General features: G+C 56.1%; 106 protein-coding genes (2 of these 106 only partly in view). 49 read left to right on the top strand and 57 right to left on the bottom strand.

What is annotated here, in order from left to right; all coding sequences use genetic code 11:
* Nucleotides 1–219, top strand: the 3' portion of a protein-coding gene (locus tag EDB95_RS03010; protein ID WP_133990441.1) for an HvfX family Cu-binding RiPP maturation protein. It extends 207 nt beyond the left edge of the window; only the last 219 of its 426 coding nucleotides appear in the window; its start codon lies off the left edge, out of view; its stop codon occupies nucleotides 217–219.
* Nucleotides 220–729: 510 nt separating this feature from the next.
* On the opposite strand, the gene EDB95_RS27215 is transcribed toward EDB95_RS03010, so the two are convergent.
* Nucleotides 730–876: a hypothetical protein gene (locus EDB95_RS27215; RefSeq protein ID WP_162852466.1), complete on the bottom strand. Its 147-nt coding sequence runs from the start codon at nucleotides 874–876 to the stop codon at nucleotides 730–732.
* A 114-nt stretch (nucleotides 877–990) separates the two neighbouring features.
* Nucleotides 991–3,030, bottom strand: a complete 2,040-nt coding sequence (uvrB, locus tag EDB95_RS03005; protein ID WP_133990439.1) for an excinuclease ABC subunit UvrB — start codon at nucleotides 3,028–3,030, stop codon at nucleotides 991–993.
* Between the two features lie 252 nt (nucleotides 3,031–3,282).
* Between uvrB and EDB95_RS03000 the strand changes: the two genes are divergently transcribed.
* From EDB95_RS03000 to EDB95_RS02980, 5 genes are all read left to right on the top strand, one after another.
* Nucleotides 3,283–6,123 carry a TonB-dependent receptor gene (locus tag EDB95_RS03000; protein WP_133990437.1) on the top strand — a complete coding sequence of 947 codons (2,841 nt, stop codon included), beginning with the start codon at nucleotides 3,283–3,285 and terminating at the stop codon, nucleotides 6,121–6,123.
* 11 nt (nucleotides 6,124–6,134) lie between these two features.
* On the top strand, nucleotides 6,135–7,541 hold the full coding sequence (locus EDB95_RS02995) for a hypothetical protein (RefSeq protein ID WP_133990435.1): 1,407 nt from the start codon (nucleotides 6,135–6,137) through the stop codon (nucleotides 7,539–7,541).
* A gap of 66 nt (nucleotides 7,542–7,607) precedes the next feature.
* The gene (locus tag EDB95_RS02990; protein WP_133990433.1) at nucleotides 7,608–8,720 is read left to right on the top strand and encodes an exonuclease/endonuclease/phosphatase family protein; all 1,113 of its coding nucleotides are present in this window, start codon (nucleotides 7,608–7,610) and stop codon (nucleotides 8,718–8,720) included.
* A 38-nt stretch (nucleotides 8,721–8,758) separates the two neighbouring features.
* Nucleotides 8,759–9,766 (top strand): hypothetical protein, encoded by a 1,008-nt coding sequence (locus EDB95_RS02985; RefSeq protein WP_133990431.1) that lies wholly within the window; start codon nucleotides 8,759–8,761, stop codon nucleotides 9,764–9,766.
* A gap of 82 nt (nucleotides 9,767–9,848) precedes the next feature.
* Entirely contained in the window at nucleotides 9,849–12,824 is a 2,976-nt protein-coding gene (locus tag EDB95_RS02980; protein WP_133990429.1) for a glycoside hydrolase domain-containing protein, read from the top strand.
* A 99-nt stretch (nucleotides 12,825–12,923) separates the two neighbouring features.
* Here EDB95_RS02980 and EDB95_RS02975 read toward each other — a convergent pair whose 3' ends face one another.
* The 5 genes from EDB95_RS02975 to EDB95_RS02955 form a co-directional block, all read right to left on the bottom strand.
* Nucleotides 12,924–13,424, bottom strand: a complete 501-nt coding sequence (locus EDB95_RS02975; RefSeq protein WP_133990427.1) for a GNAT family N-acetyltransferase — start codon at nucleotides 13,422–13,424, stop codon at nucleotides 12,924–12,926.
* Nucleotides 13,421–13,873 carry a methylglyoxal synthase gene (locus tag EDB95_RS02970; protein WP_133990425.1) on the bottom strand — a complete coding sequence of 151 codons (453 nt, stop codon included), beginning with the start codon at nucleotides 13,871–13,873 and terminating at the stop codon, nucleotides 13,421–13,423. Before EDB95_RS02970 ends, EDB95_RS02975 begins: the two co-directional genes overlap by 4 nt.
* A 37-nt stretch (nucleotides 13,874–13,910) precedes the next feature.
* A complete protein-coding gene (locus tag EDB95_RS02965) occupies nucleotides 13,911–14,957 on the bottom strand; it encodes a Fic family protein (protein WP_246073472.1) in 1,047 nt (348 codons plus the stop codon).
* Between the two features lie 107 nt (nucleotides 14,958–15,064).
* Nucleotides 15,065–16,147 (bottom strand): recombinase RecA, encoded by a 1,083-nt coding sequence (gene recA / locus EDB95_RS02960; protein WP_449389522.1) that lies wholly within the window; start codon nucleotides 16,145–16,147, stop codon nucleotides 15,065–15,067.
* Nucleotides 16,148–16,281: 134 nt separating this feature from the next.
* On the bottom strand, nucleotides 16,282–16,653 hold the full coding sequence (locus EDB95_RS02955; protein ID WP_133990423.1) for a YccF domain-containing protein: 372 nt from the start codon (nucleotides 16,651–16,653) through the stop codon (nucleotides 16,282–16,284).
* A gap of 40 nt (nucleotides 16,654–16,693) precedes the next feature.
* Between EDB95_RS02955 and EDB95_RS02950 the strand changes: the two genes are divergently transcribed.
* Both EDB95_RS02950 and EDB95_RS02945 read left to right on the top strand, forming a co-directional pair.
* Complete coding sequence (locus EDB95_RS02950) at nucleotides 16,694–17,341, top strand: GIY-YIG nuclease family protein (RefSeq protein ID WP_133990421.1); 648 nt, start codon at nucleotides 16,694–16,696, stop codon at nucleotides 17,339–17,341.
* A gap of 23 nt (nucleotides 17,342–17,364) precedes the next feature.
* A complete protein-coding gene (locus EDB95_RS02945) occupies nucleotides 17,365–19,677 on the top strand; it encodes an ATP-dependent helicase (protein ID WP_133990419.1) in 2,313 nt (770 codons plus the stop codon).
* Here the strand turns inward: EDB95_RS02945 and EDB95_RS02940 are convergent.
* Nucleotides 19,672–20,277, bottom strand: coding sequence for a hypothetical protein (locus tag EDB95_RS02940; protein ID WP_133990417.1), 606 nt, complete (start codon nucleotides 20,275–20,277; stop codon nucleotides 19,672–19,674). The genes EDB95_RS02945 and EDB95_RS02940 overlap by 6 nt on opposite strands.
* 248 nt (nucleotides 20,278–20,525) lie before the next feature.
* Here EDB95_RS02940 and EDB95_RS02935 point away from each other — a divergent pair, with 248 nt between their 5' ends.
* The 5 genes from EDB95_RS02935 (at nucleotide 20,526) to EDB95_RS02915 (ending at nucleotide 23,569) form a co-directional block, all read left to right on the top strand.
* Nucleotides 20,526–21,095, top strand: coding sequence for a peroxiredoxin (locus EDB95_RS02935; RefSeq protein WP_133990415.1), 570 nt, complete (start codon nucleotides 20,526–20,528; stop codon nucleotides 21,093–21,095).
* A gap of 10 nt (nucleotides 21,096–21,105) precedes the next feature.
* A complete protein-coding gene (locus EDB95_RS02930) occupies nucleotides 21,106–21,705 on the top strand; it encodes a carboxymuconolactone decarboxylase family protein (protein ID WP_133990413.1) in 600 nt (199 codons plus the stop codon).
* 73 nt (nucleotides 21,706–21,778) lie between these two features.
* Nucleotides 21,779–22,378 (top strand): NifU family protein, encoded by a 600-nt coding sequence (locus EDB95_RS02925; protein ID WP_133990411.1) that lies wholly within the window; start codon nucleotides 21,779–21,781, stop codon nucleotides 22,376–22,378.
* Nucleotides 22,378–22,998, top strand: a complete 621-nt coding sequence (gene pnuC / locus EDB95_RS02920; protein ID WP_133990409.1) for a nicotinamide riboside transporter PnuC — start codon at nucleotides 22,378–22,380, stop codon at nucleotides 22,996–22,998. The genes EDB95_RS02925 and pnuC overlap by 1 nt, the downstream gene beginning before the upstream one ends.
* On the top strand, nucleotides 22,991–23,569 hold the full coding sequence (locus tag EDB95_RS02915; RefSeq protein WP_133990407.1) for an AAA family ATPase: 579 nt from the start codon (nucleotides 22,991–22,993) through the stop codon (nucleotides 23,567–23,569). Before pnuC ends, EDB95_RS02915 begins: the two co-directional genes overlap by 8 nt.
* 43 nt (nucleotides 23,570–23,612) lie before the next feature.
* Here EDB95_RS02915 and EDB95_RS02910 read toward each other — a convergent pair whose 3' ends face one another.
* The 6 genes from EDB95_RS02910 to EDB95_RS02885 form a co-directional block, all read right to left on the bottom strand.
* Nucleotides 23,613–24,209 carry a hydrolase gene (locus tag EDB95_RS02910; protein ID WP_133990405.1) on the bottom strand — a complete coding sequence of 199 codons (597 nt, stop codon included), beginning with the start codon at nucleotides 24,207–24,209 and terminating at the stop codon, nucleotides 23,613–23,615.
* A 49-nt stretch (nucleotides 24,210–24,258) separates the two neighbouring features.
* Nucleotides 24,259–25,020 (bottom strand): monofunctional biosynthetic peptidoglycan transglycosylase, encoded by a 762-nt coding sequence (mtgA, locus tag EDB95_RS02905; protein WP_133990403.1) that lies wholly within the window; start codon nucleotides 25,018–25,020, stop codon nucleotides 24,259–24,261.
* A gap of 17 nt (nucleotides 25,021–25,037) precedes the next feature.
* Nucleotides 25,038–25,613 carry a hypothetical protein gene (locus EDB95_RS02900; protein WP_133990401.1) on the bottom strand — a complete coding sequence of 192 codons (576 nt, stop codon included), beginning with the start codon at nucleotides 25,611–25,613 and terminating at the stop codon, nucleotides 25,038–25,040.
* 48 nt (nucleotides 25,614–25,661) lie between these two features.
* Complete coding sequence (locus EDB95_RS02895; RefSeq protein ID WP_133990399.1) at nucleotides 25,662–26,294, bottom strand: LysE family translocator; 633 nt, start codon at nucleotides 26,292–26,294, stop codon at nucleotides 25,662–25,664.
* Entirely contained in the window at nucleotides 26,291–27,814 is a 1,524-nt protein-coding gene (locus tag EDB95_RS02890; protein ID WP_133990397.1) for a GH3 family domain-containing protein, read from the bottom strand. Before EDB95_RS02890 ends, EDB95_RS02895 begins: the two co-directional genes overlap by 4 nt.
* Nucleotides 27,815–27,879: 65 nt before the next feature.
* Nucleotides 27,880–29,064: a glycosyltransferase family 2 protein gene (locus EDB95_RS02885; RefSeq protein WP_133990395.1), complete on the bottom strand. Its 1,185-nt coding sequence runs from the start codon at nucleotides 29,062–29,064 to the stop codon at nucleotides 27,880–27,882.
* A 39-nt stretch (nucleotides 29,065–29,103) separates the two neighbouring features.
* Between EDB95_RS02885 and EDB95_RS02880 the strand changes: the two genes are divergently transcribed.
* From EDB95_RS02880 to EDB95_RS02870, 3 genes are read left to right on the top strand one after another with little or no spacing between them, the layout of a single operon-like run.
* Nucleotides 29,104–29,871 carry an inositol monophosphatase family protein gene (locus EDB95_RS02880; RefSeq protein WP_133990393.1) on the top strand — a complete coding sequence of 256 codons (768 nt, stop codon included), beginning with the start codon at nucleotides 29,104–29,106 and terminating at the stop codon, nucleotides 29,869–29,871.
* A gap of 31 nt (nucleotides 29,872–29,902) precedes the next feature.
* Nucleotides 29,903–30,931 carry a thiamine-phosphate kinase gene (thiL, locus tag EDB95_RS02875; RefSeq protein WP_133990391.1) on the top strand — a complete coding sequence of 343 codons (1,029 nt, stop codon included), beginning with the start codon at nucleotides 29,903–29,905 and terminating at the stop codon, nucleotides 30,929–30,931.
* A 9-nt stretch (nucleotides 30,932–30,940) separates the two neighbouring features.
* Entirely contained in the window at nucleotides 30,941–32,443 is a 1,503-nt protein-coding gene (locus EDB95_RS02870; protein WP_133990389.1) for a S41 family peptidase, read from the top strand.
* Here EDB95_RS02870 and nagA read toward each other — a convergent pair.
* From nagA to EDB95_RS02855, 3 genes are read right to left on the bottom strand one after another with little or no spacing between them, the layout of a single operon-like run.
* Nucleotides 32,440–33,612 (bottom strand): N-acetylglucosamine-6-phosphate deacetylase, encoded by a 1,173-nt coding sequence (nagA, locus tag EDB95_RS02865; RefSeq protein ID WP_133990387.1) that lies wholly within the window; start codon nucleotides 33,610–33,612, stop codon nucleotides 32,440–32,442. The two genes, EDB95_RS02870 and nagA, sit on opposite strands and share 4 nt — an antisense overlap.
* Nucleotides 33,609–34,403, bottom strand: coding sequence for an amidohydrolase (locus tag EDB95_RS02860; RefSeq protein ID WP_133990385.1), 795 nt, complete (start codon nucleotides 34,401–34,403; stop codon nucleotides 33,609–33,611). Before EDB95_RS02860 ends, nagA begins: the two co-directional genes overlap by 4 nt.
* A gap of 9 nt (nucleotides 34,404–34,412) precedes the next feature.
* Complete coding sequence (locus EDB95_RS02855; protein WP_133990383.1) at nucleotides 34,413–34,886, bottom strand: regulatory protein RecX; 474 nt, start codon at nucleotides 34,884–34,886, stop codon at nucleotides 34,413–34,415.
* 40 nt (nucleotides 34,887–34,926) lie between these two features.
* Between EDB95_RS02855 and EDB95_RS02850 the strand changes: the two genes are divergently transcribed.
* Nucleotides 34,927–35,511: a nitroreductase family protein gene (locus EDB95_RS02850; protein ID WP_133990381.1), complete on the top strand. Its 585-nt coding sequence runs from the start codon at nucleotides 34,927–34,929 to the stop codon at nucleotides 35,509–35,511.
* A 65-nt stretch (nucleotides 35,512–35,576) separates the two neighbouring features.
* On the opposite strand, the gene EDB95_RS02845 is transcribed toward EDB95_RS02850, so the two are convergent.
* The 7 genes from EDB95_RS02845 to msrB form a co-directional block, all read right to left on the bottom strand.
* On the bottom strand, nucleotides 35,577–37,130 hold the full coding sequence (locus EDB95_RS02845; RefSeq protein WP_133990379.1) for a DUF6770 family protein: 1,554 nt from the start codon (nucleotides 37,128–37,130) through the stop codon (nucleotides 35,577–35,579).
* Nucleotides 37,131–37,148: 18 nt separating this feature from the next.
* Nucleotides 37,149–38,456 carry a M48 family metallopeptidase gene (locus EDB95_RS02840; RefSeq protein WP_133990377.1) on the bottom strand — a complete coding sequence of 436 codons (1,308 nt, stop codon included), beginning with the start codon at nucleotides 38,454–38,456 and terminating at the stop codon, nucleotides 37,149–37,151.
* A gap of 45 nt (nucleotides 38,457–38,501) precedes the next feature.
* Nucleotides 38,502–41,891 (bottom strand): ATP-binding protein, encoded by a 3,390-nt coding sequence (locus EDB95_RS02835; protein WP_133990375.1) that lies wholly within the window; start codon nucleotides 41,889–41,891, stop codon nucleotides 38,502–38,504.
* Nucleotides 41,863–42,444, bottom strand: coding sequence for a DUF4194 domain-containing protein (locus tag EDB95_RS02830; protein ID WP_133990373.1), 582 nt, complete (start codon nucleotides 42,442–42,444; stop codon nucleotides 41,863–41,865). Before EDB95_RS02830 ends, EDB95_RS02835 begins: the two co-directional genes overlap by 29 nt.
* A 13-nt stretch (nucleotides 42,445–42,457) precedes the next feature.
* The gene (locus tag EDB95_RS02825; protein ID WP_133990371.1) at nucleotides 42,458–43,891 is read right to left on the bottom strand and encodes a DUF3375 domain-containing protein; all 1,434 of its coding nucleotides are present in this window, start codon (nucleotides 43,889–43,891) and stop codon (nucleotides 42,458–42,460) included.
* A gap of 61 nt (nucleotides 43,892–43,952) precedes the next feature.
* On the bottom strand, nucleotides 43,953–46,313 hold the full coding sequence (locus tag EDB95_RS02820) for an ABC transporter permease (protein ID WP_133990369.1): 2,361 nt from the start codon (nucleotides 46,311–46,313) through the stop codon (nucleotides 43,953–43,955).
* Between the two features lie 113 nt (nucleotides 46,314–46,426).
* The gene (gene msrB / locus EDB95_RS02815) at nucleotides 46,427–46,963 is read right to left on the bottom strand and encodes a peptide-methionine (R)-S-oxide reductase MsrB (protein WP_133990367.1); all 537 of its coding nucleotides are present in this window, start codon (nucleotides 46,961–46,963) and stop codon (nucleotides 46,427–46,429) included.
* Between the two features lie 138 nt (nucleotides 46,964–47,101).
* Here msrB and EDB95_RS02810 point away from each other — a divergent pair, with 138 nt between their 5' ends.
* From EDB95_RS02810 to EDB95_RS02795, 4 genes are all read left to right on the top strand, one after another.
* Nucleotides 47,102–47,689, top strand: coding sequence for an adenylate kinase (locus tag EDB95_RS02810; protein WP_133990365.1), 588 nt, complete (start codon nucleotides 47,102–47,104; stop codon nucleotides 47,687–47,689).
* Between the two features lie 40 nt (nucleotides 47,690–47,729).
* Nucleotides 47,730–49,778, top strand: coding sequence for a phenylacetic acid degradation bifunctional protein PaaZ (gene paaZ / locus EDB95_RS02805; protein ID WP_133990363.1), 2,049 nt, complete (start codon nucleotides 47,730–47,732; stop codon nucleotides 49,776–49,778).
* 130 nt (nucleotides 49,779–49,908) lie between these two features.
* A complete protein-coding gene (locus EDB95_RS02800; RefSeq protein ID WP_133990361.1) occupies nucleotides 49,909–50,709 on the top strand; it encodes an enoyl-CoA hydratase/isomerase family protein in 801 nt (266 codons plus the stop codon).
* Nucleotides 50,706–52,025: an anaerobic C4-dicarboxylate transporter family protein gene (locus EDB95_RS02795; RefSeq protein ID WP_133990359.1), complete on the top strand. Its 1,320-nt coding sequence runs from the start codon at nucleotides 50,706–50,708 to the stop codon at nucleotides 52,023–52,025. The genes EDB95_RS02800 and EDB95_RS02795 overlap by 4 nt, the downstream gene beginning before the upstream one ends.
* A 10-nt stretch (nucleotides 52,026–52,035) precedes the next feature.
* On the opposite strand, the gene EDB95_RS02790 is transcribed toward EDB95_RS02795, so the two are convergent.
* The 4 genes from EDB95_RS02790 to lptB form a co-directional block, all read right to left on the bottom strand.
* Nucleotides 52,036–52,668: a carbonic anhydrase gene (locus tag EDB95_RS02790; protein ID WP_133990357.1), complete on the bottom strand. Its 633-nt coding sequence runs from the start codon at nucleotides 52,666–52,668 to the stop codon at nucleotides 52,036–52,038.
* 25 nt (nucleotides 52,669–52,693) lie between these two features.
* Complete coding sequence (fabG, locus tag EDB95_RS02785; protein WP_133990355.1) at nucleotides 52,694–53,449, bottom strand: 3-oxoacyl-[acyl-carrier-protein] reductase; 756 nt, start codon at nucleotides 53,447–53,449, stop codon at nucleotides 52,694–52,696.
* A gap of 69 nt (nucleotides 53,450–53,518) precedes the next feature.
* Nucleotides 53,519–55,048, bottom strand: a complete 1,530-nt coding sequence (locus tag EDB95_RS02780; protein ID WP_133990353.1) for a GH3 auxin-responsive promoter family protein — start codon at nucleotides 55,046–55,048, stop codon at nucleotides 53,519–53,521.
* A complete protein-coding gene (lptB, locus tag EDB95_RS02775) occupies nucleotides 55,045–55,812 on the bottom strand; it encodes an LPS export ABC transporter ATP-binding protein (protein WP_211352040.1) in 768 nt (255 codons plus the stop codon). Before lptB ends, EDB95_RS02780 begins: the two co-directional genes overlap by 4 nt.
* Nucleotides 55,813–55,865: 53 nt before the next feature.
* On the opposite strand from lptB, the gene metF reads away from it, so the two are divergent.
* Complete coding sequence (metF, locus tag EDB95_RS02770; RefSeq protein ID WP_133990351.1) at nucleotides 55,866–56,819, top strand: methylenetetrahydrofolate reductase [NAD(P)H]; 954 nt, start codon at nucleotides 55,866–55,868, stop codon at nucleotides 56,817–56,819.
* Between the two features lie 264 nt (nucleotides 56,820–57,083).
* Here the strand turns inward: metF and EDB95_RS02765 are convergent, their stop codons facing one another.
* The 3 genes from EDB95_RS02765 to EDB95_RS02755 are packed head-to-tail and all read right to left on the bottom strand — an operon-like array spanning nucleotide 57,084 to nucleotide 61,289.
* On the bottom strand, nucleotides 57,084–57,806 hold the full coding sequence (locus EDB95_RS02765; protein WP_162852465.1) for an outer membrane beta-barrel protein: 723 nt from the start codon (nucleotides 57,804–57,806) through the stop codon (nucleotides 57,084–57,086).
* 43 nt (nucleotides 57,807–57,849) lie between these two features.
* Nucleotides 57,850–59,766, bottom strand: coding sequence for a peptidylprolyl isomerase (locus EDB95_RS02760; protein ID WP_133990347.1), 1,917 nt, complete (start codon nucleotides 59,764–59,766; stop codon nucleotides 57,850–57,852).
* Nucleotides 59,766–61,289 carry a redoxin domain-containing protein gene (locus EDB95_RS02755; protein WP_246073470.1) on the bottom strand — a complete coding sequence of 508 codons (1,524 nt, stop codon included), beginning with the start codon at nucleotides 61,287–61,289 and terminating at the stop codon, nucleotides 59,766–59,768. The genes EDB95_RS02760 and EDB95_RS02755 overlap by 1 nt, the downstream gene beginning before the upstream one ends.
* A 55-nt stretch (nucleotides 61,290–61,344) precedes the next feature.
* On the opposite strand from EDB95_RS02755, the gene rlmD reads away from it, so the two are divergent.
* The 5 genes from rlmD to cysS all read left to right on the top strand — a co-directional run bounded on the left by rlmD (nucleotide 61,345) and on the right by cysS (nucleotide 67,444).
* Nucleotides 61,345–62,757, top strand: coding sequence for a 23S rRNA (uracil(1939)-C(5))-methyltransferase RlmD (rlmD, locus tag EDB95_RS02750; protein ID WP_246073468.1), 1,413 nt, complete (start codon nucleotides 61,345–61,347; stop codon nucleotides 62,755–62,757).
* 43 nt (nucleotides 62,758–62,800) lie between these two features.
* The gene (locus EDB95_RS02745; RefSeq protein ID WP_133990341.1) at nucleotides 62,801–63,520 is read left to right on the top strand and encodes a rhomboid family intramembrane serine protease; all 720 of its coding nucleotides are present in this window, start codon (nucleotides 62,801–62,803) and stop codon (nucleotides 63,518–63,520) included.
* Nucleotides 63,521–63,592: 72 nt separating this feature from the next.
* Entirely contained in the window at nucleotides 63,593–64,528 is a 936-nt protein-coding gene (locus tag EDB95_RS02740) for a rhomboid family intramembrane serine protease (RefSeq protein WP_133990339.1), read from the top strand.
* A 5-nt stretch (nucleotides 64,529–64,533) separates the two neighbouring features.
* Nucleotides 64,534–65,682 (top strand): endonuclease/exonuclease/phosphatase family protein, encoded by a 1,149-nt coding sequence (locus tag EDB95_RS02735; protein WP_133990337.1) that lies wholly within the window; start codon nucleotides 64,534–64,536, stop codon nucleotides 65,680–65,682.
* 259 nt (nucleotides 65,683–65,941) lie between these two features.
* Nucleotides 65,942–67,444, top strand: coding sequence for a cysteine--tRNA ligase (gene cysS, locus EDB95_RS02730; protein ID WP_133990335.1), 1,503 nt, complete (start codon nucleotides 65,942–65,944; stop codon nucleotides 67,442–67,444).
* Here cysS and EDB95_RS02725 read toward each other — a convergent pair.
* Both EDB95_RS02725 and EDB95_RS02720 read right to left on the bottom strand, forming a co-directional pair.
* Entirely contained in the window at nucleotides 67,375–68,541 is a 1,167-nt protein-coding gene (locus EDB95_RS02725; protein WP_133990333.1) for a glycosyltransferase family protein, read from the bottom strand. The two genes, cysS and EDB95_RS02725, sit on opposite strands and share 70 nt — an antisense overlap.
* Before the next feature lie 20 nt (nucleotides 68,542–68,561).
* Nucleotides 68,562–69,374, bottom strand: a complete 813-nt coding sequence (locus EDB95_RS02720) for a UDP-2,3-diacylglucosamine diphosphatase (RefSeq protein ID WP_133990331.1) — start codon at nucleotides 69,372–69,374, stop codon at nucleotides 68,562–68,564.
* Nucleotides 69,375–69,460: 86 nt separating this feature from the next.
* Between EDB95_RS02720 and EDB95_RS02715 the strand changes: the two genes are divergently transcribed.
* Both EDB95_RS02715 and EDB95_RS02710 read left to right on the top strand, forming a co-directional pair.
* Nucleotides 69,461–70,081 carry a DNA-3-methyladenine glycosylase family protein gene (locus EDB95_RS02715; protein ID WP_133990329.1) on the top strand — a complete coding sequence of 207 codons (621 nt, stop codon included), beginning with the start codon at nucleotides 69,461–69,463 and terminating at the stop codon, nucleotides 70,079–70,081.
* 103 nt (nucleotides 70,082–70,184) lie between these two features.
* Nucleotides 70,185–72,029, top strand: coding sequence for a 2-oxoacid:acceptor oxidoreductase subunit alpha (locus EDB95_RS02710; protein WP_133990327.1), 1,845 nt, complete (start codon nucleotides 70,185–70,187; stop codon nucleotides 72,027–72,029).
* Between the two features lie 18 nt (nucleotides 72,030–72,047).
* Here EDB95_RS02710 and EDB95_RS02705 read toward each other — a convergent pair whose 3' ends face one another.
* The 6 genes from EDB95_RS02705 to EDB95_RS02680 all read right to left on the bottom strand — a co-directional run bounded on the left by EDB95_RS02705 (nucleotide 72,048) and on the right by EDB95_RS02680 (nucleotide 77,775).
* Entirely contained in the window at nucleotides 72,048–74,204 is a 2,157-nt protein-coding gene (locus EDB95_RS02705) for an FUSC family protein (RefSeq protein ID WP_133990325.1), read from the bottom strand.
* Nucleotides 74,205–74,207: 3 nt separating this feature from the next.
* Nucleotides 74,208–74,861, bottom strand: a complete 654-nt coding sequence (gene nth / locus EDB95_RS02700) for an endonuclease III (protein ID WP_133990323.1) — start codon at nucleotides 74,859–74,861, stop codon at nucleotides 74,208–74,210.
* Between the two features lie 7 nt (nucleotides 74,862–74,868).
* A complete protein-coding gene (locus tag EDB95_RS02695; protein ID WP_133990321.1) occupies nucleotides 74,869–75,102 on the bottom strand; it encodes a hypothetical protein in 234 nt (77 codons plus the stop codon).
* Nucleotides 75,103–75,205: 103 nt separating this feature from the next.
* Nucleotides 75,206–75,514, bottom strand: a complete 309-nt coding sequence (locus tag EDB95_RS02690; protein WP_133990319.1) for an FtsB family cell division protein — start codon at nucleotides 75,512–75,514, stop codon at nucleotides 75,206–75,208.
* 55 nt (nucleotides 75,515–75,569) lie between these two features.
* A complete protein-coding gene (eno, locus tag EDB95_RS02685) occupies nucleotides 75,570–76,850 on the bottom strand; it encodes a phosphopyruvate hydratase (protein ID WP_133990317.1) in 1,281 nt (426 codons plus the stop codon).
* 13 nt (nucleotides 76,851–76,863) lie between these two features.
* A complete protein-coding gene (locus EDB95_RS02680; RefSeq protein WP_133990315.1) occupies nucleotides 76,864–77,775 on the bottom strand; it encodes an ATP-binding cassette domain-containing protein in 912 nt (303 codons plus the stop codon).
* Nucleotides 77,776–77,840: 65 nt separating this feature from the next.
* Here EDB95_RS02680 and acs point away from each other — a divergent pair, with 65 nt between their 5' ends.
* A complete protein-coding gene (acs, locus tag EDB95_RS02675; protein WP_133990313.1) occupies nucleotides 77,841–79,754 on the top strand; it encodes an acetate--CoA ligase in 1,914 nt (637 codons plus the stop codon).
* 32 nt (nucleotides 79,755–79,786) lie between these two features.
* Here the strand turns inward: acs and EDB95_RS02670 are convergent, their stop codons facing one another.
* The 4 genes from EDB95_RS02670 to EDB95_RS02655 form a co-directional block, all read right to left on the bottom strand.
* Nucleotides 79,787–80,347: a L,D-transpeptidase family protein gene (locus EDB95_RS02670; protein WP_133990311.1), complete on the bottom strand. Its 561-nt coding sequence runs from the start codon at nucleotides 80,345–80,347 to the stop codon at nucleotides 79,787–79,789.
* A gap of 83 nt (nucleotides 80,348–80,430) precedes the next feature.
* Nucleotides 80,431–81,261: an outer membrane beta-barrel protein gene (locus EDB95_RS02665; RefSeq protein ID WP_162852464.1), complete on the bottom strand. Its 831-nt coding sequence runs from the start codon at nucleotides 81,259–81,261 to the stop codon at nucleotides 80,431–80,433.
* A gap of 31 nt (nucleotides 81,262–81,292) precedes the next feature.
* Complete coding sequence (locus tag EDB95_RS02660; protein ID WP_133990307.1) at nucleotides 81,293–82,351, bottom strand: hypothetical protein; 1,059 nt, start codon at nucleotides 82,349–82,351, stop codon at nucleotides 81,293–81,295.
* Nucleotides 82,348–82,806, bottom strand: a complete 459-nt coding sequence (locus EDB95_RS02655) for an RNA polymerase sigma factor (protein WP_246073466.1) — start codon at nucleotides 82,804–82,806, stop codon at nucleotides 82,348–82,350. The genes EDB95_RS02660 and EDB95_RS02655 overlap by 4 nt, the downstream gene beginning before the upstream one ends.
* Before the next feature lie 165 nt (nucleotides 82,807–82,971).
* Between EDB95_RS02655 and kbl the strand changes: the two genes are divergently transcribed.
* The 9 genes from kbl to EDB95_RS02610 are packed head-to-tail and all read left to right on the top strand — an operon-like array spanning nucleotide 82,972 to nucleotide 91,058.
* The gene (gene kbl, locus EDB95_RS02650) at nucleotides 82,972–84,159 is read left to right on the top strand and encodes a glycine C-acetyltransferase (protein ID WP_133990303.1); all 1,188 of its coding nucleotides are present in this window, start codon (nucleotides 82,972–82,974) and stop codon (nucleotides 84,157–84,159) included.
* On the top strand, nucleotides 84,156–84,914 hold the full coding sequence (locus EDB95_RS02645; RefSeq protein ID WP_133990301.1) for a penicillin-binding transpeptidase domain-containing protein: 759 nt from the start codon (nucleotides 84,156–84,158) through the stop codon (nucleotides 84,912–84,914). The genes kbl and EDB95_RS02645 overlap by 4 nt, the downstream gene beginning before the upstream one ends.
* A gap of 10 nt (nucleotides 84,915–84,924) precedes the next feature.
* A complete protein-coding gene (locus EDB95_RS02640) occupies nucleotides 84,925–85,926 on the top strand; it encodes a VWA domain-containing protein (RefSeq protein WP_133990299.1) in 1,002 nt (333 codons plus the stop codon).
* The gene (locus tag EDB95_RS02635; RefSeq protein WP_162852463.1) at nucleotides 85,923–86,570 is read left to right on the top strand and encodes a tetratricopeptide repeat protein; all 648 of its coding nucleotides are present in this window, start codon (nucleotides 85,923–85,925) and stop codon (nucleotides 86,568–86,570) included. Before EDB95_RS02640 ends, EDB95_RS02635 begins: the two co-directional genes overlap by 4 nt.
* A 16-nt stretch (nucleotides 86,571–86,586) precedes the next feature.
* Entirely contained in the window at nucleotides 86,587–88,554 is a 1,968-nt protein-coding gene (gene ispG, locus EDB95_RS02630) for a (E)-4-hydroxy-3-methylbut-2-enyl-diphosphate synthase (protein ID WP_133990295.1), read from the top strand.
* A 12-nt stretch (nucleotides 88,555–88,566) separates the two neighbouring features.
* The gene (locus tag EDB95_RS02625; protein ID WP_133990293.1) at nucleotides 88,567–89,538 is read left to right on the top strand and encodes a helix-turn-helix transcriptional regulator; all 972 of its coding nucleotides are present in this window, start codon (nucleotides 88,567–88,569) and stop codon (nucleotides 89,536–89,538) included.
* Nucleotides 89,539–89,586: 48 nt separating this feature from the next.
* Nucleotides 89,587–90,045, top strand: a complete 459-nt coding sequence (locus EDB95_RS02620) for a GyrI-like domain-containing protein (protein ID WP_133990291.1) — start codon at nucleotides 89,587–89,589, stop codon at nucleotides 90,043–90,045.
* A gap of 20 nt (nucleotides 90,046–90,065) precedes the next feature.
* Complete coding sequence (locus EDB95_RS02615; RefSeq protein WP_162852462.1) at nucleotides 90,066–90,671, top strand: DJ-1/PfpI family protein; 606 nt, start codon at nucleotides 90,066–90,068, stop codon at nucleotides 90,669–90,671.
* Between the two features lie 39 nt (nucleotides 90,672–90,710).
* Entirely contained in the window at nucleotides 90,711–91,058 is a 348-nt protein-coding gene (locus EDB95_RS02610; RefSeq protein ID WP_133990287.1) for a rhodanese-like domain-containing protein, read from the top strand.
* Between the two features lie 13 nt (nucleotides 91,059–91,071).
* On the opposite strand, the gene EDB95_RS02605 is transcribed toward EDB95_RS02610, so the two are convergent.
* Nucleotides 91,072–91,554 carry a hypothetical protein gene (locus tag EDB95_RS02605; RefSeq protein ID WP_133990285.1) on the bottom strand — a complete coding sequence of 161 codons (483 nt, stop codon included), beginning with the start codon at nucleotides 91,552–91,554 and terminating at the stop codon, nucleotides 91,072–91,074.
* 73 nt (nucleotides 91,555–91,627) lie between these two features.
* Here EDB95_RS02605 and nadB point away from each other — a divergent pair, with 73 nt between their 5' ends.
* The 3 genes from nadB to pstS are packed head-to-tail and all read left to right on the top strand — an operon-like array spanning nucleotide 91,628 to nucleotide 95,274.
* Nucleotides 91,628–93,223 (top strand): L-aspartate oxidase, encoded by a 1,596-nt coding sequence (gene nadB / locus EDB95_RS02600; protein WP_211352039.1) that lies wholly within the window; start codon nucleotides 91,628–91,630, stop codon nucleotides 93,221–93,223.
* Nucleotides 93,223–94,140, top strand: coding sequence for a lysophospholipid acyltransferase family protein (locus tag EDB95_RS02595; RefSeq protein ID WP_133990281.1), 918 nt, complete (start codon nucleotides 93,223–93,225; stop codon nucleotides 94,138–94,140). The genes nadB and EDB95_RS02595 overlap by 1 nt, the downstream gene beginning before the upstream one ends.
* Nucleotides 94,141–94,200: 60 nt before the next feature.
* Nucleotides 94,201–95,274 (top strand): phosphate ABC transporter substrate-binding protein PstS, encoded by a 1,074-nt coding sequence (gene pstS / locus EDB95_RS02590; protein ID WP_133990279.1) that lies wholly within the window; start codon nucleotides 94,201–94,203, stop codon nucleotides 95,272–95,274.
* A gap of 1 nt (nucleotide 95,275) precedes the next feature.
* Here the strand turns inward: pstS and EDB95_RS02585 are convergent, their stop codons facing one another.
* From EDB95_RS02585 to EDB95_RS02560, 6 genes are all read right to left on the bottom strand, one after another.
* Nucleotides 95,276–97,210: a hypothetical protein gene (locus EDB95_RS02585; protein WP_133990277.1), complete on the bottom strand. Its 1,935-nt coding sequence runs from the start codon at nucleotides 97,208–97,210 to the stop codon at nucleotides 95,276–95,278.
* Nucleotides 97,211–97,212: 2 nt separating this feature from the next.
* Complete coding sequence (locus EDB95_RS02580; protein WP_133990276.1) at nucleotides 97,213–97,755, bottom strand: RNA polymerase sigma factor; 543 nt, start codon at nucleotides 97,753–97,755, stop codon at nucleotides 97,213–97,215.
* Between the two features lie 111 nt (nucleotides 97,756–97,866).
* Nucleotides 97,867–99,273 (bottom strand): MBL fold metallo-hydrolase, encoded by a 1,407-nt coding sequence (locus EDB95_RS02575; protein ID WP_133990274.1) that lies wholly within the window; start codon nucleotides 99,271–99,273, stop codon nucleotides 97,867–97,869.
* Between the two features lie 89 nt (nucleotides 99,274–99,362).
* Nucleotides 99,363–99,713: an ArsR/SmtB family transcription factor gene (locus tag EDB95_RS02570; RefSeq protein ID WP_246073464.1), complete on the bottom strand. Its 351-nt coding sequence runs from the start codon at nucleotides 99,711–99,713 to the stop codon at nucleotides 99,363–99,365.
* Nucleotides 99,714–99,852: 139 nt separating this feature from the next.
* The gene (tsaB, locus tag EDB95_RS02565; RefSeq protein ID WP_133990272.1) at nucleotides 99,853–100,596 is read right to left on the bottom strand and encodes a tRNA (adenosine(37)-N6)-threonylcarbamoyltransferase complex dimerization subunit type 1 TsaB; all 744 of its coding nucleotides are present in this window, start codon (nucleotides 100,594–100,596) and stop codon (nucleotides 99,853–99,855) included.
* Nucleotides 100,580–101,245: a 3-hydroxyacyl-CoA dehydrogenase family protein gene (locus EDB95_RS02560; RefSeq protein WP_133990270.1), complete on the bottom strand. Its 666-nt coding sequence runs from the start codon at nucleotides 101,243–101,245 to the stop codon at nucleotides 100,580–100,582. Before EDB95_RS02560 ends, tsaB begins: the two co-directional genes overlap by 17 nt.
* 29 nt (nucleotides 101,246–101,274) lie before the next feature.
* On the opposite strand from EDB95_RS02560, the gene EDB95_RS02555 reads away from it, so the two are divergent.
* The gene (locus EDB95_RS02555; protein WP_133990268.1) at nucleotides 101,275–101,661 is read left to right on the top strand and encodes a RidA family protein; all 387 of its coding nucleotides are present in this window, start codon (nucleotides 101,275–101,277) and stop codon (nucleotides 101,659–101,661) included.
* A gap of 83 nt (nucleotides 101,662–101,744) precedes the next feature.
* On the opposite strand, the gene EDB95_RS02550 is transcribed toward EDB95_RS02555, so the two are convergent.
* From EDB95_RS02550 to EDB95_RS02540, 3 genes are all read right to left on the bottom strand, one after another.
* Nucleotides 101,745–103,253, bottom strand: a complete 1,509-nt coding sequence (locus tag EDB95_RS02550; RefSeq protein ID WP_246073462.1) for an Rne/Rng family ribonuclease — start codon at nucleotides 103,251–103,253, stop codon at nucleotides 101,745–101,747.
* Nucleotides 103,254–103,574: 321 nt separating this feature from the next.
* Nucleotides 103,575–104,459 carry a tetratricopeptide repeat protein gene (locus EDB95_RS02545; protein ID WP_133990264.1) on the bottom strand — a complete coding sequence of 295 codons (885 nt, stop codon included), beginning with the start codon at nucleotides 104,457–104,459 and terminating at the stop codon, nucleotides 103,575–103,577.
* 27 nt (nucleotides 104,460–104,486) lie between these two features.
* Entirely contained in the window at nucleotides 104,487–104,777 is a 291-nt protein-coding gene (locus EDB95_RS02540; RefSeq protein WP_133990262.1) for an HU family DNA-binding protein, read from the bottom strand.
* A 152-nt stretch (nucleotides 104,778–104,929) separates the two neighbouring features.
* Here EDB95_RS02540 and mutY point away from each other — a divergent pair, with 152 nt between their 5' ends.
* From mutY to EDB95_RS02510, 6 genes are all read left to right on the top strand, one after another.
* The gene (gene mutY, locus EDB95_RS02535; protein ID WP_133990260.1) at nucleotides 104,930–106,012 is read left to right on the top strand and encodes an A/G-specific adenine glycosylase; all 1,083 of its coding nucleotides are present in this window, start codon (nucleotides 104,930–104,932) and stop codon (nucleotides 106,010–106,012) included.
* Between the two features lie 214 nt (nucleotides 106,013–106,226).
* Nucleotides 106,227–106,640, top strand: coding sequence for a single-stranded DNA-binding protein (locus EDB95_RS02530; protein WP_246073458.1), 414 nt, complete (start codon nucleotides 106,227–106,229; stop codon nucleotides 106,638–106,640).
* A gap of 30 nt (nucleotides 106,641–106,670) precedes the next feature.
* The gene (gldE, locus tag EDB95_RS02525) at nucleotides 106,671–107,978 is read left to right on the top strand and encodes a gliding motility-associated protein GldE (RefSeq protein ID WP_246073456.1); all 1,308 of its coding nucleotides are present in this window, start codon (nucleotides 106,671–106,673) and stop codon (nucleotides 107,976–107,978) included.
* Between the two features lie 4 nt (nucleotides 107,979–107,982).
* Nucleotides 107,983–108,618, top strand: coding sequence for a gliding motility lipoprotein GldD (gene gldD / locus EDB95_RS02520; RefSeq protein WP_133990254.1), 636 nt, complete (start codon nucleotides 107,983–107,985; stop codon nucleotides 108,616–108,618).
* Between the two features lie 45 nt (nucleotides 108,619–108,663).
* Nucleotides 108,664–109,242, top strand: a complete 579-nt coding sequence (locus EDB95_RS02515; protein WP_133990252.1) for a DUF3109 family protein — start codon at nucleotides 108,664–108,666, stop codon at nucleotides 109,240–109,242.
* Nucleotides 109,239–110,624, top strand: coding sequence for a LutB/LldF family L-lactate oxidation iron-sulfur protein (locus EDB95_RS02510; protein WP_133990250.1), 1,386 nt, complete (start codon nucleotides 109,239–109,241; stop codon nucleotides 110,622–110,624). Before EDB95_RS02515 ends, EDB95_RS02510 begins: the two co-directional genes overlap by 4 nt.
* A 2-nt stretch (nucleotides 110,625–110,626) precedes the next feature.
* Here EDB95_RS02510 and EDB95_RS02505 read toward each other — a convergent pair whose 3' ends face one another.
* The 4 genes in view from EDB95_RS02505 to EDB95_RS02490 are tightly spaced (at most 51 nt apart) and all read right to left on the bottom strand, a layout consistent with a single transcriptional unit that may run on beyond the window.
* A complete protein-coding gene (locus tag EDB95_RS02505) occupies nucleotides 110,627–111,109 on the bottom strand; it encodes a hypothetical protein (RefSeq protein ID WP_133990248.1) in 483 nt (160 codons plus the stop codon).
* Nucleotides 111,110–111,160: 51 nt separating this feature from the next.
* Nucleotides 111,161–111,316, bottom strand: coding sequence for a lmo0937 family membrane protein (locus EDB95_RS02500; protein ID WP_133990247.1), 156 nt, complete (start codon nucleotides 111,314–111,316; stop codon nucleotides 111,161–111,163).
* 46 nt (nucleotides 111,317–111,362) lie between these two features.
* Entirely contained in the window at nucleotides 111,363–112,808 is a 1,446-nt protein-coding gene (locus EDB95_RS02495; RefSeq protein ID WP_133990245.1) for a hybrid sensor histidine kinase/response regulator, read from the bottom strand.
* Nucleotides 112,809–112,816: 8 nt separating this feature from the next.
* Nucleotides 112,817–113,705, bottom strand: partial view of a sensor histidine kinase gene (locus tag EDB95_RS02490; protein WP_133990242.1) — the 3' portion only. The gene runs 614 nt beyond the window's last position; the window shows 889 of its 1,503 coding nt (coding positions 615–1,503); its start codon lies off the right edge, out of view; the stop codon is at nucleotides 112,817–112,819.

The raw sequence follows: 113,705 nt of genomic DNA, 5'->3' as shown, positions 1-113,705 counted from the left end.
GTATTGCTTGTTCTTGGTTTGGGGACCAGGGTGATTACCATACCGCTGATGATCCTGCTTGTTGTTGCCATTGCCACGGTGCATTGGGGGCATGGGTTTGAGGCGGGGAATAACGGGTTTGAGATTCCGCTGTATTACTTGTTGTTGTTGGGGGTGTTGTTGGTGAGTGGGGGTGGGAGGTTGAGCGTAGACTATTTGCTGGGGCGGGCTAGACATTAGACTTATCAGTCTCACCGCCTTTTGGCTTTTTAAATCTGCGCCAAATGAAGACAGACGCCAATCCAATAATTACACTGGCGGCGATTGTCGCTGCTGATCCGGGAAACCCGCGATAAATGCCGTAAAAAAAGAGAGACACTACGAGGATCACAGACCCCAGGGCTGACTTGCTCATACTTTGCAAGTGTATCCGGATCGGGTACTGGTCCGACAAATTTTTGCGCAATAACGGTGGGGGATTGAACAGTCGGTTTAGCGCTTGGTGAAGGACTTTTTTTCGAGTAATCCATTGCTTGTTTTGATAAGCGCCTCCTCAAAGGACCTTTTCAATTCTTCTGTGTCCTCCACTTTGGCAATCTCATTCATTATTTCTTGTACCTGTTTATCTAGTCCCTTGTAGGATACTGAATAAGAGACAGGCTTAAAAAAGGAAATGCCATTCCAAAACCCTTTCCAGAGAGTCCGGATGTGACTTTTTTCAATGGGCAGTAGAAGTTGATAACTCATTTTTTAGACTTTCTTTTTTGGGGTTTCAAGTCCTCTGCCGTAATAAAGCCTGCTCTTAGGAGGAAGTATTGGGCGGCCACTTTGGAAGCAAAGGGTTCCCCCCGAGCGACGAATAGCGGCGGTCAGTTCTTTTACATGTTGTTTCTTCATACAACAAATGTAAAATTCATTTTTGATATAAGCAATAGTAAAAAGAGAAATTATCTTGGCTGCAATCCGCCAGCAGTGGGAATAGTACTATATAGAAGTATGTAGAATAAAATCTTATTTCTTCAGCTCGGTGAGCTGCTTTTGCAGCGCATACATCTCATCGCGCAAACGCGCCGCTTCCATGAAGTCGAGGTCGCGGGCGGCCTTTTCCATTTCCTTTTTGACGGTGGTGATGCCCTTTTCGAGTTGGGGGATTGTTTTGTAGGTTTCCTGTTCTTCGGCGACGGCGGGGACGAGCTCGGAGTCGGGGGCGAGGGCGTAGGGGTCGCGGGGGTCGTAGCCTTTGATGTCGAGCACGGAGGTTTGGGCAAAGACTTGTTCTTTGGATTTTTGAACGGTCTTGGGTTGGATGCCGTGGAGCTCGTTGTAGGCGATCTGTTTGTCGCGGCGGCGGTTGGTCTCGTCTATGGTGCGCTGCATGCTTTCGGTCATGGTATCGGCGTAGAAGATGACTTTGCCGTCGACGTTTCGGGCGGCGCGGCCGGCGGTTTGGGTAAGAGACTTTTCGTTGCGGAGGAAGCCCTCTTTGTCGGCGTCGAGGATGGCGACAAGGGTGACTTCGGGGAGGTCGAGGCCTTCGCGGAGGAGGTTGACGCCGACGAGGACGTCGATCTCCCCGAGACGGAGCTGGCGGAGGATCTCGACGCGGTCGAGGGTGTGGACCTCGCTGTGGATATACTTGGACTTGATGTTGATGCGGTGGAGGTATTTGTCGAGCTCTTCGGCCATGCGCTTGGTGAGCGTGGTGACGAGGATGCGTTCCCGGCGGGCGGCCCTTTGGGCGATCTCGTGGAGGAGGTCGTCGATCTGGCCGTCGCTGGGCCGTATCTCGATGGGGGGATCGAGGAGGCCGGTGGGGCGGACCACCTGTTCGACGACGATGCCGCCGGTTTGTTCGAGTTCGTATTCACCGGGGGTGGCGGAGACGAAGACGGCCTGGTTGAGCAGGGAATCGAATTCGTGGAAGTTGAGGGGGCGGTTGTCGAGGGCAGAAGGCAGGCGGAAGCCGTAGTCGACGAGGATGAGCTTGCGGCTGCGGTCGCCACCGTACATGCCGCTGACCTGCGGGATGGTTTGGTGGCTTTCGTCGATCATGATCAGGAAGTCTTTGGGGAAATAGTCTAGGAGACAAAATGGCCGGGTTCCGGGGTTGCGGCGGTCGAAAAAGCGGGAGTAGTTTTCGATGCCGTTGCAGTAGCCCAGCTCGCGGATCATCTCGATGTCGTAGTTGACGCGTTCCCCGAGGCGTTGGGCTTCGATGTACCGGCCGTTGTTTTTGAAGTAGTCGACCTGGCCGGCGAGCTCGTCCTGCATTTCATAAAGGATCTGCTGGAGCATGTTTTTGGGGGCGACATACAGATTGGCGGGGAAAATGGCGGCGTGTTCCATGGTCCCAATGCGTTTGCCCGTCGCGGGATCGAAGCTTTCGATGGTTTCTATTTCGTCTCCGAAGAAGGTGATGCGGTAGGCGTAGTCGACATAGGGAAGATTGATGTCGACGGTGTCTCCCTTGACACGGAACTGGCCGCGGTTGAAGTCGATCTGGGTGCGGCTGTAGAGGGCGTTCACGAGGGCGTGGAGAAAACCCTGACGGCTGAGGACTTGTCCGGCGGCAACGCGGATGATGCCGTTTTCGTATTCGGTGGGGTTGCCCATACCATAGATACAGCTCACGCTGGCGACGACCAGGATGTCGCGACGGCCGGTGAGGAGGTTGGACGTGGCCCGGAGGCGGAGCTTGTCGAGCTCTTCGTTGATGGACAGGTCTTTTTCGATATAGGTGTCGCTAACGGGCATGTATGCCTCGGGCTGGTAGTAGTCGTAATACGAGACGAAGTATTCGATGGCGTTGTTGGGGAAAAAAGACCGGAACTCCCCGTACAGTTGGGCGACGAGGGTCTTGTTGTGGGTCAGGACGAGGGTGGGTCTTTGGACGTTCTGGATGACGTTGGCCATGGTAAAGGTCTTCCCGGAACCGGTGACGCCAAGGAGGGTTTGGTATTTCTCACCGTTCAGGATCCCCTCGGTGAGCTGACGGATGGCCTCCGGCTGGTCGCCGGAGGGGGTATAGGGGGAGACGAGTTCGAAAGGCATGGAGGCGATAGGTTAAGGGGGTAAAAATACCGAAATATCCGCGCCCGGGACCACACCGGGCCGAGACACCTGAGACCCGGGCCCGCTGGGCCGGCGGGTGGCCGTAAATGGCTCCGGGCCGGATTCTGAGCAGATTTTGAGTTAATTATTACGAAAATTTAAAGAAATCTTTACATAACCTTTAAGTTTCCCCTGGTCCTTTTTTCCCCCTTTTCCCTCCTGTTACTTTGCGGTCTCAAAACCAACTGATCAATGTCCAATAAATTGCTGCGAATAAGCTCCCTGGTGGGGCTGGCATGTCTGGGCGCCTCCTCCCTCTGGGCCGGGGGAATCAAGGGGAAGGTCACCGACAAGGAGACCGGCGAACCCCTGATTGGCGCCACTGTTACTCTCGAACACACAAGGTATGCGACCGTCGTAAACCTGGACGGGACTTTCAACCTGAAACACGTACCGGCCGGGAAATATGAGCTGGAAGTGAAATATGTGGGATATAAGGAGCCGGAACACGTGGAAGTCATCATCGATGACGCGAACGGAGACAAGGAAGTCGACTTCACCCTGGAGAGCGCCGCCAAGGAAATCACTACCATCACCGTACAAGGTGCGGGTAACGGGACGAACGACCAAAGCGCGCGTCTGATCGAAAAGAAAGCAGACAACGTGATGAACCTTTTGTCTGCCAAGAACATTGAATTGTCGCCCGACGTGACGGTGGCCAACGCCCTGCAACGCGTGAGCGGTGTGACCATCCAACGGAGCAATACCGGGGAAGGCCGTTACGCTATCATACGCGGGATGGACCAACGCTACAACAACACCCTGGTCAACGGCGTCAAGATCCCGAGCCCGGACGACAAGTATCGCTTTGTCCCGATGGACATCTTCCCCTCTGAAATGATCGACCGCCTCGAAATCATCAAGGCACTGACGCCCAACATGGAAGGCGATGCGATCGGGGGTACGATGAACCTGGTGATGAAGAACGCGCCCGAACGTTTCCTGTTTTCGGTCAACGGCTCCGGTGGGTACTCCACGATCTTCAACACCCAGCCGTTTTTGGGCTTTCCCCATTCGGGCATCAACAAGAAGTCGCCCGCCGAAGTCAACGGCAACAACTATGCAGCGACCTATCCCGGTGATTTTCCGACCAACATTTTCAACTATTCGGATAAAAGCAATCCCATCAACAGCACCCTGGGGATGACCATCGGCGACCGGTTCCTGAACAAAAAGCTGGGGGTGATCCTGTCGGCCAGCTACCAGAACTTTTACGAAGGCTCGACTTCAAAAAGACTGGTTCCCGACGCCCAGCCCGTTTTCCAACCGACAGCCAACACGCTGAATTTCTCAGATTCTTATATCCGTCAATACAGTACCCAAACCAATCGTCTGGGCTTGCAGGGTAAGATCGACTATGTGTTCAACAGCAAAAACACGATCTCCCTCTTTGGTCTTTATCTGCACCAGAACGAGTACGAGACGCGCTATACGCCCGACACGACCGTGGGTCTGAACTCCTCCAATACGCAATCCCAGTTGTCCCCGGAATACCGGAGCACCTGGACGATCCAGAACATCGCCAACGCTACCCTGCACGGGGAACACCAGTTGGGCGAAAAGGTAAAGCTGGACTGGAGCGGTGTGTATTCCAAGGCCGAAAAGAAAATGCCTGACCAATCCTGGTACAGTTTTGACGCAACGGTAACGACCAACAACGGCAAAATCGTCAGCGTGGATTCCACCGTTCAACCCTCCACCGGTATCATGAACCGTGTATGGGAACACAATACGGACCAGGACGAAGCAGGTTACCTCAACCTTACTTATAAGCCAAGGATCTTTAAAAGGGATGTCGAATTCATGACTGGCGGTCTGTATCGGTATAAGACCCGGACCAACTATTATGATGCCTATTCCCTCCAGGCAGACGTCCAGGCGACTACGCCCTTCCACGGGATCGACCAACTGCCCCTTTACTTCCAAACCCCGGGCGACGCTTATGGGTACAATACCGCTGTCGGTGCCAATACCTATACTGCCCACGAAAAAACAGGGGCGGGCTATATCCAGGCCAAGTTCATGGTCGTGAAGTCCCTCCAGGTCCTGGGCGGTGTACGCGTGGAAAACACGAATATGGACTACACCACCACCCTGCCGGAAACCTACCCGGTCGGCGCCAGCGGTACGGTTCATTATACCGACGTGCTGCCCAGCGTGCACTTCAAGTATTTCATCAGTGAGAACCAAAACCTCCGGTTGTCGTATTTCAAGTCGATCAGCCGTCCCGGCTTTGGCGAGTATGTTCCCTATAACCTGCCTGGCGAAGTGTTCACCGAGATCGGGAACCCCGAGCTGAAACACGTAAGGGCTGACAACCTCGACCTCCGGTACGAACTTTTCCCCGGTCTGACCGACCAGTTCCTGATCGGCGGCTTCTACAAAAAACTGGAAAACCCGATCGAATATTTCGTGACCAGGGACAACAGCCCGAGCAGCCTGTACATCCAGCCGCAGAATACGAACAGCGCTACCAACATCGGCGCCGAAGTCGTCATTGCCAAATTCTTCGGAAAGTTCGGCGTGTCGGCCAACTATACCTATACGCACTCTAGGATCACGACGATCAAGTTGTTGTACCACCAGGTGACGACGTCGAACGGCACCTCGGTCGTCACGGACTCCGTCAACCAGTCCCGTCCTTTGCAAGGTCAGGCAGACAATGTCGGGAACGTCTCCTTCTTGTATAAAGACCCCAAATTCGGCCTCAACGTACAGCTTGCCTTTGCCTATACCGGTTCCCGGATCGCCCAGGTATCCCAATATGCAGGCCTGGACATCTGGCAAAAACCCTTCGGTCAGTTGGACCTGTCCTTCGAAAAGCGGATCCTCAAAGGATTCTTTTTCTACGCCAAGATCAACAACCTGACCAACGCACCTGCGAAGTTTTTCATCAAACAGCCTTACACGACGGTGGATGCCAACTTCAAGGGGTACTCGATTCCCTTCCAGGATTCCGGGAGCAACTATACCGTTGCCGAAAAAGACATGTACAAGATCAGCTACCTCGGTGGTCTGAGGTATAAATTCTAAAACGATACTGTATGAACACACAGAAAATATTACTTCTTCTTGTTACCTGTGGCATTTTCGCCTCTTGTAACAAATGGGCGGAGGATAAATCCAACCTTTCCAAATACGTAGTTCCGGCGCCGACCGGGGGGGTGATCAGTGATTCCACGCCCCTCAGCGGTTCCATCAAAGGGGTCATGCTCGCGGGCAAGACCTATACGCTCGGCGGTGACATCATCATCCCCCGGGGCGATACCCTGCTCATCCAGTCCGGTGTAACCATCAATGTGACGAACAGCGCCGGTATCGTGGTACACGGAGTCCTGGCCAGCATCGGTACCAAAGACGCCCCCAACGTATTTACTGTTCCGGGCGTTCGCAAAAACAACACCCCCAATTTGCCCATCGACCAGGATTCGGCTCACATCGGTCTTTGGAGAGGGATCATGTGCGATACGAGCTGCACCATGCTGGTGTTGAAATGGACGCACATCGACTTCGCCGGTGCCAACTATGGGACCGCGGACGGCGCCCAGGTCAACGAAAGCGCCGGTACGTCGTTTAATATTCTTTTCCAAAACCCCAACGGCTACTTCATCATGGAGGACTGCTGGCTCTACGGTGGGACGGACGACGCCGTCCGTATCTCCAGCGGGAAAATTCACTTGTTCCGTAACACGATGGAGAAGTGCGGCGGATCGGGTGGGGACATCCTCAACTGTAAAGGGGGCACCGTCGGGACCATGGGGTATAACTTCTTCATCGGTACCGCTTATAACGGCCAGAAGGCTTCCAACAAAGGCCAGGGCGTAGGCGCTCCCCAGACGAACATCGTCATGTACAACACCACCTTCGTCAACGGGGGTGTACAGATCGTACCGGGCGCCCGTGCCGGGGGTATCGACTTTGAACAAGGTGCCGCCGGGGCTTTCTTTAACAACGTCTTCATCAACTGCCGGGTAGGCTACCGCGTCGTCAACAACCCCGTCGCTGACACGGCCCACCTGACCTACGGGTACAACTACCAATGGGCCGACTCCCTGGTGATCGCCGACCAGTTCTTCACTTTTGGCGGTGTGTGCACCAAGCCGATGCCGACAGACCTGCCCAATCCTTCCACCTATCTGCCTGCGAATTTCTACTATCCGAATCCGCCCGCCAATGCGTATGACGGGACACCGGCCGTACAACAGCTGAACCCGGAGTTTGTGAACTATCCCCTCCCGGTAGTGGGCGAACCCCTGTTTGCCTATACGGCCATCGGGTCCTTTGACTTCCACCTGTCGTCAAAGTCCGCCCTGATCGGGAAAGGAACCACCACGGCGGTTGCCCCGATGACGGTCGTCCCCATGGGCGCGATCTACGGGGCCTCCGAGGTGACGCCTCCGGGTGCTGACCTGGGGTGCTACCAGATCAATGGCAGCGGCAACCAACACTAGTCCATCCATTATCCCATACAAAACATCGGGGGCGAGCCTGCTCCCGGTGTTTTTTCTTTTTATACTATGAGACTGTTTCTGATCATTTGCGTGCTGGGGCTTGTCAGTTGCTCCAAGAAGGGTTCCGGGTCTGGGTCTTCTATTGACACTCTGCCGTTGGCGGGTACGGTCGACAAAGCGGATACCCTGACGGTCATGGCGTACAACGTCCTGAGCTATGGAGACTATTGCCAGGCGCCACCGGCCGCCCTGGACGGCTATCTACGTACCATCGTGGGGTATGTGCACCCGGACCTCCTGAGCTGTGAAAAAATGAATCCCTTTCCGTTTACGCCCGGGGCTTCCGGAAACCTGGCGGATGAGATCGTCGCTTCGGACCTGCCTTCGGGTTATGCCTATTGCACCCCCACCGGCGCCACCGGGCAGGCGGATGTGTCGGTGTTGTTTTATAATACCCGAAAGATGACCTACGTGCGCACACAGACGTTGGTCCGGGATATTACCGACTTCGACCTCTATACGCTTTATTACAATGACGTCAATTTGTCGATCACGCACGATACGACCTTTTTGTACATCCTGGTGAATCACACCCAATCGGGTTCTTCCAGCACGGACCGGGACCGCCAGGTGACCGAGGAAGCAACGGCGCTCCGGGCGGAATTTGCTTTTTACCCCAACCTTATTGTGATGGGTGATTTCAATACAAGGCTCAGCGATGAGGCCGGTTACCAGGCGCTCGTGACGTCGACCGATTCTGCAACGCTTTTGTCCGACCCGCCCTATTATCCGGACAGGGCCCTTACCTATCCGGGGAACTGGGATGGGACGCCTTACCGTTATGGCCCCTACCTGACGACCTCGACGCGGTTGTCCGCCACTGTGCCCAATGCCTGTGGGACCAGCGGAGGGGCTAAGTCGTGGTATGACCATATTTTTGTGTCGCCCTGGCTGGTGTCCGGGACAAATTATATGCACTACGTGCCGCATTCGTATGTGACTATAGGAAATGACGGGAACCGGTTGGGGGTGGACATCAACAGCACGAGTCCCGTGGCGAATACCTCGGCGCCGGATACGGTGATACAGGCGTTGTGGCAGTTTTCCAATAAGTATCCAGTTTGTGTGAGGGTGGCCGTGAAGGCGAACAGGAATGGGGTGAGTCCGAAGGATCCCTAAATTTTATTATATTCGTTTGCTGCCCCAAACCATATAATATGAAAAGGACGCTTTTGCTCGTTTGCCTTGTTTCGACGGCCCACTGTCTTTTTGCACAATGGACAACGACCGGCAATAACATTTATAATTCCAATACCGGATTTGTTGGGATTGGCTCCTCTCCCGGCTGGACATTGAGTAAGCTGACCGTATTGGATTCGGTATATTACAAGACACAGGGAGGACTTTCGTTGGGGGTATTCACGCTCGTGAATAAATACAACGGTATAGGGTCCAATATGGCGCTTTTTGAAAGTCCCAATCCTGCCGCCAATGCTCAGATCGCCTTCTTCATCCCGGCTCAAAGCGTTGCGGGGATACAGGCGCAAAATTATAATACCGGTGTTTCCACCGGTCTTGCGTTAAACCCGCAGGGTGGGAATGTGGGTATTGGTATTGCCAATCCGGCAAATGCGCTACAGGTGGTGCAAACCAATACCTTCAATTGGTCCAATCCTGTGACCTATGCCATCGACCTGGCCCAAAACGGGTCAAACCTGGGGATTGGAGGGTATGGCTCGGGAGCCGTTCTTCAGTCCTTTAATACCTTGCCGCTGTTTCTCAATCCTATCGGCAACAATGTAATTATCAATGGCAGCAGTACTTCAAATGTACTCATAGGGGAGACTTCGCAGGTGAATACCGCGTATCGCCTGGATGTAAACGGGACGATCCGCGCCACTGGGGTTACCGTCAACACTTCCGGTGCAGATTTCGTGTTTGACAGTACCTACCGGCTATCCGCCTTGAGCGACATTGGTGCGTACGTTCGGTCAAATCATCACCTTCCCGGTATCGCGACGGCGGTACAAATGCAAAAAGAGGGTGTTGAACTGAGTGCCTTTACCACCCAGTTGCTTCAAAAAATAGAGGAACTGACCTTGTATTCTGTCGAGGCGGATAAAAAGATGAACGAGCAGCAAACATTGCTGCTGCAACTTCAAACCGAATTAAAGGCGCAGCAGGAGGAGATTGACCGGCTGAAGGTGCAATTGGCCAGGCACTAAGGGTAAGGGCCGGGTGCAACCGTTTGCCCGGTTTTTTTGCCCCCCGCTGGCCGCCTGCCCCATCAGCCGTATCTTCGGACCTATGTTGCGCTCGATTTTGCTTGCCACCGGCCTGGTCGCCGGGGCTTTGTCCCTGCATGCGCAGGTTCTCTCTTATAGTGACGGTCATAATGCCTGGAACCCGGATACCCTTGGGGATATCCGGGCAGTAGTGTATTGCCCGTCGGGGGGAGCGGCGGCGTTTGTGCATATTCCCTGGAGGCGGAGGGACGAACACCCGGAGCTGAAGCGGATCATCGTGGAAGATGGTCAGACCCGGAAGCGGGTGGCGGACGTGCATGTCTCGGAAGTGACGCGGGAGTATGGAGATATTTATTTCCGCCCGGTGTCGGGGAAGGGAAGGTACTATGTATACTACCTGCCGTATAAAAATGAAGGACGAAGCAACTACCCCCGGGGTGTTTATCTGAAACCGGACACAGGGACGTGGCGGGCCCCGGAAGGGGCGATCAAGGCGACTACCGAAGGTATCCAGTATATCAATGCCTTCAACAGCTTTTACCCGATGGAGGTAATTGCCACACGGAAGGAGACGGAAGCGTTGGATGCGAAACACGCGGGGGAGGCTTTTGTCGTGTTCCCGGAGGACCGGAGGTATCCGATCCGGATGAAGCACGATTTACCCTATCGGTGGATAGAAAGGAAGGAGCCGGTTGGCTTCGATACGGCGGAGAAGGATGAGAACTACGCCTTCCAACTGGGTGTTTACGCGTTGAAGAATTTGAGAAACGTGAAGGTGACTTTTAGTGACTGGGGTGAAGGATTTACGGCGGATCGCTTTAACTGCATCAATACGCAAGGAGTATCCTATGACGGGAAGCCCTTTGAACCGACGGTGGACGTAGCTGAGAGGACGGTTCAACCGTTGTGGTGTTGGGTAACCATCCCCAGCGATGCACGGCCGGGGACGTATAAGGGCTCAGTGACGGTGAAGGCGGACAGTTTGCCGGCGGTAGAAGTTCCTTTGCAGATTACCGTAGGTCACCGGGACGCGGTAGCCGCAGGGGTGAACGAACCGTATAAGATGACGCGGCTGCCGTGGCTCAATTCCACTTTGGCACAGGAGAACACGGTGATTGCACCATATACACCGCTGCAGGTAACGGATACTGTGATTAACCTTTTAGGCAGAGACATATCCATCGGGCGGGATGGGCTGCCGGCGCAGATCCGGACGTATTTCACGCCGGAGATGACGTCGATCGGCACGGAGGCGCACCCGCTACTGACGGAGCCGATACATTTTCACATTGACCCGGCGCCAGGGGGGGCTGCAGCACGCGTGGCCCTGGTGTCTTCAGGCCTGCGCTTTATCGACAAGACCGACGGAACGGTCACCTGGGAAGCAAGCAGCACCTCGGAGGCCCTGCAAATGGACGTACACGGCAGCCTGGAGTTTGACGGGTTCCTGTCGTACACGGTGCGGTTGGTGGCGCTGGAGGACCTGGACCTGCGCAATACGCGCTGGCACATGCCGCTGGAACCCGACGCGGCGAAGTACCTGATCGGGTTGAACCGGAAAGGTGGGTACCGGCCGGACAGCCTTTCCTGGAAGTGGGACGTGGCACATAAGAACCAGGACGGGGCGTGGATCGGCAACGTCAATGAGGGGGTGCAGTTTTCGTTGAGGGATCAGCACTATGTCCGTCCGCTGAACACGAATTTTTATTTGCTGAAACCGCTGGTTCTACCGGATTCGTGGGGGAATGAAGGAAAGGGCGGGATAGAGATTGGGCAAAAAGGGAAGGCGATTCTGGTCAATGCTTATACGGGCGCCCGGACGATGCATAAGGGGGATACGCTGTATTACAATTTCAACCTCCTGATTACACCCTTCCATGCGCTGAATACGGACTTTCAGTGGGCGAACCGGTTTTACCATAAGTACAACAACCTGGACACGATCCAGTCGTTGGGGGCTACGGTGGTGAACATTCATCACGCGACGCCGATCAATCCGTGGATCAATTATCCCTTTATCGAGTGGGCGAGAATGAAGGGGTATATCGATACGGCGCACAGCAAGGGGATCAAGGTCAAAATCTATAATACCATCAGGGAGTTGTCGGATCATGCCTACGAGCTGCCGGTGTTGCGGAGCCTGGGGCATGAAGTGTATTCGTCGGGGAAGGGAGGCGGTTTTGCGTGGTTGCAGGAGCACGTGGGGGATGACTATATCCCGGCGTGGTTTGTCCCGGAGATCAAGGACGCGGCGATCATCAACAGCGGGATGAACCGCTGGCACAATTATTACGTGGAGGGGATGAACTGGCTGGTGCAGAATGTGGGTATTGATGGGATTTACTTAGACGACGTGGCGTTTGACCGGGTGACGATGAAACGGATCAAACGGGTGCTGACACAGGACGGGCATCCGGGGATCATCGACCTGCACTCGGCCAATCAGTATGACGCCAGTGACGGGTGGAACAACAGCGCCAACCTGTATATGGAGCACTTTCCTTACCTGAACCGGCTTTGGTTTGGGGAGTATTTCGACTACGAAAAAAATACACCCGACTTTTTCCTGACGGAGGTGAGTGGGATACCGTTCGGGCTGATGGGGGAAATGCTGCAGGGCGGCGGAAACCCGTGGCGGGGGATGATCTACGGGATGACCAACCGGTTGGGTTGGACGGATGTCAACGACCCGCGCCCGCTGTGGGCTTTATGGGATGCCTTTGGCATGAAGGGATCGGAGATGCTGGGCTATTGGAGTGGGCACTGCCCGGTGACGACGGACCAGCCGCAGGTACTCGCGACGGTGTATAAACGCAAGGGCAAAGCCCTGGTGGCGCTGGCAAGCTGGGCGCCGGGGGATGTGCAGACGCAGCTGACCATCGACTGGAAGGCGCTGGGTATCGATCCTTCAACGGCGGAGATCCTGGCCCCGGAGATCCGGGGGTTTCAGCCGGGGAAGGTTTTTCCGGCGGGTAAACCCATCCCGGTTGCCCCGGGAAAGGGGTGGTTATTGATCATACAACAGGCATCGCAATAGCTTTTTTCATACCTTGCGGTCCTAGAAGTTGTTTTTCTAGTATAGTTGTTCGCGGCGGCCTCCTTCGGGGGGTCGCTGTGTTTTTAGGGAGCACCGCGGTCATTCCTCGCGGAACCGCACCCAAAGGTGCGCATCGATAAGCAGGTCGTTTTTGAAAATGGCTTTATGAAGGACGGCTTCCCGGTGGAAGCCGTTTTTGCGGAGGACGGCCATGGAGGCGAGGTTGTGCGCGAAGACCTCGGCGTAGATGCGGTAGCAGTCGGTGGTGTCGAAGATGTAGCGGACCATCTGGCGGACGGCTTCGGTGCCGTGGCCCCTGCCCCAGTGTTCTTCGCCTAAGTAGTAGCCGATTTCGATGTTGCGTTTGTAGATGTCGTGTTGGGGGACCATGCCGATGCCGCCGATCATGACGCCGTTCTCATCGATGCAGAAGTTGCGTTGGGGCTGTTGCTGGAGGTTGAAGCGGACCCATTCCTCGGCGTCTTTCTGGCGGTAGGGCTTGGGCATCTGGTCGCGAAGGTTGTTCCAGATGTGGATGTTGTTGCAGATGTGTATGAGCTGGGGAACATCCCGCCATTGCCATGGTCGTAGGGTAATCATATTCGCCGTTGTAAATAGGCTGTATAGTCGGGGATGATCAGCTCGTAGTCCTGGTTCATCAGGGGGGACGTCATGATGAAGTCGGCCGTGGCGCGGTCGGTGGCCATGGGGATGTTCCAGGCGCAGCCTATGCGTAACAGTGCTTTTACGTCGCTGTCGTGGGCCTGGGTTTCCATGGGGTCCCAGAAAAAGATCAGGAGGTCGATCTCGCCGTCGGCGATCATGGCGCCGATCTGTTGGTCGCCGCCCAGGGGGCCGGAGAGCAGCTTACGGATGGGTCTGTCCAGGCGCTCTTCGAGCAGCTTGCCGGTGGTGCCGGTGGCAAAAAGTTCGTGCCGGGAGAGGGCGGCCTGGTTGAACAGGGCCCAGTCGATCAGGTCCTTTTTCTTGTTGTCGTGTGCCACCAGGGCGATGCGTTTGCGGTTTCCGATGACACGGATTTGGTTCATGGACAGTATTTGTTTGGGGAAAGATAGGGAAATAAGATTAGTTCAACAGCCGGTAGCTGGTGCTGCGCCCGCCGGCGGGATCCTTGACGAGGATTCCCTGTTTGAGGAGGTCGTTGATGTCCCGGATGGCGGTGTCAGGGGACGAGGCGGTCAGCCTTGCCCAGGCGGAGGACGTCAGCTTGACCTCGATGCCGTCGAGCAGACGGTTGAGCATGGTCCGCTGGCGATCGTTCAGGGAGGCGCCGGTGTTTTTTTCCCAGAACCTGGACTTGGCGAGAAGACCGGACAGTTGGGTATTGGTGTCGAGCAGGGCGCGGTCAAGACACTGGAGGAACCATTCCAGCCAGGCGGTGATGTCCAGGGAGCCGCCTTGCGTCTTTTCGAGGATGTCGTAATAGGCGGCGCGTTCTTTGCAAAGCTGGGCGGACAGGCTGTAATAACGATAGGGGGTGTCGTCTGCCCTCGCGAGCTGCAGGGCACTGATGGTTCGGGCGATCCGGCCGTTGCCGTCTTCGAAGGGCTGGATGGTCAGGAACCAGAGGTGGGCTACAGCGGCAGCCATAAAGGGATCCAGGTTTCCCGTCGTGTTGAACCATTCCAAAAAGGCGGCCATTTCACCGGGGACAACGTAGGAGTGGGGCGCCTGGTAACGTACGACCTGGTGTGGGGAAGTGACCGGGTTTATCCTCCAGCCGGCTTTTCGGTGTGGGAAAAGGGACGCATGCCAGCCAAACATGCGCTGTTCCGTCATGGGGGCGGCATAGCGTTGGGTCGCATCGAGGAGCAACCCGATCCGTCCTTCCAGGTTTTTTGCAACGGTGCCGTGTTGGTGACCGAGGCGTTGTGCGAGGGCGGTACGGACTTCAGCCGCATCCACGAACTCTCCTTCGATTTCGGCAGAGCGCACGATGTCCAGGGTGAGCATCCGAAGCGTCGCTTCCATTTGAAGGGTGGGGTTGAGCTGCTCCATCCTCCCGAGAAGACGACCTTGATTGTGACGCACTTTTGCAGAGAGCCTTGATAAACTTGTTTGGTTCCAGGTAAACAGAGGCCAGTCGCGTCTTTGGTAGATATATATGGCCATTTTGCCGCAATCTTACGGCGAAGGTAGTGGGTTTCAAGGTTTTGGCAAAACGAAGCCCGCCTGGAAAGGCGGGCCGGTTCATTACTTACTAATCCAAAAACAGCTTCTTAATTCAGAGCGGGCGCAGGGACCGCGGGCGGTTGTTGCCCTTCGGTGAGCTTGGCGCGGATCTTGGTTTCCAGTTCAGCGGCAAGTTCCGGGTTGTCCGTGAGGAGTTGTTTGACGGCGTCGCGGCCCTGGCCGAGTTTGTTGGTGTCGTAGCTGAACCAGCTGCCGCTTTTTTGTATGACGCCGAGTTCCACGCCCATGTCGACGATCTCGCCGACTTTGGAAATGCCCTCTCCGAAAATGATGTCGAACTCCGCGCTGCGGAAGGGCGGCGCGACCTTGTTCTTGACGACCTTTACCTTGACGCGGTTACCCACGGCCTCGTCCCCGTCCTTGATTTGGGCGGAGCGGCGGATGTCCAGGCGGACCGATGCATAGAACTTAAGGGCGTTCCCACCGGTGGTCGTTTCGGGGTTTCCGAACATGACCCCGATTTTTTCACGGAGCTGGTTGATGAAAATACAAATAGTGTTGGTCTTGTTGATGGTGGCTGTGAGTTTGCGCAGCGCCTGGGACATGAGCCGGGCCTGGAGCCCCATCTTGCTATCCCCCATTTCGCCTTCCAGTTCCCCTTTGGGCACCAGGGCTGCCACGGAGTCGATGACGACGACGTCCACGGCCCCCGAGAGGATCAGCCGGTCGGCGATTTCCAGGGCCTGCTCACCATAGTCGGGTTGGGAGATCAGCAGGTTGTCGATGTCGACGCCCAGCCTTTTGGCATAGGAGCTGTCAAACGCATGTTCCGCGTCGATGATGGCGCAGATACCCCCTTTCTTTTGTGCCTCGGCGATCGCATGGATGGCGATGGTGGTCTTACCGGAAGATTCGGGACCATAGATCTCCACAATACGACCCCGGGGGAAGCCCCCCACGCCCAAGGCCACGTCCAGCCCAAGGGAACCGGTCGAAACGACCTCCAGGGTCTTGTCGGCACGTTCGTTCATCATCATGACGCTGCCTTTTCCAAAATCCTTGTCGATCTTGTCAATCGTCAGCTTTAAGGCCTTGAGCTTTTCACTCATATTATTGGTCGATTTGTCTTGACCGTTCGTCTTATCGGACTTATCGGAATGCGCTGCCATGGTTAATAAGTTTTTGGGGGTAAATACAAACTAATTTATTTAGCAAATGTAAAACTAATATTTTTAGTTCCGCAAGAAAAGGTCGCTTTTTTCTTTTAAAATCCGTGTTTGGAGGGGGACAGGTTATCCGCATTTTACCCGACCACATCCTTTCCAAACGGCATTAGGGCCAGCGGGATCAGTTTGAAGTGCTGGGCTGCGAAGGGAAGGCCTATAATCGTGATGGCCAGGAGGCAACCAAAGACGAGGTGCATCAGCGCGGTATACAGACCCCCACACAGCAGCCAGACGAGGTTGAAAAGCGGGGATAGGCAGCCGGTCGCGGATGGCCTGCTAACGACTTGTTTGCCAAAGGGCCAGAGGACGATGTAGGCGAGCTTAAAGCATTGTACCCCAAAAGGGATGCCGATGATGGTGCAACACAGCAAAAAGCCGCCGAAGAGGTAGCCCAGGGAAGCGAAAAAGCCTCCGCAGAGGATCCATATAAGGTTTCCGAGTAGATTCATGGCAGGCTAAATATCGGACAGAAATCGTTATTTTGTACGGATGAGCGAAGGATGCGTATACATTCTTAAAACGGGCAGGAATCTTTATAAGATCGGCAAGACCACCGACCTTCAAAAGCGGCTGGCCGTTTACCATACGCACCTGCCGATCCTTTTCCGGGTGATCCGCCAGTACGAGGACGTAAACATCGGCAGCCTGGAGGGAAGCCTTCATATTGTCTTTCAGCACAAACGCGTCAAGGGGGAGTGGTTCGAGCTAAACGCCGGGGACCTCCAGATCTGCGATAACATCGCCATGAACTATTCGCTGGCCCGGTTTGAGCGCGTCACACGAAAACAAGCGACCGTCATCCGCTTTTCCGACGAACCCCTGCTCCAGGTCATCGAAGCACACGAAAAGTATCTGTCGGACTATTCACGGGTGGCCGAAGACGTCCGGCTGGGTCTGGGCACGGAGGAGATTTTCGAGCTGTATGAAGGCACGGTGAGTAAGTCCGTCATCGACACCGTCCGCAGGCTGCTTCGATACCGGACGCCCAATTCGGAATTCCTCGGCAGTCTGCTCCCCGTGGTCAAGGACCTGAGCGCCGGGCTGACCGAACAACATATCCTGGACAAATACCGGGGCCAGGTGAGCCGCTCCACGCTCTCGATGGTCAAAAGAATTCTCCGCAACCAACTATATTGACCGAGGATCGGTATTTTTGCGCCATGCAGCATTACCTGGAAGGATTGAACGAGCAACAACGGGAAGCAGTATTGCACAAGGACGGTCCCATCATGATCGTGGCGGGCGCCGGGAGTGGGAAGACGAAGGTGCTGACGACCAGGATCGCCCATTTGATGGCGGCGCACCATATAGATGCCTTCCGCATCCTGGCGCTGACTTTTACCAACAAGGCTGCGGCAGAAATGAAGGAGCGGATCGAAAGGACGCTGGGAAATACGGAGGCGCGTAATTTATATATAGGCACTTTTCACTCGGTTTTCGCGCGCATCCTAAGGGCGGAAGCCGACCGCCTGGGATACCCCCGCAGCTTTACGATTTACGACACGGACGACGCGCGGAGTGTGGTCAAGACGGTTGTCCAGGAACTGAACCTGGACGACAAGCATTACAAACCCAACCTGGTCCTCAACCGGATTTCCTCGGCGAAGAACGCATTGGTAGGGCCAGATGAATACGCGAACGATTATCATCTTCAGCAGGAAGACATGCAGTCCGGGCGCCCGGCGATCGGAAAGATTTACCAGGCGTATTGGGCCCGTTGCCGCAAGAACGGCGCCATGGACTTCGACGACCTGTTGTTCAACATGTACATCCTGCTCAGTACTTTTCCGGAGGTACTGCACAAATACCAGCACAAATTCCAGTACATCCTGATCGATGAGTACCAGGATACCAACGCGGCCCAGTACCAGATCGTCAAGCTGCTGGCGGCGGTGCACGAAAACATCTGCGTGGTGGGGGACGACGCCCAGAGCATTTATTCCTTCCGGGGCGCGACCATCGAAAACATCCTCCAGTTCCAAAAGGACTATGACGACGTCAAGGTGGTCAAGCTGGAACAAAACTACCGCAGTACCCAAAGCATCATCGCGGTGGCCAACGAGGTGATCAAAAACAACAAGGGCCAGATCCCCAAGGCGCTTTGGACCGACAACCACCCCGGGGAAAAGATCCGCCTGGTGCGGACCATGACCGACAACGACGAAGGGAAATACGTGGCCGACACCATCCAGGAACAAAAGCTCCGGAACCATTACAACAACCGGGATTTCGCGATCCTTTACCGGACGAACGCCCAAAGCCGGAGTTTTGAAGAGAGCCTGAGGCGGATGAACATCGCCTACCGCATCTATGGAGGCATCAGCTTCTACCAGCGGAAGGAAGTCAAGGACTTTATCGCCTATCTCCGGGTGATCGTCAACCCGAAGGAAGAGGAATCGCTCAAACGCATCATCAACTACCCCATCCGCGGGATCGGTAAAACGTCGGTGGAAAAAGCCGTGCTGGCCGCCAACGACGGGGGGTTGTCGATGTGGGACGTCTTAGGAAACGCGGCCATGTTTGGCTTTAAGAGCGGAACCCTGGAATCTATCGACCAGTTCGTGACCATGATCAAGATGTTCGCCAGCGAGCTGGACAAAAAGAACGCCTACGACGTAGCGGTCTTGGTGGGCAAACACACGGGTATCGTCAAGGAGCTTTTTAACGACAAGACGACGGAAGGCCTGGCGCGGTATGAAAACGTACAGGAACTCCTGAACTCCATAAAGGAATGGATCGAAACCCCCCTGAACGAAGAAGACGGAGAGGTGGGCGACAAAAGCCTGGGGGCCTACCTGCAGCAGATCACCCTGCTCACCGATGCGGACAAGGATGAGGAGGACGCCGACGTCGTGAAGCTGATGACCATCCACGCAGCCAAGGGCCTGGAGTTCCCGGTGGTATTTGTGGCGGGTATCGAAGAAGGCTTGTTCCCCAGCGGGATGAGCATCAACAGCCGGGAAGACCTGGAAGAAGAAAGACGCCTGTTCTATGTCGCGGTCACCAGGGCCAAGCAACGGCTTTGGCTGACCTACGCCAATAACCGCTACCGCTTCGGACAACTGGTGCAAAACGATCCCAGCCGTTTCCTCGACGAGATCCCGGAATTACACCTCGACAAAAGCCACGCCGGCGGCCGTGCCCCGGGCGGTTTTGGCGGTACCAGCGCGTTCGATCGCATGCACGGCAAGCCGTCTTTCGGACCCCCGCCCGCCCGAAAACCGGACCAGCGGCCCTCTTACCTGGGCCCCGCACCCAAACCGGCCCAGGTGGACCATACCCCCAGCAAGGACTTTGTACCCAGCGACCTGTCGGGGCTGGCGCCCGGGCAGCGGGTGGAACACCAGAAGTTCGGGTTTGGGGAGGTGACGAAGATGGAGGGGTCGGGGCACAACCCCATAGCCACGATCAAGTTTGATCTGAATGGGGAGAAGAAGATTATGTTGAATTATGCGAAGCTGAGGATATTATAGGAAGACCCGGCGGGCGAGGAAAACGCCTACATATCGTCGCGGGCCGCAGTGTTCCCTCAAAAATCTTTTACACGCGCTGAAGTGATTGCCGGCCGTGAGGATGTCGTCGAAGATCACGACCGTCTCCTGTAGTGCCGATGACACGGCAGGATCCAATGTATAGTTGTTCCGGATATGGATCGCGGAAGGCCTGACGGCGTTTTCGTGAGATGCAGGCATGTCGCTCCTCGCAATGATGATTTCCCGTATGTCGGCTTCCAGGGGGCAGGCTTTTTTTAATATCCTAAGGATACGATCATCATACAGCGGACTAGTGCGGACCTTGGAAGGCGGGACGGGAACGATCGTCGTATTGCCGAAGTCTATGAGCGCGCAAAGTGCCGGGCGCAACAAACACGCGGCCTCCTCGATGGCGGCCTCTTTCCAGCATAGTTCCCATGGGCTCCGACTGTCTACGGGCATTTTAAGGTTGTGGATCAGGCCGTTTCCCTGACCCCGCGCGGTATATTCCATGAGGTAGTAACATTCATCCGTCGCTCCGAGCGACCAATGTTGCTGGTCGTGGAGCGCCGCTTCGTCGATCCGGATCAGGTTACCCATCCTGCAATGATCGGCGCGCCGGTCATAAGGTATAACAGTTGGGCGTGATCCGGGGCTAAAAAAGACGGGTTCCACGGACCCGGAATGCGATGAGAAAGGGGAGGGCGTCCCACAAAAAACATTTATAGATTAAATCTATCAAGACATCTACAATTACTATCACCATCTATATCGAAATCCCTGATATTTGCACCATCAAAAACGATTGGTCTTGCCCGTTAGCTTGGAAATCCTTTAAATACTATATTATGAGCAACCGTGTTTTGTCCGTGGGAAGCGTGTTTCCTGCATTTAAGAAAAAGGCCGTCGTTTCGATCGAAAAGGGTAAAGAGTTTATCGACCTCACCCACGAATATGCCTCTTCCAAGGGCAAGTGGACGGTGTACTTCTGGTGGCCGAAGGATTTTACTTTCGTTTGCCCCACCGAAATCGCCGAATTCAACAAAAAGCATTCGGAGTTTTCCGACCGTGACGCCGTCCTGATCGGTGCCTCCACCGACTCCGAGTTCGTACACGCGGCGTGGAGAAGGGACCACAGCGACCTGAAGGATCTGAAGTTCCCCATGCTGGCGGATACGTCGAAATCCCTGGCGGAAGAGCTGGGTATCCTGGAAGCCGAAGAGAAAGTAGCCTATCGTGCCACGTTTATCGTTGATCCTCAGGGGATCGTCCGCTGGGTCAGCGTGTATGACCTGAGCGTGGGCCGAAATGTACAGGAAGTGATCCGCGTGCTGGACGCATTGCAGACGGACGAGCTTTGTCCCTGTAACTGGTCCAAAGGCGAAGAAACACTGACCACTCAATTAGCCCTTAACTAATGCTACCCTCATGAGCCAGGCCGTTGCTATTCAAAATGAAACATTCCTGAACCTGCTGGGTGAACTGCAGTTGGAGGACTACACTCCTTCGGCTGCGGTTCAGTCCCTGCTGCAGGTGGAAAGCCGCTACATCAAGGACCTGAAGATCAATGTCAGCAATGTCCTGAACAACAACCAGCACCTGTCGAAAAAAGAGGCGTTGTTGCTGGCCCTTGCGGTGGCCCTGAACGAGCGTTTTGACCTGCTGAAGGAGTCCCTGACGGGGCTGGCCCGGCAGGTGGGCGCCACGGAGGCCGAGCTGGCGGAAGTCGCCGCCTGCACCTCGCTGATGAACACCAATAACATTTTCTACCGGTTCCGGCACTTTGTAAAAAAGGACGTCTATACCGCCCAGCCGGCTGGGATCAAGATGACGATCATGGCGAACCCCGTGTTGGGCAAGGAGTTTTTCGAGCTCCTGAGCCTGGTGGTGTCGTCGGTGAACGGGTGTGAGCTTTGTGTAACCTCCCACGAACAATCGGTGCTCCAGCACGGCGCCTCCGAATCGAAGGTGTTCGAGGCGGTGCGCCTGGGGGCGGTCGTTAAGGGATTGATTACCATACTGGCCTGACGATCAGGCCCCAAGTGGCGGCGCCCCGGCGCTGCCATTTTTTTTGTAACTTCGCGCTTCTAAACTGTTTGTTATGATCAAGACAGGGAACCCGGTCATCAGCATCTATACGGAAATGACTCCGAACCCGGAGACCATGAAGTTTGTGGCCAATAAGCTGTTGTACCCGGGCAAGAGCGCGGACTTCCCCGACGTGGAGAGCGCCAAGCCTTCCCCCCTGGCCGGAGAGATTTTTGCTTTTCCTTTTATAAAAAGCGTTTTTATCGCCAGTAATTTCGTGACCCTGACGAAGACGCCGGAGACGGACTGGTCGGACGTGATCCCGACCATCCGCCAGTTCCTGAAGGAGTACCTGGAGGAAGGGAAACCGGTGATCAACGAGGAAGAGATCCTGGCGGTGAAAAAACCCGAAAGTACCAATACGGTGCACGCCGATGACGACGACGTCGTCAAACGCATCAAAGAGCTTCTGGAAAACTATGTACGTCCCGCCGTCGAGATGGACGGGGGCGCCATCCAGTTCCGTAGCTACACGGACGGCGTGGTGAACCTCATGCTCCAGGGTTCCTGCTCGGGCTGCCCCTCTTCGATGATCACGCTCAAGGCGGGTATCGAAGGCATGATGAAACGCATGATCCCCGAAGTCCGGGAAGTTGTTGCGGAAGCCGAATAATGAACGTTTACCAGTCATTTATCGATGGCCTCAGGGGGACCACGCTCCTGGAATATATAGGTGTGTTCTCGGGCATAATATGTGTGTGGCTGGGCAAAAAAGAGCACATCCTCAACTATCCCTTTGGCATCCTCAATACGGGCATTTATGTCTACCTCAGTTGCGCGGGTAACCTCTTAGGGGAGGCCAGCGTCAACATTTTTTACACGGTGATGAACGTATACGGGTGGATCCTGTGGGCCCGGAAGGGCGCAGACCGGCGTCCCGCCCTTGTCATCACACGCTCCAACCGCAGGGACTGGATAAAGGCGCTGGCCTTTTTTGGTTTTTGCTGGCTGGTGCTGTTCGTTTCCCTTTCTTACGCAAAGACGTATTTTGCACCCCGGGCCATCCCGCTGGCGGATGGTTTTTCGGCCGCGGCCGCCTACACCGGTATGTGGCTGTTGACACAAAAGAAAATCGAGAACTGGATTTGGTGGATTATCACCGATATTGCAAGCATCCCCCTGTATTTCATCAAGGGCTATGTGTTCACCAGTTTTCAGTTCCTGGTGTTCCTTGTCCTGGCGATCATGGGACTCGTAGAGTGGATTAATAAATGGAAAGCGGCTTATGCTTAAAAAGATAGTGGCGATAGGCCCGGAGTCGACGGGCAAGAGCACCTTGTGTGAAATGCTGGCTCAGCACTACCGGACCGCCTGGGTCCCCGAATACGCGCGCGAATTCCTCCTCAAACGCGGACCGGGAACGCCTTACAGCCTCGCCGACCTGGACACCATCGCCCGCGGACAACTGGACGGGGAAGACAAATACGCTTTGTCGCTTCTGAATAACGCGGACTTCGCGCCTTTTCTCTCCAGTGACCTGAAGGAAAAGCTGCTTTTTATCGATACGGACATGTACGTGATGAAGGTGTGGGGGGAGTATGTGTTTGACCAATGCCCGCCCTACGTCCTGGAGCAGATCGTCCAGCGCAAATACGACCTCTACCTGCTGTGCAACGTGGACCTGCCCTGGGTGAGGGACGAGTTGCGCGAGTATCCCGACCTGGAGACGCGGCAGCAGCTGTACTATATCTACAAGGATATTATGGTCAACCAAAAGGTTCCCTGGGTGGACATTAGTGGGGGGCCGGAAGAGCGATTGGAACGGGCGATAGCGGGGGTGGAAAAATATGCGCTCGGGCGCTAGCGGCCGGCGGTACGGGCGGCGCACTCCGCGAAGGGGTGTCCCATCAGCGCCCCTGGTGCGCGATAATAAATGCTATCAATTCATTTTGGGTAATCCCTGCGCGTGCGCAGGCATCGGTGATGTCGTCACGGTTGACGCCGGCGGCAAAGGTTTTCTCCTTGAGGCGTTTGAGGACCCCTTTAAGCTCCATGCCGTCGTACCCGCCGGGGCGCATGAGTGAATAGGCATGGACCAGGCCGGAGAGCTCGTCAAAGGCATACAGCATTTTGTCCATGGTGGTGACGGGTTCGACACCGAAGTGGGCGGGACCGTGGGAGGCGATGGCGCGGATGATTTCCGGGTCGACATGACGGCGTTCGAGTTCTTCGATGATCCGCCGGCAGTGGTCTTCGGGCCATTGGTCCCAGTCGGCGTCATGGAGAAGGCCGGCCATTTCCCAACGCCATTGGTCTTCGGGACCCAACCTTTCGCGCTCCCGGGCCCAGGCGGCCATGAGGTGGCCTACCTGTTGCATGTGGAGACGGAGACGGTCGTTTTTGACCCATTCGTTCAGGAGGGCGTTGGCTTCTTCCCGGGTGAGGATGTTACCGGCGTCGGCGGGGTCGCCAAAGGTCTGGCGGTGTAAGGCGAGGGTGCTCATGGGAGGAAGGTACGTCATTTTGCGGCCGCGGCCGCGCCGCCACGCGCCGTTACTTCGAGGCCGGGTTATCCACGAGCGCCGCCACGTCGTCGTCGTTTTCAAGGGCGGACATCTGGGTCAGAATCCAGTGCTGACGGGCCAACACGTAAGGTGTGGGCGCATCCACCCGGAAGCGGACGGGATTGGGGAGGCAGGCGGCGATCAGGGCGGCCTGGGCCCGGCTCAGGCTTTTGGCGGGTTTGTGGAAATAGTGCTGGGACGCGGCTTCGATGCCGTAGATCCCCTGACCCATCTGGATCACGTTGAGGTAGGTATTCAGGATGCGGCGTTTGCCCCAGGTCCACTCGATCATTTTGGTGAAATAGACCTCCAGCCCTTTCCGGATGTAGTTGCGTCCCTGCCAGAGAAAGACGTTTTTGGCGGTTTGCTGGCTGATGGTGCTGGCCCCGTGGACACGGCCGGGGTGTTTCTGGTTGTACTTTTCCGCTTTTTCTATGTTTTTCCAGTCAAAGCCCCCGTGTTCCGGGAAAAGCTGGTCTTCGGAGGCCATGACCGCGAGGCGGGCGTTGGGGGAAATATCGGCTTCGCTGACGTAGTCCCTGTGGAACCCATAGTCGTGGAACCAGCCATAGACCATGTCGCCGAACTGGGTCATGGTGATAGGGGGATAGATCCACTTCAGCAAAAAGATGTAGATCAACTGGGCGATAAAAAGGATGAGAAAAAGTCTTTTGGCAAATCGCCAGGCACGGGGTACGATGCCCTTAAAACGGTTTTTTGTAGGAGGGGAGGACTTGGATGGCTGTGTCATCTCCCGCAATATAATATTTATCCCTTAGCCGGGGGTGCGGAAAACCCGTAGTATTCGAGATGGTATTTTTTCCCTATGCGATAGTGTTTTGTCTGAAGCGTAATCAGCCAGGCGCCCAACCCGGCCAGGCCGACGCTGGTTAGAAACGAGCCGCCGGTCAGCCAGTCTTTGGCGTCCTGGTGCATATAGGCTCCGTTAACGACCTCCAGCACCTGGAGACCGACCCCGGCGGCGATCAGGATAGAGCCGTCGGCGGCATAGTTGAGGCTGGTCCGGTCACGGACAACCTCTTTGATCTCGGATATGGCAAAGGGGACGGGGTAGTTTGTCAACGTGTCCCAGGTGGGAAGCCCCAACATATTTACGCCCTGGCGGACGTCGTAAAAACGGAGGTAAATGGTGTCTTTGGCCCCCCCTGCCACGACCCCGGTAATACGCTGCCCGTCCTGGTTGATAAAGGTGAAGGAACTGCGGTTGGCATAATAGCGCTGGACGGTGACGTTGTGGCGTTTTAGCGCGATCACCCCAGAGATCTGGGCGTGGGTTGCCAGGTGAAGCGTCAGCAGAAACGTGAGTAGGATGGGGAACCTCATCGTGCGTAAATATAGGCGGCCTTTTTCGCCTACAAGCGTAAAACTTTGTTAATGTACGGGGTGGAGAAAAAGGATGCCGTACAACAAGGCGACCCCGAAACCGATCAGGATCAGCCCCGATATTCGATTGATCAGGTGGATATTATGTCTGGTCAGGCGGGGGCGGATGCGGTTGGCCAGAAAGACCTTGGCCAGGTCGGCGGCGAGCACCATGACGAGACAGGTGGAGAACAGGATGATCTTATCGGTCAGGGTCATAGTCGCGGTGGCGCTGGCCGTCACGAACCAGAACAGGAGCACCCCGGGGTTGAGGCTGTTCATGAAAAAACCGGACAAGAAAATCCGCGCATAATCCCGTTTGCGGAAAATGGTGAGCTGGACGCTTTCCTCTTCGGTCTGGATTTTTTTGAAAAAAAGGAAGTAGATGCCCAGCGCCGCTAAGAAGCAGGAACCAACGATGCCGAGTTCGTTGGCGTACCGTTTGATCGAATCAAAGACTTCGGTAAAGGCATTGCTGAGGACGACGATGGTGATGTCGCTGGCCGATACGCCGAGGACGAAGGCAATCCCTCCCTTGTGGCCGTTGTTGAGACTATGCTTGATGATGGAGAAGATCACGGGTCCGACCGAGATCATCAACATGAGGCCCAGGAACAATCCCTTCAACAAAGCGGTGATCATGCGCCGGTTTTTAAGAATTCCCGCCAGTCCTGGTGCATCTTGCCCTTCAGGACACGGGGGAACTTGTGCTGGCCGCCGATCTTGCCCTTGTGGCGAAGGAAAGCCAGAAACTTTTCCTCGGGCAGGACGTCTAAGTAAACGTTTTTCAGGGCGCTGTCGCGTTCCACGGCATAGTCGTCGTTAAGGTCCTTCAGGGTTTGATCGATACGGTTGCGCAACAGCTCCTTGTCCACGTGCTCGTCACAGGCGACGTACCAGTGGTGGGCGAAAAAGGTACCATGGGGTTCACCGGCTACTGTGAATTCGGGGATGGAGAGGTTGAGCTCCCCAGCCACCAACTGGACGGCCTTGTTCATATTGTCCACGCTGAGGTGTTCTCCCACGAGGCTGAGGAAGTGTTTGGTCCGGCCCGTGATGATGATCTCCGCCCGCTGTTTGTCGACAAACCGGACGGTGTCGCCGATGAGGTAACGCCAGGTGCCGGCATTGGTGCTCAGGAGAATGGCGTAGTCCTTGTCTTCCTCCACTTCACTCAGGAGAAGGACGCGGGCGCCCTCGACCATATTGCCTTCACTGTCGAAGTTCTGGTCGTCGAAGGGGACGAACTCGAAAAAGATATTGTTCCCCGTGACCAGCTTCATCCCCTTGCCGTTTTGTTTGTCCTGGTAGGCGATAAAACCTTCGGAGGCCAGGTAGGTCTCGATATAAGTCAGGGGTTTGGCCAGGAGGCGTTCAAATCCTTTTTTGTACGGTTCGAAGGCAACACCCCCGTGTACGAAAAATGCCAGGTTGGGCCATACATCGTGGATGGTCTTCAGGTGGTGGCGTTCGATGATCTTCTCCATAACCATCTGTATCCATGCGGGGACACCCACCACAAAGCCGATATCCCAGTTGGGTGCCTCTTCCACGATCTTGTCGAGCTTGAGGTTCCAGTCTTTGGTTTTGGAAATGCTTTTACCGGGTTTGTAAAAAGGCTGGAACCAAAAAGGCACCTTGGTGGCGGAAATACCACTCAGGTCTCCTGCATAGTAGGTCGGGCCTTTTTGAAGGTCGGTGGTGCCGCCCAGCATCAGCCAACCTTTACCGATCGATTTGACAGGGATATCCTGGTAGCCCGTAAGGGTCAGGAAGTGCCGGACCATGGTGGTCTTATTGGCGCGGATGATGTCTTTGGTGATGGGGATATACTTACTGGCGGCCTCGCTGGTTCCGCTGGAAAGGGCGAAATACTTGATCACACCCGGCCAGCAGATGTCGGGTTTACCTTCGAGCGTTTTGTGCCACCATTCCGCGTAGATCTTGTTGTAATTGTACGTAGGGACGTATTCCTGGAATTTTTTGGTCGGATTTTTGGCCAGCAGGAGCTCGTCAAAACGATACTTCTGCCCGAATTCGGTAAAACGCGCCTTTTTCAGCAATTTCTTCAGCACCCGCACTTGTTGGCGTTTGGGGGAATACGTGGTGATCTTGAGCGCTTTCGTTAGATTCTTGGGTAATTTAAACTCCAATAGGGCCATCCTCGCTTGTTGCTTTATTGTTTTTTGAGCTACAAACGTACGGTATTTATTCAAAAAAGGGGGCCTCAGAGCGTCCGGGGACTAAAAGGCACCGGCCACTCCTTATCAGGCCCAATAATGCTGCCGCTGTCCCTGTGGTGGAAAAAACAGGGTGCTTCCCAGCCTTCCCGGTCCATCCATTTGATTACGGGGCCATAGGCCAGGTCGCCTATGCAAAACAGGATGGGCGTACTGCCGTCGAAGCCCATGTGGCGGCGAATATCCCGAAGGTCACTGCGTTCGGAGTCCAGGGTCATAAAAAAAATGTCCTTATGCGCATAGCGTTCCAGGAAGGCCTGCAGGTCGCGGTTCGAACCGACGAGGAGCCAGGAGGAACGGGCACTGTCCGGTGTCCAGTGTGGGGACCGGGGCGGGCGGAACCGGGCCTTCTGGAAAAGAATGCCCGCCTGAATAAAGCCCCGGTACAGGAATGCAAGGGGACCCCCGTAGTACTTACGGACAAAAAGAGTCATCGCGCCAAAGAAGTGCCGGCGGTAGTCGTCGCTGTCTTTTTGTGTGCTTTGCCCCTTGAAGTGGATCAGCGTAGTGCCGGTGTAGTAATAGTTTTGCCAGCCCGCCTTACGGATCCGGTAGCTCAGGTCGATATCCTCACCGAACATAAAGAAACGCTCGTCGAAGCCACCGATTCCCTGGATCAGTTCGGTGCGCGCCATCAAAAAGGCACCGCTGAGCACGGGTACGGCGTGGGTCTCACGGTCGTCGATGTGCCCTGCATAATAAGAGGAGAACCAGCGGTTTTTTGGGAAACGATCGGCAAGGCCGGTCATTTTAAAGAAGGAAGCGGCAACGCTGGACCTGCCCCGCTTTGACTCGCGTAAAAAGGCGCCAAACCCGTTGATCATCCGGACTCCGAGGGCGCCCGCGTCCGTCTGGGTGTCCAAAAAAGCGAGGCATTGCCGGAGACCTTGTTCTTCCAGAAGGGTATCCGGGTTGAGGTACAAAATGTATTTGCCCCGGACATTGTCCAGCGGGAGGTTGTTGGCGCGGGCGTAACCTATATTTTCGTCCAGGGCCAGGCACCGGACCTGGGGCCAGGCGGCGGTCAGCCAGGCGGCCGTTCCGTCCGTGGAAGCGTTGTCCACCACCCAAATCTCGGCGTCCAGGGAGCGCGTGGCCCGGCTGAGGGTGTAAAGGCATTGTTCGAGGTAAGCCTTTACATTGTAACTGACGATAATGACCGAAAGCTCCATGCAAGGGCAAACATAAGAATTCGGGCGTATATTTGTCCCATGCTGCGTACAACATTACTGGAGGCTTCTGAGGCGGGTTCAAGGATTCTAAAACACTACTTCAACGGAACCTTTGAGGTTTCCCATAAGTCGAACATTAACGACCTGGTGACCCAGGCGGACAAAGAGTCGGAAGCAGCTATCGTGGAGGTGATCCGGGCGTCCTTTCCGGATCATCACATCCTGAGTGAAGAAGTAGGCGCCCTTCCAGGGAATGCCTCCTACAAATGGATCATCGACCCCATCGACGGGACCGTGAATTTTGCCAACGGTATCCCCCTGTGTTGCGTGAGTATCGCCCTGGAAAAAGACGGACAGATGATCATGGGGGCTGTATATAATCCCTTTTTACACGAGTTCTTTTTTGCGGAACGGGGAAAGGGCGCGACCTTGAATGACCGGCCTATCCACGTGAGCGCGCAGAAGGAAGTGGCCCGGAGTTGTGTGGTGACGGGGTTCCCGTATACCTATCTGGATTCGCCGAACGGCCCCCTCCAGGTGTTCGAACGGTTTATCCGCAGGGGTGTTCCCATGCGGCGCCTGGGCTCGGCGGCGATCGACCTGTGTTGGGTGGCGGCGGGCCGTTTCGATGCTTTCTATGAACACAAGCTCCAGGCCTGGGATAGTGCCGCGGGCTTTCTGATCGTGGAAGAAGCAGGGGGAAGGGTAACGGATTTTACGGGTGGCCCCTATTCACCCTATCAACCCGGGATCATCGCCACCAATGGGATTATACACGAGGAAATGTTACGGTGGGTAAACGGCTAGGGCGCGCCTTCGGCGCACACAATTTGAAATTATGGCGGACACGCGAACTGAAATAGCAGATTTAGGTGAATTCGGCCTGATCGAACACCTCACCCGGAATATCGAATTCCAGAACGCCTCTTCGATATTGGGGGTGGGCGACGACGCGGCCGTCCTTGACCACTTTGGCAAGGAAACCGTTGTCACTACCGACCTCCTGGTGGAGGGGATCCACTTCGACCTTGCCTATACCCCCTTGCGTCACCTGGGGTATAAAAGCATCGTGGTCAACCTAAGCGACGTCTATGCCATGAACGCCACACCCACCCAGGTTACATTCAGCCTGGCTTTTAGCAACCGGTTTTCCCTGGAGGCGATCGACGAGTTGTACGAAGGGGTGTATGCGGCCTGCAGCCGCTACGGGGTGGACCTGGTGGGTGGTGACACGAGTGCTTCCCAAAAGGGCCTGCTGATCAGCGTCACGGCCATAGGAGAGGTGGACCCCGGGCAATATGTGACCCGGAGCGGAGCGGGCAAGGGGGATCTTATCTGTGTCAGTGGAGACCTGGGCGCCGCCTTTTTGGGTTTGACGCTTCTGGAACGGGAAAAGCGTATATTCATGGAATCGCCCCAGGTTCAGCCGGACCTGGAGGGACAGCGGCATATCATCGGGCGGTTGCTAAAACCGGAGGCGCGCCGGGACATCATCGAGTTCTTAGGCGCCCAGCACATACGGCCGACGGCCATGATGGACATCAGCGACGGTTTGTCGAGCGAGCTCCTGCACATCTGCAAACGCAGCGGCGTAGGGTGCGTGATATATGAGGACAAACTCCCCATCCACGAGGAGAGCCGGCAATTTGCTTTTAAACTGGAGCTGGATCCGACCGCCTGCGCGTTGAGCGGGGGCGAGGACTACGAGCTGTTGTTTACCGTTCCCCAGGCCGACTATGAAAAGATCGTCCTGAGCGAACAGATCAGCGTGATCGGCTATGTGACCGACGCTGCGGAAGGGGTGCACATCGTGACCAGGGGCGGGAACAAATACCCGATTACCGCGCAGGGTTGGAAGGCATTTTAAACCAACATAATGGCTTACCGTATCCTTTTTTTCCCCCTAACCGTTTTCCTGCTCGTGGGTTGCGCTGCGAAGAGGGTTGCCTCTTACACCCCGGAACAAACGTATAGCCCGGAGGTCCTGCACCGGGATTTCCACCTCCTGGAAAACATCATGGCGGCGGATCACCCGAGCCTTTACTGGTACACGCCTTCGGACAGCATCCATTATTTTTTCCACCAGGCCGACGCCCGCATTCAGGGGCCGATGACCGAGGCCGCCTTCCGAAACCTGGTCGCCGCGGCCCTGGCGCACATCCGTTGCGGGCATACAGGGGTACGGTACTCTTTGCAGTATGAGGACTATCTCAACCGGCACCCGGCGCCCCAGTTCCCGTTCCAGGTGAAAATATTAGGTAACCCTGGTCAGCCCTCGCTCGCCCTCGTTTTCAGCCCTTATCTAAAGGATACCACCTTTAAGGCGGGAGACGTCATCACTGCCATCAACGGGATACCCGCTGCCACTTTAATCGACAGCCTTCGCGGCTTTTTCTCCGTGGATGGCTTTTGTTATAATTTTGCCTACCAGCGCATCAGCGGGGACTTCCCACTTTGGTACCAGGCGGTTTTCGGTTCGGACTCCATGTACCGGGTGAGCGTGGAGCGGCCGGGACGCGGGGCGTTCACTGCTCCCGTAAAGGCGTACGACCTTCAAAAAGATACAACCCTGGCCGAGGCCCTCAAGATCTGGGAAATGGGTGCGCCTTTCCGGTTGTCGAAAAAGGAAGAGCTGGAGCAGGTGCGTTCCCTGCACATCGACAGCTCCGGCAAGCTCGCGGTCCTCACCCTCCGCACTTTTGACGACGGCCTTCGCGAGAATTTCGTGCGTCAAAGCTTTGAAATCCTTCGCAAGGAAAAAATCCCCAACCTCGTCATCGACCTCAGGACCAATTCAGGCGGACAACTGTCCAATGCCGTCCTCCTGGCGCGTTACCTGAAACCGGACGACTTTGTCTTCATGGACTCCGTGTATGCGGCAACGCGTCATATATCCTACAAACGGTATATGGACAAGACCTTCCTGCCGCAGCTGGGTATGACCTTTCTGACGCGCAAACGCGACGACGGCTTTTATCACTTTACGAGCCTCGAAGGCAAACGGTATCACCCCATCAAAAGGGATCATTACCAGGGGCACGTCTTTATCCTCACGGGCGGGTTTACGTTTTCCGCGGCTTCCATCTTTACCGCCAATATGAAGGGTTCCCCGGACGTCACCGTCCTGGGCGAAGAAACGGGTGGGGGATACTATGGGAACGACGGGATCTATATCCCCGACGTAACCCTGCCGGGCACCCGGCTGCGGGTGTCGTTACCGTTGTTCCGGATGGTGATCAACCATACTTTTCCAAAGGATGGGCGGGGTGTGCTGCCGGATATAGAAGTCATACCGACGACCGCGGATATTCGCGGGTCGGTGGATCCGAAGATGCGGAAGGTGCTGGAGCTCGTGGGGTTGCCGGTGGCGCGGTATTAAGCTGGTTCCCCGGAGACGAACACCTTTTTCACCTCGTAGTTGTCGTCAAACCAAACCAGCGTCGCCTCCTTGTTGGGCGCGATCGTCCCCAGCCGCGCTTCCAGGCCCATGACCCGTGCGGGATAGAGCGACGCCATGCGCAGCGCCTCGTCCAGGGGGATCCCGATGTGCTCCACGCAATTTTGTACCGCCTTGATCATGGTCAGGGCCGAACCCGACAGGGTCCCGTCGGGGAGGATGTATTTATCTCCCTGAAGCTGGTGTTGATAGCTGCCCTGCTGGTTTTCGGTGACGGCGTCGGTGATCAGGAATAGCTTTTCCCCCAACAGGCGTTTGGCGATGGCTATGACTGCAAAATCCACGTGGTGCCCGTCGGCGACAACGCTCACGGGCACGGGGGTGTCGTGGAGGAGCGCACCGACCATGCCGGGTGCCCGGTGACTGAGCGGGCTCATGGCGTTGAACAGGTGGGTCGCCGCGGGGATACCCCAGGAGAATCCTTTTTGGGCTTCTTCGTAGGTGGCGTTGGTGTGGCCGGCGGACACGACTACTCCTGCCTCCGCCAACTGGCGTACGATCTCTTCGTCGCAGCGTTCGGGGGCCAGGGTCATCATGGTCAGGAATCCACCCGATTTGTCCAAAAGGGCTTGCAGTTTTTTAGCGTCGGGACGCTGGATATATTCCTCGCGGTGGGCGCCCCGTTTGACCGGGTTGATGTACGGGCCTTCCAGGTGTAACCCCAGCACCCCCTTGCCGCCACCGGTCTTATAAGCTCTTACGGCGGCTATCGCTTGTTCCATGAGGGCATCCGTTTGAGTGGCCATCGTGGGTTGGAAATAGGCCGCGCCGCCCTGGAGACAATAACGATACGTGGCGTCTATGGCTGTTACGCTGGGGTGGTCGGAGAAGAGGTGATCAAGGCCGCCGTAGAGCTGGAGGTCGATGAACGCGGGGGCGAGGTGGCCGCCGGCGAGGTCGATGAGGCGAGGGGGTTCGGACCCGGCGCCGGGTTGCGCGGCGGTAGACTGCGCGTAGCCGTCTGCGGGGCTCTCGGCGAGGCTCTCCGCGGGCCGGATTTCCCGGATCGTGGCCCCGGCGGTGACGAGGACATGCCCGGTCAGCGTTTTCGTGCCGGTGTGGATGGTGCCGTTGTAGAAGATGGTTTTCATGGTGCGATGGTGAATTCGTCCGCGTCCCGGAGAAAGGGAAACCGTCCGCGGGTTTCTTCCAGGCGCGTTTTATCAAGGGTGATGGTGTAGGTGTCTTCGATGCCTTCGCGGTGATACAGGATGTCTCCCTGGGGATCGATGACCATGGAGTCTCCGGAATAGGCGATGTCCTTGCCGTCCCTGCCCACCCGGTTGACGCCGATGACAAAGCACTGGTTCTCGATCGCCCGCGCCCGGAGAAGTGTTTTCCAGGCAAGGTTCCGGCGTTCGGGCCAGTTGGCGACATAGACCAGGACGTCGTATTCGGGCTGGCCGTTGGTGTCGATCCGGTTGCGCGCCCAGACCGGGAAGCGCAGGTCGTAGCATACCTGGAGGTTGATTTTCCATCCCTTGACGGAAGCAATCAACCGCTTGGCACCCGGGGCATAGTGTTGGTCCTCGTCTGCGTAGGCAAAGAGGTGTCTTTTGTCATAGCAGCCGTATTGTCCGTTGGGGAGCATCCAGACGAGCCGGTTGTAGTGTTCGCCGTTGTCCGTAGCGATAAAGCTCCCGGCCAGCACGATTTTTCTCGCCGCCGCGGTTTGCCGAATCCAGTCCACCGTTGGGCCGTCCATGGACTCGCCCAGTCTTTCGGGGTCCATGCTAAACCCGGTCGTGAACATCTCCGGCAGGAGGACGACCTCGGTTTTTTCCCGGAGGCCGGCGATCAGGTCGCCGAGGTGTTTCAGGTTGGCGGCCTTGTCTTCCCATCGAAGGTTTGCCTGGACCAGGGTAAAAGTGAGCGTGGACATGGGGCAAATTTAGGGTTTTGCCAGGTTGTCTATGGCGGCCGAGGCCAGATCCGGTTCGTATCCCTTCTGGAGCAGGTAGGACATGGTTTTGGCCCGGGCCACGAAGGGCTCTTCCGTGGACAGCGCGTTGTATTTGTCCTCCGCGAGCCTGGACAAGGTTTTTTGATAGTCGTCCGCCTGGATCTGGGCGAGCCCCTTTCGGATACAGTATGTGGACACCTGGCGGGCCTTTAGCTCGGCTTCGATCTTGCGGCGGCCCCATTGTTTCATGCGGAACTTGCCGCCGGCAAACTGGACGGCGAAACGCTCCTCGTCAAGATAGTTGTCTTCGATCAGCTTCGAGATTAGCTCGTCCACTTCTTCCCCGCGGAGACCGAAGCCAAAGAGCTTTTCCCTGGCTTCCTGGTGGCAGCGTTCCTGGTAGGCGCAATAGTGCCGGAGTTTTTGAAGGGCTTGTTCTTTGGATAGACGACCTGGGCGCATGGGCGTTGAAAGGACAAAGATAATAGTAACTTTGCGCCCTATGACGAAAACAACTTCCATAGAAGAGATCATACGCGGGCGGCGGACGGTAAAGCCCGCCTCGATGAACGGGCAGAAGATACCCGACACGGTTGTCCGGGAACTGCTGGAACTGGGGGACTGGGCGCCGACGCACGCGCACACGGAACCTTGGTATTTCGTGGTATTTGCGGGGGACGGGGTCCGGGAATTCTGCCGGGACCACGCGGAGCTGTACCGGCTGAATACCCCGGCCGACCGGTTTACGACGGCGGCCTACGAAAAGCTGGAGGCCATGGGGAAAACCACCAGCCACGTCATCGCCCTTTGTATGAAACGGGGGGACAACACGAAGATCCCTGAACAGGAGGAAATGGCCTCGACAGCCTGTGCGGGTCAGAATATCCTCCTTGGTGCCGCCGCCCGGGGGCTGGCGGGGTATTGGGGTACGGGTGGGATGACGTATCACCCGTCCATGAAGGAATACCTGGGTCTGGAGGAAGCGGATAAACTCCTGGGATTCCTATACCTTGGCTATGCCGAAGGTGCACTTGCGCCCGGGCAACGGATAAAGCCGCTGGCCCAGAAGGTAAGGTGGGTAGAATAAAGCCTGCCGCAGGTGCGACAGGCTTTGACTTAGGGCCCCCGAAGGGCCATTATGAACGTAGTGGGTTAGTTTAACTTTTCCAATCGGAGGTCAATCCGCTTATCCTTTTTGAAGTATTCATAGACCATCACGAAACCCGGCTGGCCCGGTAAAACGCGTTGGTTGGAGGCTTTTGTCTTCAGTTCGATCTTGTCGCCGGTAAAGGTTTTGCCGTCATACCGCAGCGAGTGGAAGGTCATCCCGTGGTATTCCTTCTCCTTTTCGTAATCGCTGTAGCAAACGTCAAAGTTACCGGAAGACGGATCGGTGGTCGTAAAGGCGTAGTCGAAACCGCCATAAGACTTGATGATCATGGCGAGCAGGTGCTGACTGTTCAGGTCCGCCAACGCGGTATGGACCGTATTGTAGTTCTTTTGCTGGATCGTGGCCCCCGCGATTTTGTAGTCTGGGGTGAATTTCAGGATGACCATATCGGTCACCCTGATCTCGGTGTACCCGGCTCCGCCTCCGCCTCCGAGTACATTCATGGTAATCCCCATGGCGTCGGCGGTACGCTTGTAGCCTTCGCCTACCGCAAACAGGTTGCCGTCCGGGGTTTGTATCATATTGTGGAAAAACAGGTACCCGATATGATCGATCCTGCCTTTCTCATTCAGGGGGAGATACTTGCTGATGTCCTGCGCCCAGGAGTTGAAGGTCGTAGAAACGATGTCACCGGTCGAGGTGACGTTGTACATGGCAATCCCCAGGCTGGCGTCCTTGAAGATATTGGCGTTTTTGTCGAAGTAGGAGCCCATGAGCAGGAAATTCCCATTCTCCAGGCGGAATTTTGAGCAATAAAGGGGGACGAATTTGTATTTGTCGCGGGTGTCTTCAATGTCGAAGGCCTTTTTCTTCGTGATATAGTTCACCGCCATGACCGAGGAATGCGGTTGACCGCTCATCTGATGTTCCTTCCGCTCCACTTCCACCAGGATCAGGCTGTCGGTGTTGCCGAGGTAGGCCGCTTGCTCGAACCGGCCTTCGGTTTCGGAAGTGTACGCATACTGGTACTGCTTTTCGGAGCTGTAGTAGTCGATCTCGAAGGTCTCCTGCCTGCCATCCTTGAGGGGGAGGACCAGCGTGAAGCCCTGGTCGGTGCAGCTAAACACCTTCGTGTTGACATAGTCGTCGGTTTTCTTGAACGGGTCATAGCTCTGGATAAACGCCTCCGTCCGTTTGTCGAGCGGCCGGGTATAGGTGTACTTGAGGGTGCCGTCCACGCCGTAGATTTTGGCGGACAGGATCTTGTTCTCCCGGTCGTTGTAGAGGAACAAAAGGGCGTTGCCGTTGTAGGCGGCTTCGAGGAGGTCGACCTTTTTGTTGTCGTCGAACTTGATCTCCTTGACCTTGTTCAGGTTCTGGTCGAGGATGTCCAGGCTGTACTCGTTGGTGTGCTTGTCGACCTTGTCGCTTTGATAAAAGAGGAAGTACCCTTTGATCTGGCCTTCCTGGTAGATGGCACCGGAGTTCTGCAAATAGGTTTTGTACACGTTGTCGATGCTGAGCTTGCTTTGGGCACTTAGGGCAATGCTGCCGAGCATCAGGGGCAGGAGCGCCAACAGTTTTTTGTAGTTCATGGTGGGATCTGGATTTTTTTAAGAGGTTATCCCGGGGTAGCGGGCTATGAAAGAGTGTTGTATGTTTTTGATTTCCTCCAAACGCAGGTTTTGAAGGAATTGGAGCAGGGTATCGAAAGAAGCGCTGTAGTAAGGCGAGGGGAGGGGGACCATCCTGCCCAGGGTGTGGTTTTTCTGAGCGTCGTAGATCCGGCTGAGCGCACCGGCGATCATGCTGACGATGTAGGGATCACCCGGCCGGGTCTGCAAAAGCTCCAGACCGGTCATCAGGCAGTGGGCGTAGTCGTGCGTGTCGTAATAGTACCGGAGAATCTCGTACGGCAGGATCTTTTTCAGGCTGTCAAAGGCCGTTTTGCCCATGGGATTCTTTGACCGGCCCGTTGTGGTGATCATGGGGCGAAGCGCCGTTATTCTGACCTGGCAATCCGGGTGGGTCTTCAGGGAGTCCATCATGGCCGTGTCCAGGGCGATGGTCGCATGCCCGGACAGTAAACCGGTTTCGTGGTGGAGCCAACGGGGTTGGAACGGGTATTGAGGGCTGTCAAAGGTGTTTTGCAAGCTGACCTCCATGGGTGCGTTGTCCTTGTCCACGGTGTCCAGCAAGCCCAGACAAGTAATCGCTTCGGCTGGGTCAAACCGGGTGGCCTTCATAAAGACCACGCCCATAGAGTCGGCCTGGGATTCATGGTCCCGGCCGTGACGGGTGTTGTCAAAGGAAAGGGCCTTGGCGAGGTCTTCTGCGTCGGCCCGTTTGTTATATTGTTCGTTTTTGATGTGCCGGAGCTCGCGTTGCGTTTCCTTTGAGTTCAGCCTGTCGACATACCGGGCAATAGACTGGTTGGAATGATTCAGGTAGACGTGGGCAAGCTCGTGACAAAGCACAAAGGCCGCTTCGCTTTCATTGTCCATCCGGACGAACAACCCCAGGTTGAAAACAACGACCCCATCTCCTATGCTGGAGGCGTTGGGGATGCCGGTTTTGGCAAAATAGATGTCAATAGGGATAGTTTGGAGCCCGGGATTGGCCGCTACGATCTCGTGCAGTAACCGCGTTAGGTAGGCCTGAGCCGGCGGCATCGTCAACAAAGCCTTTGTATGGAACTGCTCCTTGATGTAGTCGAAGCGTTCTTTATAGATGTCCGCGATCTGTTTGGCACTCGCTCCCTTCAGGGCGGCCACTTCCTGTTTGTACCGGTCCTGGACCCGGGACAGGTCGGCTTCCAGGGCAAGGGAGTCGTCTTTGGCAGGGGTATATTTTAGGGGCGCTTGTGCGTAGGCACGCGACAAAAGAAGGCACAAAAGCAAGGCACAAGCTCGGGTAGGCATTGGGGTTCTGGATATTGGAATCCAAATATATAATAATATTTATTACTACGCAACTTCCTCCATTTTTTCTCTAAGTTCTTTCAATGTCATATTGAGCAGGACGCTGTGCCGGTTGTTGACCCGTTGTACCAGGTGGACGTGGGCGATAAAATCCTGGACGATCTGGATCTTGTCGCTGGGGGTGACCACCAGGAGCTGTAGGTGCAGTTGTTTGCAGAGCTCCATCAGGTAGGTGGCCTTTTCCTCGTCCTGGTTGCTAAAGCTTTCGTCGACGGCAATAAAGCGCAGGGAACGCTCGGCGCTGCCTTCCCGGGTGATCCCGAACTGATACGCGATGGCGCTGCAAAGGATCGTATAGGTCAGCTGTGCTTTTTCCCCACCCGACAACTGGCCCATCTGGCGATAGGTCTTTTTGAGCTCGCCGGTCTCCCTGAATTTTTCGTCGGCCCAAAACTCGAACCAGTTCCGGACGTCCAGGACGCGGGAGCGATAGGCCTCGCTTTCCTCCAGGCTTTCGATCAGGGGCAGGACCTTGTCGCGGAAGTGGGCGGCCTTTTGTTCAAAGGTGTTTTGTTGCCAGCCGCTGTCCTGGGGAAGGGCCTCGACGAGCTGGTGACGGAACGCCTTGACGGTGGTATCGACCGCGGGCCGGATCCCCAACTGGATAAAGGTGTCGGGGAGACGGTTGAAGTTGATTCCGCCCAGGGAATCGTTAAGACGCTGGACGCTGGTGCGGATCTCGCGTTCCCATTTTTCGACTTCCTCGTTGAGGCCGCCGATCTTGTACGTAATGGTGACGTGGATATAGTTTTCGAAGTCACTCTTGAACTTGGGCAGGTTTTCGGTTTGGAGCCGGTCCAGCCATTCAAGGTATTCGGTGGCGTGGGCGGCGTCTTCTGAAAAACCCTGCACGTCCCCGTTCCAGTCGGGGAAACGCTGCTGGACGTCGAGGGGCGGGTGCTTAATGCGGTGGATACAACGCGAGATTAGGGTTTCCTGCTGCTGGAAGCGTTCCCGCGCCTTTCGGGCGGCCGTGTCGATAGCGTTTTTGAGCGCACCGTATTGGGTGTCGAGGCTCTCCAGGGTCAAGGGGGTCAGCTCGGCGGCGTGGTTTTGCTGGAAAAGGAGCAACTGATCCTTATCGTCAGTGGTGATGTGTTGCATCAACCCCGACAATTGTTCGAGCTCGCGGCCCAGGCTCTCCATGAGGCCTTCCACCGCGCCCTTGCGTTGGAGAAGGGCGTCCCTTTCCTTTTCCACCCGGGCGCGTTGTTGCTGGATCTCGCCCAGGGTGTCGGTCAGGGCTTTGAGCTGGTCGCTGCTGCCCCGCAGGGCCTCCATCTGCTCGTCTACAGAGCGGATCTTGCGCTGGACGTCCGCGATGTTTATGTCGACAAACCCGTTGTGTTGCTCCAGGCTGTGGAGGGCGTAAGCTTGTTTTTGGAGCTTTTCCGCCTTTTTTTTGCATCGGTCGAGCGTGTCCCTGGCCGTTTGGAGCCGCGACAAAAGGTCGTCCCGTTTTTTAATGAGGGTTTCCTTTTTCTTTTCGTTGTTCCACCCCATGACATAACGGCCGGGGTCGTTCCGGTCGGGCCGGTCGTCCTTTTCATGCCGGTCGCCGTTTTTGACCAGCCCGCCGAGGGTGATGGCCTTGTCGTATTTGTCAAGCGCCTTTTCGGTGTCGAGACAGGCGTGGGGAAAGTGTTGGATGACCTGTTGCTCCACCCATTCCCCCAGCGGATGGGCCGTGTTGAATTCAAGCTTATCGCAGACGGTTCCTTCTTCGGCGAGGCGGTCCAGCGCAACCTCCTGGACCCGGTTGTAGACAAGCCGGGAACGGAGGTTCGTCTGGTTGACGTATTTGTTGACCTTTTTGTAGTGTTTTTCGGGGACGAGCAGGCGAAGGGAGAAACCGTGGAGCAGCTTTTCCAGGGCGGGTTCCCAGGCGTGTTCGTCACTCCGGACCTGCATCAGCTCACCGGCAAAGGGCAGGTCGCCCGCGTCTATCTTCAACTCCGCCCCCATTTCCTTGCGGAGGTGCAGCAGGTGGGAAGGGATGTTGTTCCTGCTTTGGAGGAGGAGGTTGAGGTCGGTTTCGATGGCCTCCCTGTCAACGCCGGCGTTTTTCATGACGCTGCGGGCGTCGAATTCGTCGTCCCCGTTGAGCCGCTGTTCCCGTTCGATGCGCAAACGGGCCTTTTTGCACTCGGCGATGACCCGTTTGTAAGCGGCCTCGTCCGGGACCCCGGTCTCTGTGAGCTGGAGCGTTTCGCACCAGCCGCTGAACAGGGACAGGTTGTGCTGGGTTTGCTGGAGCGTTTCCTGTAACCCGGCCGCGGTGGTTTCAAGCTGTTTGAGCCGCTGACCGGCCTGGTTTTGGTCGACCTGGTTGCGGACCTGGCGCTCGGATTCGATGACTTCATCGATCTGGGCCCGGTGTTGGTCGAGCCCGGTGACCAGGGTCTGGAAAGATTCTTTTGCTCCGGCAAGCGCCTCGGTGAGGAGGTGGTGTTTGGCAAAACGGCTCCAAATGACGGCCGTTTCGGATTCCGCCTGGAGCCGGGCGGCCTCGCCGGCGAGTGCCTGGTATTCAGCCTGGGCCTTTTGCAACGGCTCCAGGAGACGGATCTGTTCCTCGGCCTTTTCGATGTTCCGCTGGGCGTCCAGAAGGGTGCCGAGGTGTTGCTTCAGGTCCAGGAATTCGGCCTCCATATTGCGAGGCTCCAGCATGTGCATCCGGATGAATTCGTCCAGGTTGCCCAAAACCTTGATCCCCACCGTTTGGTTGAAAAGGGTGAGCGCCTGGATGCTTTGCATACCCAGGACTTCCACAAGCCGCTGGGCGTATTTACCGGCGGCGTCGAACCATTCGATCTGACGGCGGCCACCCGTCGTGAATTGCTGGTCGAGGCGTTTTCTCCAGCCGCCGCCCGCGTCAAACGGACGGAAATGCTCCTCAATATGCAAGGGCGCGTGGGCAACGGCAAAAACGCGTTTGAGGTCCCCGGAACCAAAGTAACGGACCTGGAAGAGGGTCACGTCCTGGCCGGATTCATTGGAAAAATTGGCGAGGAGAATGCTATAGGCGGTCTCCTTGTTTTCCCTCAGGTAAAGGGTTTTCGTGGCCCCGCCGTTGTCACTGTGGAGAGTGCTGTAGCCGCCCATCACATAGCTTTCCTCCGTACGGTCACCCTTTTTCTCACTCCCCGAAGACTGGTTGTAGAAACGATACCTTTTTTCGGGGACGATGAGGGTCAGCAGGGCATCCACGAGCGTGGTCTTACCGCTCCCGTTGGCGCCAGTCAGCAGCGAGGTTTCCCCGCCGGGGCGGAGGGTATGGACAAACCCGTCAAAGGTGCCCCAGTTGTAGATCTCGATATATTGAAGACGGAAACCCGATTTTTGGTCATCCGTGCTGAATACGTTCAGTTGCATACGCGTCCAGTTGCTGTTTGAATTGTTCCAGGACCTCGCTGTCGACCTTGGCCTTGATGATTTTGCGCACCCGGTACTTTTGTTCGTCCAGGGTGTCGTTGTTCTCCACCATGTCCAGGAAGCCGTTTTCGACGGCCTTGTCGATCAGGCGGTCAAGTTCCCGGAGAAACTTGACCCGGCTGGGGTTTTCCTTAAAAAAAAGTTCTGCATACTCTTTTATCTCCCGGCGCTTGCGGATCAGCTCCCGGGAAACCGCTTCCCCCACTTCGAATTCGGCCATCATGTCCCGGAGCAGGACCAGCAGCACGCTTTCGTCATAGGTAAACGCCCGGCGCTGGAACCAGGACACCCCGGCTTCCTCTTCTTCTTCGGGAGTGGCGTGTACCAGGTAGGCGTACCCGTCGTCCTCGTCCAGGACCAGCGAAAGCCCGAGCTGCTGTACAAAGCCGGTGAGCTCGACCTTGTACTGGAGCAATTTTTCCCAGGCGGACTTCTCCAGGTATTCGACGGGCCCTTTCAGGAGTTTTATAAAAACGGATGTATATGGAAGCATGCTGTGTTGTTGTTTACCGGCTGAATAATAAATAGGGTACCTCGATAAACCGGGTGGCCTCCCGGTTGAGGGGGATGTGTTCGGTCATGTTATCCAGGACCTGCGCCTGCCGGGGTTTGTCCTTCAGGAAAGTATAGTAAGCCACCACCTCGGTGACGCCCAGGTCCAGGGCGCCGGCCTCTACGATCTCGCGCAAAGTGGCGGTGGGTTTATGTTCCAGTGCGGTGGTGACCTTGTCCCACAGTTTCTTTTTGTCGACGTGTCTGGTGTGGAGCAGACGGCTGAAGCGCTCCATGTCCTCGATGCGTTCTTCCGCGGCGCTGGGCTGCTCCAGAAGTGCGGGTGGTTTTTTGGGTTCGATGACCAGGCGGCGGTCCATGGTCAGCCGGATATCCTGGGGATCGCTTAGTTCGATGCCGCAAGGGACATCTTCGATCTCCGTGTTTTCCAGGACACGCTCCTTGATGGCGGAGATTTGGAGCCTCAACCGCCGGTGGCGCGCGATCTCCCGCTCGCTGATGATGCGGCTGAGTTTTTCGGCCATCTTGTCGTTGGCTTCATAGACCGAACGCCCCTGTTCGAGGAGCATGGACTTTATATTCTGGAGAAAGGGCTGATGACTTTCCAAATCCCGCTCCTCCAACAAATCGGCGAGCTGACCGGTGAGCTTGCGCCATTCTTCCTGGCCGGCCCTGGAGATCAGGAACTCCCAAAAGGCATAAAAACTCCTGCCCTGGTCACTGCCCCTCAGGGCGTCATAGGCCGCGAAGGCATACCCGACGATGGCGCCCTTGTGGAGCTCGGCGCGGGTGTGTTGTTCTACGATATTGCGATGGATCTGTTTGAAGTTATCTTCCACTTCCCGGAAGTCGCCCAGCAGGTCGTAACACAGCCGCGTAAACAACTCCATCCGTTCCTGTACCTGTGCGTTGCTGTAGACCTCGACGGGTGCGCCGGCTTCCAGGGCCTTGATTTCTTTGTCGATCTCCGCCCGGCGGTTCTTGAGTTCTTCAAGGCGGCGGGTGCGGTCGTCTTCCGTTTTTTCCACAATGTCCCTTAAGGAAGAGAAGAGCATCCGGAACCGGCTCTCGGTCCCCACAAACTGTCGCTTTTGCAGGGTTTGCAGCCATTGGAAAACCTTTTCGGCATGGGCGCTGAGCTGGTAGTGGGTCTGGCCCTCCTGGTCGGAATAGTCCTGCAACAGGCGACGCTGTACCCAGTCCGACAAATACTTGTAGGCGGCGTCTTCCGTTTCCCGTTCTTCGGGATCCAGTGCTACCAGGGCGTCGGCCAACAGCCGGACCAGCCTCGACTCGGGGAGGGAAATGCGCTCGGCCCCCTTGAATGCTGCGTGCAGAAAAGGCAGTACCCAGTCCGCATGTCGCATGCGTATGATTTGTAGAGAGGGCGAGGATTCAAATAAAATAGCAAGTTCCTGGGTCCGCATACGTCGAAGGTGCAAAGTAGGGAAAATCGACGTACGCGGAGGGGCGTGTGGATAAAACCCGTTATTCTGTTTTTAAACTCTTTGCAGGGCTGACATGGGCCGCCCGGATCGACTGAAAGCTGGTCGTGATCAGGGTAATGACCAGGGCGGCCGCGCCTGCTGTTATAAAGACGATGGGTTGGATGCTGATCCTGTAGTCATACTTCAACAACCATTGTCGAAGGAAATAAAACGCCAAAGGCGAAGCCACCAGGCAACTGATGAGGACAAGCAGGATAAAATCCCTGGACAACAGGAACCATACCTGGGGAACGGTGGCGCCCAGGACTTTCCGGATGCCGATTTCCTTGGTGCGTTGTTCGGCCATATACGCTGCCAGACCCAGCAGGCCCAGGCAGGAAATCAGGATAGCCAGAACGGCCAGGATGCCCGCCAGGCGGCCGATGAGGATTTCCAGGTCGAACTTGCGGGCATAGGCCTGGTCGACAAAGGTGTATTCATACGGATAAGTGGGCTCGTATCGGTTGAAAAGGGCGGTCATTTTATCGACGGCGTCGCGCGTGCTGATCCGGGGGGAGAGCCGGTAAAGCAGAAAAGACGCGTTTTTGGCGCCCGTTTTGAAGTACAGGGTGGGCTGGGGCGCGGCAAAAGGCGACACTTGCAGGGTGTTCCGTGCGATGCCGATGATCCTGACCTGTGTCCCTTGCCAGGTCATCACCTGGCCCACCGGGTTTTTCAGGCGAAGCCGGCGGACGGCAGCCTCGTTAAGGAGGACACACAGGGAGTCGGCCGGTCCTGCAAAGTCGCGACCGGCGGACATCGATATGCCCAGGGTTTTCAGGTAGTCATCCATCACGCCGACACAGCCCATTTCCACGGTCTCCCCGGCGTACTTGCCCGGCCATTTGTCGACGTCGGAGTGCCAATAGATATCGGTGGCGGGACTGGTCGACGCCGTGACATCATCGGCAATGCCGTCTTGACGGAGGGCATCCCTAAGTGCCGTATAGTTTTGGGCCAGGTCCGCGTTCATACGCGTAGAAAGGAGCCGGTTGGCGTCATAGCCTGTGGGACGGTTCTGTGTATACCGGAGTTGTTGATAGATGATGATGGTGCTGACGATAAGGGCGATGGAACAGGTGAACTGGATGACCACGAGGACCTTCCTGCCGGTCGTGCCCGTATGGCCGGTTTTGTATAATCCCTTGAGCACTTGTACGGGTTGAAAGGAAGACAGGTACAAGGCGGGCCGGGCGCCGGACACGAGCGCGGTGACCAGCGCCGCCCCCAGCACGATTCCCCAAAAGGCGGGGCTGGCCAGGGGAAGTCTGATCTGTGCGTCTGCCAGTGCGTTAAAGGCGGGAAGGATCGCGGTTGTCAGGATGATGCAGCCGCCAAACGCGAAAAGCGTCAGCAGAACGGACTCGGTAAGGAATTGTAAGATGAGGTCTGTTCTCCTGGACCCGATGGCTTTGCGAACGCCAACCTCGCGGGCCCTTCTTTCCGACCGGGCCGTTTCCAGGTTGACGAAATTGATACAAGCGATCGCCAGAACGAGGATGCCGATGATGCTGAACATCCGCACATAGTCGATCATACCGCCGGCGGGTTTGCCATTCTGGTAGTCGCCGTACAGGTGCCATTCCCGCATGGGTTGCAGGATGACATCGGACTTCATGGCGTTGATGTTGCCCTTTTCCGTTTTCTCTACGTCCTTGATGTCCGCCCGGATCTTTTCCACGTTTGCATTTACCCGGGCGAAGATCTGGTAGCCGTTTTGGCCGAAACCGCCGGCGCGGTTTTGTTTGACATAGGGGTTGACGGCTTCGTAAAACGAGAAGGGCAGGAGGTATTTAAAATCGAAGCTGCAATTGGCGGGGAGGTCTTTCAGGATACCCGTCACCGTTACATCGTGCTGGTTATCGATACGGACGGTCTTTCCGATGGGGTCTTCGCTGCCAAACAATGCCGTGGCCGTCTGTTGGGTCAGGACGATGGAGAAGGGGTCCCTGAACACTTCGCCGGGGTTGCCTTTTACCAGGGGGAACCCGAACATACCGATGAAATTCTCTTTCACCTGGCCGCCGGAAAACTCGAATTTCCTGTCCCCTGCCTTCAGACCGTGGAAGGAGAAGTAGTCGGTTTCGGCGATCTCCAAATTCCGGGCTTTCAATACGTCCGCCAGTTTCAGGGAGCAGGTGCCGAACGTAAGGGTCTCCCCGTTGTTGTTGAAATTCCGGGCGACCTGGTAGATGTTTTTATACTGGGGCAGGAAGCGGTCGTAGGAATACTCGTAGTGTACCCATAGACCTATGAGCAGGGCAACGGTCATCCCGATGGACAGGCCAAGGATGTTGAGGATGCTGTATCCTTTGGTGCGGAGGAGGTTGCGCCAGGCGAGGTGGAGGTAGCTGCGGACCATGAAAGGGCTTTACGGCTTCCACACAAAAAAGAGACCATAACATAAGATGCTGTCCGTCAGCGCTGTTTAGGCGGCGTGCCGGTTGGTTTTGATACAGTAAGTGTCCGTTATCGCTACGATCCCTGCTTCTTGTCGTATTCCTCCTTTGCCTTCTGCGCCTTTTCAAAGTCCAGCACGACGCCGTTGATGCAAAAACGCAGGTGCGTGGGGGGAGGACCGTCGTCAAAGACGTGGCCTAGGTGAGAATGGCAGCGCCCGCACATGACCTCGGTACGGTCCATGCCGTAGGAGGAGTCGGGGGCGTAGATGATGCTGCTCTTGCTGATGGGTTCGTAGAAGCTTGGCCAGCCGCAGCCGGATTCGAACTTTGTGTCGCTTTTGAAAAGCGGGTTGCCGCAAACGGCGCAATAGTAGGTACCCACCTCCTTGGAGGTTTCAAAGGGGCTTGTAAAGGGCCGTTCGGTGCCTTTCTGGCGGGCAACCTGGTAAACGTCCGAAGGGAGGACCTTTTTCCACTGGTCATCGCTGAGGTTGACTTTCGTGGTATCGGTATGGGAGTAGACGGGGTTCTTTTCGTTCATGGGTGTTTGTGTATGGCCCTTGCAGGCGACAAAGAATAAAGGTAGTACAAAGATGATCGCGTGACGCATGGCCTAAAGATACGGATCGGCCTGGGCAGGGAAACATTAGCTTTTTTTATAAACCAGCGATTAGTCGTTAAAAAATTGAAAAATGTTCAGTCCTGGCGGCGTATATTTGTTGGCTCGAACGTAAAGTAGTCTGTTAAGATGTTTAATTTGATTCTTTTTGGTCCTCCCGGCGTGGGGAAGGGTACGCAATCTAACAAGCTGATTGAGAAATACGGATGGATCCACCTGTCCACCGGTGACCTGCTCCGTTCCGAGATCCACCGGCAGACACCGCTGGGAATAGAGGCGGATCATATTATCAAGTCAGGGCAACTGGTGCCGGACGAGGTGGTGATCGGCATGATCTCCTCCGCGCTGGAGGCAAACCCACACGCCAAAGGCTTCCTGTTCGACGGATTTCCCCGAACGGTTGCCCAGGCGGAAGCACTGGACAAACTGCTGTCCCTCAAAAAAACAGCCATACACCTGGTATTGGCCCTCGACGTTCGGGACGAGGAGCTGGTGCACCGCCTCCTGATCCGGGGCAAAAGTAGCGGCCGTAAAGACGATTCAGACGAGACCGTTATCCGCGAGCGGATCCGGGTGTATAAAAGTCAGACATTCCCCGTAGCGGACTACTACGCCAAATTCGGAAAGGTCGTACACGTGCCCGGCGAAGGGTCCATTGACGATATCTTTGCCGCCCTGAGCCGCGAGATCGACGGCAAGTCGGAAAAGGCGGCATAGTTTCCCGTATCTTTGAGCAAACTAACAATTGTTTGCTCTCATGCAAAAGCTGGAGAATTTTATTCTTGGCCGTTGGATCCCCGGCAGCGGGGACGGGCAGGTATTGTACGACGCCGTCACCGGGGAGGCTTTCGCCCGGGCGAGCACTGCGGGGCTTGATTTCCATGAGGTCCTGGTGTATGCCCGCGCGGTGGGGAACCCCGCCTTGCGACGGATGACCTTTCACGAAAGGGGGCGCATGCTCAAGGCGCTGGCCCTCCATCTTTCGGCACAAAAAGAAAAATTTTATACCCTGAGCTACCGGACCGGGGCCACCCGGGCCGACAGCTGGATTGATATTGAAGGGGGGATCGGGAATCTTTTCTCCTATGCCTCCCTGCGCCGGAAATTCCCCGACGAGGCGTATTGCCTGGACGGGGAAGCGCACATCTTAGGTAAGGGCGGTTCGTTTGCCGCCCAACACCTCCTGGTACCCAAAGAAGGAACGGCGATCCACATCAACGCGTTCAACTTCCCGGTATGGGGAATGCTCGAAAAGATCGCGGTCAACCTGCTGGCGGGGGTACCGGCGGTGGTCAAACCGGCCACCCTGACCGCTTACCTGACCGAAGCCGTGGTCCGGGAGATCGTGGCTTCGGGGATTTTACCCGACGGGGCACTCCAGCTGATCTGCGGGAGCGCGGGTGACCTGCTCAACTATGTGGGGTCTCAGGATGTGGTGACGTTTACCGGCTCGGCGGCAACAGGGTTGACACTAAAAACCCACCCGGCCATTTTGCGGGAAAACGTTCCCTTTACGATGGAGGCGGACTCTCTCAACAGCATCGTGCTGGGCGAGGACGTGGATCCGGGTATGCCGGAATGGGATCTTTTTATAAAGGAAATCCGCCGGGAAATGACCGCCAAGGCCGGGCAGAAGTGTACGGCCATCCGCCGGATATTTGTACCGGAAGGCCGGCTGGAGGCCGCCCGGGAAGCGCTGTCCAAGGCCCTTGCGCAAACGGTCGTGGGGAATCCGGCCCACGAGAAGGTCCGCATGGGTTCGCTGGCGGGTCAGGTCCAGCGGGAAGAAGTCCGGTCCCGGGTGCGGGAGCTGCTGGCGGACAGCCGGCTCATATATGGCAGTCTGGACGACGCCCCGGAGGTGCTCGACGCGGATGGTGTCAAAGGCGCCTTTTTGAGCCCATTGCTTTTGCTCAATGAAAAACCCCTGGCTGCGGAAGCCGTCCATTCCGTGGAAGCTTTTGGCCCGGTCAGCACGCTGATGCCCTACCGTTCTTTGGAAGAGGCTGTATTACTGACAAAAAAGGGACGCGGTTCCCTGGTGTGTTCACTCGTCACGGCCCGGCCTTCGCTGGCCCGCGAATTTGTCTTAGGCGCCGCCACCCACCACGGGCGGATCCTTGTCCTCAACGCCGCCTGCGCCAGGGAAAGCACCGGTCACGGCTCACCCCTTCCCTTGCTCGTGCACGGCGGACCCGGACGGGCCGGGGGTGGTGAGGAAATGGGCGGTGTCCGGGGCGTAAAGCATTATATGCAACGGGTCGCGGTACAGGGAGACCCTACAACGCTCACCGCCATTACGGGTGTCTATCAACCCGGTGGGGCCCAGACGACGGGGGATGTTCATCCGTTCCGGAAGTATTTCGAGGAGCTGCGCATCGGGGATACGGTCATCACCCATAAACGGACCGTTACGGCTGCCGACATCGTCAATTTTGCCAACGTCAGCTGGGATCATTTTTACGCCCATACCGACCATACCTCCCTGGAGGGAACGCCCTTTGAACACCCGGTGGCACACGGCTACTTCGTCCTCAGCGCCGCCGCGGGTCTTTTTGTCGACCCGGGCAAGGGACCCGTTCTGCTCAACTACGGCCTCGACGAATGCCGCTTTCTCAAACCGGTATATGCCGGGACTACGATCGGGGTGCGGCTGACGGTAAAGGAGAAAATACGACAAGAACTAAAGGATGACCAGGACATCCCCAAGGGGATCGTCCGCTGGCTGGTGGACGTGTATGACGAGACGGGGGAAAGTGTGGCGGTCGCCACGATCCTGACGATGGTGCGGTGCCGCGAGGCCTAGCTTTGGGCGCCGCCGCCGCTTGAAAATTTTAACGGGACCGTAACGGCAATTTTTTTAATTTGTACAGGCAATCGGTGATCTAACCAATATCCTCATACTAAAACCACAAGACTTAGGAGGTCGGAATTATATGATCCACGAAATTCAGGAGGGGTACGTAAAGATCGACCACGATCACGGCATCACGTCCCTCGAATTCTATCATCCCCAGAGCAATGCACTGCCGGGGAAACTGTTACACGAATTGGCCCAGGAGATACACATCGCGGGCCTCGATCCCAAAACCAAAGTAATTATCCTTCGATCCGCGGGTGACCGCGCTTTCTGCGCCGGCGCTGCCTTCGAGGAGCTGGAGTCGATCCAGACCGAATCCGAGGGAACCAAGTTCTTCAGCGGGTTTGCCGAAGTCATCAACGCCATGCGGAAGTGTCCGAAGTTCATCATCGGGCGCATCCAGGGCAAGTGCGTAGGCGGGGGCGTCGGTCTGGCCGCCGCCGTCGACTATTGCATTGCCTGGGAAAAAGTCGAGATCAGGCTTAGCGAACTGGCCCTGGGCATCGGACCGTTTGTGATCGGACCTGCCGTCGAACGGAAGATCGGCATTTCTGCCTTCAGCCAGCTGGCCATCGACGCGACCTTGTGGCGGAATGCCGACTGGGCGAAGAAGAAGGGTCTTTTTGCCGAGGTGCACGAAAGCATCGAGAACATGGACCACTCCATCAACCGCCTCGCGCTTTCGCTGGCCCACTCCAACCCGGACGCCATGAAAGAAATGAAAAAAAGTTTCTGGAAGGGCACCGAGCACTGGGATGAACTCCTGCACGAAAAGGCAGCCATCTCCGGAAAGCTTGTTTTGGGCGACTATACCAAGGAGGCCATCGCCCGTTTCCGTAAGGCCAGGGAGACGCAAAAAACAAAAGCACCTGCTTGATCTGGATCCAGCTTGCCATTGTCCTTTGTATGATCCTGGTGGGTTCCCGTATGAAGGGGATCGGCCTGGGCGTGATGGGCATGGTCGGTATGGCCATTTTTGTACTGGTTTTTCACATGCGGCCGGGGGAGCCACCCCTGGACGTCATGATGATCATCTTGTCTATCGTGACCACGGCGGCCTGTATGCAGGCGGCCGGAGGACTTGAATACCTCGTTTTTCTGGCGGAAAAACTGATCCGCCGCCATCCTTCGCGCATCGTTTTCCTTGGACCTGTCGTGGTGTTCTTTCTGGCGCTTTTTGCCGGCACTTCCCACGTCGTCTATTCCATGCTCCCCATCATCTACGAAGTATCGCTGGAAAAACGCATCCGCCCGGAGCGCCCCTTGAGCATTTCGGTGATCGCCTCGCACATCGCGCTGACGGGTAGCCCCATGGCGGCCGCCACGGCGGCGCTCGCCGCCATCTTAGGGTATCCGGGGGCCGCGGTGGATGTGATGAAGATCGGGATACCGGCCTGTTTTATCGGGATGCTGGCGGGGGCGGCGTCGGTATTGCGGATGGGGAAGGATTTGCCTGCCAGCGGGCCGCTCGTCCTGGAGGATGCGGCAGAGCCCGCGGCCCCGGCGGTCGCTCGTCCCCTCAAGCCCGGGGCGAAGACCTCGGTGTATATTTTTGGCGCGGCCATCCTTCTCGTTGTGCTGGCGGGCGCATTTCCTTCGCTGCTGCCGGCATGGGACGCGGGCAAGGTGACCTTTAGCATGAACGCCAACGGGAGCCTGAAAATGGTGACGGTGATCGAAATCGTTACCCTCGCGGCTTCGGCGGCGATCCTGTTGCTAACGCCGGCGACGCCCGGCGATGTGGCGCGGTCCAGCCTTTTTACTTCCATGGCGGTCGCCCTGGTATCGGTGTTCGGGGTGGTGTGGATGAGCGCTACTTTTATGGAAAACAACCAGGCCCTGATACAGGGCGCCCTCGGCGGCATCGCCAAGGCGCATCCATGGACGTTTTCCATCGTGATCTTTATACTGGGGGTGTTGATGTTTAGCCAGGCGGCGACGACAAAGGTCGCCATGCCGCTGGGGCTCGCCCTTGGTCTGCCGGGGCCGGCGCTCATCGCCATGTTCCCCGCGGTCAACAGCGACTGGGTGCTGCCGGGTTATCCCACCCTGCTCGCCGCGATCCAGATCGACAAGGCGGGGACGACGCGGATCGGAAAATGGGTGTTTAACCACAGTTTTCTGCGGCCGGGGATGGTGACCGTCGTCACGGCGATCGTGGTGGGGTTTCTTCTGACGAAAGTGTTGCTGTAGCGGCGCGTCTCTACAAATCCTCGTATTCGTATAACGGGTCGATCGGGCTGCCCGGGGGCAGGTGGAGGATCGGATTGATGTACCCGTCCTTCAGACCGTAGGCCCAGCCGTGCAGGTGCGGCCGCCCCTCGGTTTTCCAGGCTTTTTGGATAGTGGACATCTTGGCCAGGTTCAGGACCTGTTCCCTTACGTTGAGCTCCACGAGCCGGTCCGCCCTTTGCTCCTCGTCGGGTATGGCGTCCAGCTCCTCTTGGTGGAAGCGGTACACGTCCTTGATATTACGGAGCCATTTATTCAGGATAGGCTTGAAGTCCGTGCGGGTCATGGCCGCGCGTACGCCGCCGCAGCCGTAGTGACCGCAGACGATGACGTGGTTGACTTTGAGGATGTTGACGGCGTAGTCGAGGACGGCGCTGAGGTTGACGTCGGTATGGACGACGACGTTGGCGATGTTGCGGTGGACGAAGATCTCTCCGGGTTGGGTGTCGGTGATCTGGTTGGCGGGAACCCGGCTGTCGCTACAGCCGATCCAGAGGAATTCCGGCTTTTGCAGGTTGGCGAGGCGTTTGAAGAATTCGGGATCTTCCTCGACACGCAGGTTGGCCCACGCCTTGTTGTTCTCCAGCAACTTTTTAAAGTCCATAAGCTATGCGTTTGCGCCCGCGGCGCTATATGTTCAAACCGCCGCAGGTGCTGATGACCTGGCCGGTGATGTAAGAACTCATATCGGAGGCCAGGAAGAGCGCGGTATCGGCGATCTCGTCGGTGGTTCCAAAGCGGCCCAGGGGGATCTTCTTTAGGAATTCCGCGGCCCCATGGCCTTTTTTGAGGTAGTGCGTCATGTCGGTCTCGACAAAACCGGGGGCGATGGCATTGCAGCGTACGTTCCTGCTGCCCAGTTCGAGGGCGATGGATTTTGTAAAACCGATGATGCCGGCCTTGGAGGCGGCGTAGGCAGCCTGGCCGGCATTGCCCCGGACACCCACGATGGAGCTCATGTTGATGATGCTCCCGGTTTTTGCCTTCATCATGTGTTTGATGACCTGCTTGGTCAGGTTGTAGACGCTGTCCAGGTTGGTCTGGATCACCTCGTGCCATTGTTCCTGGGTGACCCTCAATAGAAGGTTGTCCTTTGAAATACCCGCGTTGTTCACACACACGTCCACGGTCCCGAATTCTTTGACAACTTCATTTACAAAGTGTTCGCAGTCCGCAAAAACGGCGGCGTTGCTGCGGAAGGCCCGGGCCTTGACGCCCTTTGTCCACAGCTCTTCCTCCAGCGCTTTTGCCTTGGGCGCGCTGCTTTCGCTGACATAGGTGAAGGCGATGTGCGCGCCGTGTTCGGCGAATTTGCGTACGATCCCCTCCCCGATACCGCGTGCGGCGCCGGTGACGATGACCACTTTGTTCTTTAATAGTTGCATAAGTTCCAGATTCGGGACGCGAAGATAAGACAAACCGTGCAAAGGGCACTATCGGCGTCTGCCCGAAGTTTAACGTCCCTCCCAGTGCCTGAGGAGTTCCAGGATCTCCTCCATGTGCTTGCGGTCGTTGGAGAGGCGGGGCACTTTGTGTTGGCCGCCGAGCTTGCCTTTGCCTTTTAGCCAGGCGTTGAAAAGGCCTTTGGGCACGGCGTGCACGATGGGCAAGCCCAGCGCGATGTCTTTGTGCCGCTTGGCGTCATAGTCGCTGTTGATTTGTCTGAGGGCGGTATCCAGCACCGTGATAAAGGTGGCCATGTCCGCCGGCTCCCGTTCGAATTCGATGACCCATTCGTGGGCGCCGTTTCCGTGGTCGCTGAAATACACAGGCGCGGCGGTATAGTCGTTGACGATGGCGCCGGTCTGCTCGGACGCCAGGGCGATGGCCCGGTCGGTATTGTCGATGATGACCTCTTCTCCGAAGGCGTTGATGAAGTGCTTTAGCCGGCCGGAAACCCTGACCCGGAAGGGATTTAATGACGTGAATTCCACGGTATCGCCCACCAGGTAGCGCCAAAGGCCACCGTTGGTAGAAACGACCAGGGCGTATTGTTTCCCCAGCTCGACGTGCTGGAGACCGACCGTTTGCGGATCAGATTTACCATATTCCCCCACGGGCATGAACTCGTAGAAGATGCCATGGTCGAGGAAAAGCAACATGCCTTCGGACTTGGGCTGGTCCTGTGCGGCAAAGAAGCCCTCGCTGGCGTTGTAGATCTCCAGGTAGCTGATCTCTTTCCCCAGGACCCGGGCAAACTGCTCCCGGTAAGGCGTAAACGAGACCCCTCCGTGTATGTAGAGCTCCAGGTTGGGCCAGACGTCTGCGATATGGTTTTTCCCGGTGATGTCGAGGATGCGTTTGAGGAGCAAAAGGGTCCATGTCGGTACGCCGGACAACGAGGTTACATTCTCCTTGATGGTGGAGGACGCGAGTTTTTCGATCTTCGTTTCCCATTCGTCCATCAATGCGATGGCGAGCTCGGGGGTGCGCAGCCATTGCCCGTAAAACGGCGCATTTTGCAAAAGGACCGCGCTCAGGTCGCCGAAATGGACGTCTACTTCTTCGTTGACCTTATTGATCTGGTGGCTGCCGCCGACGACGAGTCCTTTGCCGGTCAGGAGGTCGGAGTCGGGAAAGTTGGCGTAGTAGAGCGTGAGCACATCCCTGGCCGCCTTGTAGTGGCCGTCTTTGAGGCTTTCTTCGGTGACGGGGATAAACTTGCTCCGGTCGCTCGTGGTGCCGCTGCTTTTGGCAAACCAGTGCACGGGGGTGTTCCAGAGGACGTTCTCCTCCCCCTGCATCATGCGCTCGATATAGGGTTTCAGGTCCTCGTATTCGTGAATCGGAATGCGCTGTTTGAATTCCTTGACGGAAAAAAGCTCGGACAGCCCGTACCGCCTGCCGATCTCCGTATACTGGGCCATGGTCACCAGGTCCTGCAATACCTCCCGCTGTGCGGCGCGCGGATGCTCGGACCATTGCTGGACCCTCCAGTAGCGCAGCCGCGCCAGTCTTGATATGGCGGGACTCAGTATCTTCATATCAAACCCGCGTCTTTCAGCAGGTAGTCTTTGCGTTTCAGTTCGAAATTGCGGCCCAGGTACAGGTTCCGCACTTGTTCGTCTTCTGCCAGGTCTTCGGCTGTCCCTTGTTTGAAGATCTTGCCTTCGATCAGGAGATAGGCCCGGTCACAGATAGAAAGGGTTTCGTTGACGTTATGGTCGGTGATGAGGATGCCGATGTTCCGGTACTTCAAACGGGCCACGACGGTTTGTATGTCCTCCACCGCGATGGGGTCCACCCCCGCGAAGGGTTCGTCGAGCAGGATAAACTTAGGGTCGACGGCCAGGGCCCGGGCGATTTCCGTCCGGCGCCGTTCGCCCCCGCTGAGGGAGTCCCCATTATTTTTTCTAACATGCTGAAGATGAAATTCTTCAAGAAGGGCTTCGAGCTTTTCCCGTTGCTGGGCCTTGGTGAGTTTTGTCATCTCCAGGACGGCCGCCAGGTTGTCCTCTACGCTTAGCTTTCGAAACACCGAGGCTTCCTGGGGAAGGTAACCTATGCCCATCTGCGCCCTTTTGTACATGGGCAGCTTTGTGATGTCCTCGTTGTTGAGATAGACGGCACCCTCGTCGGGCCGCACAAAGCCCACGACCATGTAAAAGGTAGTCGTTTTCCCTGCGCCGTTAGGTCCCAACAGACCTACGATCTCCCCCTGCTGTACCTCCACGCTCACGTGGTTGACCACCGTCCGGTGACCATAACGTTTTACCAGTTCCTGGGTATGTATGGTTGCCCGTTCCAAATTGTCCCGTTTTGGAGCAAAAATAGTACCTTGCCGGGGTTTTATCGAAAATTATGCAAGTAACGCAACATTTAAAGGAAGCCAAAGGGACGTTAATTTCTTTTGAGATTTTGCCCCCCCTGAAAGGCAAGACGATCCAGTCGATCTTTGACCACCTGGACCCCCTGATGGAGTTCAAGCCTTCCTTTATCAATGTGACCTACCACCGGAGCGAACACGTCTATAAAAAGCGGGCCGACGGCACCTTTGAAAAGGTAGAGGTCCGCAAACGCCCCGGTACGGTCGGTATTTGCGCCGCCATCATGAACCGCTACCGGGTGGATGCCATCCCGCACATGATCTGCGGAGGTTTCTCGCGTCAGGAGACCGAGGACGCACTGATCGACCTGGCCTTCTTAGGTATCGATAATGTCCTGGTGTTGAGGGGCGACGCGGCCAAGAATGAGTCCAGCTTCGAACCGGAACCCAACGGGCACCGGTATGCCATCGACCTCCTTCGCCAGGTCGTCCACATGAACAACGGAGAATACCTGGAGGAAGATATCCGGAACGGCGGCCGTACGGGTTTTTGCATCGGTGTCGCGGGCTATCCGGAAAAGCACTTCGAGGCCCCCAATATGGATTCCGACCTGTCCTACCTCAAAGCCAAGGTCGACGCCGGGGCCGATTACATCACGACCCAGATGTTCTTCGACAACCAGAAGTATTTCGATTTTGTAAAACGCTGCAGGGAGCACGACATCCACGTGCCCATCATCCCAGGCCTGAAGCCGTTGACGTCCAAAAAACAACTCAACGTCCTCCCGCGCACGTTCCACGTAGACATCCCCAACGACCTCTCCGAGGAAATCACCAAGTGCAAGACCGATGCCGCCGTCGAACAAGTCGGCACCGAGTGGCTCGCCCAACAATCCCGCGAGCTTCTTGCCGCCGGGGTGCCGGTGCTCCACTACTACACCCTTGGGAAGCCTCAGGTGATCTACGATGCGGTAAAATCGATCCTCTAGCACTCTACCAATCTAACATATCGGTACAGGCTTCCTGTCCTCGTGCATTTGAACCTTGGCGGTCAGGGCGGGGTGGGTGGTCTATTTTACTCACTTTTCCTTGGCGGTTAAACACCTTCAGCGTTCAGTCGTTCCAATTCGCCAAGGAAAAGTGAGTAAAATAGACCACCCACCCCGCCCGGGGGCTTTAGGGCTGGATGCCATGGCAGTGGCCGGTTTTGGCCGTTTCGCATGGGCCGGTGGCCGGTAAGGGGAAAAAGGGAATCAAAGCCGGAAGGCCAGGTTCAGGCTGAAGGCGCGGTTCTTGCCTTCGTCGTTATTATTAGAGGAGGAAGATGCGATTTTCGTGAGGCCCATGTCGTAGCCGGCGGTGAGTTGGACGGGGCCGAGTTCGAAGCCCAAGAGGAAGTTGAGGCCGAAGTCGTAGCGGCGGAGGACACCGGCGCCGGACCCGTTTTCGGAGCCCGTGGTGAAGTCGCCGGAGTCGGTCCATTTGATGGTGCTGGTGCTGGTGGAGCTGCCGGCGGCGGAGGTGACGTTGGTCACATAGTTGCCGGCTACGCCCATGGCGGCATAGCCGCCGGCGCCAAGGAGGAGGGCGACCTGGGGGCCGACGGGTAGTTTGAGAACGGCGTCAACGGGGACCTCGATGTAGTAAGGGCGGAAGGTGTAGGTGCCCGTGTACAAAGAGGAATTGTATTGCGCACGGGAACCCTTGCCGGTGAATTCGGCGCCGATCTGGAGGGAAAAGAGGTCGGCCAGGGGGATGTCTCCCAGCAGCCCGGCGTTAAAGCTGGCCCTGGTATGGGCACTATTGACACCCCCGTCGGACGTGGTGGTGACATTGGCGAGGTTGAGGCCGCCCTTGATATAAAGACCTCCTACATTGGAGAAGAGGCTGTTCTCGGTGTGTGTTGTCGTGGTCTGGGCCATCACTGCCGTAGCACCTAACAAGGCGAGGCAGGACAAGAGCATGTTCTTGCGCATAGCTATGAATGATTCCAATTCCATGCCAATTCGCAGGGTGGCGTCAGCGCTTGATCTGTGCCAATACAGACTGGTTGACGGTTACGGGATATTTGCGGCGGAGGCCGGCGATCCATTTCCGTTCCAGGTAATTTTGATAGTCGTTGAGCACAAGACCCTTTACTTCTTCAAAACCCGTGGCGGGTACCGGGGGATACACCTTTAGGAGCGCGTATACATGGTAGTGGTTGTCGGGTTGGAGGGCCGGCGTGGTGACAAGACCGGCTTGTGCCCCGGCGCTGTCAATGGAGAGCGCCTGTAGTTCGACGCGGGCGGAGTCCGCGGCTATGGAGGGGTAGGCGCCCAGGGTTTCCCTCCAGCGGGAGGGAGCTTGTAGCAGTTGCGCGCGGAAACGCGACAGCGAACTGCTGTCGGCAGCGCTGAAGAAAAGCGCGTCGGCACTGGGCCGGAGGTGGAATTGGTCTTTGTGTTGCCAGAACCAGCTCCGGAGGGCGGCGGTGTCATCCTCGGCCCGGTTCCAAACGTCTTGTTGGGTGATGGAGAATAAGAGCGTACCGTCGGCGAATTCGCGGACCTGGTAGTGGTATTCCGGATAAAGGTGGTCGAGGTTGGCCTGGACATATTCCAGGGCTGAAGTGTGGAGAAAGGTACGCAGGATGTCGGGGTACCGGACGAAGGGATCCTTGCCGTCGCCGGTTCGTTTATAAAGGAGGTACCTGAACCAGTCGGTGGAGGTGTACGTTTTGTTTTCAAAAGAGAACAGGGGGATCTGGCGTACCTTTTTGATGTATTCTTCGCCCCCGCGGGTTTTTAGTAACGTGTCCGTGGTCCGGAACAACCAGGCGGTGTCGGGGCGAAGGTCGCGGTACCGGATCATGGGAAGAGAGGATTCGGCAAAGGCGGCTTTGGCGGCATCCATCCGGTCGCTGTAAAAGACCTTTTGCTGGAGGGTATACCAGCGCTGATTGTCCAGGCTGTCCCGTAGAGCCGGTTGGAGTCCTATCTTTTTGATGATGTGATAACCATAGGCTGTTTCTATGGGTGCGGACACATCCCCGTTCTGCGCCAGGGCAAAGGCGGCCTTTTCAAAGGCGGGGTCGAAATCACCCGTGGTGAAGTCGGGGAGCAACCCATAGTTGTAATACGTCATCTTGTCGTCGCTGTACCGGCGGACGAGGCTGTCGAAGTTGCCTCCCTTTTTCAAGGAATCATAGACGTGGTTTGCGATGGAAAGGGCCTTGTCTTTGTCGGCCTGGGTGGCTTTTGGGGGGAGTGCAATGAGGATCTGGGCGACCCGGATCGAGCCGGGGTTGGGGCGCTGGCCCAGGCGTTTGAAAATATGGTAACCCGAACGGCTCCGGTAGATCCCGGACCAGGCGCCGTCTTTGAGACCGTATACGATGTTCTCGGCGGCGTAGGGCAACGAAAAAGCAGTGATGTATCCTGTATAGCCACCCGTGGTTTTGAGGAGGGGGCTGCTTCCGTAGGTCGAGGCCACGGTGGCAAAGGGGACGCCTTTGGCCAGTTGGTCCCGGGCCTCCCGGATACGGGTATAAGCCTCTGTGGAATCACCGGGACGGGTAAAGCCTATAAAAATCTGGGCGATTTCGACGTCGGTCTGTCCCCGTTCCAGGGCTTCCTGGCTGAGCCGGCCGATGCCCTCCAGGCGGTGCATGGTTTGGTCGGAAAGTTCCCGTGTAAAACCCCGCTGGTCTCGTTGGAAGTCTGCGGCCGAATCCAGGCGGGCATCCTCGGCGGCGCGGACCTTTAGCTTATAGTCGATGTACAGGTTCAGGTAGGCGTCCACGCTTTTTCCGGCGGCCTGTGTATTGTTTTTGCGGTAGGCCCACAGGAACTCCTGCTTGTCGACCTTATAGGGGCCGTAGCTAAAAAGGGTCTGCGCGTTTACGGCCCCCTGAATGCCACAAGCCATCAAAAAGAAAGAGGTGATCTTTTTCATCAGCGGGATACGGGATTGGTGGTGTGTGCCCTTTGCATTTTCCGTTGGATGAGCTCATCCACCTGTTCCCAGGTCAGCTTTTTGCCGACGATCTTTTTTTGTTCGTCCAGCAGGTAGATCGTGGGCGTCTGGTAGACGTCATAGAGCTGCCGGAAGCCCGCGCGTTTGGCGTCTATGTCTTCCTGTTTCATGGCCGGTGTCTGGTACACGTTGAGCCAGTCGTCCAGGTGGTGATCCCGGATGTACTTCATCCAGTGGGCCTTTTCAGGGGCGATCTTGGCCACATCGGTTTTGACGGTGTCGATGAGGACGGCCCAAACCTTTACACCCAGTTGTTTCCATTTGGCGACATAGATACTGTCGAGCTCCGGGACGATCTTTTGACAATGTCCGCAATCCGGGTCCCAAAAACAAACGACGGTAAAGGGCGCCTGGACAGAATACAAGGACAACTTCCGGTCCGCGGTGTCCAGAAGCGACATATCCGCGGCGGGGTCGCCGAGCTGGTTGGCCATGATGCTGTAGGCGCGGTCGTAGATGGCTTTTTTCTGGGCATCGGTCAGCCAGTCCACCTGCCCGGTCTGGTAGTATTTTTCGAACAAATCCAGGAACACGGCGTCCTGGCCCATATACTTCGGCGTGGCGTAGTCGTTGGTGAATTTTGTGATGAAGTATTTGAACATCGTCGGGTCGGAGCGGCTGTACAGGATCATGTAGTTGACCTCCTCTTTCAGGGAGTCGGGCTCCGGGGACACCAAACGGGTGAAGTAGTCGTTGAGCTTTGGTTCGAAGATGGGGGTGAAGAGCAGCCGTCCGTCGTTAAAGGCAATGCCGTCCCAGTAGTGGGCCTTGTAATAACGGTAGGCAAAAAGAGAGTCGGGCCGGCCGTTGGACAGTTTGGGGGCGGGCGGAATAACCGGTTCCTGCATCAGGGCGAACAGGGTCGCCAGGAAGCTGCTGGGATTGACCTTCATCAGGTTGGTCCGGTAGTCCGCGGTGGCCTTGTTGATCGACTGGATCTGGTCGATCAGACGGGTCGAGTCGGCGTGGGTCTTTGCGGTGGACAGCGCTTGTTGCAGGGGGCGCATCCGGGTGTATTGTCCCGCGGCATACGCCTGGTAGGAAGAAAAGACATCGTTGTCGGGAGACCCGGTAAAGTGCGTACCATGGACGAGGTCGGCGGAGTCCGCGACGACGCTGAAGTGCTGTTTGGCGCTCCCGCTGTCTATGAGCATTTCCACCATCTGGTTTTTGGCCGGGTTGACGACCATGTATATGCCGCCCTCCAGGGGTTCTCGCCCCTTGAATTCCACCGTGCTCCCGGGTCCCAGGGGTAGGGAATCCTTGACATAGACGGGTTTGCCGAAATAATGCGCCAGGTAAATAAACCCCCGGGTGTACGGTTTGAAAGTCACTTTGATGTCGTAGCCTTGGGCCAGGAGGGAGGAAGAAGGCCAGGCGGCCGCCAGCAGGAACAGGGCGAGCGCACCCTTCATTATGGATTGGATTTTAGTCGCTTTCACAACGGAAATATACACGAAAAGTGGGACACATACACGAATCCAGTATTTTTGCTACGTGAGAAAAAAATTGTTGAAGACGCTGGAACAGGTAGCGGTTACGGACTATGCGGCCGAAGGCAAGGCACTCGCAAGAATAGACGGCAAGGTCATCTTTATAGAAGGAGCGGTTCCCGGTGACGTGGTGGACGTCGTCCTTACGAAGAGTAAGAAAGACTGGGCAGAGGGGCGGGTAACGGCTTTCAGGTCCCTGTCCCCGGAGCGGGTCGACCCGTTTTGTCCGCATTTCGGACTTTGCGGCGGGTGTAAATGGCAGATGCTGCCTTATCCGCAACAGTTGGTCTACAAGGAGCGGGAAGTTATCCAGAACCTGACACGCCTGGGCAAAATAACCCTCCCGGAAGTCCGCCCGATCATCGGCGGAGAAGACACCCGCTATTACCGGAACAAACTGGAATTTACGTTTAGCAGCCGCCGTTACCGGACGCAGGAAGAAATGCGCGCCGCCGGGCCGGACATGCCTGCGCCCGAACCGGGTCTGGGTTTTCACGTACCCAAGCTTTTCGACAAGGTCATCGACCTAAAGGAATGCCATCTGCAGGCGGAGCCGAGCGACCTCATCCGGTCGACGGTCCGGGACTTTGCCTTGAGGGAAGGCTATACGTTTTACGACATCCGCCAGCATACCGGCTGGCTCAGGAACCTGGTGGTCCGGGTGTGTACAACCGGGGAAGTCATGGTCAACCTCGTCATGGGGTACGAAGACCGGGTGGAGGGCCCCCGGTTGATGGATCATCTCCTGGCGCAGGTCCCGGGGATCACGACCCTTTTGTATACGATCAACCCGAAGTGGAACGACAGCATCCACGACCTGGAGCCCAAGACCTATTACGGAAAAGGCTTTGTCACCGAGACCCTGGAGGACTTCCGGTTTAAGATCGGACCCAAATCCTTTTTCCAGACCAATACCCGGCAGGCGGAAAGGCTCTATTCAGTCGTCAGGGAGTTTGCGGGCCTGACGGGAACCGAAACCATCTACGACCTATACTGCGGCACGGGAAGCATCGGGATCTTCCTGAGCCCGAAAGCAGGAAGGGTTGTAGGGGTGGAAGTGATCGAAGCCGCGATCCGGGACGCAGAGGAAAACGCCCGCCTGAACGGCGTTGAACACGCCCGGTTTTTTACGGGAGATGTGACGGAAGTGTGCGACGACGCCTTTTTCGCCGCGCATGGCCGGCCGGATGTGCTCATCACCGACCCGCCCCGGGCGGGTATGCACGAGCAACTGGTCCGGAAACTCCTGGAAATAGGGGCGCCCAGGGTGGTATATGTGAGCTGTAACGTGGCCACCCAGGCCAGGGATCTGCAACTGCTGGACGAGCGCTACCGGATAACCCGGGTCCAGCCGGTGGACCTGTTTCCCCATACCCATCACATCGAGAACGTGGTGTTGCTGGAGTGGAGGGGGTGATTTTGACGGCGATGCGCTATTTTTAACAACAAAACTATCGGACATGGCTAACTATCGGCAGAGTGGGTTACCTGGATTCCCTCCTGTTATTAAATACCTGATTATCATTAATGTTGTCGTTTGGCTTTTGGAAATCCTCACGGGAGGTTCCGGGTCCTGGATCATTCGCACTTTCGCTTTGTATGACATCCGTTCCTCCTTGTTCAAGCCCTTCCAGTTTGTGTCGTACATGTTTCTCCACGAAGCCACCTCGGGCGGGCGTATCGTTTTTGCCCATATTTTCTTCAATATGTTTGCCCTCTGGATGTTCGGCAGTACGCTGGAGAACTTCTGGGGGTCCAAACGGTTTTTGAATTTCTACCTGATCTGCGGGATAGGTGCGGTGATTATCAATATGATAATCATGTATTTCCACAACACTTCCCTGCTCCATGAGTACGCAGGGGCGATCGACCAGGACACGGGTATTGCCCTTCGGGACGAAATCCTCAACGTACCGCTCTATGGCGCTTCCGGCGCGATCTTCGGGGTGCTGGTCGCCTTTGGATATACTTTTCCGAACACGGAAATGTTCATTATTCCTATTCCATTCCCGATAAAGGCAAAGTGGCTGGTGATCGGGTATATCCTGATCGAGCTGTTTGGCGGCGTCCGGGCGACACCGGGCGACGACGTCGCACACTATGCACACCTGGGGGGTGGCCTGGTGGGCTTTTTGATTGTCTTTATCTGGAACAGGACCAATCGCCGGGATTTTTATTAACGATTCATCCCGGGGCGATTTCGTAACTTTAGGGTAGAATATTACGTACGTATTAAGGGAGTGAAAGTTTTTATGGCAGTTACGGAAAAAAATAGCCGGCGCAGGATCCTGCTGGGAGAGTCCAACAATGCCCTATTCAACCTGGTGGCGATAAACGCCGTCATCTTCGTCATACTGGGGTTCATCCAGATCATTTATAAGGTCACCACCCAGGCCGGGCCCCCGACCTCGTCCGAGTTGTTTCAAAAGCACGTGCTGGACTGGATAGCCCTGCCGGGTAACTTTTCCACGTTCGCCACCCGGCCCTGGACGTTACTCACGGCCATGTTTATCCACGTGGACGCCTGGCTGCTCATCAGCAATATGCTTTGGCTTTGGGCCTTTGGGTACATCCTTCAGGATCTTACGGGCAACCGCCAGATCGTCCCCTTGTACCTGTACGGCGGCCTTGCCGGCGGCGTGGTTTTCCTGGCGATTTGTACGCTTAGCCCCGGCCTGAGAGGGTTTTCACCTGAGCTCATCGGCGCCAATGCGGGGATCATGGCGATCGCCATCGCCACCACCATGGTATCGCCGGATTACCGGATATTCCCCATGCTCAACGGAGGCATTCCCCTGTGGATCCTGACCATTGTGTACGTGGCCATCGACCTGGCCGGGGTAGGGGGCGCGCCTTACGCGTATCACCTGTCCCACGCGGCGGGGGCCGCCATGGGCTTTGTTTTCGTGCAAGAGCTGCGCAAGGGGCGTGACTGGGGCGGGTGGATGCACAGCCTCTACCAATGGGTCATGAACCTCGCCAACCCGAACAATGTCAAGGAAAAGAAGGTGTTTAAAAAAGAACTGTTCTATAAAAACCAGGGTAATCCGCCTTACACGAAGACGCCATTGATCACCCAACAAAAAGTAGACGAGCTTCTCGATAAGATCTCGCAAAAGGGCTACCAACACCTCACGGAGGAGGAACGGGAGTTCCTGAAACGGGCTAGCGAAGAAGAAGAGTTGTAATAGCCATGCGCGCGCTCCTGATCCTTGCCAATAGCCTGGTGGTCATCCTCCTGCTCTTGGTAGGTCTCATTCCCCACGTAGATCCCAGGCACTGGTGGCCGTTGGGATTCCTGGCACTCGGGTTCCCCTGGTTGTTGCTGTTGACCCTTCTTTTTCTCCTCTTCTGGCTGATCCGCCGCCGGTACCGCTGGACCCTTATTTCGCTGGTGGGCATCATTCTGTCGCTGGGACCGATCCGGGCGTTTATGTCGTTCCACATCGACACACACGCCGGTGACCCGAAGCCGGCGAACATGCTCAAGGTGATGAGCTGGAACGTGCACCTGTTCAACTTCTTCGACAACAAAAAAAATCCTACGGTCAAACAGGACATGATCGAGCTCATCCACAAGGAAGACCCGGACATCGCCTGTTTCCAGGAATTCTTTTTTTGCGATACCCTCGCCCATCCTTACTCCATACAGAGCTTCCGCCACGCCCTCGGTTTTCCGTACTATGCGGTGGCTTACGAATGGTACGCAGACAGCCGTTACAACAACACGATCTATCACTACGGGGTGATTATTTTTTCCAAATACCCCATCCTGCAGCAGACGAATATTATCGGCAAGGAAAGAAAGTACAACGACGTCTTTGAATACGCGGACATCGTGACGCCCCTGGACACCTTCCGGGTCTTTAACGTACACCTGCAGTCGCTGCACTTTGATAAAAGGGACTACGCCTTCCTGGACAACCCTTCGCTTTCAGAAGGAGACAGCGCCAAACGGCAATCCCGGAATATCCTGGGCAAAATCAAGTCGGGCCTTCTCCGGCGCGCGGACCAGGCGGACGTGGTGCACGAGGTGATCGAGCACAGCCCCAACCCCGTGATCGTCTGCGGCGACTTTAACGACGTCCCGAATTCCTACGCCTACGCCACCATCCACGACGGCCTCAAAGACGCGTTTCGCGAAAAGGGCAGCGGCTGGAGCCGTACCTTCTCCCAAATATCCCCCACGCTCCGCATCGACTACATCCTCTTCGACCCCTCCTACAACGCCTTCCAATATTCCTGCACCCCCCGCGTCCTCAGCGATCACTTCCCCATCACCGCCACGATCTACGATCCTGGGAACGAGAACCCCGAGGAAGATCACCTTCCGGTTAAATAAATCTATACTATAACGCTACCTCTAGCGGTTACGCCTGATTGCCCCGGCCGAGGGGGGGTATGTCCATTTTACTCTTTTCCTCAGGTGATTCGAACGATGCCAAGACGTTTCGGTTCCCTGAGGAAAAGAGTAAAATGGACATACCCCCCCTCGGCCTAGCAGCATGGTTTGTCCTCAAAGTAGAGTTATAGGGATGCGGCGGCGGGATTCGGGAGAGCCAGGGGAAACGATTATCTTTGAGCAGATTTCATTAGAATTTATGGCAGATTTGAAGGTTTATAACTCTCTGACACGGCAAAAGGAAGTATTCGTGCCCCTGATTCCCGGGCGGGTGGGGATGTATGTTTGCGGACCGACGGTGAGCGGGGAATCGCACCTGGGACACGCCAGGCCGTTTATTACGTTTGACGTGGTTTATAGGTACCTGATGCACCTGGGGTATGCGGTGCGGTATGTGCGCAACATCACGGATGCGGGGCATTTCGAGGAAGAAGGACGGGAAGCGGAGGACAAGATCTCCAAAAAGGCGGTCCTGGAAAAGCTTCAGCCGATGGAACTGGTGCAGAAGTATACCAACCTGTTTCATTGGGCCATGCGGCGGTTTGGGAACCTCGACCCCAGCATAGAGCCTACGGCTACCGGGCACATCGTGGAGCAGATCGATATGATCGAACAGATCATTTCAGCGGGATATGCTTATGTGGTCAACGGGTCGGTTTATTTCGACGTGGAGAAATACAATGCCTATTACAAAGAACAGGGACAGCCGTATGGAATCCTAAGCGGCAGGATCCTGGAAGATTTGGAGGAAAGCGGTCGTGACCTGGACAACCAGGACGAGAAACGCAACAAGGTGGACTTCGCCCTCTGGAAGAGTGCGCCGCCAGAACACATCATGCGCTGGAGCAGCCCGTGGGGCGAGGGTTTTCCGGGCTGGCACATCGAGTGCTCGGCCATGAGCACCAAGTACCTGGGGGGGCGTTTTGATATCCACGGCGGCGGGATGGACCTGCAGTTCCCGCACCACGAGTGTGAGATCGCGCAAAGTACGGTGTGCAACCACGAGCTGCCGGCGCGGTATTGGATTCATAACAACATGATCACCATCAACGGCCGAAAGATGGGGAAAAGCTACAACAATGTCATCAAGCTGACGGAGTTGTTTAGCGGGAATCATCCCTTGCTGGAACAGGCGTATTCACCCATGACGATCCGTTTTTTTATCCTGCAGACGCACTACAGGAGTACGCTGGATTTTGGCAATGAAGCGCTGAAAGCGGCGGACAAAGGATTGAGGCGGCTTTGGGAGGCGTATGACGTGCTGAAGCGGCTGCCGGTGTTCACCGGGACCGGGACCTCGGACCTGGATACCAAGGTGGGCGGACTCCTGGACGGGATGGATGAGTTCATGAACGACGACCTGAATACCGCCAAGGTGCTCGCCAACCTTTTCGAACTGGTCCCCGTGATCAATGGGATCAGGGATAGACACATCGGCGCGGGCACGCTCAACGCGGACACCCACGGACGGCTGCAGCGGTATTTTAAGGCTTACCTGGAAGACATCTTTGGTTTGCAGGACGAAAAGACAGGGAACAACCAGGTCCTCGACGGTGTTCTGGAACTGTTGATCGAGCTCCGTAAGGAGGCCCGGACCAAAAAGGACTACGCTACCTCGGACAAGATCCGGAATCAATTGCTGGAGCTTGGAGTGCTGCTTAAGGACGAGAAGGACGGCAGCGTCAGCATTACGTTCAGCTGAGGCGCCAGGGGCAGTACCCTGTCGATGGCGCTCAATACGTCATATTCCACGCCTTTTATCCAGCGGCGGTAGGGCTCCGAGGGGGTATAATGGGGGATAAAATCCAGAAGCCGGTCTATACGGAACCCGGTGTCATAGATACCGGCCCCGGCCTTTACAGCGTCCCGGGCGTTGCAGAATTGCTCAAAATGACCGCCCACGGGGATCATCAGGGCGGGTTTCCCCAGGTAGAGGGCTTCGCACACGGATTCGAAACCGGCAGTGCATACCAGCCCCCGGCAACTGGCCATCATGGTCAGGAATTTCTTATCATCCAGGGAGTGGAAACAAAGGGTGTCGTCGTAGCGCCACTTGCCTTTGACGGCCTTGCTGTCCGTAAAACAATGCAGCTCCGTTTCGGGGTGGGCTTTGTGCCAGTTGATGATGTCCTGCATGTATCCGGCGTTCAGGACGTAGGCCAGCAAGAAGGGCTGGCGGTGGATGTCCTGCTCGAAGACCTCTTTCCGGAGCAGGGGTGGAAGGACCTTGATCCGCTTGTCGGCGCAGGGGGGAAGGGGGTAAAACGAAAGAGCCAGCAGCGCGTCGGCGCCCATAGCGGTCAGCCGGGTATAATTCCGGATGATCATCCGGTCCATCCGCCGGCCCTCGGGGAATTCGAAACCGGGGTGTAAGTAAACGTATTGGTGGGCGATACCGATGATGCGGGTCTCTTCCTTATACCAGCGCCCGTACCAGCCTACCAGCGGTTCGTAGAAATTTATGAGGGCGTCCGGTTTGTATTGGTGGAGGGTGTCACGGATCAACCGGAGGCTCCGCCCGTACTTGCGGAACCCTTTCAAGGTTTTCCAGAGCGTAGCGCCGAGCCGTATGGATTTGTTACCGGGGTCGGTGATGAAATTCGGGCTTTGAAAGGGAATGATGGGAACCGGGATCTTTCGTTTAAAGAATTCGGGAAGCTCCCGCCGCTGGCTGCTGCCCACCAAAATAGCGTGCACCTTGAATCCACGGCTGACAAGCATTTCATACACCGAAATGGCCTGGGTGAGGTGACCTCTGCCTTCTCCCTGCACAGCAAAAATAAACGAGCGGCTTTCCATACACTACACTATCTGGTTTTTTACGCGGGCTGTAAAACCCAAGCCTCTTGGGGAGCGACGTTGGTTTCAGGGGCGGTGACAGGAGTCTGGGCCTTGACCCAGTCGGCATAATATACCACTTCCCAATGGCCATGGTCGTCTTCCACAAGCGCACTCATGGTTTCGACCCAGTCGCCGGAGTTAAGATAGTGAATATTCCCGATCATTTTATTGGCGGGCTGGTGAATATGACCGCAAATCACGCCCTGGCAACGGTTGGCCTTGGCGACTTCGGCCAGTTGTTCCTCGAAATCGGAGATGAAGTTGACCGCCTGTTTGACCTTTTGCTTGACAACCTGGGAAAGCGAATAATAGGGCAACCCTTTCTTTACGCGGTAGTTGTTGTAGTGACGGTTCAGCCACAGGAGCAGGGTGTAGCCGATGTCCCCGAGTTTTGCCAGCCACTTGAGCTTGGTGGTGACGGTATCGAAAATGTCTCCGTGGACGACATAGTACTTGGCGTCGCCGCTGCGGAGGATATGGTGTTTCTTGATGCTGAAGTTACCGAGAGAAAAAGGCAGGACCTCGTCCAGAAAGTCGTCGTGGTTGCCCCGGAGGTAGATGACCTTGGTATCGTTTTTGGCCAGCCATTTCATGATCAGCTTGAAAAACTTGGTGTGCTTGCTTTTCCAGCTACCGGATTTCTTGAGCTGCCAGCCGTCTATGATGTCGCCGTTTAAGATCAGGGTGTCGCAGGTATGTCCTTTGAGGAATTCCACCACTTCCTTGACCCTCGAATTCTTAATACCCAGGTGGAGGTCGGATAGTACGATAGTCTTGTAATGCTTTTTCACCAGTAGAGGTTTATCAAAGTTTGAATTTCTTTATTACCAAAATGTATAATTAACTTTAATTTATTATTACCAAACGCCCCCACCGTATGCAATCCAAACGCCCCCCGTACCTCCTCCATCTTGCCCAGGATAAGCGCCTGGGGCCCCTTTTGGAGGGTATAGAACCCGTGGTGATAGCGCCCCAGGAAGAGGTTTGGCTGCACCTAACGGGGGCGATCATGTCCCAACAGCTGTCGACCCGGGTTGCTTCGGTTATACGGGGGCGTTTTACCGGGCTGTACGGCGGAAACCCCTCACCGGAGCGGGTTTTGGAGACTCCGTCGCCCACGCTGAGGGCAATCGGCCTGTCCAACGCCAAGGTGACCTACGTGCAGAATATCGCCCGGTTTGCGCTGGAAGAAGGGCTATCCTTCGGGAAGCTGCAGGAGATGGAAGACGAAGGTGTAATCGATTACCTAACCCAGATCAAGGGGGTGGGACGCTGGACGGCGGAGATGATGCTGATGTTTTCCCTCGGACGGGAAGACGTGTTTGCGGTGGACGACCTGGGCATACAGCAGGCGATGATGCGGATCTACCGGTTGAAGAACGGGGACAAGCGGACGCTCCGGGAGAAAATGCTCAAGATCTCGGGGAAATGGAGTCCGTATCGCACGTACGCGTGTCTGCACCTGTGGCGACTAAAAGACTTTGCTCCAGGCCCTTAACCTACCATTTTAGCATACTAACGGGCGTTTTGGCCGTCTGTATTGATAAATGACTGGCAGGAAAGCCATTAAGCCCTAACTTTGTGCGCCTAAACGGGTGTGTATGGAACGACATAATGAAATCGTACAGGATGTGGTGATCAAATTCGCGGGCGACTCCGGGGATGGTATGCAGCTGACGGGGAGTCAGTTTACGAACAATACCGCCCTGCTGGGGATCGACCTGGCCACCTTTCCCGACTTCCCGGCGGAGATAAGGGCACCCCAGGGGACCTTGCCCGGGGTGAGTGGATTTCAACTTCATTTTTCGAGTGATAGAGTATATACTCCTGGGGATCAATACGATGTGTTGGTAGCCATGAATGCCGCCGCGGTCAAGGTCAACCTCAAGGGGCTCAAAAAGGGCGGCCGGATCATCGTCAACGAGGACGGTTTTGACGCCAAAAACCTTCGCCTGGCGGGGTACCCGGATGGCGTGAACCCCCTGGAGGACGGCAGCCTCGACAACTATTCTGTGGTCAAACTGGACGTCACTAAAATGACCCGGGAAGCCCTGAAGGAATATACCCTGGGGACGAAGGAAAAAGACCGGGCTAAAAACATGTTTGTCCTGGGCTATCTCTACTGGATGTACAACCGTAACCTCGACAGCACGGTGAGCTTCCTGGAAGAGAAGTTTGGCAAGAAAGAGGAAATCCTCGCGAGCAATATCAAAGCCCTGAAGGCGGGGTATCACTTTGGGGACACGTCGGAGACCTTTACGACCCGTTACCAGGTGCAGAAGGCCCGGATGGAACCCGGAACATACCGGTCGATCATGGGGAACCAGGCCCTGGCCTACGGGTTGATCGCGGCCTCTCAAAAGAGCGGGCTTCCCCTTTTTCTGGGGACCTATCCCATCACCCCTGCCTCGGACATCCTTCACGAACTGAGCCGGTACAAGAATTTTGGCGTCCGGACCTTCCAGGCCGAAGACGAAATCGCGGGGATCAGCGCTGCAATCGGCGCCGCTTACGGCGGTTCGCTGGGTGTGACCACGACCTCCGGCCCGGGCATGGCGCTCAAATCGGAGGCGATGGGGCTTGCCGTCATGCTGGAGATTCCCCTGTTGATCGTGGACGTTCAAAGGGGCGGACCGTCCACCGGCCTGCCGACAAAGACGGAACAAAGCGACCTGTTGCAGGCCTATTACGGCAGAAACGGGGAATGCCCCATGCCCGTCGTGGCCGCGTCTACGCCCAGCGACTGTTTTTATGCGGTCTATGAAGCCGTCCGTATCGCGGTGCAACACATGACACCCGTGATCTTCCTGAGTGACGGGTATATCGCCAACGGGGCGGAACCTTGGAAATTCCCCCAGAGTGCGGACCTGACGCCCATCGAAGTGGCTTTTAAAACCGACCTCGCTCCCGGGGAAGAAAAGTTCCAACCCTATCTCCGGGATGAAAAGCTGGTACGGCCCTGGGCTGTGCCCGGCACGCCCGGTCTCGAACACCGGATCGGCGGCCTGGAGAAACAGAATGTCACAGGCGCCGTCAGCTATGATCCCGAAAACCACCAGCAAATGGTGCGTATCCGGGAGGAAAAGGTGGACATGGTCGCGAACTATATCCCGGAGCAAACCCTCGACAGCGGTCCCGCCAAGGGTAAGGTACTGGTGCTGGGGTGGGGTTCTACCTACGGGGCCATCAAAAGCGCCGTACAGGAATTACTCACCGATGGGAAGGCTGTGGCCCACGCTCATTTGCGCCACATGCGTCCTTTTCCACGCAATGTAGGCCACATGCTGGAGCAGTATGAGACAGTGCTGATCCCCGAAATCAACAATGGCCAGCTGATCAAGATCATCCGCGACAAATACCTGATCGACGCGAAGGGCTTCCATAAGACGATGGGGATACCTATTACGAAGGCGGAGCTCGTGACCGAGATCAAAAAATACCTTTAGGCTTTTCGGGCCGGCTTTTCAGGCCGCGGCGCGGCCGTATTTGCGGACGGCATTCTCGATGTCCCGGGACAGGGTGTGGAGGATGTCGAACTGGTCGGCAACGGTGTGACGGGCGGATAAACGCGTTGGGTCGGATTCGGGCTCAACGGGCGCGTTGCCCCCGCTTTCAGCCGCCGCCTGGCGCGCCGCGGGTTCGTCGCCCAGCAATCTTCTCGCGTCGTCCAGGTGCACATTCACCTCGCGGACAACGCCGTCAAAATTTTCCAGCGCATACCGTTTTTGCAGGGTCTGTTCGTAATAGGCCAGGGACGCGGTATGCGCCGTAAACATCTGGCAGGAGACCACGAACTGGTGCATAAAGGACACGTTCTGTCGCTTGCTGCGGGGTTCGGTGAGGATGCGCTGGAAGTTATCCGAAAGATTGGCCAGGGCCACAAAGGCCTCCTTACGGGCGACCTTGAAGTCGTTTACGGAAGCGGTATTCCCCGTATAGGAGCGCGCTACGAGGGCAAAATAGCGCTGGTTGGCGCGGATCATTGCCCGCATGGACTCCCGCATGGTCTCGTGTGACCAGCTGGGTATGAAAATAAAACCTGCGCCCAGTGCGATAAACGATCCAATGGCCGTGTCCACGACCCGGTCCCGGACGATCTCCCGGAAGTCGTGGTTGTACAGGAAATGAAAGGCGATCAGGACAAAGACCGTGACGAGAATGGAATAGATGAAGAAGTCCCTTTTTTGAACGCTATACCCGATGATCATCGTCACGATCATGACGGTCATGAGCACCGGGCCGTTGGCTACAAAATATAACAACAGGCCCCCGGCAGCGGCGCCCACCAAGGTTCCCCCGAGCCGCTGGAAGTAGAGTCTTTTGGTTGAACCAAAGATGGGTTTGAGGATAACCGAGATGCTGAGCAAGATCCAGTAGCCATGCCCCCAGGGCAGAAACCGGGAAACGATATAACCCACGAGCATTGCCAGGGCAAGCCGTATCGAATGCCGGAAAACCTGGGACCGCATGTTTAGATTGTCCACAAAAACCTGGGCATCGATGGGGGTGTGGGTAATAAAACGTGTATAGTCGATCTCGCCTTTGTTGCCGGTGCCGGTAAGCCCGTCGTAGTGCGTGTAAAGGCTCAGCCGGTGCATGCGTTCCCGGATGTCGCGGATGTTCTGAAAGATGTGCCGGAGGCTCGTGTATCCTTCGGGTGGAACTTTGTCCCTGATGCTGTCGAGGGTACGTTCGAGCGACTTCAGGCTGTTGTCCGGCGCTATCCGGTACGCATCGGAAGCCTGGACGGCAAGGCCGATGGACTCCAGGGTGTCGGCCATACGGAGGATGAGGTCTCCCACTTCTCCCAGGATCCCGCTGCCGTCAAACTGTTCGTGGAGGACGTTATAGTCCTGCTGCGAAGAAAGGATCATTTCGAACAAGTCCACCGAATCGACGAACATCATCAAAAGGACGCGGCTTTTAATAGTGGAGTCGTTGACGATCCGGCGCGTTTTGAAAAGCAGCTCCCTTACCTGGGCCTGCTGTTCCTGGAGGACAACCTGTTCCTTCATCAGGGCGTTGTACGCGTCCTCGAACCCGCCGGAAGTTTCATAGAACCGGGCTTTTATCCGGAAATACCGGGAGACCGAGATAATGGACTCGCCCACCGCCTGCTGTGCCAGCCGGTAGGGAAAGATGCGGTACAGGACAAGACTTATAAAGGCATACCAGACGCCGCCCAGGGCAATGTACAGGCTGTTGAGCAAGACCTGTGTCTGTGATTTTTTAGAGTCGATCATGAGGATCAGGACAAGCAGGGCAAGGTTGCCCACCGAACCCGCCCGGGTTCCAAAGACGGAGAGAAAACTGAAAAGGAAACTAAAGAACACGATCTCAGCGCCGAGGACGATGTGCCAGGAATTCGTGAGCCCGACGATGAAAGCGGTGATGCAATTGAGGGCAATGCTGGCATAAAACCCGTTGCGCCGGTGGTGCGGCGGGCCCGGTGTGTCGGTAAGGCTGGTACAGAGGGCGCCAATGGACATGGCCGCGCCGATGGCCAGGTGGCCGAGGTTATAAAAGACAAGAGGGGGAAGAACCACGCTGAACGTGACACGGACGGCCAGGCTCGTCTGGTGGCTGGTTAAAAATTTTTTGAATTCGGCCGCGTAGTCCATGGATCAGGTCTTTGCAGCCCTAAGTTGTTTCTGGAAATAAAGACAGGCCGGTTGGACCCCGCACTCCTCGCATTTGGGGGAACGCGCCAGGCATACGTAACGGCCATGAAGGATGAGCCAGTGATGGGCCTTATGGATCAAGGCTTCGGGAAAGTGGCTGACCAGCTGTTTTTCCGCGGCCAGCGGCGTCCGCGCATTCCTGGTGAGCCCGATGCGCGCGGCCACCCGGAAGACGTGGGTATCGACCGCCATATTCGGCTGGTTGTCTACCACCGAAGTAATGACGTTGGCGGTTTTCCGGCCGACACCAGGCAGGGTGACCAACTCGTCCACCGTCAGGGGAACCTGTCCATGAAATTGGCCGACCAGCATTTTGGCCATCCCGACGAGGTGTTTTGCCTTGTTGTTCGGATAAGAAATGCTCCGGATGAGTTGGAAAACGTCGTCCACCTCGGCTTTTGCCAGGGCTTCCGGGTCCGGATAGCGCGCAAAAATAGCGGGAGTGGTCATATTTACCCGCTTATCGGTGCATTGTGCAGAAAGGATGACGGCTACCAGGAGCTGGTAGGGGTTGTCGTAGATAAGCTCCGTTTCCGCATTGGGTGCGTGTTCCTGGAAATAGTCGATGATGAACTGGTACCGTTGCTGGATGGTCATGGTAACCCTAAGGTACGACCTTTGACTTTGCCCTTGCGTACGCTAAAATGTTGTCTAAGACGGCGGCGGAAGGGGATTGCAAAGGGGCTTTGTCCAGCCTGTCCATGGAAGTCTTCAGGACCGAAAGTTTTTCCCGGAGTGCCCAGCTGCAGTCCAGCGCTGCCTTGATGCGGGCCGTCTTCTCGTTATCTGTTTCGCCGTATAGGTACAAAATCAGATCTTCCGGAGTAAAATCGCTCATAGGCAAAGTAAGGTTTCAGGTTAAAAACGCAAGTCAACACCCGGAAATTGTGCGTCAAAAGCACGATTTTCGGATACAAAGTCTTAACCAGGTGTCTAACAGGCTATTGCGCGTTTTTTGAGGGGGCGTCGTCGATCGTAAATTCGTCCTCGTTGTCTTTTTTCATACGGTATTTCTCACGGGCGAATTTTTCCAGGGCGGACGGATCGTGGGTCATCTGGTCCAATTCCCTTTTAGCGGCTTCTATCTGCGTGGTATAGTAAGTCTTGCTTTTTTGAAGGGTCCTCAGATCCCTGGCCCGCTCTCCTTGCGTAAACAGGTCGTTCCTGTCAAAAAAACTCACCCACAACACAAACGCGGCCGTCGTGAGGAGGTACCGGTTTTTGAGCCATTTCGGGATCCGCTTCAACATACATAAAGATAAAAAAAGCCGCCTAGAGGGCGGCTTTTTATTTTTTCGATGGTTTTTAGATTTTGAACAGCCCTTTCGGATAGATCCCGGAAGCGCCGAGGGCTTCCTCGATGCGGATCAACTGGTTGTATTTGGCCAGGCGGTCGGTGCGGGACGCGGAGCCGGTTTTGATCTGGCCGCAGTTGAGGGCGACGGCGAGGTCGGCGATCGTCGTGTCCTCGGTTTCGCCGCTGCGGTGGCTCATGACCGTGGTGTAGCCGTTGGTTTGGGCGAGCTGGACGGCGTTGATCGTCTCGGTGATGGTACCGATCTGGTTGACCTTGATGAGGATGCTGTTGGCGATGCCCTGGTTGATGCCTTCGGAAAGACGGTTGACGTTGGTTACGAAAAGGTCGTCACCAACGAGCTGTACCTTGCGTCCGATGGAATCGGTGAGTTGTTTCCAGCCTTCCCAGTCGTCTTCGGCCATGCCATCCTCGATGGAAACGATGGGATATTTATTGGCCCAGTCGGTCCAGTAGGCAACCATTTCTTCGCGGCTGAGGTTTTTCTTGCTGCTCTTATAGAAGGAATAGCTTCCGTTCTCCTGGTACATTTCGCTGCTGGCGGCGTCCATGGCGATGGCGATCTGGGAGCCTGCCTTGTAGCCGGCGGCTTCGATGGCGGCCAGGACGGTTTCGATGGCTTCTTCGTTGCTTTGGATGTCCGGTGCGAAACCACCTTCGTCACCTACATTGGTGCTGTAGCCTTTCTTTTTCAGAACGGTCTTGAGGTGGTGGAAGACCTCAACACCCCAGCGCAGGCCGTCGCTAAAGGTGTCTGCGCCGATGGGAACGATCATGAATTCCTGAAAGTCGATCTTGTTGTCGGCGTGTACCCCTCCGTTGAGGATGTTCATCAGGGGAATCGGCAGTACGGTGCTGTTGACGCCACCCAGGTAGCGGTACAGCGGAAGCCCGCTTTCAGCGGCGCCGGCTTTGGCTACGGCCATGGACACGGCCAGGATGGCATTGGCGCCCAGCTTGGCCTTGTTTTCGGTTCCGTCCAGTTCGATCATGCGGGCGTCGATGCCGGTCTGATCGCTGGCGTCCATGCCGATGAGTTCACCGGCGATGATATCGTTAACGTTGGCAACGGCTTTCAAAACGCCCTTGCCCATGTATACGCTTTTGTCCCCGTCCCTGAGTTCGACGGCTTCGTGTTTGCCGGTGGAGGCTCCGGACGGCACGGCGGCCCGTCCCATTTGGCCATCTTCGGTGATGACGTCTACTTCCACAGTGGGATTGCCCCGGCTGTCTAAAATTTGTCTGGCGTGTACCTCTGCGATGTAACTCATGAATATTGAATGTTTAATTTGATGTCAGCGACCTGAAGATGGCTTCCAGGCTGCCGGATTCGCTGTGCAAAGAAACAATGTTCCAGTTATTCTGCAAAGAGAGCTCCAGTAAACGTTTCTTTAATTCGGTCGAACTAACGGTGGTTAGCGTCCAGTGTCCCTCGCCCTTCATCCGGCATTGTTCGATCAGGGGTTCGGCCTCAAACACGGAGGCGGGGACGGATTCCTTGATGACCAGGGTTACTTCGTCCTTGCCGCTGCCGGCGCTTCTTAGCTCTGCCAGCCGTGCGTCGGCGACCAGGTTTCCTTTATTGATGATGATCACGCGGTCGCACAGCGCTTCCACTTCCTGAAGGATATGCGAGGAAAAAAGAACCGTTTTGTTTTTGCCGAGGTTGCGGATCAGCTCCCGGATCTCGATGATCTGGTTTGGGTCCAGACCGGACGTGGGTTCGTCCAGGATGAGCACACCCGGATGGTGGAGCAGGGCAGCGGCAAGGCCTACCCTTTGTTTGTATCCTTTGGAAAGCGTGCCGATGGTTTTTTTATATTCGGGTGTCAGACCGGTCAGCGTGATCGCTTCGTCTATTCTTCCCCTGGTGTCTTTGCCCAGGTGGTGTACGTCGGCAATAAAGTGCAGGTATTCTTTGACGTACATATCATAATAGAGTGGATTGGCTTCGGGAAGGTACCCGATGACCTTCTTTGTTTCGAGCGGGTTGTCCCGGACCCGGCGGCCCATGACCTCCACCGACCCCTCGTCTGCGTCGAGGTAACCCGTGATGATCTTCATGGTCGTGGACTTGCCGGCCCCGTTCGGGCCAAGGAATCCGACGATCTCACCCTGGCCTACTGAAAAAGACAGGTCGTTTACGGCGGTTTGTTCGCCATAACGCTTCGTCAGGTGTTGAACGGAAATGGACATACACAAACCTAAATCAAAAAAGTGGATTTGGAATTGTTATATATTCGCTGGCGAATCCCTTTGCTATGTCATACTCTTATCAGATAGGTTCCCTGGAACAATACCACGAAGCGTACCGCAAAAGCGTGGAGGACCCGGAAGGATTTTGGGCGGAGATCGCCCGGACATTTACCTGGAAAAAGCCCTGGGACAAGGTCCTGGAGTGGAATTTCAAGGAGCCTAACGTTAAGTGGTTTATCGGAGGGCAGCTCAATATCACGGAGAACTGCCTCGACCGGCACCTGGAGAGCAAGGCGGATCAGCCGGCTATCATCTGGGAGTCGAACGACCCGAATGAACACCACCGGGTGCTGACATACCGCCGGCTGCACTTCAAGGTTTGCCAGTTCGCGTGGGTGTTGAAGAATAACGGCGTGAAAAAAGGAGACAGGGTTTGCATCTATATGGGAATGGTTCCGGAATTGGCGATAGCCGTGCTGGCTTGCGCACGTATAGGCGCTATCCACTCGGTGATCTTTGGGGGCTTTTCGGCCCAGTCCATCGCCGACCGGCTCCAGGACGCCAAGGCAGAGTATATCATCACCTGTGACGGCGCCTACCGCGGGAACAAAACCATCCCGCTGAAGCCGGTTATCGACGACGCCCTCGTCACCTGTCCTTTTGTAAAAACAGTGATCGTCCACACCAGGACGCGGACCCCGGTGAGTATGATTAAAGGCAGAGACTTATGGTGGGAGGATGAAATCAACCGCGTGGAGACCCAGGGTAACCCGGACTTCCCCGCGGAAACGATGGATGCGGAGGATCCCCTTTTTATCCTTTATACGTCGGGCTCCACGGGCAAGCCCAAAGGGGTGGTTCACAGCAGCGCCGGGTACATGATCTATACAAACTATTCTTTTGTCAACGTATTCCAGAATAAACCGGGTGACGTCCATTTTTGTACGGCGGACATCGGCTGGATCACGGGGCACAGTTATATCGTATATGGCCCGTTGAGTGCGGGCGCTACGTCCCTGATGTTTGAAGGCATTCCTACCTTCCCGGATGCGGGACGGTTTTGGGCCATAGTGGATAAGTATAAGGTCAACATCCTATATACCGCCCCGACCGCCATCCGTTCCCTGATGGTTTTCGGGACCGACTTTGTCACCCCCTACAAACTGGATTCGCTCCGGGTACTGGGTACCGTTGGCGAACCCATCAACGAAGAAGCCTGGCACTGGTATGACGAACAGATCGGGAAAAAGCGCTGTCCTATCGTGGATACCTGGTGGCAAACGGAGACGGGGGGCATCCTTATTTCCAATCTTGCAGGAGTGACGCCCGCCATACCGGCCCACGCCACTCTTCCCCTGCCCGGTGTGCAACCGGTGCTGGTGGACGAAAACGGCAAAGAGGTCAAAGGGAACGGTGTCAGCGGAAACCTTTGTATAAAATTCCCCTGGCCGTCCATCATCAGGACTACTTATGGAGACCACGAGCGATGCCGGACCACCTATTTCGCCACGTACGAAAATATGTATTTCACCGGCGACGGTGCTCTCCGGGATGAAAAGGGCAACTACCGCATCACGGGCCGGGTGGACGACGTCCTAAACGTCAGTGGACACAGGATCGGTACCGCAGAAGTCGAGAACGCCATCAACATGCACTATGGCGTGGTGGAAAGCGCCGTGGTTGGTTACCCGCACGAGATCAAAGGGCAGGGAATCTACGCCTACGTCATCTACAGCGGGAAAAGGGAAGACGAAGAACTCATCCGGAAAGATATATCCGCCACTGTCAGCCGCATCATCGGCCCGATCGCCAAACCCGACAAGATCCAGTTTGTGACCGGCCTGCCTAAAACGCGTTCGGGCAAGATCATGCGGCGCATTCTGCGGAAGATCGCGGAAGGGGAATTGCAAAATCTGGGAGATACGACCACTTTGCTCGACCCCGCGGTGGTGGAGGAAATCAAGACCGGGAAGCAGTAGGGCCGGCGCCCTCGGCGCGTTTTGCCCGGGGCTCAGCGGACCAGGACCTCGGTGCCGACCGGGATGAGGTCATACAGATAGCGCGCCTCCTCGTGTTTTACGGAAATGCAACCCCATGTCCAGTTCTGGAGCCGGTCCACGGCGAAGTCCTCGTTCCAGCGGGTTCCGTGGATACCGATGCCACCGCCGATATGCGCGGATGCGGGTATGCGTCCTTCCGCCTTGGCCTCGTTGAATTTTCTGTAACTGTCCTGGGTAGGATAATCCAGGAGGAGAAAGGGCCCCCATTGGGGGTGTATCTTTTTGGCAATGACGTGAAACAAACCCAGGGGTGTCTTGTTGTCCCCTTCCATCAGTTTGTCGCCGGGCTCCCCCTCTCCAAAAACCGCCCTGTACGTCAGGATGCGGCCCCGCTCATTATAAACATATAATGCGTTGGCAGCCTTGTCGACGATAATCAGGTAACCCGTCGTGCTGGCGACCTTTCCCGCACCCGCGGAAACCAAAGCTTGTGCTTTACAGATTTGAGTAGAGGCAAACAGGCAAAAGATGCTGCATGCCAGCAGCAGACGCCCGGAGGGTATCGTTGTCATTGCACCGGATTTACATTCCCTTCAAACGTAACGAATGGGGGGAATATTTTGTTGGTGGTTTGACAATGTGGGCGGCCGCTGGTTTAATAGTCCAGACGGATACCTACCGCATAAGGCGTCATGTCGAGCCCGTATTTGTACATCGACTTGGTGGCCAGCTCCCCGTAGATGCCGACCGGTCCGAGGTTGAGCTCCGCGATGTAGGAAAGACGCCAGGGTTCGAGGTTAAAGCTGCTGTGGGTCTTTTGTTTGCCGTGTTCGGAGCTGATCAGCTTTTGCCGCCCGGAATAAAGGTAGCCGCCGCTCATACCTACGCTCAGGCCGATGGGGTTGGAGTGCCCGGGGTTAAAGGTAAAGTTGATCATGACAGGTAGCGTCAGGAAGTCGGTGGCCAGTTTGTTTTTCCGGTAACTAATCGTGTCCGGTACGATTTCCAGGGGGTTCTGCCGGTAGACGACGTTGCTGGTATAGCGATAGTTGTGGGTTTCGATGCCAAGCCCATACTTCAGGTTGATGACCCCTTTATAAAGGTTCAGCTTTGACATGAAAAACCAAAGGTTGAAGTTGATGGACTTGCCGTTCCTAAGTGTAAACCGGTCGGCGGTGGCCCCGGGGGACAGCGCCTGGGTAGCGGCAGACGTATAAACGGTGTTGTCCGTATAGTTATCAAAACCAAAGTCAACCAGGAACCAGTCGGTGCTTAGTCCTTTATGGGAACGATAACGATAATGGTGTATTCTGCCCGTGCTGTCCCAGGTGATGTCACCGCCCCGGTCGGAGTGGTCGTCCTTGTTGACGATGATGATGCCGCCCACCTTTACCGTGTCCCCGGTGCCCGTTTTTGTCGTGTCCTTTTGAGCCCAGCCATGAAGGGTCAAGCCCAGAAGGGCGCCCAGAATTCCAAAATGTCGCATACAAGAGTTTTTGAGAGAATAGTTCATTTTGTTATTTGTCGGACTCAGGGCGAACGTTGTCCGAATTGAAGGGGGTGGAGCGTTTCAACAGGCGGCCTGCCCTGCGGAAAAAGCCCTTCACCTCGCCGTTCATTACCTGGTCGGCCCGCACGAAAAGGATCTTGTCCCCGTCGGCCGCCTGGTCCCCTTCCTCTAATGTGTGATACGCAGGGGAAGGCGTGGTTGTTACAGCAAGGGCGGGATTATTCCGGGAACCGTCGATGATCGCGGGTTCGGGGCGCGGGTGGTGCGCAGGGGCCGGGGGGTGTGCGATGGCAAGATCGGCGGATGTAGTGGTGCGTAACGAGGGAAGGGGGCCCAGATCGGGGCCGTCGGACGTTTTTGTTGCGCCCGTTGTGGCTATGGTGGCCGGTTCTTTGGATCCGGTGGTCGCGGGCCCGGTGGTCGCGGGCCCGACCGGGCGCGTATTGCCGGTGTGGGTAGCTGCGATAGCGGGGCCGGTCCCGCCGGGGTTTATGCCCGTGGTGGGGTTGGGCACCGCGCCAGGTTGTACATCAGTGGCGGTCCCGCCGGGGTTCGCGCCGGGTTGCGCGCCAACGGCGGCCCCAGGGTTCACGCCGGGCCGTACGCCCGCGGAGGGACTGCCGGAAGCGGCGCCCGCGACGGGGTCGCCGGAAGCGGCACCCGCAACGCGATCGCCGGAAGCCGCTCCGGGCTGCGCCACCGAAGCGGCCCCAGGGGTGGAGGCGGTAGCCCCGCCGGCGGCCTGCTCGTGGGACCTGTCCCGGAGCACCCAGAGGGTACCGGAGGCAAGGAGGATGATGGCAACGGCGGCCGCAATGGAAAAACGCCTCCGGGCCAGGGGGATGACCCTGGCAGGAGCTGCGGGTAGCCGGTACAACAGGCTTTTATCTTCAAAGGTGTATACCTCATCCTGGGGGAGGATGGTCATCCGGAGGTTTTCCATTTCTTCGACAAGGTCGGGATGCTCTTCCAGGAATACCTCCACGGCCAGGCGCTCTTCGGCGGCCAGTTCCCCATCCACATAGAGCAGGAAATACTCCTCGTAGTTATGGCGTGTCAGGTTCATAATACGTTCTCCATTTTAACGATATAATCCCGGAGCTGGACGCGGGCGCGGTGAAGGTATACCTTCACCTGGCTTTCGTTCAGACCGGTGATACGGCCGATTTCTTCATAGCTATACCCCTCGTAGTCCTTGAGCATGACCAGGCTTCGCTGGGTTTCGTTCAAACGGCTCAAGGCTTCCATCAGAAGCTTCCGGGTGTTGTTCGAGGGTGCGTCCTGGACCTTGGCGTCTTCACGGAAGTCTTCACGCAGCAGGACCCTTTTGCTTTTGCGGATATGATCGATCATCTGGTGATACGCGATCGTGAACAGATAGGACTTGCTCCGGGCGGCGTCCACCTGTTCACGATTGCTCCATAGCTTTTCGAAGGAGGCCTGAACCACGTCCCTTGCATCTTCTTCCCTTCCTAAGTTCTTCAATATGAAGCGGTACACATTATCTGCGTACTGGCTCACACATTGATTGTATTCCTGTGGGGTCATAAGCGGTTCGGCACCTGATAAATTTACGCCGTTCGATCGGGGTTTGCCTATATTACGCCCAAAGGGGCCGGAAAGTTACAGGGCGGCCAAAGAAATTTCGGGCTCAATCTTTACTTTTGTTTTCCCTAAATCCTGATTATGAACGAAAACCTGGTTAGCCGGTTGGGCAAGGAATTGGAAGCCATCCGGTCGGAAGGATTGTACAAGACAGAAAGGATCATCGCGAGCGAGCAGGGGGCGGACATCCTGGTCAACGGGAAAAACGTGATCAACCTTTGCGCGAACAATTACCTGGGACTTTCCTCCCACCCAAAGGTCCTGGAAGCGGCTCATAAAGCCTTGGACAGCAGGGGGTACGGGATGAGCAGCGTGCGCTTTATCTGCGGGACGCAGGACATCCACAAGGAACTAGAGGCAAAAATCTCGCGTTTCCTGGGGACGGAGGACACCATTCTATATGTGGCAGCGTTTGACGCCAACGGCGGGGTTTTCGAACCCTTGTTCGGGGAAGCGGATGCCATCATCTCGGACGAGCTCAACCACGCGTCGATCATCGACGGGGTAAGGTTGTGCAAGGCGCAGCGGTATCGTTATAAAAACAACGACATGGGTGACCTGGAGGCGAAGCTGAAAGAGGCCGCGGGCGCCCGGAGCCGGATCATCGTAACGGACGGCTCCTTTAGCATGGATGGGACCATCGCCCGCCTGGACGAAATCGTGGCCCTGGCGGAAAAATACGACGCCGCGGTGATGAGCGACGAGTCGCACAGCTCCGGCTTCCTGGGCAAGACCGGAAGGGGAACCCATGAATACCGCGGGGTCATGGGGCGGATCGATTTGATCACTGGCACCCTGGGAAAGGCCCTGGGCGGTGCTTCGGGCGGTTTCACCAGCGGACGTAAGGAAGTGATCGACATGTTGCGGCAGCGCAGCCGGCCCTACCTGTTTTCCAATACCCTGGCGCCGAGCATCGTGGGGGCTTCTATCGCGGTGCTCGACATGCTCACCGAAACCACGGCGCTCCGAGACAAGCTGGAGTGGAATACGCGGTATTTCCGGGATAATATGACCGCCGCCGGTTTTGACATCAAGCCTGGCGACCACCCCATCGTACCGATCATGTTGTACGACGCGGTGCTGGCGCAAAAGATGGCGGCCAGCCTGCTCGATGAGGGGATCTATGTGATCGGGTTCTTTTACCCGGTGGTGGCCAAAGGCCAGGCAAGGATCAGGGTGCAGCTGAGCGCGGCCCACGAACAACATCACCTGGACAAGGCGATCGCAGCGTTTACGAAAATCGGGAAATCCCTGGGGGTGATTAAATGATGCGCAAGGTTTTATTGATGTGCGCCCTCGCAGGCCTGGCCGGGGGGTGTTCGCTGAATAATGTGGACAAGGCGGATTACCTGAAGCCGTATTTCGACACGGCCGGTGTCCATGGGTGTTTCGCCCTGTATGACAATGGGCGCAACGAGTTCACGATCTACAATAAAGACAGGTATCTGCAACGCTTTCCGGCCGGAGGGACGTTAAACATCCTCACGGGGCTCGTTGGACTGGAAACCGGCAAGGTCTTTGACGAAAAGAAGGCCGGCTTCGCCGGCGACGCGCCAGGGGCTGACAGCGCCGGCGAGTCCCTCGCAGATGCATTCCGCACCGACGATGCCGCGTATTTCAAAACCCTGGCGCAGGTGCTCGGGGCGGATACGATAAACAATAGGATAAAGGCCATATCTTACGGGAACATGGATACCCGGGGCGGAGCGAACCTGACCATTTCACCGGACGAACAACTGGGTTTGGTAAAGCGCTTGTTTTTCGACCAGCTTCCCTTCCAGAAAAGGACGCAGGAAGTGATGCGGACGGTGATGGAGCGGGAAAAGACGACATTGTATACGCTGGCGTGGACGGAAAACTACACCTCGGATTCCACGGGACACCCGGTAGGCTGGGCCCTGGGTTGGATAGAAGAGCGGAATCATCCGTATTTTTTCGTCCTTAATATAGACGGAGACAAAGGCGCCGGGGTGCTGATGCGGAAAATTCTGACACAACAAGGATTCTTCAAAGGCGTTATGTAATAAAAAACACGTGTTGCATTTTCAACATACCTACTACCTGTACGGGCTGGCCCTGCTTCCCGCCTTTGGGTACCTTTTCTACCTGGTTCTGTCGTGGAAGAAAAGGGTCCGCACCCGGATCGGAGATCCGGCGCTGGTGGACCAATTGACGCGGAACTACAGTCCGAGGAACTTTGCTATCAAGTTTGGGCTGGCGCTGGCGGCGCTGGTGTTGATGATCCTCGGGTTGGCGAACCTGCAGCATAAGACCGGGGGCAAAGTAAACCGGAAAGGGCTGGATGTCATGATTCTCCTGGATGTAAGCAACAGTATGCTGGCGGGGGACCTTCAGCCGTCCCGCCTGGCGAGGGCCAAACAGGTGATCAGCCGTTTGCTGGACGACATACCCGATGACCGTGTCGGTCTGATCATTTTTGCCGGGCACGCTTATCTCAATATGCCCCTTAGCTCGGACCACGCGGCAGCCAAAATGTACCTGGACGCCGCGAGCCCGGCGTCGGCGCCTACCCAGGGGACGTCGATCGGCGAAGCGCTGCAGATGGCGCAAACCATGTTTAACAACAAGGAGAAGAAATACAAGGCCGCCATCCTGATCACGGACGGTGAGGACCACGACGAGAACGCTCCCAAGGTCGCCGAGCAACTGCGGGGCGAGGGCGTGGTACTGCACACCATCGGTCTTGGTTCGCCCACCGGTGCTTTTATCGTGGACCCCAGTACGGGGGAAAACAAAAAGGACGCCGAGGGAAATGCGGTGGTGACCAAGCTCAACCAGTCTTTGCTCCAGGACCTGGCCGGCAAGACGGGGGGAACCTACCAGCTGTATGACAACACGGACGCGGTGGTGGGGAACCTGGAAAAGTCGTTGAACGACATGGGCGGGCAGTCATACGAAGACGACAATTTTGCACAATACGACAGTTATTTCTTTTACTTCCTCTGGGGGGCGCTCGTTGTCTTGCTGGTGGAATGGTGTATCCCGGAGAAACGACAAAAACCGGTGGCTGTATGAAACCTTTTTTTTGGACCCTGAGCCTTCTCGCGTTTACCCTGGTCAGCCGGGCACAACAAGCCAATGCACTGATCAAGAAGGGGAATGAGGCGTATAAGCAGCAACAGTTCGACAAGGCGGCCGAAGCCTATAAAAGCGCCCTGGACAAACAACCCACGAGCGAGATCGGGCAGTATAACCTCGGGAACGCGCTGTATAAGGGTAAGAAACTGGACGAGGCGGCCACGGCCTATGATAAGGTGGCCAAGTCCACCAAGGACCGGGATTTCCAGCAAAAAGCCTACTATAACGAAGGGGTCACTCTCCAGCAACAGCAAAAGCTGCCCGAGTGTATAGACGCATATAAAAACGCGTTGAAGATTAACCCCGAGGATCAGGATGCACGCTTCAACCTCCAAAAGGCCCTGGCGCAGCAACAACAGCAGCAACAGCAAAAACAGCAGCAACAACAGCCAAAACAAAAGCAGAAGCAGCAGAAACAACAGCAACAACAACAGCAGCAGCAACCCCAGCAGCAACAAAGCAAGCTGACCAAACAACAGGCGGAGCAACTGCTCAAAGCCATGGAACAGAAGGAAAAAGACCTCCAGGAAAAGATGGAGAAGGCCCACGCCACGCCTCAACAACCGGAAAAAGACTGGTAATCCCTACCTTTGTCCCATGCAGTTGTACGCGCCTTCCCTGACCGAATATAAACGCCTCAAGACCCTCGAAGTAAAGGTGGGCGACCTCGTTCTCGGCAACTTCCATCCCATACGTGTCCAGACGATGACGACGACCGATACCATGGATACCTTAGGTACCGTGGAGCAAAGCATCCGCTGTATAGAAGCCGGGGCTGAAATGGTACGCATCACGGCGCCCAGCAAAAAGGAAGCGGAGAACCTGGAAAGCATCCGGAATGCGTTGAGGGCGAGGGGCTACCATACCCCCCTGGTCGCGGACATCCATTTTACCCCCAACGCTGCGGAGATCGCGGCCCGGATCGTGGAAAAGGTCAGGGTTAACCCGGGGAACTATGTAGACAAGAAAAAGTTTGCTTTTATCGACTATACCGACGCGGATTACCTGGAAGAACTGGACCGCATCCGGGAACGCTTTTTACCCCTGATCGCCATCTGTAAACAATACGGCACGGCGATGCGCATCGGGACCAACCATGGTTCCCTGAGCGACCGCATTATGAGCCGGTATGGGGACACGCCCACGGGGATGGTCGAAAGCGCCATGGAATTCCTCCGGATCGCCCGGGACGAACAATACCACCAAATCGTGCTGAGCATGAAAGCCAGCAACCCGCAGGTAATGGTTCAGGCGTACCGCCTGCTGGTCCGGCAAATGGAGGAGGAATTCGGGGTTTGCTACCCACTGCACCTCGGTGTCACCGAAGCAGGAGACGGAGAGGACGGACGGATCAAGTCCGCCATTGGGATCGGGACATTGCTGGAGGACGGACTGGGGGATACGATCCGCGTCAGCCTTACCGAGGATCCGGAACTGGAAATACCCGTTTGTCGCGATATCGTCAAACGGTATACGCACCGGTCGGCCAACCCGGTCATTGAACCTGTCGGTCCGCTCCCTTACGATCCGTTTCACTATCAAAGACGCGCCACCGATCCGGTTGGCAATATCGGCGGGACGCATGTACCCGTTGTCATGGCCGATCTGAGCCACTTGTCTGCGCTCCGGCCGGAGGACCTGAAGAGCATCGGCTATACCTACGACGGGGCTTCGGATAAATGGAACATTGCGGATACCGCTGCGGATTATATTTATACCGGCGGTTCTTTGCCGTCGTTCGCGCTGCCCGGAACGCTGAAGGTCGTGGCCGACGCGGCGGTAAAGGGGGACCGGATCCCGTTTTGGGAAGCGGCGGCGTACAGCGGCCAAACGGGCGCGAGTGGCGGCGCACAGCCCGGCGTGCACTTCGTGCGCCTGCATTGCAGCGATGCACAAGCCCCGGAGGAGATCCCGGAGGCCCTACTGCGGGACCCGGGCGTTGTCCTTTGCCTGACCAGCGACAACCCGCACGCGATGGCCGCTGTGAGAAGGACGTTAGTGACTTTGCAGGAGCGCGGGTCGAAAAGACCGGTGCTGCTCATGTCGACGAGTGCCGGTCAAACGGCCGATGAACACCTGATCCAATTTGCCACGGAAACGGGCGCACTGCTGCTCGATGGGATGGGGGATGGGGTCTTTCTGAGAGCGGAGGGGGGCGCGGTCCAGGTTTCCGGCCGCAACTACCAGGAGCAACACGGTCTGGAAGGACTCCTGAACAATACGGCCTTTTCGATCCTCCAGGCGACGAGGACGCGGATCAGCAAAACAGAATACATTTCATGCCCCAGCTGTGGGCGGACCCTTTTCGAGCTGCAGGAAACCACGGCCAGGATCCGTTCGGTGACCCACCACCTGAAAGGGGTGAAGATCGCCATCATGGGCTGTATCGTCAACGGCCCCGGGGAAATGGCGGATGCCGACTTCGGGTACGTGGGCAGCGGCGTCGGGAAGATCACGCTGTATAAGGGAAAAGACATCGTGAAGCGAAACATCGACAGCACGATTGCCGTGGAAGAATTGATCGGACTGATCAAGGACAACGGGGCCTGGGTGGAACCGGCCTAAAAAAATACATCATTGAACCGCATCGACAGACTTCATGCCATCCTGGTCCACCTGCAAAGCAAGCGCAGGGTGACGGGCCAGGAAATCGCCGACCGCTTCGGGATCAGCCTGAGGAGCGTCTACAGGGACGTAAAGGCCTTGGAGGAATCGGGGGTGCCGGTCATCGGGGAAGCGGGGATCGGGTACAGCATCATGGAGGGCTACCGTCTGCCCCCCGTTATGTTCACCCAGGAAGAGGCAGCGGCGCTGTTGATGGGGGTGAAGCTGACGGAAAGGTTTACGGACGAGCTGACCCGGAAACAAATCGAAAACGCCCTTTTTAAAATCAAGTCGGTGTTGAGGGCGCCGGACAGAGAGCACATAGAACAACTGTCCGATAATGTGGTCGTAGCAGCCTCCCGTCTGCCGGTGGAGGAGGGGTTCAACAAATACCTTTCGGATCTGCAAAAAGCGGTGGTGGCCGGCCGGGTCGTCCACCTGTCCTATCACACGCCTTACCGGGAGCATGAACAGGAAACTTTTCGTGATATAGAGCCCTTTGGGCTTTGCTATTACGGCCAGGCGTGGCACTGTTTCGCCTGGTGCCGGATGCGAAAGGACTACCGGGATTTTAAAATTACAAGGATCAAGGACTTACGCGTCACCGGGGATACGTTTTCCCGGGACCAGCACCCGTCCTTAAAGGAGTATCTCGAAAAGATGGTGCGCTCCAACAACGAGGTACAGGAGGTCAAAGTCCTTTTTGACAAGGCCACCGTGCGCCACCTGGGCGAGCAAAAATATTACTACGGCTTTGTCAGCCAGGAATTTACAGGAGACCATGTGCGGATGACCTTTTTGACGGGTCACCCGGAATATATGGCCCACTGGTTGTTCTCTTTTGCGGACCGGGTGGAGGTGGAATCCCCGGACGCGATGAAGGATCATATCATGAACCTGTTTATGCGTCTGCAAAAAAAATTGCTGACACCGACAACATCCTGACATAAGGTTGGCACCAGGGGGTTGTTGATTTGCTGTAAATAACCTCCTATGCAGCTCAACACATCTCCCCCCCTTCACGTCCTTTCTTTTAGCGTACGCACCACCCTGGCCGACCTGGGCAAGTATGGCGTCACGGTTCCCAAACAGCTGTATGCCGAGGCGGCACTGCTTGGTTTGTTGGTGACCGGGCCTTTGCGCTGGCGATACCTGGGAGCGGACGGCAGGAGGGACACGGTTTTCACCCTGCAGATCGGGCTCCCGGTGGAAAGACCGGCACACCCAACGGAAGGCATCTTGTTTTCGTTTGAAGAATGGCCGGCTTTTTACGGCCTTGCCCAGATCCACGAAGGACCCTGGGAATTGCTCCATGAAACCTATGGCAAAGGAATAGAATGGCTGCTCCACGAGGGATATACCATCGGGCCGGAGGCCCGCGAGTCTTACCTCAACGTGGACCTGGTTGTTCCCGCTTTTCACCGGACCGAGGTGCACATCGGTATTGTATAAACCACTCAAATGCTGACTATATGCGTAAGAAAACCTGTTATGTTTTTTTGACCGAAGAATACGCCGACTATGAGATCGCCCTGGTGATGGCGGGGCTGCACAGTTTTGGAGGTGTGGAAGTAATGACGTTTGCGCTCACCAGGGAACCGGTGTCTTCCATGGGCAACCTCGCCGTGCTCCCCGACTACGCACTGAATGAAGTCGACCCCAGCGACGTGGACCTGCTCCTCCTTCCCGGTAGCCCGCTCTGGGAACAAGGCGCCAACCAGGAGATCGCGGGTCTTGTACGCTCGGTATACCTGCTGGACAGGGGGATTGCGGCTATTTGCGGGGCCACGGTCTTCCTGGCGCGGGAAGGGTACCTGGACAACTGCTGGCATACCAGCAACTTCGAAGGCTACCTGGCGACGACGGCCGATAGCTACGGAGGGGAAGTAAAGTATACAGGTGAACCCGCCGTCCGGGACGGGCAACTTATTACGGCCGGTGGCGTGTATGGCTTCCAGTTCGCGGTGGAAGTATTTGACTTCCTGGGGCTCAGGGAGAACCCCGGCTTCCAGGAATGGCTACAATATTTCCACAGGGGCGAGGAGGTTATCCGCCGTTCCAGGGCGATTCTTTTTTAGGTGTTTTTTCGTACCTTACGAGGTACAGAAAACGCCTATATGCCGCTGTCGGTCGCCTATCTTTATGGGTTGCCCGTGCTCACGCCATTGGATGTGCTCATCAGGCTCAGCCATCCAGACTTTTTTGTGTTCGACAACAACCCCGAAACGGTCTTCTTACACCACCGGGTACCCGGTGCCCTCCGGCTCGATCCCATGCATTTTACGGAATCCGACCTGCCCACCGACGAAGAAGCGTCCCTGTTGTTCTATTCTTCCGGACCCCTTTGCGGGGCGGGTACGCATGCCGCCCGGAGGGCCAGACGGATGGGGTACCCGCACGTATACGTGATGACGGCGGGTATCACCGGCTGGATTAAAGAGGGATGCCCGATAGAGAGGGGGTAGTCAGGTATTCGAACTACATGAGTGCTTCAAATTGCCGGCGAAGCTGGCTGACCGTAAAAAAGACGGACCAGACGGCACCCACCTCCAGGACACACAAAAGGAGCAGTCGGAGGAGGTATTGGGATTTCCAGAAAAGCTCTATGCCCATCATGTCCAGGAGCAATACGAGCGAAACGGCATAAGCCAGCAACACCAGGAAAAGGTTGGGCCGGATCCGGACGTCTACCAGGGTCCGCGCCCTGTATTCGGGCGGTTCGCCGGGCGCCGGCGGTGGCAACACCAGCGGCGCCATGGGATCCAGCGTCCCACTAAGGTAAGCCAGCCTGCTGTCAAAAAAACCCTTCTGTGCCAGCCCCCAGGGATGCCCCAGCCGGAAACTGTTTTCTGCAAGGGTCGTGCCCCCGGTCCGCATCAGAAAGGAACCCAACCGGGCAGATACGGAGGTCACGTCTTCCTCCAGCACATATTGGTAACTCTGTGTAAAAAAAATATCCAAGGGGTAATGCGGTTTTGCCGGATCTCGAACAGCGTCAAAATTATGAATATCTCCCTAACTTTACCCTTCCATTATGCAGACCGACTTCCTAGTGATCGGCTCCGGTATCGCGGGGCTGACCTACGCGCTAAAGGTGGCGGATGCCTGTCCGGACAGGAAGGTGACCGTCATTACGAAGACGACAGAGGACGAGACCAATACCAAGTACGCCCAGGGTGGCGTTGCCGTCGTCAATGACCTGGAGAACGACAGTTTCGAGAAACACATCGAGGATACGCTCATCGCCGGGGATGGGCTTTGCAACCCGGAGGTCGTGGAGATCGTCGTGAAGGAAGGCCCGGAACGCGTCCAGGAGATCATCGACTGGGGTGCCGAGTTCGACCGTACACCGGACGGGGATTATGCCCGGGGCAAAGAGGGGGGACATTCCGTTTTCCGCGTCCTCCACCACAAGGATGTGACGGGAAGAGAGCTCGAAAGAACCCTGCTGGCCGCGGTGCACGCGAAGGAGAACATAGAAGTGCTCAACCATTGCTTCGTCGTGGACCTGATCACCCAGCACCACCTCGGATACCTGGTCACCAAGTCCACCCCTGATATCGAATGTTATGGGGTTTACGTGCTGAACCTCCACACGGGTGAGATCGAAAAGATCATTTCCCGGATCACGCTCCTGGCCACCGGGGGTAACGGTGGCGTCTACCGTACGACCACGAATCCACGCATCGCCACGGGTGACGGGGTAGCAATGGCCTACCGCGCCAAAGGCCGGATCGAGAACATGGAGTTTATCCAGTTCCATCCCACCGCCCTTTTCGAGGCGGGCGTGGGTAGTGCGTTTCTCATCTCCGAAGCCGTCCGGGGTGACGGGGCCATCCTCCGGAACCGCAAGGGCGAAGCCTTTATGGAACGCTATGACGCGCGAAAGGATCTGGCTCCCCGCGACATCGTGGCCAGGGCGATCGACAGTGAAATGAAGCGGACCGGTACGGAATATGTGTACCTGGATTGCCGGCACATGAACCAGGAGAAATTCATCCACCACTTCCCCAATATCTACGAGAAGTGCCGTTCCATCGGCATCGACGTGGCTACGCAAATGATCCCGGTTGCCCCGGCGGCGCACTACAGCTGCGGTGGCATCAAGACCGATGAATGGGGCCAGACCTCCATCGGCAACCTCTATGCCTGCGGAGAATGCGCCAGCACCGGTTTGCATGGCGCCAACCGCCTGGCGAGCAATTCCCTCCTGGAGGCGATGGTCTTTGCCCATCGTTGTTATATGGACGGGATCCGGCGGGTGTCGTCGGTATCGCTGCGCACGGATCTGCCTGACTGGAACGCCCACGGTACGGCTCAACCGAGCGAAATGATCCTGATCACACAAAGCCTGAAGGAGCTTCAACAGGTCATGACCGACTATGTCGGTATCGTCCGGACCGACGTGCGTCTGGAAAGGGCGATGAAGCGGCTCGACCTGCTCCACGAAGAAACGGAGCGGCTCTACGAAGCGGCGACTATTTCACCCCAGCTCCTGGAGCTGCGCAACATGATCACCGTGGCTTATATCATCGTCAAGTGCGCCCAATTCAGAAAAGAGAGCAGGGGGCTACACTACAATACCGACTATCCGGCGCACAGCGCCATCGTGCAAAATATGGTGTGGTGATGTACTATCTCCTCTATGCTTTTGTGTATGGGCTTTCGCTCCTGCCTTTCTGGTTCATCTATGGGGTAGCGGACGTACTTTTCGTGTTGGTATACTGGGTGTTTGGATATAGAAAAAAAATAGTGCTGGACAACCTGTCCCATGCTTTCCCCTCCCTTTCCGAACGCGAACGAGCGCGGATCGCACGGAAGTTTTACCGGAACCTGATCGATAATTTCCTGGAATCCGTAAAGCTGCTCACGATCAGCAACCGCCAGCTGAGCAAGCGTTTTGTCTGCGACTATGGTCTTATGGAAAGGCTGTATGCCGAAGGCAAGAGTTGCCAGCTGCACCTAGGGCATGTTTTTAACTGGGAGTACGCCAACGCCGACTTTTCCTCCAAAACGCAGTTCTCTTTCCTGGTCGTCTACATGCCCATTGGATCGAAGGCCGTGGACCGGCTGTTCCGCGGTTTGCGCGAACGTTTCGGGACGATATTGTTGCCTGCCACCGACATGAAGAATGCGATGGTGCCCTATCGCAACAAACAGTATGTCCTCACCCTGGTGGCCGAACAGAATCCGGGGAATCCGGAAAATTCCTATTGGTGTTCATTTCTGGGCAGACCCGCTCCTTTTGTAAAGGGACCGGAGCGGGGAGCGCGGTTGAACAACATACCCGCGGTTTTCGTGTCTATCCGGAAACCCCGGAGAGGCTACTACACGGCTTCTTTGTCGATAGGGGCCGACGAACCGCGTAGCCTCCCGGAAGGCGAACTGACCCTTCGGTTTGTCCGTTTTATGGAAAAAGAAATCCGGGAACAACCCGAAATATGGCTGTGGAGCCACAGACGCTGGAAGTGGTCGTATAAGGACGAGTATGAGCGGCTGCGGATCGACCTTCAACGCGGCGCCTCCGCTGCAAATGATAACATTTAGGTAAAGCCGCTTTTTCGCAGTTCTTGCCCGGACCCCTTTTATTTGGCAAATTTTTCATCTATGAAGTTCAATTTGCCGAATCTCAAAATGGCAATCGTTGCCGGTGCGGCAGTGGCCGCACTCGGTCTGGCGATGACGCCACCCGCTCCTTTCTTTCAAGCCGATAACGAACTGATCGGCGCGGGCAGCACCTTTGACTATCCCCTGTTCACCAAGATGTTTTCCGACTACAACACCGCCACCGGTGTAAAGGTCAACTATCAGTCCGTTGGTTCCGGAGCCGGGATCTCCCAGCTTACGAATAAGACGGTTGACTTTGGCGCCACCGACGCACCCATGAATGACAAACAGGAAGCCGCCCTGTCCGCTCCTGCTATCCATATCCCCGTCACCGCGGGCGCCGTTGTACTGAGCTACAACCTCCCCGGTGTAAAGGCCGCTATCCAGCTGACGCCTTCTGTTTTGGCCGATATTTTCCTCGGTAACATCACTTCCTGGAACGATCCGAAGATCACCTCCATCAATAAAGGCATCGCCCTCCCCGGCACCGCCATCCTCATCGCGCACCGTTCCGACGGAAGCGGTACCACCAACATCTTTACGACCTATCTCTCCAAGGTGAGCACCGACTGGGACAGCAAGGTGGGTAAGGGTTCCGCCGTCAACTGGCCTACCGGTATCGGTGGCAAGGGTAACGAAGGTGTGGCCGGGTTGATCAAGCAAACCCCGGGCGCCATCGGCTATATCGAGCTGGCCTACGCCATCCAGAACGCCATGCCCTACGCTTCGGTTCAGAACAAGTCCGGTAAATATATCGTCCCCAGCACGGCTTCCATCACGGCTGCCGCCAACATCCCCATCCCCGCCGACTCCAAGGTGTCTCTGACGAACACCGACGCCAAGGACGGGTACCCCATCTCCGGTTTTTCCTGGGTGGCGATCTATAAAGACCAGAACTACGGTGGCCGTTCCAAGGCACGTGCACAGAACATCGTCAAACTGGTGACCTGGATGATCCACGACGGTCAGAAGTATTCCGCTGCACTCAACTATGCTCCCCTGTCGCCGGCTGCGGTGAAGGTGGGAGATGCGCTGTTGAAGAGCGTGACCTTTGGCGGTCAGCCTTTGAAATAGTTTACATTTCAAGCAATACGCAAGGAAAAAGCATTCTTGTCAACCTTGTTTGCAGGTCCCGTAGCTTTTCGTTACGGGACCTTCTTTTCTCATCGATCCATTCCCCCTTTTGAAACTTATTTTCCTGCTGGAGGGATCCGTCCCTATACCACGCATTTAGCCGCCGGGTGAGCGCACTGTCGCCGACCGGCACCGGCCTGATAAGACCATAGTCCGTGGACCGCAGGCGTTTCTCTTCATACAGGTAGGCTTGCGTGCCTTTGTAAGCAATACAAACGAGACCGTAACCGATCGATGCATTCAGGCTTTCCGAATAGGCTCCACCCGCGGAGGAGAGCCGGACATAGCTGTTCAGGCTGTCCGGTAGAAGGTAAACATAAACGCGTTCATAGGAGGCGTCCACCCGGATCGAAAACGGTGCGTACCGGATAGAAACCTTGCGTCCCGTCTGTGGGTCTATGGCGTCTATGGATGTACGGGTGACGGTAGCCGTCGCCGCCGCCCTGTCTATGTTACACCAGCCGGTGTTGGTCAGGGTGACGCGGTAGGACTCTTTTGGCAGTTCACTTCCGATGCCCGCCTGGCGACATACGCTTTTGAAATTCAAGGTGAGTTCTTGTTCGAAGTTTTGGGCTGCCCTCCAGGCCGAATCCCGCCCGTGTTCCAGGGCCCTGCTCGTGGTTTCCTCGTTCAGCCTGTCCTGGTAGGACCAGTATTCGTTTTCTGTTTTTGTGACCGCTTCTCTAAAGAGACGTGCTTTCGTCCGGTAGTAATCGCGAAGCCTCCGGTAGGCCGTGGAGCCGATCCGTACCCTGCCGTCGTGCCGGCCGGCAAAGCGGAGGAACTGATCCTTTAAGGGGGAACCTGGAAGGAGTACGTTGGCTGCCATGGAATCGACCTGGTAAAGGGGTTTGTCGAGGTGGTCGACATAGAGGTCGAGTATGCGTTCGTCGAGCGTGCGATGGATCCACGGCATCCGCGCTTCGAATTCGCGCGTGGACAGGAGCGTATTTTGAAACCGCGGACCCCAGATCGTTTTGACCTTGGCGGGATCGATGCCACAGGGGATATAGGCGGAATCGGAGCCATAGCCGGCCCGCGCCGCCAGTGAGAAATAGAGGCTATCGGTGAAGGACTTGTTGTCCGCGTCGTACCCCCATCGCCGGAGGGAATCGAGGTAGTGCGGCGGGTAAAAATCCAAACCGGTTATATCAACCGGCACCAGGTCCGTTTCCAATGGCCGGGGGTTGACCCAGTCGATGATGCCGTCCGGGCTCAGCCGGCCCGTGTATAGTTCCATACCGGGTCGTATGGTGTCTGTGGGGATTTCCGCATAGACGCCACGGGTGGGATCTATGCGAAGCGGCCGGCCTTCACGGAGGGCATTCAGATAAAACATGCCCCCGGTTTCGAGCAACCCGCCCCCACTTCGGGTCGAAAGACCTGCCCGCATGATGGCCGCGGGGTCCAGGGCCTCCTGTACGACGAGTGTCAGCGGTCCTTGGACGGGTTTGCCGGCGTCATCCAGAAAACAACCGGCAGGGATGGAGAAGACAATCCCCGCGGGGGTTTCGATGACCGTGTCCCGGGAGCCGTTCAGTGTGAAGGCCTGCTCGGGCAGTTTTACGGGTGGTGGCGCTGCCGCAGGGTGTCTGTGGGTGTAGAGGAGGGCGAGGGATAGAAGCACGATGCCCATACCGGCGGTACCCCACCTCCTGAAGAAACGGCCGCGGTGATACCGACGTTTTGCCTGTTGGATCTTTTGCGACCAGGCGGTCCGGTCGAGACCTTCCATGAGTAGTTGCTGAAGCCTGACTTGTTCGCGCAACACCGGGTCCGCGGCCATTTCCTGCTCAAATTCGATTCGACTATCTTGTGGAAGGCTTCCTTCCAGGTAGCCTTCGATCTTTTCGATGGTGTCCAGTTCTTTGCGCATGTTCAAAGGGTTTGGTGTTCGAGTTCGGCGAGCCGTGTCCTGGCGGCTTCGAGACATTTGTACTTTTGGTTCCTGGCCACGTTCTCCGAGCTATATCCCATACGGGCGGCAACTTCCTGCCACTTCAACCGCCGGGTATAAAACAGGAGCAGGAGTTCCCGGCATCGGTCCGCCAGTTCCGCCAATACTTTCTCGGCAAGCCGGAAGCGCGATTCCCGGAGAAGAACATCGGCCAATGCCTCATCCGGCGGGTCTTGGAGGGTAGGAGGGACGGCCCTCTTCCTTTTTTTTAATTCGTCCATCCACAAAAGACGGCAGACGCTAAAAAGGTAGGTGCTCAACCGGGCGGTAAGCACGAAGTCGGTTTCCCTGATCTTCCGGCAGAGGATCAGAAGGCCTTCCTGGAAGACATCCTCTGCGTCCTGGGTGCTGCCGCCATGGGCGACAACCGTTTTCCGGGCCATGGGGAAATAACCGTACAGGGCGTCGAGCGCAGCATCGCTCCGCCCTGCCCGGATGAGTTGGACGATCTTTTGATCGGGCATTTTCAAGGGCTTTTTCTATATATGGTGGAATATAGAAAAAGTCACCTCAGGTTGGCCATAAAATTTCAGCAGCGGGGTGCCGCCGGGCGAAACGTAGCCGCCGGGCGGCATTTAGTTGAGTACGGCCGACTCTTTCACAACCGGAATGGACCCCTCCGCCTGGATGGCGGTCCATCCGCCGGTGACGTTGCGGAGGTTGTGGAGCCCCTGGCGTTTGAGCAACGAGCAGGCGATGACGCTGCGATAGCCGCCGGCACAGTGGACGTAGATATTTTGGTTTTCCTCCAGGTAAGCCATCGATCCGGGATCGGAAAGGGTTTCGAGGGGAATATTTTCGGCGCCCTTGACGTGGCCGCCCCCAAATTCGATCTCCTTCCGAACGTCAACGACGACGAGGTTTTCGTCAAACGGGATGTCCAGCGCGAGCTCGTAGGGGGTAACATTGATGATCATGTCGATGGGCTGGCCGGCGGCTTTCCAGGCGTCAAAACCACCCTGGAGATACCCGGACACGTTTTCGAAACCGACACGGGCAAGCCGGAGGATGCTTTCTTCTTCCATACCCTCGTCGGTAACGAGGACAATGGGATCGGTAAAACCCAGGAGGTTCCCCGCCCATTCTGCAAAACGGCCTTCGAGACCGATGTTGATGGAGCCCGGTACGAACCCGTCGGTGAAGACAGGGGCTTTGCGCGTGTCCAGGATGACGGCGCCGGGACGTGTGGACTCCTTTTTAAATTCCGCTATCGAGAGGGGTTGCAGGCTTTCGTGCATTACTTTTTCCAAACTTTCATAACCCTCCTTGTTGATCCGGGCGTTGACCGGGAAATATTGGGGAGGAGCCGACAAGCCTTCCGTAACCGCCTTTATAAAAGTTTCCTTGTCCTGGGGCTGGAGGGCATAGTTGGTTGCTTTTTCTTCACCCAATGTGCTATGGGTGTGTGGGCCGAGGTTTTTACCGCAGCTGCTGCCCGGCCCGTGTGCGGGATAGATGATCACGCTGTCGGGCAAGGGGAGAACCTTTTCGGCAAGGGAATCGTACAGCATCCCGGCCAGCTCTTCTTTGGAAAGACTGCCGCTGCTGAGATCGGGACGGCCAACGTCACCGACAAACAGCGTATCCCCTGTAAAAAGCGCGTGCGGCGCGCCTTGCTCGTCCTTAAGAAGATAACAGGTAGATTCTATCGTATGACCAGGGGTATGAAGGACCTCCAGGCTGACATCGCCAATCCTGAATGTTTCTCCATCCGCGGCTTTGTAGATGGGGAAAGCCGTTTCCGTCCCGGGACCGTACACGATGGGTGCGCCTGTCTTACGCGACAGGTCGAGGTGGCCGCTGACAAAGTCGGCGTGGAAGTGCGTTTCGAGTATATACTTGATGGTGGCTCCCCTTTCTTCCGCCAGGTGGATATACATTTCCACGTCGCGGAGCGGGTCGATGACCAGGGCTTCCTTGTTACTTTCTATATAGTATGCGGCCTCACTAAGACAATTGGTATATAGCTGTTGTATAAACATAGATCCGTATTAAACTACAGAGGGAGTACCTTCATAGGAACTCCCTGCTGGCGTTGTAAAAGAATTTGAGACGTTTCGGATGGGGCGGGTTATCCAACCAGTTCTTCCACGAATTTCGAAATCTCTTCTACCCGTTTGGTATTGATCGTATACCAAATGAATTTGCCTTCCCTCTCGGTCATCACTATACCAGCTCTGCGAAGGATGGCCAGGTGTTGAGAAGCGACAGACTGTTCTAACCGGAGTTTGGTATAAATCTCGGTTACCGTCATCTTCTCGTGCTCGTCGATAAGGCGGACCACCTGTTGCCTGAGCTTATGATTCAAAGCACGCAATACCAACGCAGCTTTTTTAACGCTCAGCAAGTCGACCCGCACGGCACTTTCTTTTGCATGCTTACCATGCAACACCATTGCATAAGGAGTTTGAGTCTCTGCCATAATTCTACACTTTATCAAAATCGTTAATGCAAAGTTACACCATCATATATCAGGAAGGTGTAATTATTCTGTTAAACCAGGACGTACTGCAAAAATATTACATTTATCTGAAAAGTGAACTGTGCTTTGCAGCCTGCCTTTATTTGTTCTTGTGGAATTCTTTGAGGTACAGGGGTTCGAGGTAGGCAAGACCTGCCACCGCGCCCGCCTGGTAGCGGGCTTCAGCGATAGGGGAGAGGTCGGCGACCGAATGTTGTATCAACAAAAATCGTGCTTTGTTCGTGGAAAACTTTGGCTTCCATTTCAAGCTCCCATCGCCGCTGAAAATGAGATAGTTGTTTTTTATATAGGGGTCGAAGACCATGGGGTCGAGGATCATAGCCGTGGGCTCTAAAACGGCCTCGCCTATGGCGTCGTAGATCGCGGTGAAGACTTCATCGCGGCGGGCGTCGATCATGGGGCAGAAGAGGGGGGCGCCGGGGGCGGCCTCGTCGGCCGCAGCTTTTGAGGCCCCGCGGGGTGTGCCGTCGGCGGCCCCGGCTGCCGCGGCTTCCAACGCCCACGCCCTTCGGGCCGCGTGGGCCATGACTTCCAGGGTCACCACGGGGATGAGGGGTTTGCCCAGGGCATAGGCCAACCCCTTGGCACTGGAAAGGCCTACCCGCAAACCGGTATAGGAACCTGGGCCGATCGTAAGGGCGATGGCATCCAGGCTGGACAGCGGTATCCCGAGCTTCCCCGTGAGCGCGGCTATTGCCGGCTGCAGGAAAGAGGCGTGTTCCTTTTGCTCATCGTTGGCGATGGCGTCGAGGATCCGGCCGTCCCGGGATATACCCACGGAAGCATAGGGTGTGGCGGTATCTATATTAAGCAGTAAGGCCATGGGTTGATTCTTCCTTTAAACGGGGAGCGACGGTGTAGATGGGATTTTCGCGGGCGAGGGTTTCCAGGAGCGAGACGATGGAGGACAGGCCGATATGTCTTGCCCACTCAAACGGTCCGTAAGGATAATTGGTGCCGAGCCGCATGGCGGTATCGATCGCTTCTTTGGTACTTACCTCCTCACCAAGTGCCAGATAGGCTTCGTTGATGATCATGGAGACTACGCGTGCGGAAGGCATCCCGGGCTGGTCCGGCAGGAGCTCGGGGGTTTTGCCCCAGGCTGCGCAGAACGCACCGGCCTTTTCAGCCGCGGCCGGGTGGGCGACGAGCTCGGCCAGGGGTCTTTGTAGAAAGGTGTTCCAGGCGTTGATGCGGACGAAGCGATCGTCACTGGTGCGTAAAAGGCCCGGCACGTCGTTGACCAGGATGAGGGCCGCGGGGTATTGCGCCAGCGCCGGGGTGCGCGGGGGCGCGTAGTCGAGGTCGAGGACGAAGTCGGGTGGCGCGGCAGAGGCGAATGCCGCGGTTCTCGCGCTGTCGAACGCCGTTGCGCCGGGCGCCTCGACCCATGTCGCTTCTATGGCGGAGCCCTCAAAGATGTTCCCGAAAATTTCGCGCGTGGCGCGGGTGGCAAAGACGATTCCCTTCATTTGGGTCTTTCAATGTATTTTGCAAAGATATGAGCAAGAAGATAATTCAAACGGATAAGGCGCCCGCTCCCATCGGGCCGTACAGCCAGGCCGTACTGGCAGGGAACCTGTTGTTTGTTTCCGGGCAGGTGGCCCTTACTCCCGGAACCGGCGAGCTGGTGACCCAGGACATTGCCTCTGAAACGCACCAGGTCATGCACAATATCAAAGCGATCCTGAACGAGGCGGGGCTGGACTTCCAGCACGTCGTAAAGACATCGATCTTCCTTTCGGATATGGGGTTGTTCGGCGCGGTCAACGAGATCTACGGGAGCTATTTCAGCGGGGCTTACCCGGCTCGCGAGACGATGGCCGTAAAAACGTTGCCGAAGAACGTGAACGTCGAAATCACCGTGACCGCGATGGTCGGCGCATAAGTGCGCGCACCGCTGGGCCTGAAAGGTGCGCCCACGGCGTCTCGCGGCGCGGGCACACCCGGAGCGGGGTCCGGCGGCGCCGATCAGATCTTGATCTCTTCCTCGTTCCGGTCGAAGAAGTGATACTCCGTGAGGTGGTAGTTGGTATTCCCCTTGATGCGGATGTTCTGTTTGTACTTCCAGCACCATTTGATGCGGCGTGAGTACCAGCCTCGTTTAAGGTAGGCCTCCATGATGGGGTGGACCGTGACGGTCAGCCCCTTGTGCTGCTGCATGATGAGGTAGTTCAGGTTCTTTTCGATCTCGTCTTCCAGGATGAGGGTGGACGTGATCTTGCCCGTGCCGTTGCAGGTGGGGCATACTTCCTGGGTATTGATGTTGACTTCCGGGCGCATGCGCTGACGCGTGATCTGCATGAGCCCGAATTTGGAAATCGACAGGATGGCGTGTTTGGCGCGGTCGGTGGCCATGAACTTCTCCATGGCGTCCATGACGGCCTTTTTGTTGTCGGGATGCTTCATGTCGATGAAGTCCACGACGATGATGCCGCCCAGGTCGCGCAGGCGGAGCTGACGGGCGATCTCCTCGGCGGCTTCCATATTGGTCTCCAGCGCGTTGGTCTCCTGGTTGTTGGAAACGCTTTTGTAGCCGCTGTTGACGTCGATGACGTGGAGGGCCTCGGTGTGTTCGATGATCAGGTAGGCGCCGCTGGCGAGGTTTACGGTCTTGCCAAAGGCAGCCTTCACCTGTTTGGTGACGCCGTAGCTGTCGAACACCGGGGAGCCGTTGTGGTGCAACGTAACGATGTCGGCCTTTTCGGGGGCGATGCGCTGGATATAGTTGCGGGTGTCGTTGTAAATGTTCTTGTCGTTGACGACGATGCGGTTGAAGTCGCCGTTGAGCAGGTCCCTGAGAATACTGGTCGTCTTGGTCTGCTCGCTCATGATCTTGGCCGGGGCCACGGCGCCTTTGAGGTTGCGCTGAAGGGTCTGCCAGCTGTCGACGAGCATTTGCAGGTCCTCGTGGAGCTCGGCGGTGTTTTTGCCTTCCGCGGCCGTGCGGACGATGACGCCAAAGTTCTTGGGCTTAATGGCCTCAACGATCTTGTGCAGGCGGCGACGTTCTTCCCCGGAATGGATCTTCCGGGAAACGGCAACGATATCGTTAAAAGGCGTGACGACGACAAAACGCCCGGGGAGGGAAATTTCGCAACTCAGGCGGGGTCCCTTCGCAGCGATCGGTTCTTTCAGAATCTGGACGAGGATGTTGGGCTTTCCGTTCAGGACTTCGTTGATCTTGCCGGTCTTGACGATCTCGGGTTCGTTTTGGAAGGAACTGAAGTCAAAACCGGTTTCCGATTTATCGTTGACAGCCAGTTGGGTGAATTTCAGGATGGAACGGGCGTACGGACTCAGGTCGGTGTAGTGGAGGAAGCCGTCCTTTTCAAAACCCACTTCGACAAACGCAGCATTCATTCCGGGGACGAGCTTTTTGACTTTGCCGAGGTACAAATCGCCTACCGAAAAGCTTGCATCTGCCTGTTCGTGGTGGAGTTCAACAAGTTTTTTGTCTTCCAGTAACGCAATCTCCACCGATTGTGGAGCTGTATTTATGATTAATTCCTTATTCAAAGCACATTGCCTTTAATATTCCGTGGTCACTTCAAACGGGTTAGGCGTTCATAACAAAGTTAGGTAGCAGAAGGCAAAAAGCCGGTAAGCGGCGGAGCGCTAGACCGGCATAATAAGCTGGAGGAGAGCAAACGGAACTATTTGCCCTTTTTCTTATGTCGATTCTTACGAAGACGTTTTTTACGTTTGTGTGTGGCGATCTTATGCCGCTTTCTTTTCTTACCACAAGGCATACTACGAAGATTTTTTTTGATTACAAAATACTGATTCTAAACGTCCTTGTCACTGGATACCCGGTGACGTCCGGATTCTTTTATTGATCTCCTTCAAAAAGGAGGTGTCGCTTTTCAATTTGCCCGACGATACCAGCCGGGTGTAGGTTGACCTCAGGTTCAGGTAGGCTTTCCGGGACGATTCCCGGTCGCCTTTTTCCTCGTAGAGATCGGCTAATCTCATCTGAACATCCAGATTATCAGGATCATGACGCAGGACCGCTTGAAAACGGTCGATGGCCTTATCCGTTTGCCCCGAGACAATGCCGGCCAAACCCAGCATATACTGGGCATAGGTGTTGGCGGTGTCCCGCTGAGCGACTTCCCGGATCTTCAGGATGCCTTGCATTGTTTCTTGGGGAGACCCTGAGCCGCCGAAGATGTAGCAACTACCCAGGCTGACTTTGGCGGAGTCGTCCGCCGGATCGAGCGTCAGGACCTTGTTGTACAGGTCCTTGGCCTGATCTGCTTCCCAGCTCCGGAGCGGAGCTTCCTGGACGGTTTGCAGGTCTTCAAAAAACAAATTGGCTGCAAAGGTCAGGCTTTTTTTAGAATTTTCCAACTTCGCAGCCAGGGCCGTGTATTCGGCATAGGGCACAAATATCTTCGCTGTGTCGCCCCAGAAGGCGGCCAGTTGTCTGTAAGCTTGAATCTGTTGGGTAAGTACGTCGCCCCGTACGACGGCATGTTCCAGCTGGGTGACGTAAGCAAGTTGAGTGGGGGTAATTTTTTGCTTGGCAATAGCAAGCATTGCCGGAAAGTCCAGCTTCGTGCTGTCGCCCGTAGCAGATGCTGCAGGTTTATCCCCTTGGGTAGGAACGGTTCTCCCAAAAAAGAAGAAACCGATCAATACAACGAAACCAAGACCAACGACCAGTAATTGCTGTTTTTTCACCACTCCCTCCGGATTGAGGGGGCAAAGTTACTTGCCATTCTGCATTTTCTTGACTTCCGCGACGAATTCTTTGGAAGGTTTAAAAGCAGGCACGTAGTGTTCAGGGATCTGGACGGCCGTATTTTTCTTGATGTTACGACCGATCTTGGCAGCCCGTTTTTTCGTAATGAAACTGCCAAATCCCCGGATATAAATGTTTTCCCCGTTGGAAAGGGTTTCTTTTACTTCTTTAAACATGGTTTCCAAAGTCACTAATACGTCCACTTTGGGAATCCCCGTTTTGTCTGCAATCTGGTTCACTAAATCGGCTTTGCGCATGGTGTTTAGATTAAGTTAGAGTACATATTTTAACAGAACAAAATACATGCCCACAAAAGTGATGCTAAATTTTTGAATATTAAAGTGATATAAAATTAAAAATTTTTTGACACAATTCCCGCATCTTTGACGCCCCGGAGGCGCCTTTTTTCATGCAAACCCGCTTTTTCACCCAAAAGCTCCTGGAATGGAACGCCGGAGAGAACACCCGGCAAATGCCCTGGAAGGGGGAAAAGGACCCCTATAAAATCTGGCTGAGCGAGGTTATATTGCAGCAAACCCGCGTGGAGCAAGGGTTGGCGTATTACGAACGCTTCGTAGATGCCTTCCCCCGGGTCGCCGATCTGGCGGCGGCGCAGGACGACCGGGTCTTTAAGCTCTGGGAAGGTTTAGGGTATTATTCCCGGTGTAAAAACCTTCTTCAAACCGCCCGGTATATCGCCGGGGAGCTCCAGGGACGTTTTCCCGATACTTATCAAGATATCTTGGGTCTAAAAGGAGTGGGGTCGTATACGGCCTCGGCTATTGCTTCTTTTGCTTTTGGACTTCCGCACGCGGTCGTCGATGGGAATGTCCTGAGGGTACTCAGCCGTTTTTTTGGGATCGATACCCCGATCGATACAACCGAAGGCCGGTCGGTCCTGACCGCGCTGGCGGATCAATGCCTGGACAAAGATGACCCCGCGGCCTACAACCAGGCGCTGATGGATTTTGGCGCTGTCGTTTGTAAACCGGTCCGCCCTGCCTGTGACACCTGTCCGTTCAAAAGCAGGTGTGTGGCCCTGAAACAGGAAAAGGTAGACCTGCTGCCGATCAAAAGCAAACGGCTGGTGCGCAAGGATCGCTTCTTTTTGTACCTGGTCGCCGAATACAATAACGGGGTTTATATCCGCAAGCGCACCGGCAAGGATATTTGGCAACAGCTCTTTGAATTTATCGGGCACGAAGTTCCAGCTGACGAGGATGGGGAAGACTACGGCCGGCAACTGAAAAAACGATGGTTCACGGCGCTTTTTGGAAAAGACGGCTTTACCGTATTGGGCGCCTCGCCGGTGTACCGGCAATTGCTGACCCATCAGCAGGTCAAGGCACGGTTTGTGCGGATCCACCTGGAGCGGCCCCTGGCGGACGGGGAGTACATCTGGGTGGACCGGAAGGAGCTGGCAACCTATCCTTTTCCCCGTCTCCTTAACGACTACCTGAACGCGCCCATCCAAGCAGGGCAACTCTTCTAGGGCGCCTCCGGCGCCCTGCCCGAAGGGCCATCGTTAGCGGTGTGGCGGCGGCGGCCTAAATTGCCGCTTAGGTCGCCGCCGCCACTCTTTTGACCCTCGTTTGTTTGCAAGAAAATTAATGTATATTTAAGAGAGATTGTGAGCACGCAGGCCCGTGGGGCTGCACGCGTAAAATTCAAAAAATAAGAGCCATATGAGAGGCGTAAATCGGGTTATGTTGATCGGTAACCTCGGAAAAGACCCGGATGTACAATATCTGGAAGGAAATATTGCCGTGGCTAAATTCCCGCTGGCCACCACGGAGACGTTTAAAGACAGGGCCGGCAAGCTGATATCGCAGACGGAATGGCATACGGTTGTCCTCTGGAGGGGGCTTGCGGAGCTGGCCCAGAAATACCTGCACAAAGGCAGCCTTGTATACATAGAAGGCCGTCTGAAAACCCGGAGCTGGGAGGACAAGGAGGGCAATAAGAAGTTTGCCACCGAGGTCGTTGGTGATAACCTGATCATGCTTGATAAAAGGGCGGATGTTTCCGGTCCGGCCCCCGGTTCAGGGGAACATGGGATGGAAGGATTGAGCTCCGTGGATATTCCGCCGATCGGCGACGCGAACGATCTTCCCTTCTAATCGTTACATTTGTTCACTTAATCGTTCATTTTGGACCATCCTCCCAACGCGCCCATTCTCCTGACAGCTATTAATACCCAGGGTACTACCGTTTGGATAGTATTGTTCATCGCACTCATCTTCCTGTTGTTCGTCGTCAGCGGATCGGAGATTGCACTTTTTACCCTGACTTATAAGGACCAGAATATTCTAAAGACCAAACAGGTCCCCTACGCCCGCCGGATCACGACCTTGCTGGAGGAACCAAAGATCCTCCTGGCCTCGCTCCAGTGCGCCAGCGGCTTTTTGCATATCGTTCTGATCCTGATGGCCAACAGCCTTATAGACACCTTCCTTCCGATGGATCCTGCCCTTTTCTGGGTGGTGTTGATCGTCAAGATCCTCGTGATCACCATTGTACTCCTGCTGCTTTGCGACGTGCTTCCAAGGGTGTATGCCTCCCAAAACAACATCCGGTTTGCCAAGTTTTCCAGCTGGTGGCTGGACGCCCTGGTCGTGCCGCTTTTCCGGAGAACCGGTCAGTTTATGGTCCGGATGTCGGAAGGGGTGGAAACGGGTTTGGGGATAGGCGACGCAACAGAATACAGCCTTCAACAGATCGACCAGGAAGAAACCTCCCAGGAAGAAAGAAATATCCTGAAGGGGATCGTCAAGTTCGGGAACATCACTGTGAAACAGGTCATGCGCACGCGTCTGGATGTAAGCGGTCTGGACTATACGCTCACGCTGGCCGAGGTGTTGAGGAGGGTGGAAGACCTGCACTACAGCCGGTTGCCCGTGTATAAAAATGACCTTGACGAAGTAGCGGGTATACTCAACACCAAGGACCTGTTGCCTTATATCGGGAAAGACTCCCTCCAGGGGTTTGACTGGCACAGCCTTCTGAGGCCGGTCTATTTTGTTCCCCAAAATAAACTCATCGACGACCTCCTCAAAGAGTTCCAACACAAACGCACCCATATCGCGGTCGTGGTGGACGAATTTGGAGGGACGAGCGGGATCGTCACCCTCGAAGACATCCTGGAGGAGATCATCGGGGACATCAAGGACGAGTTCGACGACGAGGAAAGTGTCAACAAAAAACTGGACGACAATAACTTTATCTTTGAGGGGCGGACCTCCATCCTGGACGTATGCAAGGCCATGGACCTCCCCCTGGATACCTTCGAATCGGTACGGGGCGAAAGCGATTCCCTGGCCGGCCTGGTCCTGGAACTGGCGGGGAAATTCCCTGCCCTGAACGAGGTGATCACCACCGGCGAGTTTGATTTCGCCGTTCTGGAGATCAACCGCAACCGGATACAGAAAGTAAAAGTGACGATCAAGCGCTCCTCTTAAAGTAATGAGAAAGTATTTTTTAGCCGCATTTCTCTTTTGCGCCTGCAATGGCGTTCCGATCCCCAAACCCAAGGGCTATTTCCGGATCGACCTCCCCCGGCACGAGTACCGGCTGTTCAGCCAGCCGGGCTATCCCTACAGCTTCGAATATCCCGTATACGCGAATATCGTCAGGGACTCTTCGTATTTCGACGAACAACCCGACAACCCTTACTGGATCAATGTCGACTTCCCCTCCTTCCAGGGGCGCATTTACCTGAGCTATATCAACATCGGGACCCATGCCCTGTACAAAGTCAAAGGATCCGGGGGCGCCTATCATGACTCCCTGGGTGTCAACACACTGGACAAGCTTGTAGGGGACGCCTTCAACCTGACCAACCGTCACGTCGAAAAGGCATCCTCTATCGATCAGTACCCGGTTGCCCCTTTTCCCGGTACCGCCGGGTTTATCTTCGAAGTGGGCGGCAACGCGGCCACGCGTTACCAATTCTTTGTCACCGATTCCGCCCATCATTTCCTAAGAGGCGCGTTGTACTTCTATACGACACCCAATGAGGATAGCCTGAGGCCGGTCAACCAGTTTCTGTCCGAGGATATGAAACACATGATCGCGACCCTGCAGTGGAAGCGGCCGTAGGGCGGCCGCTCGTCGCAAACACAAAAGCCGTAACTTTGCTACCGTATGATCGTGATTGACGACGTCATCGTGAGCGATGCGGTAGTGGACGAACAGTTTGTGTGCGACCTGAATCATTGTAAGGGCGGCTGCTGTGTAGACGGAGATGCCGGAGCCCCGCTAACCGACGAGGAGCTGGACCTGATCAACCATTTTGTCGATCTGGTCAAACCCTACCTGACGGACGAAGGCCGTGCAGTGATCGAAGCGCAGGGACACTATGTGTATGACCGGGAGTTTGGCTGGGTGACCCCGACCATCGCGCACAAGATGTGTGCGTATGGCTATGTGGATGCGCAAGGCATCGTAAAATGCGGGATCGAAAAGGCGTACAACGACGGTTTGATTTCCTGGCGGAAACCCCTGAGCTGTCATCTTTTCCCCATCCGTACAAAGGCCAGCCACGACGGCAAACACGAATACGTCAACTACGAACCCAGGCAGGACCTTTGCAAGGCCGCCTGCAGCCTGGGCAAAAAATTAAAAGTACCCGTTTATGTTTTCTTAAAGGACGCGTTGACCCGGAAATACGGAGCCGCGTTCTATGAAGTGCTCGACAAGATCGCAAAAGAATATAAACGATGAACGAGACGGGTTCAACCTTTCTGGCGAAGTCTACGGTGAAGGCCGGGGACATCGAACATCGCCGTAAGATCAACTTCAATATCGGGCGTTATAATGCGTCGGTGCCCAAGGGCAAAGCACAGTTTTCCGACCTGATGCTGGCCAGGGAAAGGGCGAAGAACCTCAAGTGGAGGGCCATGGAGACGCTGGATCAGCAGTTGGAGGAGTTCGAGATGCACCTGACGCGCCGGGGTGGCCGCGTGCTGTGGGCGGAGAACGGGGAGCAGGCATTGGAACACATCCTCGCGATCTGCCGGGACAAGGATTGCAAGACGGTGGTCAAGAGCAAGTCCATGGTGACGGAAGAAATCCACCTGAACGCCTTCCTGGAAAAAAATGGGATCCAAAGCATAGAAACAGACTTGGGAGAATATATCCAGCAACTGGACGGTGAACCGCCTTACCATATCGTGACGCCGGCCATGCACAAAAGCAAGGAGGATATTGCCAAGCTGTTCGCCGAAAAGCTGGGTACGGATCCAAAGCTGACACCCGAGCAGATGACGCTGGTTGCCCGGGACGTGTTGCGTTCCAAATATGTGGAAGCGGAGATCGGGATCACGGGTGCGAATTTTATCATTGCCGATACCGGCGGCATCGCCCTGACGGAAAACGAGGGCAATGCCCGTCTGAGCAGCGGCTTTCCGGCGACGCATATCGTCATTGTCGGCCTGGAAAAAGTCATTCCCTCCCTGACAGACCTGGCCTTGTTCTGGCCGCTGCTGGCCACCTTTGGCACGGGTCAGCAGGTGACCGTGTACAACACGATCATCAGTGGTCCTGCCCAACCCGGGGAAACCGATGGCCCGAAGGACATGATCGTCATTCTGCTGGACAACGGACGGACCAACATCCTGGCCAGCCCGGTACAACGCGAAAGCCTTTACTGTATCCGCTGCGGGTCCTGTCTGAATGCCTGTCCCGTGTATAAGAACATCGGCGGGCATGCCTACGGCACCACGTATAGCGGGCCGATCGGCAGCATCATCACCCCCCATCTAAAGGACCTGGCGGAATATAAACACCTCAGCTATGCTTCCTCCCTCTGCGGCAATTGCACCGAGGTTTGCCCGATCCGGATAAACCTGCACGAGCTTTTGCTGGAAAACCGGCACGAGGCCGCGGACAAGGGCAGCAATGGATGGAAGGAAGGATTTGCCTGGAAAGTGTGGAAGCGGGTTTCTTTGAACCGCCGGTGGATGAATATGGGGAACGGGAAGCTCAAAAACAAGCTGGTCAACCGCATGGCCAAAGAATGGACCCGGCATAGGGCGGACCTTGACTTTGCACCCAAGACATTTAATGAGATGTGGCGGGAACAAAGGGGCGCCCGCCGCATCTGAGGTTAGCCTAATTGGTACATCGTCTTCCCCGAGTCGAGCAAATTAAACCAGGATAATACCCGGTTGACCATTTTGGCCACGGGTGAAGCCTCTTCGGCATCCCATTCCAGCAGCTCCACCCGGCCGATCTTTACCTTGACGAGGATGGACGAAGCATCTACCGGTGGAAGGTCGGTGTGTAATAGCTCCCAGTTGTACCGCTCTTCAGGATCATATATAATATACCCCCTGCCGATGATGTTCAGTGAATAGGCGGCATTCTTCCGGAAGTAGTTGAGCTGCACGGGGAATGACGTGTCGAATTCGCTCACTTGCTGGAGCGGCATGGGGACAATGAACCAAAGCTGGCCGGCTTCGTCTATGTCCAGGGTCTGGACGACGGCGGGTGGGAGGTGTAAAACGCTTTCACTTTGGTCAAAGAATAAGGCGCTCCCAAGTTCCAGGATCTTATCCCGGAGGTGTGGAAAGTTACTTTCGTGCTTCATAGGTTTTTATTAAGCTGTAAGATATATAGTAAATATAATGCCACTTTTTGCCTAGTAATCAGCTCCCCGGCGGATCAGGCCGAGCAGGATGGAAATGACGGCAAGGACCAGCAGGATGTGGATGAGGCTGCCTACGCTGTACACAAAAAAGCCAAGTATCCATCCGATGATGAGGATGACCGCGAGCAGGTATAATAAGGTGCGCATACGATAGGTGTTTACACCTACATATACAAAACCTTTGCCATCCATGCTATGGTCTTGGGAAAAACAACGTGAAAGTTGTTCCCCTTTGTTCTTCCGAACGGACGTCGATGGAGCCCCGGTGTGCCTGTACGATGTTGAGCGTAGCCGCCAGCCCCAACCCCATGCCGTTCCTTTTGGAGGTGAAATAAGGCTCGAAAAGCCGGGAAAGATGTTCCTGGCTGATTCCGCAGCCGTTATCGGTGATCTGGACGATATAGTGTTCGGGGTCCTGCAATAAACCGATGATGAGTTCGCCCTGCCCCGGCTCCACGGCCTCAACCGCATTGATGATGATGTTCAGCAGGGCGATCTTGAGTTTACCGGCGTCGGCGTCCAAAAAGAGCGGGGTTTCGGGGAAGACCTTCCGGAGCCTTACCCTTTTCAGGTTGATCCGGTCGACGGCGATGTCCAGCGCTTGCTCCAGGAGCTCCCGGAGGTCGTTCCGGCCCAGGGCCATTTCGGTGGGTCTGGACGAGTCCAGGAGTTCAGAGATCAGGGCTTCGATACGGTGGCTGTTTCTCCGGATGATGTCGAGGTAGAGGGCTTGCTCCGGGTCCTTCAGGTCGTGCTGGAGCTGTTCGGTGGACAGGTTTATGTTGTTGAGTGGATTCCTTACTTCGTGAGCCAGGGTCCGGACGAGTCTTCCCGCGGCCGCGAGTTTTTCGGCCTGGAGGGTGATCTTTTCCGCCTTTTTGAGGGCAGTGATGTCGTGGATGATGCCCTGGAAGTAATCGCCCTCGATCTCGTCGTGCTCCATGGAGGCGCTGAGGATGCAGCTCAGCTTCTGCCCGTGTTTGCCGGCGAGTACGATTTCCCAGTCGTTGATCTCGCCCCAGCGCTTGAGCCTGCCCTCCAGGTGGGCCTGGTCTTGTTTGTCCTCGATAAGATCGGGCAACATCCGCGCCGATAATTCCTCCCTGGAATAACCCAGTAAGGCAATCATGCCCTCGTTGACGTCCTTGATCCGGAGGTCCTTGTCCGAGAGGAAAACGGCGTCTTTGGAACGTTCGAAGATGCTTCGGTATTTCCGCTCGTTGTGCCGGAGGGCCCGCATGGATTCCGCGCGTTCCAGGGCATAGCGGATACACCGCTCCAGCTTTTCCGTATTGAGTTCGGTCTTAACCAGGTAATCGGTGGCGCCTACCTGCATGGCTTCCATGTCGATCTTCTGGTTCCCTTTCCCCGTCAGCAGGATGAGGGGGTCGTCGCAGCGGTGGGCGATGGCGCTGCGGATAAGGTCAAGGCCGGTATGCGCGCCGAGCCGGTAGTCGATCAGGTAGATGTCGTAAGCCCGTTCCAGGATCCGGGCCAGACCGGTTTCATACTGCGGACACCAGTCCAGGACAAAGGACTGCCCCGGTATGTCCTTTATATAGTCGCTGGTGATAAAAAAATCATCCTCGTCGTCGTCGATGATCAGGATTTTTTTTGGATGAAGGTGGCTCCTTGTCATGGTGTATCTCAGGTGTGCTGTGCGGGTAAAAATACGGTAAAGACCGATCCGTTGCCGGGGGTGGAGTCCGCTGTGATGACACCTCCATGCTGGTCGACGATTTTTTTACATATCGCCAGGCCCACCCCGGAACCCGGGTATTCCGATTTGCCGTGTAGCCGCTGGAATATCAAAAAGATGCGGTCGGCATATTCCCGTTCGAAGCCGATCCCGTTATCGGAAACGGTCATCTCGTACCCTCCGGGGACCGGTTTGCAGCCGATATGGATGCGCGTAAATACATCGGTTTTCCGGAACTTCAGGGAGTTGCCCAGCAGATTGACAAAGAGCTGGCGGACCTGCGGGCCGTTGCAAACGATGGTGGGCAGCGCTTCCTGTTCGATCAGGGCCCCCGCCTCCTCGATCTTGAGCTCCATCTCTGCTTTGGCGTCTTCCAGCAGCCGGTTGAGATCGGTCGGCGCAAAAACTTCTTCGGAACGTGATATCCTGGAGAACTCCAGAAGGTTGTCGATGAGGATACGCATGTTTTCCGTGGCGACGGTCATCCTGGAGAGATAGGCAATGCCCTCGTTGCCCAGGACGGGCCCGAATTTGGCCAGGAGACGGTCGCTAAAGGTGACGATTTTGCGCAGGGGTTCCTGGAGGTCGTGGCTGGCGACATAAGCGAATTCTTCCAGCTCTTTGTTGGACCTGGCGAGCTCCGCCAGGTAGCTCTCGATTTCCTGCTGGTGACGGATGACCCCGGTCACGTCGCTGACGGCGCCGATGATCTTGGCGATATTGCCGTCGTCACCGGCAACGGTCTTCGCCTTACCGTGGATGACCTTCTCCTCGCCGGTTTTCAGGCGTATCCGGTATTCTACCTCGTAGTCCTTTTTCTCCCGGATGGCTTTTTGA

This window comes from Dinghuibacter silviterrae, from assembly GCF_004366355.1.
In the GTDB taxonomy this organism is placed as follows: Bacteria; Bacteroidota; Bacteroidia; order Chitinophagales; family Chitinophagaceae; genus Dinghuibacter; species Dinghuibacter silviterrae.
The sequence above is the reverse complement of the archived record's forward strand: the minus strand, read 5'-3'. Positions and strand labels throughout refer to the sequence as shown.

Excerpts from the sequence above, each read along its gene's own strand:
- EDB95_RS02560 (WP_133990270.1), bottom strand. The coding sequence starts at position 101,245 with ATGAAGGGAATCGTCTTTGCCACCCGCGCCACGCGCGAAATTTTCGGG.
- EDB95_RS02530 (WP_246073458.1), top strand. The coding sequence starts at position 106,227 with ATGTTGATCGGTAACCTCGGAAAAGACCCGGATGTACAATATCTGGAA.
- EDB95_RS02800 (WP_133990361.1), top strand. The coding sequence starts at position 49,909 with ATGATCCACGAAATTCAGGAGGGGTACGTAAAGATCGACCACGATCAC.
- EDB95_RS02595 (WP_133990281.1), top strand. The coding sequence starts at position 93,223 with ATGTACTATCTCCTCTATGCTTTTGTGTATGGGCTTTCGCTCCTGCCT.
- EDB95_RS02745 (WP_133990341.1), top strand. The coding sequence starts at position 62,801 with ATGGCTAACTATCGGCAGAGTGGGTTACCTGGATTCCCTCCTGTTATT.
- EDB95_RS02670 (WP_133990311.1), bottom strand. The coding sequence starts at position 80,347 with ATGACAACGATACCCTCCGGGCGTCTGCTGCTGGCATGCAGCATCTTT.
- EDB95_RS02930 (WP_133990413.1), top strand. The coding sequence starts at position 21,106 with ATGAGCCAGGCCGTTGCTATTCAAAATGAAACATTCCTGAACCTGCTG.
- EDB95_RS02610 (WP_133990287.1), top strand. The coding sequence starts at position 90,711 with ATGCCGCTGTCGGTCGCCTATCTTTATGGGTTGCCCGTGCTCACGCCA.
- EDB95_RS02970 (WP_133990425.1), bottom strand. The coding sequence starts at position 13,873 with ATGAACCAAATCCGTGTCATCGGAAACCGCAAACGCATCGCCCTGGTG.
- EDB95_RS02510 (WP_133990250.1), top strand. The coding sequence starts at position 109,239 with ATGAACGAGACGGGTTCAACCTTTCTGGCGAAGTCTACGGTGAAGGCC.
- EDB95_RS02825 (WP_133990371.1), bottom strand. The coding sequence starts at position 43,891 with ATGCGGACCCAGGAACTTGCTATTTTATTTGAATCCTCGCCCTCTCTA.
- EDB95_RS02940 (WP_133990417.1), bottom strand. The coding sequence starts at position 20,277 with ATGGGTAACCTGATCCGGATCGACGAAGCGGCGCTCCACGACCAGCAA.
- fabG (WP_133990355.1), bottom strand. The coding sequence starts at position 53,449 with ATGCAACTATTAAAGAACAAAGTGGTCATCGTCACCGGCGCCGCACGC.
- metF (WP_133990351.1), top strand. The coding sequence starts at position 55,866 with ATGCAAGTAACGCAACATTTAAAGGAAGCCAAAGGGACGTTAATTTCT.
- EDB95_RS02845 (WP_133990379.1), bottom strand. The coding sequence starts at position 37,130 with ATGAACTACAAAAAACTGTTGGCGCTCCTGCCCCTGATGCTCGGCAGC.
- kbl (WP_133990303.1), top strand. The coding sequence starts at position 82,972 with ATGAACGAAAACCTGGTTAGCCGGTTGGGCAAGGAATTGGAAGCCATC.
- EDB95_RS02620 (WP_133990291.1), top strand. The coding sequence starts at position 89,587 with ATGCAGCTCAACACATCTCCCCCCCTTCACGTCCTTTCTTTTAGCGTA.
- EDB95_RS02870 (WP_133990389.1), top strand. The coding sequence starts at position 30,941 with ATGGCTTACCGTATCCTTTTTTTCCCCCTAACCGTTTTCCTGCTCGTG.
- EDB95_RS02985 (WP_133990431.1), top strand. The coding sequence starts at position 8,759 with ATGAAAAGGACGCTTTTGCTCGTTTGCCTTGTTTCGACGGCCCACTGT.
- paaZ (WP_133990363.1), top strand. The coding sequence starts at position 47,730 with ATGCAAAAGCTGGAGAATTTTATTCTTGGCCGTTGGATCCCCGGCAGC.
- EDB95_RS03000 (WP_133990437.1), top strand. The coding sequence starts at position 3,283 with ATGTCCAATAAATTGCTGCGAATAAGCTCCCTGGTGGGGCTGGCATGT.
- EDB95_RS02955 (WP_133990423.1), bottom strand. The coding sequence starts at position 16,653 with ATGAATCTACTCGGAAACCTTATATGGATCCTCTGCGGAGGCTTTTTC.
- nth (WP_133990323.1), bottom strand. The coding sequence starts at position 74,861 with ATGACCATCCAGCAACGGTACCAGTTCATCATCGACTATTTCCAGGAA.
- EDB95_RS02860 (WP_133990385.1), bottom strand. The coding sequence starts at position 34,403 with ATGTCCACGCTCACTTTTACCCTGGTCCAGGCAAACCTTCGATGGGAA.
- EDB95_RS02880 (WP_133990393.1), top strand. The coding sequence starts at position 29,104 with ATGCTGCGTACAACATTACTGGAGGCTTCTGAGGCGGGTTCAAGGATT.
- uvrB (WP_133990439.1), bottom strand. The coding sequence starts at position 3,030 with ATGCCTTTCGAACTCGTCTCCCCCTATACCCCCTCCGGCGACCAGCCG.
- gldD (WP_133990254.1), top strand. The coding sequence starts at position 107,983 with ATGAGAAAGTATTTTTTAGCCGCATTTCTCTTTTGCGCCTGCAATGGC.
- EDB95_RS02665 (WP_162852464.1), bottom strand. The coding sequence starts at position 81,261 with ATGCGACATTTTGGAATTCTGGGCGCCCTTCTGGGCTTGACCCTTCAT.
- EDB95_RS02710 (WP_133990327.1), top strand. The coding sequence starts at position 70,185 with ATGGAACGACATAATGAAATCGTACAGGATGTGGTGATCAAATTCGCG.
- EDB95_RS02950 (WP_133990421.1), top strand. The coding sequence starts at position 16,694 with ATGAGCGAAGGATGCGTATACATTCTTAAAACGGGCAGGAATCTTTAT.
- EDB95_RS02980 (WP_133990429.1), top strand. The coding sequence starts at position 9,849 with ATGTTGCGCTCGATTTTGCTTGCCACCGGCCTGGTCGCCGGGGCTTTG.
- EDB95_RS02585 (WP_133990277.1), bottom strand. The coding sequence starts at position 97,210 with ATGCGCAAAGAACTGGACACCATCGAAAAGATCGAAGGCTACCTGGAA.
- EDB95_RS02680 (WP_133990315.1), bottom strand. The coding sequence starts at position 77,775 with ATGTCCATTTCCGTTCAACACCTGACGAAGCGTTATGGCGAACAAACC.
- EDB95_RS02760 (WP_133990347.1), bottom strand. The coding sequence starts at position 59,766 with ATGAAAAAGATCACCTCTTTCTTTTTGATGGCTTGTGGCATTCAGGGG.
- nadB (WP_211352039.1), top strand. The coding sequence starts at position 91,628 with ATGCAGACCGACTTCCTAGTGATCGGCTCCGGTATCGCGGGGCTGACC.
- EDB95_RS02765 (WP_162852465.1), bottom strand. The coding sequence starts at position 57,806 with ATGCGCAAGAACATGCTCTTGTCCTGCCTCGCCTTGTTAGGTGCTACG.
- nagA (WP_133990387.1), bottom strand. The coding sequence starts at position 33,612 with ATGAAAACCATCTTCTACAACGGCACCATCCACACCGGCACGAAAACG.
- EDB95_RS27215 (WP_162852466.1), bottom strand. The coding sequence starts at position 876 with ATGAAGAAACAACATGTAAAAGAACTGACCGCCGCTATTCGTCGCTCG.
- EDB95_RS02690 (WP_133990319.1), bottom strand. The coding sequence starts at position 75,514 with ATGTTGAAGCGGATCCCGAAATGGCTCAAAAACCGGTACCTCCTCACG.
- EDB95_RS02915 (WP_133990407.1), top strand. The coding sequence starts at position 22,991 with ATGCTTAAAAAGATAGTGGCGATAGGCCCGGAGTCGACGGGCAAGAGC.
- pstS (WP_133990279.1), top strand. The coding sequence starts at position 94,201 with ATGAAGTTCAATTTGCCGAATCTCAAAATGGCAATCGTTGCCGGTGCG.
- EDB95_RS02810 (WP_133990365.1), top strand. The coding sequence starts at position 47,102 with ATGTTTAATTTGATTCTTTTTGGTCCTCCCGGCGTGGGGAAGGGTACG.
- EDB95_RS02925 (WP_133990411.1), top strand. The coding sequence starts at position 21,779 with ATGATCAAGACAGGGAACCCGGTCATCAGCATCTATACGGAAATGACT.
- ispG (WP_133990295.1), top strand. The coding sequence starts at position 86,587 with ATGCAGTTGTACGCGCCTTCCCTGACCGAATATAAACGCCTCAAGACC.
- EDB95_RS02725 (WP_133990333.1), bottom strand. The coding sequence starts at position 68,541 with ATGGAAAGCCGCTCGTTTATTTTTGCTGTGCAGGGAGAAGGCAGAGGT.
- EDB95_RS02705 (WP_133990325.1), bottom strand. The coding sequence starts at position 74,204 with ATGGACTACGCGGCCGAATTCAAAAAATTTTTAACCAGCCACCAGACG.
- EDB95_RS02895 (WP_133990399.1), bottom strand. The coding sequence starts at position 26,294 with ATGATCACCGCTTTGTTGAAGGGATTGTTCCTGGGCCTCATGTTGATG.
- EDB95_RS02830 (WP_133990373.1), bottom strand. The coding sequence starts at position 42,444 with ATGCTTCCATATACATCCGTTTTTATAAAACTCCTGAAAGGGCCCGTC.
- acs (WP_133990313.1), top strand. The coding sequence starts at position 77,841 with ATGTCATACTCTTATCAGATAGGTTCCCTGGAACAATACCACGAAGCG.
- mtgA (WP_133990403.1), bottom strand. The coding sequence starts at position 25,020 with ATGACACAGCCATCCAAGTCCTCCCCTCCTACAAAAAACCGTTTTAAG.
- EDB95_RS02735 (WP_133990337.1), top strand. The coding sequence starts at position 64,534 with ATGCGCGCGCTCCTGATCCTTGCCAATAGCCTGGTGGTCATCCTCCTG.
- cysS (WP_133990335.1), top strand. The coding sequence starts at position 65,942 with ATGGCAGATTTGAAGGTTTATAACTCTCTGACACGGCAAAAGGAAGTA.
- EDB95_RS02840 (WP_133990377.1), bottom strand. The coding sequence starts at position 38,456 with ATGCCTACCCGAGCTTGTGCCTTGCTTTTGTGCCTTCTTTTGTCGCGT.
- EDB95_RS02660 (WP_133990307.1), bottom strand. The coding sequence starts at position 82,351 with ATGAACCTGACACGCCATAACTACGAGGAGTATTTCCTGCTCTATGTG.
- EDB95_RS02780 (WP_133990353.1), bottom strand. The coding sequence starts at position 55,048 with ATGAAGATACTGAGTCCCGCCATATCAAGACTGGCGCGGCTGCGCTAC.
- EDB95_RS02580 (WP_133990276.1), bottom strand. The coding sequence starts at position 97,755 with ATGCCCGATCAAAAGATCGTCCAACTCATCCGGGCAGGGCGGAGCGAT.
- EDB95_RS02820 (WP_133990369.1), bottom strand. The coding sequence starts at position 46,313 with ATGGTCCGCAGCTACCTCCACCTCGCCTGGCGCAACCTCCTCCGCACC.
- thiL (WP_133990391.1), top strand. The coding sequence starts at position 29,903 with ATGGCGGACACGCGAACTGAAATAGCAGATTTAGGTGAATTCGGCCTG.
- EDB95_RS02995 (WP_133990435.1), top strand. The coding sequence starts at position 6,135 with ATGAACACACAGAAAATATTACTTCTTCTTGTTACCTGTGGCATTTTC.
- EDB95_RS02835 (WP_133990375.1), bottom strand. The coding sequence starts at position 41,891 with ATGCAACTGAACGTATTCAGCACGGATGACCAAAAATCGGGTTTCCGT.
- EDB95_RS02540 (WP_133990262.1), bottom strand. The coding sequence starts at position 104,777 with ATGCGCAAAGCCGATTTAGTGAACCAGATTGCAGACAAAACGGGGATT.
- EDB95_RS02740 (WP_133990339.1), top strand. The coding sequence starts at position 63,593 with ATGGCAGTTACGGAAAAAAATAGCCGGCGCAGGATCCTGCTGGGAGAG.
- EDB95_RS02945 (WP_133990419.1), top strand. The coding sequence starts at position 17,365 with ATGCAGCATTACCTGGAAGGATTGAACGAGCAACAACGGGAAGCAGTA.
- EDB95_RS02515 (WP_133990252.1), top strand. The coding sequence starts at position 108,664 with ATGATCGTGATTGACGACGTCATCGTGAGCGATGCGGTAGTGGACGAA.
- EDB95_RS02695 (WP_133990321.1), bottom strand. The coding sequence starts at position 75,102 with ATGAGCGATTTTACTCCGGAAGATCTGATTTTGTACCTATACGGCGAA.
- EDB95_RS02935 (WP_133990415.1), top strand. The coding sequence starts at position 20,526 with ATGAGCAACCGTGTTTTGTCCGTGGGAAGCGTGTTTCCTGCATTTAAG.
- EDB95_RS02500 (WP_133990247.1), bottom strand. The coding sequence starts at position 111,316 with ATGCGCACCTTATTATACCTGCTCGCGGTCATCCTCATCATCGGATGG.
- recA (WP_449389522.1), bottom strand. The coding sequence starts at position 16,147 with ATGGCAGCGCATTCCGATAAGTCCGATAAGACGAACGGTCAAGACAAA.
- EDB95_RS02555 (WP_133990268.1), top strand. The coding sequence starts at position 101,275 with ATGAGCAAGAAGATAATTCAAACGGATAAGGCGCCCGCTCCCATCGGG.
- EDB95_RS02715 (WP_133990329.1), top strand. The coding sequence starts at position 69,461 with ATGCAATCCAAACGCCCCCCGTACCTCCTCCATCTTGCCCAGGATAAG.
- EDB95_RS02575 (WP_133990274.1), bottom strand. The coding sequence starts at position 99,273 with ATGTTTATACAACAGCTATATACCAATTGTCTTAGTGAGGCCGCATAC.
- EDB95_RS02570 (WP_246073464.1), bottom strand. The coding sequence starts at position 99,713 with ATGGCAGAGACTCAAACTCCTTATGCAATGGTGTTGCATGGTAAGCAT.
- EDB95_RS02645 (WP_133990301.1), top strand. The coding sequence starts at position 84,156 with ATGATGCGCAAGGTTTTATTGATGTGCGCCCTCGCAGGCCTGGCCGGG.
- EDB95_RS02900 (WP_133990401.1), bottom strand. The coding sequence starts at position 25,613 with ATGAGGTTCCCCATCCTACTCACGTTTCTGCTGACGCTTCACCTGGCA.
- EDB95_RS02850 (WP_133990381.1), top strand. The coding sequence starts at position 34,927 with ATGACGAAAACAACTTCCATAGAAGAGATCATACGCGGGCGGCGGACG.
- EDB95_RS02910 (WP_133990405.1), bottom strand. The coding sequence starts at position 24,209 with ATGAGCACCCTCGCCTTACACCGCCAGACCTTTGGCGACCCCGCCGAC.
- EDB95_RS02505 (WP_133990248.1), bottom strand. The coding sequence starts at position 111,109 with ATGAAGCACGAAAGTAACTTTCCACACCTCCGGGATAAGATCCTGGAA.
- mutY (WP_133990260.1), top strand. The coding sequence starts at position 104,930 with ATGCAAACCCGCTTTTTCACCCAAAAGCTCCTGGAATGGAACGCCGGA.
- EDB95_RS02635 (WP_162852463.1), top strand. The coding sequence starts at position 85,923 with ATGAAACCTTTTTTTTGGACCCTGAGCCTTCTCGCGTTTACCCTGGTC.
- EDB95_RS02990 (WP_133990433.1), top strand. The coding sequence starts at position 7,608 with ATGAGACTGTTTCTGATCATTTGCGTGCTGGGGCTTGTCAGTTGCTCC.
- tsaB (WP_133990272.1), bottom strand. The coding sequence starts at position 100,596 with ATGGCCTTACTGCTTAATATAGATACCGCCACACCCTATGCTTCCGTG.
- eno (WP_133990317.1), bottom strand. The coding sequence starts at position 76,850 with ATGAGTTACATCGCAGAGGTACACGCCAGACAAATTTTAGACAGCCGG.
- EDB95_RS02495 (WP_133990245.1), bottom strand. The coding sequence starts at position 112,808 with ATGACAAGGAGCCACCTTCATCCAAAAAAAATCCTGATCATCGACGAC.
- EDB95_RS02890 (WP_133990397.1), bottom strand. The coding sequence starts at position 27,814 with ATGGCCCTATTGGAGTTTAAATTACCCAAGAATCTAACGAAAGCGCTC.
- EDB95_RS02855 (WP_133990383.1), bottom strand. The coding sequence starts at position 34,886 with ATGCGCCCAGGTCGTCTATCCAAAGAACAAGCCCTTCAAAAACTCCGG.
- EDB95_RS02790 (WP_133990357.1), bottom strand. The coding sequence starts at position 52,668 with ATGGACTTTAAAAAGTTGCTGGAGAACAACAAGGCGTGGGCCAACCTG.
- EDB95_RS02885 (WP_133990395.1), bottom strand. The coding sequence starts at position 29,064 with ATGGAGCTTTCGGTCATTATCGTCAGTTACAATGTAAAGGCTTACCTC.
- EDB95_RS02615 (WP_162852462.1), top strand. The coding sequence starts at position 90,066 with ATGCGTAAGAAAACCTGTTATGTTTTTTTGACCGAAGAATACGCCGAC.
- EDB95_RS02975 (WP_133990427.1), bottom strand. The coding sequence starts at position 13,424 with ATGATTACCCTACGACCATGGCAATGGCGGGATGTTCCCCAGCTCATA.
- pnuC (WP_133990409.1), top strand. The coding sequence starts at position 22,378 with ATGAACGTTTACCAGTCATTTATCGATGGCCTCAGGGGGACCACGCTC.
- EDB95_RS02965 (WP_246073472.1), bottom strand. The coding sequence starts at position 14,957 with ATGGCCATATATATCTACCAAAGACGCGACTGGCCTCTGTTTACCTGG.
- msrB (WP_133990367.1), bottom strand. The coding sequence starts at position 46,963 with ATGCGTCACGCGATCATCTTTGTACTACCTTTATTCTTTGTCGCCTGC.